Raw genomic sequence first — 111,581 nt, 5'->3', positions numbered from 1 at the left:
ATCGAGGAAATAGGTAATGCGCCGGAAACCTTCCGCCTCGCATTGCGTGCAGTAGACGCCGTTGGAGCGATAAAGCCCCATCAGGACGGTATTTCCCGACGGCACAATCTCGGTTTCCAGCGTCAGCATGAACTCGGCCGGCGGGTTGTGCAGGATGAGTTTGTCCGGCGTCGCCGCATAGTCCTCGGAAGCCAGCGCTCTGCCGTCCAGGCTGATGCCGCGCAGGTCAAGTCCGTCGCCGTCGAGCACCAGGGGCAGGTTTCGCGCCGCCGGATCGCGCCGGCGAATCGTCAGTCTGGCGGTAACCAGCGTGCTGTTGGGCGACAGGCGAAAGGAAAGCTCGGTCCGCGGGATCAGGTAGTCGCTCGGGCGATAGTCCTCGAGCCGGAAGACCTGGCCGGTGTCTGTACGCATAGGAAAGCCTTCCTGGGTTGCGGCCGGGCGGCCAGGGCGACTCTGGCCCAACAAATCCGGGGTGGTGCTCTTTACACGAAACCACCCCTCGACAAAACTGACGAAGCGCTTATCTCCAGGCGTGCATTCCCGCCACAGTTTTCCGGAGCAGACATGACCGTGTTCACACCCAAATTCGGGATGGGAGCGCCTGTAAAGCGTCTCGAGGACCAGTCGTTCATCACCGGCAAGGGCCGTTACACCGACGACATCGCGGCTCCCGGCATGGTGCACGGCTTCGTGCTGCGCTCGCCGGTGGCGAAGGGGAGTTTCCGGATCACCTCGACAGAGGCGGCCCGTGCCGCGCCGGGCGTGCACCTGGTGCTGACCGGCGAGGACGTGGCGCATCTCGGGGCGCTCAAGTCGACCGTCATGCAGAAGCAGCCGGACGGCAAGCGCGCCCCGACGCGCGACATCCCGATCCTCTGCCGCGACCGCGTCAACCATGTCGGCGACGCCGTCGCCTTCGTGGTTGCCGATAGTCGGGCGCTGGCGCAGGACGCCGCCGAACTGATCGAGGTCGATTACGACGCCGAGGAAGCGGCGGGAAACACCGCTGCCGCGCTCGATCCCGGGACGCCGCTGGTCTGGCCGGAACTCGGCACCAACCGCGCCTTCCTCTACGAGATCGGCGACCGCGCCGCCACCGATGCGGCTTTCGCCAAGGCGGCCCGCACGGCGAGTGTGTCCTTCGTCAACAACCGCCTCGTCGTCAATTACATGGAACCGCGCGCCGCGATCGGCGAGGTCGACGAGACCGGGCGGCTGGTGCTGACCAGCGGCTCGCAGGGCGTGCATTCGATGCAGTCCGTCCTCGCCCAACAGGTCTTTGGCGTCGACAAGTCGAGGATCAGGGTGATCACGCCCGACGTGGGCGGCGGCTTCGGGCCAAAAGCCTTCGTCTACCGCGAATATGCGCTGGTGCTGGAGGCAGCCAAGCGCCTCGGCAAGCCGGTGAAATGGACCGGCGACCGCGGTGAGCATTTTCTGAGCGATGCGCAAGGCCGCGACAATGCCGTCGACGCCGAGATGGCGATGGACGGCGATGGCCGTTTCCTCGCACTGCGGGTGAAATTCCTGGCGAATCTCGGCGCCTATTGTTCGCAATACGGACCCGTCGTGCCCTATATCGGCGCTTCCATGTCGACTGGCCTCTACGACATACCGGCGCTCGACGTGACGATCACCGGCGTCTACACCAACACCACCCCCGTCGACGCCTATCGCGGTGCCGGCCGCCCCGAGGCCGCCTTCCTCCTCGAAAAGCTGGTCGATGTCTGCGCCCGCGAACTTGGTCTGTCGCGCGAGGAGATCCGGCGCCGCAACTTCATCCGGCCCGAGCAATTCCCCTACCGCACGGCCACCGGGCGTCTTTATGACGTCGGCGAGTTCGATGGCCACATGACCCTTGCGATGGAGCGCGCCGGTTGGGCCGGCTTCGACGCACGGCTGGAGGGATCGCGCGCCAGGGGGCTGATCCGCGGCATCGGCATGGCGACCTATATCGAGGCCTGCGCCTTCGAAGGCTCCGAGCCGGCCTATGTCGGCCTCAATCCCGACGGCACGGTGACGCTGCGCATCGGCACCCAGTCGAACGGGCAGGGCCACGCCACCGCCTATGCGCAGATCGCCGCCGAAAAACTCGGGCTGGATGTCGAGAAGGTCATCGTCCACCAGGGCGACACCGACCGGCTGGCCAGCGGCGGCGGCACCGGCGGCTCGCGTTCGATCCCGCTGGGCGGCGTCTCGGCGTCGCGCGCCGGCGAGGATCTTGCCGTGAAGCTGCGAAAACTGGCGGCGGACGAGTTGGAAGCCTCGTCCGACGATATCGAACTGGTCGACGGCGAGGCGCGCATCGTCGGCACCGACCGCGCGATCGATTTTCCGGCATTGGCGAAGGCTGCGAAGAAACCGGAGGATATCAGCGGTTTCGGCGAGTTCGTCCAGGACGAATGCACCTATCCGAACGGCACGCATATCTGCGAAGTCGAGATCGACCCGGCGACCGGCCGCACCGAACTCACCGACTACGTCGTGGTGGATGATTTCGGCGTGACGGTGAACCCGATCCTGCTCGCCGGCCAGGTGCATGGCGGCATCGTCCAGGGCATCGGCCAGGCGCTGACCGAGGAAACCGTCTATGGCGAGGACGGCCAGCTGCTCACCGCGAGCTTCATGGACTACGCCATGCCGCGCGCCGACGACGTTCCCTTCATCCGCTTCGAGACGCGCAACGTGCCGTCGACCACCAACGCCATGGGCATCAAGGGCGCCGGCGAGGCCGGCACCATCGGCTCGACGCCGGCGACGCTCAACGCCGTCACCGACGCGCTGTGGCGCGCCTACGGCATCGGCCACATCGAGATGCCGACGACGCCTTTGCGCATCTGGACGGCGATCCGGGAGGCGGCGGCCAGGTGACGCAGCCCGGCCGCTCTCATCCTGACAGGCCCCTCGCGGGCATCGCCTTCAAGATGGTTTCGGTCGCCGTTTTCGTCGCCATGGCGAGCATGATCAAGGCGGCGGGGCCGTTGCCGACCGGGCAGGTCGTGTTCTTCCGCTCCTTCTTCGCCATCCTGCCGATCATCCTGTTCCTGGTGTGGCATCACGACCTCAGGCGCGCGCTGCACACCAAGCGCCCGGTCAGCCATTTCCTGCGCGGACTGGTCGGCGTCACCTCGATGGCGCTCGGTTTCTTCGGCCTCGCCCGCTTGCCGCTGCCGGAATCGGTGACGATCAACTATGCGCAGCCTTTGCTGGTCGTCGTCTTCAGCGCGCTCATCCTCGGCGAGACGATCCGCTTCTATCGCTGGAGCGCCGTCGTCGTCGGCCTGGTCGGCGTCTTCATCGTCTCCTGGCCGAAACTGACGCTGTTCAGCGAGTCGGCGGCTCTTGGCGGCGACGAGGCGCTCGGCGCGCTGGCCACGCTCGGCGGCGCGACGGCCTCGGCCATGGCGATGATCCTGGTGCGCAGCCTGGTGCACACGGAAAAGACCTCCACCATCGTCATCTGGTTCTCGCTGTCGGCGTCGCTGCTTGCCCTGCTGTCCGTTCCGTTCGGCTGGCAGGCGCTGACGATGGAGCAGGCCGCCCTGCTGGTTGGGGCCGGCATCTGCGGAGGCATCGCGCAACTGCTGATGACGGAGGCCTACCGATACGCCGAAGCTTCGGTCGTAGCGCCGTTCGAATACACCTCGATGCTGCTCGCCATCGCCGTCGGCTACGTCGTGTTCGGCGACGTGCCGACGCTGCATATGCTGGCCGGCGGCCTGATCGTCGTCGGCGCCGGCATCTTCATCATCCTGCGCGAACGCCGGCTCGGCATCGAGCGCGCGGCGGCAAAGGAGGCCACGCCGCCGCAGTAGGCGGCCGTTTTCCCTCCCCCTTGAGGGGAGGGTGGCCGCGAAGCGGCCGGGTGGGGTCGCTGCGGCCAAACGCCAACGTCGCTTTGCGCCGGAGCACTGCCGCAGCAACCCCTCCCCGATCGGCTTCGCCGATCGACCCTCCCCTCAAGGGGGAGGGGCAGCGTCGCGCTCTGCCGCCATCGCGCGCATTGCCTCCGCCGTCGCCGCGTCGGCCGGAAAGAACGATTCGATCGCCAGTTCCGACAGTGTCACGTCGAGCGGCGTGCCGAACACCGTGATGGTCGAGATGAACGACAACATCATACCGTCCATCCTGAGGCGCAGCGGCACCGCGATCGGCGAATAGTCGCGCGCCGGCGCCGGCGGCCCGGTGCGCTTCGGCACGGGATAGCCGCGCAGCTCGCGCTCCAGCTCCACGATCACCGGATCGGCGACCGCCTGGTTCAGCCGCCGCAGCCGCTCCACCACATGGTCGCGCCATTCGGCGAAATTGACGATCAGCGGCGCCACGCCTTGCGGATGCAGGCTGAGCCTGAGCGCATTCACCGGCGGCGCCAGCAATGCCGGATCGGACACGCCGGCAAGGAAGGGCGCCAGCGCCGCGTTGGCGCGGACAAGGTTCCAGTGGCGGTCGACGGCGAAGGCCGGATTGGGCTCGTGCGCCTTGAGCACGGTCTCGACCGCCGCCAGCGCCGGCGCCATGGCTGGTTCGTCGAGCCTGTTCTCGTCGAAACCCGGCGCATAGCCGGCGGCCAGCAGCAGGCGGTTGGTCTCGCGCAGCGGCAGCGCCAGCCGCTCGGCCAGATGCAGCACCATGTCGCGCGACGGTTTTGCCCGGCCGCTTTCCACGAAACTCAGATGCCTTTGCGAGATTTCGGCCTCCATGGCGAGATCGAGCTGGCTCATGCGGCGGCGCGTGCGCCATTCGCGGATGAGCGGGCCGGGCGAGGCGAGGGCGGTGTTCATGCCGGCGACGATAGGCGGCCTGCCGCCGCAAATCCATTACCTCCGGCGTAATCGCCACGCGGCGCGGTCTCCGCCATCGTCCGCGCCATGCCGGCATCCCGCCGGCGCCAACCGGATGGAGATCGTTATGACCCTCTCGAACACACACTTCCTGCGCAACGCGCTCCGCGTCGATGCCGTCTTTTCCGGCGCCGGCGCGCTGCTCATGGCGGGCGGCGCTTCGCTGCTGTCGCCGCTGCTCGGCTTGCCGCAGCCGCTGCTGTTCTGGGTCGGCATCGTGCTGATCCCCTGGACGATCCTGGTGGCCACCATGTCGCGCCGGCCCACGATCAGCCGGCTCCTGCTGATCGACGTGATCGGTATCAACGCGCTGTGGGCCGCCGCCAGCATCGGCCTGCTGGTCACGGGCTTGGTGTCGCCGACCGCGTTGGGCTACGCCTTCGTCATCGCCCAGGCCGCCGCGGTCGCGCTCTTCGCGGAATTGCAGCTTGTCGGCATGCGCCGGGCCGCGCCGGCCGTGGCTGCCTGAGCGCAGACGCCGCGGCCGGCGCTTCCTCCCCTTTGAGGGGAGGGTCCGGCCGGAGGCCGGGGGAGGGGTTGCCTCGGCAGTGCTCCGACGCAAGGCAACGTTGGCGTTTGGCCGCGGCGACCCCACCCGGCCGCTTCGCGGCCACCCTCCCTCAAGGGGGAGGGAGCGTCGGCCGCGATCTGAATCGATCTCTCAGGAAAGCGCCGCAAGCCGTGCCCGCACCTCGAGAAAATCGCGCCAGGCCAGCCGCTTGTGGGCGGGCGTGCGCAGCAGGTAGGCCGGATGCAGGGTCGGCATGGTCGGGGTGCGGACGTCACCGTCGGTGACGTGCTCCCGCCATTTGCCGCGCATTTTTGTGATGCCTTCCTGCGTCCTCAGCAGCGCCTTTGTCGAGGGATTGCCGAGCGTCATCAGCACCTTCGGCGCGGCAAGCTCGATCTGCCGTTCGATAAAGGGCCGGCAAATCTCGGTCTCCATCGGCGACGGATCGCGATTGCCGGGAGGCCGCCACGGAATGACATTGGCGATATAAACCGATTTGCGGTCGCGGCCGATCGCCGCGAGGATGCGGTCGAGCAATTGTCCCGACCGGCCGACGAAGGGCAGGCCTTCCAGATCCTCGTCACGGCCCGGCGCCTCGCCCACGAGCATCAGATCGGCTTCCGGATTGCCGTCGGCGAAGACGAGGTTCTTCGCCGTCGCCTTGAGATTGCAGCCTTCGAAGTCGAGCATGATTTGGCGCAGTTCCTCCAGCGACGCCGCCGAACGCGCCAGTTCGCGCGCCAGCGCCGCCTGTGCGCCGTCCGGCACCGCGGCCGCCTGCGGCCTTGGCGCCGCCACCGGCTGGCTGTCCGGAAGAAAGGATTTTCGCGGCGCACGGACTTCACCGGCCTTGCCGGAGGTTTCCTCGCGTCGCGCGGGATCCATTGGCCGTGCCGCGCCAGCTTGCCGGTTTTTTGCCTCTGCGCTCTCGGCGAACCGATCGGCGGGCTCGTCCAGCAAGGCTTCGTCGACGCCAGCCTCGGCATAGAAGGCGAGGAGTTCGCGCAGTCCGGCGCTGTGTTCGGTGCTGGAAACGGCCATGCCGGACCATGCTGCGCATGGATGGCGAAAGCAAGTCAGGACGAGGGGATGCGCGGGTCCTGCACCAGATAGAATTTCGGCCTCGGCGTGAAATCGGTGATCAGGAAAGAGAAGCCCGCCGATTTGCCGGGATCGACTTTTCCGTGGCGGAACAGCAGCTTGTCGTAGGGTTCGAAGTCGCGGCTGAACTCGGCGAACGTGTCGGACGAGATGTTGTCCTTGCGCAGGCTGCGCTGGTCGAAGGACAGGCCGTCGCCGAACACGCTGGCCTTGTGCAGCAGTTCCTGCAGCTCGAACTCGAACTCCACCCAACCCTGGCCGCTGCCGTTGCGCGCCACGATGCGCATGTAAAGCACGCCATTGTCGTACAGCGCGGCGGAATCGAACGGCCGGATCGGCCACACGGAGCGGATCACCAGGGTGACCGGCGAAGACGAATTCAATGTCTCCGTCAAGACGACCGGGTCGCCGTGCGTCCCTTTGCCGGAGACGGACTCGATGATGAAGCCGCCCATTTCGTCGGAAAAGGAGTAGGCGCCGGCCGTCCATTCGCCGGCCTCCCCATCTTCCGCCTTGCCGGGAGACGTCACGACCGAAAGCAGCAAGGCCGCAAGAAAAACCCCGCCGATCCGTCGTTGCGGCATGAGGCAGCGGAAAAGGCTGGCAAGCGGCATGAGGCGAGTATGACCGATTATTGCTGCGGCGAACATCGCATTTCGAAGATGCTCGGAAGCGCGATCCGCACGGCCGGAAACGGGGAAGGACAAGCCCCCGATTTATTTTCTTTCGGGGAAGGGCCGCGCCGGTGCGGACGGCGCGCGAGCCGGAAAAAGCAAACGGTCCCCGTCGCTTGTGCCGGAAGTTGCAAGGAAAGGTTCGACGCCGGTCCGCACTTTTTGGCATCCTTCCGGGTCGTTTTCCTGGAATCCTGTCCCCGTCCTCCTGCGCGGAGCGAATAATGGCGCCGGCTTGTCTGGAGGAATGTGACGTTGGACGGCAGTGAGGCAATCCGGCAAAACCTGGAGGCGCTGAAGCGCATCCTCGCCATGCTTGTCGCCATGGCCGGGATGGCGGACGCTGGCGGCCTTGGCGCTGGAAGCCTTGGCGCTGGGAGGCCGGGCGGCGCTAGGGGCGTTGGCGATGGGGCCGTTGGCGCTGGGGGACAGTTTACTTTCTTTCCGCGGAAAGGCGCAGCCGCTTCAAGGCAGGTGCGGGCGGAAAAAAGTAAACTGTCCCCGGCACTTACCCTTTCCCGCGCTCTCTATCTCGCCATCCTGCGGCTATTGCGTCCGGCGGAAGCAGCCACCCGACGCCTCATCATCGCGGCCGCTCGTGGGATCGTGGTAACCCTTCCGCCGCTACGCCCGCGCAAGCCAAAGCCAGCAATGTTGCGGGGACCCCGCGCCTTCCTGCCAAAGGGGCCTAAAAAACGGCCCAAGCCCACCTCGCGCATCCTCTCGCTGTCGCTGCTCGATCCACCGCGGCGACCGTTCCGCCTCCCCCGCCGCGTCGTGCCTGCCCACGCCGCCCCCCGCATCCTGGGCCTCGATTTCAGCGCGACGTACTGCCCGCTGCCTCCCCCTCCATCGCCCGATGATCCGATTGACGCCGAGCGTCTCGGTCAGCGCCTTGCCGCGCTCGGCGCCGCGCTCGACGACCTGCCGGGCCAGGCCAAACGCTTCGCCCGCTGGCAGGCCCGGCGCGACGCCGCAATCGCGCGGGACGGACCCGTCTCCAGCCGCCGCCTCTCGCCGCTGCGGCGCGGGCGTCCGCCCGGCGGCCGCCTGGCCCGCTACGACCCGGGCGCGCCGCTTCCCCACAAAATCCGCGAGGTCGACGAAATTCTGGCCCACGCGCACGCATTGGCGATCTACGCCCTGGAAAGTCCGGACACCTCATGACAGCGCGGCCTTTGCCAAGAGCTGGGGAGAAACAATCCGCGCGAATTTTTCGCGGGGCGGCGTTCCACGCTGCCGCAAACCGGCCAAACCCTCTTAATCAATGCAAGTGGCGTCACTTTGCCGCCTTGCCTTTTGGTACGAGCGGTTTCGTCCCGTAGAGGGATGCGCTATGCAGCCTTGACCAGCAAGCGCCTTCCTGGGGCGCAGCCAGTATGGAGGACGGATGAGCGAGATCGAACGCGAGAGCATGGAGTTTGACGTCGTCATCGTCGGCGCCGGGCCGGCGGGGCTGGCGGCCGCCATACGTTTGAAGCAGGTCAATCCCGAGCTTTCCGTGGTCGTGCTCGAAAAAGGCGGCGAGGTCGGCGCGCATATCCTTTCCGGCGCCGTGGTCGACCCGATCGGCATCGACCGGCTGCTGCCGGACTGGCGCTCGGAGACGGACCATCCGTTCAAGACGCCGGTGACCGACGACCATTTCCTCGTGCTCGGCCCGGCCGGCTCGGTGCGGTTGCCGAATTTCATGATGCCGCCGCTGATGAACAATCACGGCAACTACATCGTCTCGCTGAGCAACGTCTGCAAATGGCTCGCCGGCCACGCCGAGGCGCTCGGCGTCGAGATCTACCCCGGCTTCGCCGCCGCCGACCTGATCTACGACGACAAGGGCGCGGTGAAGGGCGTGGTGACAGGCGACATGGGCGTCGAGCGCGACGGCTCGCACGGTCCTGCCTTCGCGCCGGGCATGGCGCTGCTCGGCAAATACGTGCTGATCGGCGAGGGCGCGCGCGGCTCGCTCGCCAAGAAACTCATCGCCAAGTTCGGCTTGTCCGAAGGCCGCGATCCCGGCAAATACGGCATCGGCTTGAAGGAACTCTGGCAGGTCAAGCCGGAAAACCACAAGCTGGGACTCGTTCAGCATTCGTTCGGCTGGCCGCTGGATCTGAAGACCGGCGGCGGCTCGTTCCTCTACCATCTGGAAGATAATCAGGTCGCGGTCGGCTTCGTCGTCCATCTGAACTACAAGAACCCCTACCTCTCGCCCTTCGAGGAATTCCAGCGCTTCAAGACCCATCCGGCGATCCGCGGCACCTTCGAGGGCGCCAAGCGCATCGGCTATGGCGCCCGCGCCATCACCGAGGGCGGCTGGCAGTCCGTGCCGAAACTGTCCTTCCCCGGCGGCGTGCTGATCGGCTGCGCCGCCGGTTTCGTCAACGTGCCGCGCATCAAGGGTTCGCACAACGCGGTGCTGTCCGGAATGCTGGCGGCGGATCATGTCGCGGAAGCGCTCGCCGCCGGCCGCGCCAATGACGAACTGTCGTCCTATGAGGACGCCTGGCGTACCAGCGACATCGGCAAGGATTTGAAGAAGGTCCGCAACGTCAAGCCGCTCTGGTCGCGTTTCGGCACGCTGGCCGGCGTCGGGCTGGGCGGGCTCGACATGTGGCTGAACACGCTGTTCGGCTGGTCGCCCTTCGGCACGTTGAAACACGGCAAGGCCGACTACGCCACGCTGCAGCCGGCTGTCAATTTCAGGAAGATCGACTATCCGAAGGCGGATGGGGTGCTGACCTTCGACCGGCTCTCCTCGGTGTTTCTGTCCAACACCAACCATGAGGAGGACCAGCCGGTCCATCTCCAGGTGAAGGACCCGCAATTGCAGGTCAGGTCGGAGCACGACGTGTTCGCCGGCCCGTCGACCCGCTATTGCCCGGCAGGCGTTTACGAATGGGTCGACGCCGACGGCAATGCCGCCGCCGATCCCGGCGCCAAGGATGTGCGCTTCGTCATCAACGCGCAGAACTGCGTCCACTGCAAGACCTGCGACATCAAGGACCCGAACCAGAACATCAACTGGGTGCCGCCGCAGGGCGGCGAGGGGCCGGTCTATACGAGCATGTGACCGCGGGAATTGCGCGGGGCGGCGATTTTCTGTTTACGGACTGGAAGCCGGTCGTTACGCATAGTGGCAGCGTGACCTTCCGGAGAATGTCGTGCGGTCGTTCGGATTTGCCTTGCTTGTCGCCGCCAGCCTGACGGCGGTCGAGGCGCATGCCGGCGTCAAGTCGGTCGTCAATGTCGAGACCTATGACGTCGCGGGCGATAGCGGCGACGCGCTGATGGCGGCGATGGACCGAAACGGCCCGCGCCACGGTTTCCTCACCAGGGCGATCGCCCAGACTCGCTATTCCGTCGACTGGGACCGAACCTGGCTTGTCTCGAACGGCCGGTGCCGGTTGCAGAAGGCCGACGTTACCCTGACGGTGAATTATCGCTACCCCGCCCTCGTGGGCAGGTCGCCTCCGGTCCTCAAGCAGCGATGGAAAAAGTTCGTTGCCGGCGTGCGCAAGCATGAGCGGACGCATGGGCGTCTGGCCCGCCGGATGACTGAGGAGGCGTATGACGCCGCTTTCCGCATCGCGGTCGACGACGATCCGTTCTGCAAGAAGGCGAAGGCCGAGTTGAAGCAGACCGTCCATGCGATCTATGCCGACTACGAGGCACGCCAGCAGCGCTTCGACGCTCTGGAGCATCAGCCGGGCGGGCCGGTCGAAAAGCTCGTGAACAGATTGACGAGACGCCAGTAGCCGCTTGCTTGCACATCACCGGACGGCAGCCGCGAGGTCCGTCGCAAGCTCCGGCTCTGCCGGTTTGGGTTTCAGCGAAAACTCTACCAGGACAGGCAGATGATCCGACCCGACGGAATCGAGCGTCCGGATCGAATGGATCTCGACGCCGCCCTTGGCCAGCACATTGTCGATCGGCAGGCCGGCGAACCGCAGGGATTCCGGCACGCCGAACGGGAACCAGGTCGCGCCGGGCGAGGGCATCAGGGTCAGCCCGCCGGCTTCGGCGACACGGGAGGTTGCCTGGCTCCACGGCACAGCGTTGAGGTCGCCGGCCAGGATGGCCGTCTCCCCGATCCTTTGGAAATACGGCGTCAGCCCGCCGATCTCCCAATGCTGCGGATAGGGCCACGGCCAGCCGAGATGCAGCGCCGCGATATCGGCGCTCGTTCCGCCGAAATTGATCGTGGCCAGGGCGAAGACGCCCCGCCCGTCGCAACTGGGCGACGTCCCCTCGGCAAACGGGCGCCGGGACAGGATCGCCACGCCGGACAGTTTTTTAGGGTAGGGACACAGAATCCTGAACGGATAGGCGGCCTTGAGCAATTCCAGCTTTGCCCCCCAGAGATCGGACACTTCCTCCAGCATCACCACATCCGGCCGGATCTGCCCGATCATCGAAAGCACCCGTTCCGGCGTCTGGTTGTCGTAGCGCAGGTTGAGTTGCAACAACTTGTAGACCGGCCGCTCGGGATCGAGGGGATGAAGCGGCCCGTACTTCATGCCCAGCCCGGCGACCGGCACCGTCCCGGAGGTCGTCGCGAAGGCGAGGATCGCCGCCAGCACGAAGACGGCGCCCACCTTCAGAAATCGGGTGGCGAACAGCGGCAGCGCGGCAATCCCCATCAGCGCCGCCAGATGCGCCCGGAAATGGGAAAATGAATCCAGCGCCGGATGTACTGCGCCGAAGAAACCGGCGGCCAGCGGCAGCGCCAGCAGGATCATGCAGGCAGCCGACAGCAAGATCAGCCAGTGCCGGAACGACGGGCGACCCATGCCGAGGCTTTACCCGCTGCGAAATTGGGTGACGCCGGACCGCCTTGTCACTGAAACGGTGTCTCCAAAAAGCTGCGCAGCTTTCGCGAGTGCAGCCGGTCGAGCGGCATCTCGGCCAGCTTCTCGAGAGCCCGGATGCCGATGGTGAGATGCTGCGACACTTGCCGCTTGTAGAACTCGCTCGCCATGCCCGGCAGCTTCAACTCGCCATGCAGCGGCTTGTCGGAAACGCAGAGCAGCGTGCCATAGGGAACGCGGAAGCGGAACCCGTTGGCCGCGATCGTCGCCGACTCCATGTCGAGCGCGATGGCGCGCGACTGCGACAGCCGCTGCACGGGGCCGCGCTGTTCGCGCAGTTCCCAGTTGCGGTTGTCGATGGTGGCGACGGTCCCGGTGCGCATGATGCGCTTCAGGTCGTAGCCGTCGAGACCTGTGACCTCGGCCACCGCGTCCTGCAGCGCCACCTGGATCTCGGCCAAGGCAGGGATCGGCACCCACACCGGCAGGTCGGCGTCGAGCACATGGTCCTCGCGCACATAGGCATGCGCCAGCACATAGTCGCCCAGCGCCTGGGTGTTGCGCAGACCCGCGCAGTGTCCGAGCATCAGCCAGGCATGCGGCCTCAGCACCGCGACATGGTCGGTGATCGTCTTGGCGTTGGACGGGCCGACGCCGATGTTCACCATGGTGATGCCGCCATGGCCGGGCTTCTTCAGATGATAGGCCGGCATCTGCGGTGTGCGCGGCGGCGTCGAGCCGGATGTCGGGCCGCTGTGGCCGGCGGGCGTGATCAGATTGCCGGGCTCGACGAAATCCGTGTAGCCGCCCCCGCCTTCCGCCATCAGGTCGCGGGCATAGACGCAGAACTCGTCGATGTAGAACTGGTAGTTGGTGAACAGAACGAAGTTCTGAAAATGGTCCGGCGTCGTCGCCGTGTAGTGCGGCAGCCTGTGCAGCGAGTAGTCGATGCGCTGCGCGGTGAACGGCGCCAGCGGCCGGGGCTCGCCGGGAACCGCCTCATAGGTGCCGTTGGCGATCAGGTCGTCCGTGCCGTCGAGATCGGGAACGTCGAAGAAGTCTCGGATCGGCCGCTTCAGCCGGTCGGCGACGGAGCCGTCGACATGCGTGCCTTCGATGAAGGCGAAATGCAGCGGGATCGGCGTGTCGGATTCGGAGATGACCACCGGGACGCCGTGGTTCTTCATGATCAACTGGAGCTGCTCGATCAGATAGGTCTCGAACAGGTCCGGCCGGGTGATCGTCGTCGTGAACTGGCCGGGCACCGACATGTGGCCGTAGGCCTGGCGGGAATCGACCTGCGAATAGGACAGCGTGGTGACGCCCACCTCCGGATAATAGGCGCGGTAGCGGCTGGTCATGTCGCCATCGCGGGTGATCGCGGCGAAGGACGACCGCAGGAATTCGGTATTGCGGGCGTACAGCTTCTTGAGTGCGGCTACCGCTTCGCCCGCGTCGCTGAACGTCTGGCGCGCATAGGGCTCGGGCGAGATGATTCTTTGCGTGGGTTCGGGATAGATTCGCTTTTCCATGACCCATTATAGGGAGCCAATGTGACATGGGGGAGAGGGCGCCGTAGCGTGTTTCTAGAGATTCGCCGTACAGGACCAATCCCCCATCAGCCAGTCTAGCGGCGCTGCAGGCTCACCAGCAGAACGAAGCCGGCGCCCTTCTTCTTCATGGTCGGGGCCTCGATCACCGAGCCATGGCCGTTGCCGATCGCGGGAACCGCGAATACCGGGGCGGCCAGGACCGCACTGAACAGAGCGACACGCAGCAACAGCGAAACGATCTTGAGCGGCTTGGCTGTGTGGCGGGACATGGTCTTTGCTTTCGGTCCTGGTGTTCCTTCGATGCTTTGAGAATGCACTACCGACGCTGAACCCGTTCTGAGGTTCGCGTTCATTTTAGGTTCAGCTTATTCGAAGCGTGTGTCGCCGCGGGTGGACTGTGTATCGGGGCGCGAGACGGAGGAGCGAATAGCGAATAGGGAGTAGCGAATAGGGGTTACGCTGACGGGTGTGCAGGCTGACCTTCTTCTATTCGCTATTCGCTATTCGCTATTCGCTACAACTTCGTCCAAGTCTGGCTACGGCAGATCAATCCGCCGAGCACGCAGCCTTTCATCTTCAGCGAACTGCCCGAAAGCGTCCCGCTGCCGGAATAGGTTTTATCTTTTGCGGGATCGGTGATCGAACCGGAATAGGCGCCGCCACCTTCGGCTTTCATCTTTCCAATTCCCTTGCCCTGGTACTTGCCGGTCTTCAGCGTGATGCAGAAACCGCCTCCGCAATCCGTGATCGCGGCAGTCTCGCCGCTCTGGGTGCGCCAATTGCCTTCGATGGGATCGGCATACGCGGCGCCGGCTGCCAGCATCAGGGCCGCTGCGGTCATCGTCATCCTGCGAAGCATAGGTAGTCCTCCTCCCTCCGTGTGCGGTGCGACATTCCGGCATCTTACGCAAACGTAAGCTAGATGAACTCGCGGCCAACGAAAAGACGATGCCGTCAGGGCAGCCCGCTGAATTTTTCGTCCCCTCTGCCTCGCCACCTTCGATGAATTCATGAAGCCTGAGCAGCGAATTCGACACGCATCCCGCATACGACCCGAATTCGTGGTGAAGGAAGCGTTGAATTCGGCAGCGTAAATTTTCGGAAAATTTTCGCCGAATACGGCGCGCTCCAAGGCTTGTGATCCTTAATGAAATCCAAGGTTTACCAGTTGTTTTTGTTTTGTTTGCCGCCGGTTAAGGACGCCGCTTAACGCCGGTTTCAAGCCTTCCCGGCATCCTTCGAAGCATCGGAAGAGCAAGCCGGACGGGACGCCGGGGCTCTCGGGAAAAGGGACAGGGACAGGCAAAATGGCACGGTTTGAAATCTTCGACGCGGACTTCGGAACGGCTGGCACCACGGCGCAGGCCGATATCCTTTGCGAACTCGGCCTGATGTACGCCTCGGGCCGTGACTGTGACATCGACATCATCGCCGCCCACAAATGGTTCAACATCGCGGCGATCAAGGGTTCGGAACGCGCCGCGGTGCTGCGCTCCGAATTGTCTGGGGCCATGTCGAAGCTTGAGATCGCCCAGGCGCTGCGCCAGGCGCGCGAATGGATGACCATGCACTGAGGAACTTCCGCCGCGAGGAATGCGCGCTCCAACGCGCTCGTGACCCGGCCGAAGACGGCGACAGCCGCGCGGCCCAAAAAGAAACCAGGACAGGCAAGGGCGGGTAAGAGGGCAAACGCCGCGGCGGCTGAAAAGGCTGGCGCGGCGTTTTCCGTTCGAAGAGGCACGAATAGGGGACCGTGAAAGCGTCGTGCCCATGGCCCATCGGCAGGGCGAGGCTGGCCCTGCCGCTTCCACGCTGCTAAATGGCATTGCGGATGTATGAAACGTTCCGCCGGCCATAGAATCCGGCGGCCAAGGAGGAAATCCATGAAACTCTCGCGACTCTTGAGCGCCGCTGCCCTCGGCCTGGTGCTCGCCACCCCGGCATTCGCCGACGACATCACCTTTGCCGTGGCCGGCCCGATGACCGGGCAGCTCGCCACGATCGGCGACCAGTTCAAGCAGGGCGCCCAGGCCGCGGCCGATGCCATCAACGCCGCCGGCGGTGTCGGCGGCCGGCAGATCAAGCTCGCCATCGAGGACGACCAGTGCGATCCCAAGCAGGCTGTCTCCATCGCTAACCGCATCATCGCCAATGGCGTGATGTTCGTCGATGGCCATGCCTGCTCGGGTTCGAGCATCCCGGCTTCGGCGGTTTACGCGGAAGCCGGCGCGATGATGATGAGCCCGGCTTCCTCCAATCCGGTACTGACCGACGACGCGGCTTCCAAGGGCTGGTCGACGATCATGCGGCTCTATACCCGTGACGACGCGCAGGGCGCGTTCATCGGTCCCTGGATCGCCGAGAAGTACAAGGGCAAGAACGTCGTCATCCTTCACGACAAAAGCGCCTACGGCCAGGGTGTCGCAGACGCGGTGAAGGCGACGATGAACAAGGGCGGCCTCACCGAAATTCTTTACGAGGGCATCAATGCCGGCGAGAAGGACTATGCTGCGCTGGTCACCAAGCTGAAGGATCTCAAGGCCGACGTGGTATACTTCGGCGGATACCATCCGGAAGCGGGCCTCATCCTTCGCCAGTCGGCGGAGCAGAACCTCAAGTTCCAGATGATCATGCCGGATTCGATCGCTTCGCCGGAATTCTGGCAGGTCGCCGGCCCGGCCGGCGAGGGCACCATGTTCGTGTTCCCTTCGGACCCGCAGTCCAAGCCGGAAGCCAAGGAAGCCATTGAGAAAATCAAGGCCGGCGGCTTCGTGCCGGAAGGGTTCACGCTGTTTTCCTACGCGGTGATCCAAGCGTTCGCGCAGGGCATCGAACGGGCCGGCAGCGACGATCCGGCGAAGGTCGCTGAGGCGCTGAAGAACGGCGAGCCGATCACGACGGTTATCGGCGAGGTCACCTTCGACGAGAAGGGCGACCTGAAGAACGCAAGCTACGACATCAACCAGTGGCACGACGGCAAATACGCGCCCATCCAGCAGTAAGCTATTGGTCTATATGGCAATTCGACGGCCGGGCTCAGTCCCGGCCGTTTGCATATGAGAAACCGTGCGCTGATCTTGATAGGTGTCGATGCGGCGGCAAGTTCGCAAAATCTCTTGAAAACAATAGTTTGCCCGTCCCCGGTGGCCTGAAAGCGCTTCATGCGCCGACGCGAACCCCGGCGGACTTGCCGTGATGGCTCTCTTCCGGCCGTTCGCGCTGACGGTTTATGCGGTGACCGGCTTTGCGCTGACGCCTATGAGGCCTCGACGAAGCGCACCAGCACGGTGCCCTCGGTGACCTGCGAACCTTCCGAAGCGATCTCGGCGATCTCGCCGTCATGGCTCGCGTTGATGGTATGCTCCATCTTCATAGCTTCGAGGATAAGCAGCGGCTGACCCTTCTTGACCAGGTCGCCCGCGGCCGCGCGCACCAGCTTGACCAGTCCGGGCATCGGCGCCCGCATCGACCCCGCCGCTTCGGTTTCGTCGGCGCGGTCCAGCGGGTCGGGTACGGCGAAGTCGTAGCCGACCGCGCCTTCGAAGATGGTGACGTGGCCGGGCCATTTTGCCAACCTTTTCTCCCCTCTTGAGGGGGTTGACCCGGCCGTGCGCGAATCCTGTTCGCCGTCTTGGAAGGCTTGAAGACTGGCGTCGGAACCGGCCGCTTGTACCCCTCCCGACCGCTTCGCGGTCACCCTCCCCTCAAGGGGGAGGGGAGCCGCCGCACCTTCCACGGCCACCTTCACCACGCCATCCACGACGGTGACCCGCGCGAGAATCTCTTCGTCGCGGAAGCGGATGCGGGTTTTTCGCGCGACGGGGTGGAAATGCGCGTAGCCGGCAAGTGCCGACCAGGGGTCGGAGGAAGGCCGACGCTCGTCCAGGCCGGAAGCCGCCAGCGCCGCCGTGGCGATGATGTCAGGGCTTGGCGCGGGCAGGGCGGTTAAAGAATCCTGCTTGCGGCCGATGAGACCGGTATCGACATCGCCGGATGCGAAGTCTGGGTCGGTGGCGAGCGCGGCCAGGAAGGCAAGGTTGGTGACGGAACCGGCGACTTCCGTCTGTTCCAGCGTGGCGGCCAGCAGCGCAAGCGCCGACGCACGGTCGGGGCCGTGCGTCACCAGCTTGGCGATCATCGGGTCGTAGTAGGGCGAAATCGAATCGCCGCCTCGCACGCCGGTCTCGACGCGGATTTCGTTCCCGGCCTTGGGGAAATTCAGATGATGCAGCGTGCCGGTCGCCGGCAGAAAACCCTTGGTGGCGTCCTCGGCATAGAGCCGCGCCTCGAAGGCGTGGCCGTCGAGAGCAATCTCTTGCTGAGATTTCGGCAGAGGTTCGCCGGACGCGACACGCAACTGCCATTCGACAAGATCGACGCCGGTGACCATCTCTGTCACAGGGTGCTCGACCTGCAGGCGGGTGTTCATTTCCATGAACCAGAACCGGTCGGCCTTCAGCCCCTTGGAAGCATCGACGATGAATTCGATGGTGCCGGCGCCGGAATAGCTTATCGCCTTGGCGGCCTTCACAGCGGCATCGGTCATGGCGGCGCGCAGTTCGGGTGTCATGCCGGGGGCGGGGGCCTCCTCGATGACTTTCTGGTGGCGGCGCTGCGCCGAGCAGTCGCGTTCGAACAGATGCACCGCGTTGCCAAAATTGTCGCCGAACACCTGCACTTCGATGTGGCGCGGCTTGTCGACATATTTTTCGATCAGCACATGGTCGTCGCCGAAGGCGGATTTCGCCTCGCGTTTTGCGCCGGCCAGCGCGTCGGCGAAATCGTCCGCATGGTCGACGCGCCGCATGCCCTTGCCGCCGCCGCCGGCGCGCGCCTTGATCAGCACGGGATAACCGATCTCGCGCGCCTTGGTGGCGAGCAGCACCAGCGCCTGGGTGTCGCCGTGATAACCGGGCACGACCGGCACGCCGGCCTTCTCCATCAGCGCCTTGGCGGCGTCCTTCAGGCCCATGGCGCGGATGGCTTTTGCCGACGGCCCGATGAAAACCAGGCCGGCAGCGCTCACCTTGTCGACGAAATCCGGGTTCTCGGACAAAAAACCGTAGCCGGGATGGATGGCTTCCGCTCCTGTCGAAAGTGCGGCCTCGATGATCTTGTCGGCGCGCAGGTAACTTTCCGAGACAGGCGAGGGGCCGATATGCACCGCTTCGTCGGCCATGGCGACATGCAGCGCCCTGGCGTCCGCGTCGGAATAGACCGCGACGGTCAAGACACTCATCTTTCGCGCGGTGCGCATGACGCGGACGGCGATCTCGCCGCGATTGGCGATCAGGATTTTTCGGAACATTTGTCCTCCTGTCGCCTTCTTACCCGCCCGTTTGCGGGAGAGAAAGCGGTTCGCAGCCATTGCGCTGGGAACTTCGATCCAGGCAGGACAACGAGGCCGTTCGACAGCCCCAAATCATAACGTGCCGCCAGTGGCAAACGGTGGTGGCCCTAGTTCTCGCTCTCCGCCGCGGATAGGTTTTCAGAACACTTGCCGAGAGAGTTCGTCCATGAATCTTCCGCCCTTCCTGCTCGACCACTGGCTGGCTGCCCACGAATTCGCCACGCCCCCGATCCGCTACAATCTTGCCGCCAGCACCGGGCCGAAATGGTCCGTGGACGAACTGCTGGCGCTGGGCGGCGGCCGTGACATCGGCGGCGTAAAGATCGGCTATGCGCCGCCCGAGGGCGGAAAACGGGTGCGTGAGGCGCTCGGCGGCTTTCTTGGCGTCGACCCGGACTGGGTGGTGGTGACGACAGGGGCCTCGGAAGCGCTGCTGATCGTGCTCTGCCTGGTGGCGAGGCCTGGCGCCAACATCGTGCTGCCCACGCCGGCCTTCTCGCCTTTCGCGGCCATGGCGGACGCCTGGGGCCTGGGGGTGAATTCCTACCCGCTTCAGCGAGAGGAAGGGTTCCGCCAGAGCGCGGAAGCGATTTTGGTGGCGACGGACGACGACACGGCGCTGGTTCTGGTCAATACGCCGCACAACCCGACCGGCGCGGTCATGCCGCCCGGCGAAATCGAGGCGCTGGCACAGAAACTGGGCGAACGCGGCGTGCCGCTCGTCGTCGACGAGGTCTATCACCCGCTCTATTTCGGCCGGCAATCGCCGACGGCCGCGTCCGTGCCGAACGCCATCGTCATGGGCGACATGTCGAAGGCGCTGTCGCTGGCGGGCCTCCGGACGGGATGGCTGATCATCGCCGACCCCGAACTGCGCAAGCGCGCCATCGACGCACGCAGCTATTTCACCATCAGCAGTTCGCCGGTACTCGAAGAACTGGCGGCCCATGCGCTCGACAACCACGAGGTCTTGCTCGACCGCCTGGTCGCGGTGGCCAGTGCCAATCGCGCGGCGCTGTCGGCCGTCATGGAGCGGGTTTCCGACACAGTCGCATGGGCGGAGCCGGAGGGCGGCACCGTCGCTTTCCCGTGGTTCAAGGACGGCCGCGACAGCCGGCCCTTCTGCCAGGCGCTGGCGGCCGCCGGCGTGCTGGTCGCGCCCGGCGACTGCTTTGGCAGCCCCGAGCATTTCCGGGTCGGCTTCGCCGCGCAGGCGGAGGGTTTTGGGGATGCGCTGGCGATTTTCGAGCGGACGCTGAGGGGCTAAACGTTTCGGCCCCGCCCCTCTCTTTCTTGCCGGCAGGCAGGTGAGGGGCGGAACCGACGGTTAAAAAACTGACCGCCGCTGGAAAATCAGACCGAAGCCCTATCGCTCCATCGCGGTCAGCGAGAACACAGCGCCTTGCGGGTCCATGCAGGGGGCGATCCACGAGCCCCCGGGCACCTGCATCGGCTCCATGAGCACCTGGCCGCCATTTGCCTTCACCCGTCCGACCGCGGCGTCGAGGCCGTCGACGGTGAAATAGAACTGCCAGAGCGGCATCGGGATGTTGGCGGGTTTGTTCATCATGCCGCCGGATTGCTGGCCTTCGACGGCGAAGAGCTGGTAGGTGCCCATCGGTCCCATGTCCATCGCCTGGTCGGCCGTCCAGCCGAACTGGCTGGTGTAGAAGTCGAGCGCTGCCTTCCAGTCGGTCGTGTAGAGTTCGCGCCAGCCGATGGCGCCGGGCGTGCTGGATGGCATTGGCGGCTGGTCGGGGCCTTGCGGCGTCATCAGCATGAAGGTGGCGCCCTGCGGGTCGGCGACCACGGAGAAGCGGCCGATCTCCGGAATGTCGGCCGGCTCGCGATAGACCTTGCCGCCCGCGGCGGCGACGCTGGCCGTCGCGGCGTCCGTGTCCTTGGCGTAGATATAGCCGAGCCACATGGGCGGCGTGCCCATTGCCTTGGCTTCGTCCGGTATCGCCATGACGCCGCTGACGCCGGTCTCGCCGACCTTCATGATGACATAGGGCTTTTGCGGGTCGCCCCAATTCTCCGAATTCCAGCCGATGACGGCCTTGTAGAACGCAGCGGCGGCCTGGACGTCGGTGGTCATCAGTTCGTACCAGAAGAATCTGCTCGCGGGCATGGCTTGCTCCTTCGGACATTTTTGACGCGGCCTTACGACCGCACGCGGGGAGAATGCGCCCGGGAAGTGACAGAGGAAAGGCGCAGCAGGAAGAATCCGGCAGGCTCCTGACACGCGAGGGGACGTGCCGGCTGAGCGGATTTCCGCCTCGTGACGATAACACCGGTCGTCCCCAATGAATTTCAACGGAAACGCGCGCCGTCAACCTTTCGTTAACCACCGATTCGCGCCGTGCCGGGAATGCATGTTTCCGGTCTGTTCCAGCATTGACGTTCGAACAAACTTAGAACAAAATGTAAACAAATTCGAAACAGGAGAGAGTGATGACCGATTTCATTCAGGACGTCGTATCGCTGGTATCGATGAGCACCTTTCTGATTACGGTATCGCTATGGATCGGCGCGCTTTGACCGATCAAGATCAATCGCCGACCGCGAGGCCTTCCCGGCGAGGATCAGCGCCGCCGACCAGGCCTTTCGGCGTCCAGGCGACACCGTGCAGGCCGGAATTCAGATCCTTGGCCGTGACCTTGAAGCCCAGCGCGGTCAGGTCGTCGGCGAGGTCTTCCGCCTTCGTCCCTTTTTCGATGTCGTAGGGGCCGAAGCGGTTGACGAAATGCGGCAGCGCTATCGCCGCCTGCATGTCCATCTTCCAGTCGATCAGACCGATCAGGGTGGTGGTCACGTAGGAGATGATGTTGCTGCCGCCGGGCGATCCCAGCGCGAAGGCCGGCTTGCCGTCCTTGAGCACGATCGTCGGCGACATGGACGAGCGCGGCCGTTTTCGCGGCTCGACGCGGTTGGCGACGTTCTGGCCGTCCTTGACCGGCGAGAACGAAAAATCGGTGAGCTGGTTGTTGAGCAGGAAACCGTCCACCATCAGCCGCGAACCAAAAGCGTTCTCGACCGAAGTGGTGATCGAGGCGACGTTGCCGGCGGCATCGGCGACGACAAAATGCGAGGTCGACGGGATTTCCGCCGACACGCCGTCGATGCGCAGTTCGGCCTTGTCCCAGGGCGGCTCGCCGGCTTTGGCTTCGCCCTCGCCCAGCGCGTTCGGGCGGCGAAGCAGGGCGGAGCGGTCCTTGAGATAGGCCGGGTCGAGCAGGCCCTTGGGGATCGAGACAAAATCGCTGTCGGCGACGTATCGCTCGCGGTCGGCGAAGGCCAGCCGCGTCGCGTCGCCGATCAGCCGCCAGCTTTGCGGGTCATCGGGGCCGAGCGTCGCGACGTCGAACGGTTCGAGCAGGCCAAGAATCTGGCCGATGGCGATGGCCCCGGAGGAGGGCGGTCCCATGCCGCAGACATCGTGGCTGCGATACGGCGCGCAGACCGCCGCGCGTTCCTTGACGCGGTAGTTGGCGAGATCGTCCGCCGAAAGGAGACCGGGATTGGTCGGATGCGAGCGCACGGCGCGGACGATGTCGGCGGCGATAGGGCCTGTGTAAAAGGCGTCGGCGCCTTGCGATGCCAGGGTCCGCAGCGTCGAGGCATAGGACGTGTTGACGAGGCGGTAGCCGGCCTTCAAAGGCGCGCCTGCAGCATCGAAGAAATAGGCCCGGGCGGAGGAGGGTTTTTCGAACAGGTCCGCGGTTTCGGCGACCGAGGACGCAAGGCGGGGCGACACCTCGAACCCGCCATCCGCCAACCGGATCGCCGATTCGAACAGCGAAGGCCACGGCCGCGTCCCGTATCGCCGATGCACGATCTCCAGAAGCCTCGGCACGCCGGGCGCGCCGACCGATCGCCCGCCCACCACGGCTTTGAAGAAATCCATCGGTTTGCCGGCGGCGTCGCGGAATAGATCGGGCGTGGTCTCGGCCGGCGCGGTTTCGCGCGCGTCGAACGTCGTGATCGTGCCGCTCGCGGCATCATACCAGACGAGGAACGCGCCGCCGCCGATCCCGGAGGATTGCGGCTCGACCAGACCGAGCATTACCTGCACCGCGACCAGCGCGTCGGCCGCGTTGCCTCCCGCTCTCAGCACGTCGATGCCGGCTTGCGCCGCGATCGGATGGGCGGCCACCACCATCTGGCGCGAGGCGGTGACGGCCTTGACCTGCTGGGTGCCGCTTGCCTGCTCCGGCGCGACCGCGTCGGATGCCTGTTGGGCAAAGGCTTGGAACGGAAGAAGCGCTGCAAGCGCCAGCGCCGGCAGCAGACCCAACGCGCTTGTCCGCCAGCCCATCAGCCCGCCATCCTTTCGGGTCGGACAGACCCTTCGGCCACCGGGCCGAACACCTGCTGGAACGCCGCCTTCAGCGCGACGTCGAAATCGTCGAGCGTGACCGGCAGGCCGAGGTCGACCAGGCTGGTGACGCCATGGTCGCTCACCCCGCAGGGTACGATGCCGGAAAAATGCGTCAGGTCGGGTTCCACATTGACGGCGATGCCGTGAAAGCTGACCCAGCGGCGCAGGCGGATGCCGATCGCCGCGATCTTGTCCTCGGCAATACCTCCGTCCGGCGCCGGCGGGCGGTCCGGCCGCATCACCCAGACGCCGACCCGGTCTTCGCGCCGCTCGCCGCGCACGTTGAAGGCGGCCAGCGAGGCGATTATCCACTCCTCCAGCGCCGCCACGAAGGCGCGAACGTCCTCGCGCCTCCGCTTCAGGTCGAGCATGGCATAGGCGACCCGCTGGCCCGGCCCATGATAGGTGTATTCGCCGCCGCGCCCGGCGTCGAACACCGGAAAGCGGTTGGGGTCGACGAGATCCTCGACCTTTGCGCTGGTGCCGGCGGTGTAGAGCGGCGGATGCTCGACCAGCCAGACCAACTCGCCGGCGCGCCCTTCGCGGATCGCCGCGACTCGCTCCTCCATGAAGGTGAGCGCCTGGGCGTATGGCGTGAGGCCTGCCTCGACCAGCCACTCCACCGGAGCAGAGCCCGGCGAAGGATGGAAAGACGTAGCAATTTCGTTGCGTTGCATGGGACAATCCGATCGCGGTCAATATGGACGCTCGCAGCCGGCGCGTCCAGTTCTCCGGTCTCCGCTGTCGCTTCGCGCGCCAACCGACGTCAGCCCGCCCGAAGGCGCTCTGCCGTGACAATCTCATGACGACTGAGAGAGTGATGGTGCGGTCGAGAAGACTCGAACTTCCACGGGTTGCCCCACAGCGACCTCAACGCTGCGCGTCTACCAATTCCGCCACGACCGCACGTCACGAAAGGGCCGGTCGGAACCGGCTCGCGGCCTTTAGCAAATCAGTTCCGGCGAAACAAGTGCGGCGGAAACGAATTCGCCGACGCAATGCCGTCGGCATCGCGGCCTGGGCATGCAGGCGGAAAAATGCCGGCCAGGGATGCACGTCTCGGCCGGTCGCCACGATTTGCCGGTGGCTTGGACATATCGTCCAACCCGTCTGCCGCAGGCGCATTTCGTTTGAAATTCCCGCCCCTTGCGCGCTAAACCTGCGGCTCGACCAATCCGGACATTGCAGGGCGACGCGCAGTTGGAAGGCCAGGAGGAAACGACGGCGGTCGGCGCCGGCCATGAGGCCGAGCATGCCGACATCTATGGCGAAGACGGGGTGATCCGCCCGTCCTTCGTCGCGCATATCGGCGCGGCGATCGCCGACCGCGACATCCTGATCCTGCGCAAGGATGTCGGCGACCTGCACCAGTCCGAGCTCGGCGACCTGCTTGAGGCCCTGCTGCCGGAGCAGCGGCGCACGCTTGTCGACCTGCTCGGCACGGATTTCGATTTTTCCGCGCTGACCGAGGTCGACGAGGCGATCCGCCTCGACATCGTCGACAATCTGCCCAACGCGCAGATCGCCAAGGCGGTGCAGGAACTCGATTCCGACGACGCCGTCTACATTCTCGAAGACCTCGACCAGGCCGACCAGGACGAGATTCTGGCGCAACTGCCGTTCACGGAGCGGATCAGGCTGCGCCGCTCGCTCGACTATCCGGAAGAGTCGGCCGGCCGCCGCATGCAGACGGAGTTCGTCGCGGTGCCGCCGTTCTGGACGGTCGGCCAGACGATCGACTACATGCGCGAGGACAACAATCTTCCTGACCGCTTCAGCCAGATCTTTGTCATCGACCCGTCGTTCAAGCTGCTCGGCGCCATCGACCTCGACCAGATCCTGCGCACCAAGCGCTCGGTAAAGATCGAAGAGATCATGCACGAGACGCGGCATGCGATCCCGGCCACGATGGACCAGGAAGAGGCGGCGCGCGAGTTCGAGCAATACGATCTTCTGTCGGCGGCAGTCGTCGACGAGAACGAGCGGCTGGTCGGCGTGCTCACCATCGACGACGTGGTCGACGTGATCCAGCAGGAGGCAGAGGAAGACCTGCTGCGCATGGGCGGCGTCGGCGATGAGGAACTGTCGGACACGGTGGTGGCGACCTCGCGCTCGCGGGTGCCGTGGCTGCTGGTGAACCTGGCGACGGCCTTCATCTCGGCCACCGTCATCAGCCAGTTCGGCGCGACCATCGAGGAGATGGTGGCGCTGGCGGCACTCATGCCGATCGTCGCGTCGCTCGGCGGCAATGCCGGCACGCAGACCATGACGGTGACGGTGCGCGCGCTCGCCACGAAAGACCTCGACATCTACAATGCCGGCCGCGTCATCCGTCGCGAGGTGCTGGTCGGCCTGCTCAACGGCTCGATCGTCGCGGTGATCATCGGCGTCATCGCCGGTCTGTGGTTCCACAATCCCGATCTCGGCTATGTCATCGCCACCGCCATGGTCATCAACATGCTGGCGGCGGCCCTCGGCGGCATCCTGATCCCGCTGCTGCTCGACCGGCTCGGCGCCGACCCGGCGATCTCGTCGTCGATCTTCACGACCATGATCACCGACGTCATCGGTTTTCTCGCCTTTCTCAGCCTCGCCACCTGGTGGCTGCATCTGGGCTGATCACTCCCGCATTTATGACGAGACCTAAATTTATCGAAGGGTGGTGGTCGAGCGACCGATCGGGCGCTAGTTCTGTCTTAATGTATGTGGAGGATTCAACGATGAAACGCGCAAGAATCGCTCTCGTCACCGCTTCCATCGTCGCGCTGAGCGTCCTTCCGTTCCAACTGGATTTCGGCAAACTGGGATCGATCGGGCCGACGCCCGCCTTTGCCAAGGAAAATGGCAACGGAGGCGGTAATGGCGGCGGTGACGGTCACGGCAATGGCGGCGGAAACGGCCATGGCGGTGGCCATGACCGCGGCGGCGAGCATGGGAGTTCGGCCAAATCCGACAACGGAAAGTCGGCCTCGTCACGCGGCTCCTCCGGATCGGCTTTCGGCAAGGACCGGTCGCGGGCTGCGAGCCTGGATGGCAAGGGCGGCTCCAAGGCCAAGTCCGCGAAGGCGGCCGGCAGGGCCCGGGCTCAGCAGTTTGCAGCCGTTCCTGACCTCGCGCCGGTACCCGGCGTCAAGCCGGTCAAGGAGAAGAATTTCAAGGCCAAACTTGCGGGCCTCAATTCGCTGAACCGCAATTACCATGCCTATCTGAATTCGCAGTCGCCGCGCATGGCCGCCATTCGGGACTATGTGATGGCCTCGGCCGAACTGGACATCGCCCGGGACAAACTTGACGCTGCGAATTCCCAACTGGCGACGGCGCGCGAGGATTTCGCAACGGTCGTCGATCGTATCGACCCGGTACCTTATGATGACGCGGTTGGCGTCTACGACGATCCCACCCTCTCGGAACTCAACGATCGGCTGGATCACCTGAAATCGGTCGAGGTCGCGCCAGAGGATCAAGCCGCGCTGGACGAGGAGATCGCGGATCTTGGGTCGATCCTGGGTAGCCCCGAGGCCGATGCTCTCGCTGACGCGACGGCGGATGCCGCCGATGCCCGCAAGGCGGCTGACGCGGCCGCGGTGGGTACGGACGACGAGACGCTTCGGGATGCGCTGGAGGCTGCCGCGAATCAGAATCGTCTGGCGCAATATGGTGACGACTATGTCGACGACGAGATGATGGACTGGGCCAAGGACGTGCTCGGTGTCGGCGACGATTTCGGCAAGATCGACGAAGTGCGCGCAAGCCTGGAGGCGAGCAGATAGGCAGCGAATCGACCCGCAGTCTGCTTCTCGGGTCAGGGCGGCGGCCGTGGTTTGAATTGACTTTTACGTAAATGCCATGCGATGTTTCCGCTTCGGAAACTCCCGGCAGGACGGCAGATGCGCGAATATTATTCGATTACCGAACTCACCAAGGAGTTCGACATATCGACGCGCACCTTGCGCTTCTATGAGGACGAGGGGCTGATTCAACCCATCCGGAGAGGGCGCACGCGGTTGTTCCGGCCTTCCGACCGGCACCTTGTCCGCCAGATCCTGCGTGGCAAAAGGCTGGGTTTTTCGATCAACGAGATCCGCGAAATCATCCAGATCTACCGCGAGCCGCCGGGCGAGGTCGGGCAGTTGAAGCTGCTGATCAAGCGCATCAACGAGAAGAAGGAAGACCTTCGCCAGAAGCGCCGCGACCTCGAGGAGTCTCTCGCGGAACTCGATCAGGCGGAGGAATCCTGCGTCGAGCGCCTGGCCGAACTCGGCGTCAACACCTGAAAGGGGGCTCAGATCGGTGTGCCATGATCGGGGCTCCTGACACAAAGCTGTCGGCAAGTGGCGAATCAAGAGGTAACAAAAGTCAGCTTGAGGGCGTATTAGATAGCAGTTCGTTTCGGCGCTCTGTTTGCGGAGGCACACGATGAGCGAGACCAGTTCCCTTTTTGGGTTGTTGCGCAATTCCGCCGATCCGAACGTCGCGCAGGCCGTCGAAAAGCTCGTCACCGACGGCTCCGACCGCGAACTCTGCCGGGTGAATGTGCTGGCCTTCGCCGCCAAGCACGGTCTCGACGAGGAGCGCGCCATTGCCGGGTTCCTGCATGCGGCTTCGATAGGCCTGTTCGACATTTCGTGGAACGTGCTTTGTCCCGGCTGCGGCGGCGTGCTCGATTCCAACACGACGCTGAAGACGGTGGCGCGGGAAGAATATGTCTGCTCGCTTTGCGCCGAAGGCTATTCGCCCACTCTGGACGAGATGGTGGAGGTCACCTTCACGGTGAGTCCGCGCGTGCGCCGCATCGCGGCGCACAATCCGGAGGAAATGCCGCTCTTTGAATATCTGCGCCAGCTCTATTGGGGTTCCGGGGTCGACCTGCCGGAAAACGACTATGTCGAGACGCTCGAAAGCATGGTGATCGAACACGTCGAGGTCGATCCGGGCGAAAAGATTGTCCTCTCGCTGCAATTGCCGGCAGAGTTCATCATCGTCTTCGAGGCGGTGACGCATGCCGTTCAGTTCATCGACGTCAAGGGCGAACCGACACGCGAGCGGCAGAATCTTTCGCTCGTCTACGATCGCGAGCACGTGGACAACCAGACGTTGGAGATGCGCCCCGGACCTATGCGGATCGCCATCGAGAACCGCAGCAGCACGCGCGTCCTTCCCGCCGTTTTCATTGCCGGCGACCCGCTGCACCATCTGATCGAGAAACGCCGACCCTTCCTGACGGCCAAGCGGTTACTCACCAATCAGACGTTCCGCGACCTCTACCGTACCGAAACGGTGGCGGTCGACCAGCGGCTGAAGATCACCAGCCTGACGTTCCTATTCACCGACCTGCGCGGCTCGACCGAACTCTATGAGCGGGTCGGCGATCTCACCGCCTTCGACCTGGTCCGCAGCCATTTCCAGGTGCTGCAGGACATCGTCGCGGCTGAAGCCGGCGCCGTGGTCAAGACGATCGGCGACGCGGTGATGGCGACCTTCCCGACGCCCGACCGTGCGGTTGCGGCGGCGCTGCGCATGCGCGAGGCCATGCAGGAACTTAATCGGAAAAGCGGCAGCGAGGACCTGCTCCTGAAGATCGGCGTGCATGAAGGCCCTTGCATCGCCGTCACCATGAACGACCGGCAGGACTATTTCGGGCAAACGGTCAACATCGCCTCGCGCGTACAGGGGCTCGCCACGTCGCGGGAAATCTTCGTCACCAGCGCCGTCATGGAAAACAAGGATTCTGCCGGCATACTCGAATCAAAGCGCCTGACGCCGGTATCGCAGGACATGAACCTGCGCGGCATTGAGCGCGAGGTGCGAATCTACGCCATTCCGTGACGCGTGATCGTTCCGGCAGGTTCTTATAACCAGCGTCGTACCCGGGTGGCGTAGTCGCGGTATTTCTTGCCGAAGCGCGCTTCCAGATGCTTCTCCTCCGGCTGGATGGTGATCTTCTGGACCATGAAGGCCGCGATCAGCCCTGCGAGCAGGAACCAGACGCTTCCGACGATCAGGCCGACGCCGAGCGTGATCATGGTGTTGCCGAGATAGATCGGGTTGCGGGTGAAGGAGAACGGCCCCGAGGTCACGAGATGCTCGGAGACGCGATTGGGCATGATCGTGGTTTTGGCTTTGTGCATCACCCGCACGGCGGAAATGCCGATGAAGGCGCCGGCAGCGGCAAGCAGCCAGCCCGCAGCGAACAGGATGTCGTTGAGCGGCCCCTCGATCCAGGGCAGGGGATAGACGATGAAGAGGACGATGCTGACCGCTATCGCCGACAGATAGACGATCGGCGGCCAGGGCCCGCGGTTCGGGGCGGTGAGGGGCGTGGTCATGGCGCCGGGTCCTCCAGATTGTTCTCCTCGGTCGTCGCGGTGCACATACCGGCGAGGTCCGTCACACGCTCGCGCAGACCGGCCTCGTCCGCGCCGGCAAGCACCTTCGGCAAGTCTCCACTGGTTTCGAGCCCGTCGAGCATGCACGCACAATAGCGCGCGCAGAAGGCTTCGTCTCGGCTCTGTTGGCAGTTCGCCTCGCAGGCATAGCGGAAGCCGACCTCGGGTGTCTGCTGCGCGGCCGGCCAGACCTGCGAGAACAGCCAGACACAGCCGATCAGCACCGGCTGGTGAATGAGGTAAAAGGCAAGGCTGTGACGGCCGAGGAACTGCAGCGGTCTCGACCAGCGCCCCGGATGCAGCGTCGCGAGGCGCGCCGTCAGGCCGGTGTCGACGGCAAGCCGCGCCACGGCGATGCCCAGCAGGACCGCTCCGAACCAGGGGAACAGCGGGACATAATCATTGGAGCGCGGATTGGCAGGCGCCAAGCCGACCCACCAGAGCGCCGGGTGACTGAAAATGTAGCTCCTGAAGAACTGCGGCAGTGCGATGACCGCGACGGCTACCAGCAGGGTCAACAGCGCCGGCAGCCGCAGGAAGACGAGACCGAGCAGGCTTGCCAGCGCGATCTGATGGAGGATGCCGAAGAAGATGAAGGCGTTGGGGACCGCGAAATAGGTGATCACCGAGATCGCGAGCGCGGCACCGGCAACCATGGCGAAACGCCGCCAGAACCCGGGCCAACGGATACCGCGTGCATGCGCCAACACGAGACTGACGCCGACCAGAAACAGGAAGCTCGAGGCGATAGAGCGGGCGAACAGCTTCCACGCGCCGAAACCGGTCGTGCCGGGAAGCACGTAGCCGAAGAATTCGAGGTCCCAGGTGAAGTGATAGACCGCCATGGCAATGAGCGCCACGCCGCGCGCCACGTCGAGCCATTCCAGCCGCCCTGGGCCGGCGGCGGTTTTTTGGTCGGATCGCGGATCAGGATGCATGCGGAAAGTTCCCGTTGCCGGTCGGTGTAGCACGGCTAGCACGGGCGGCTGCGCAGGTGAACGGAATTGGGCGGGGCCACGGTGTCCCATGCCACCGGCTTCGGACGCGGACGCGACCATCCTCCTCCGATTTCGTCGCCCTGTGATCAAGCCTTTGGACCACAAGCGGTTTCGATGCTAGCCAGCATTCCATAACGACGCCGAATCGTCGGTTTCCTGCTAACGGCGCTCCGCTCCGCCTGCGAATTCTCGGGCGGTTTTGCGGGGCGCCGATGGCAACACAGGTCAGGCATCCGATCTGGCTTCCCGCCGTGCGTCCGCCCGGCGCGCGGACCTTCGCCAGCCTCTATGCGGTGGAATCCTTCGCCCGCGCCACAGTCTCCAGCGTCATCCCGATCCAGGCCTATGAGATATTGGCCAGCAAGCAGGGTGTCTCGATCCTCTACACGGTCGTCGCCCTACTCGGCCTGTCGGCCACGCTGTTCATGCCGATGATCATCGGCCGCCTGTCGCGGCGCTGGGTCTATACGATCGGCACCTGTTTCCTGGCTCTGGGCTCCGCGCTGTTCGTCACCCACACGCTGGCGGGCCAAGTCGGCGGCATGCTGCTGCGCGTCATGGGTGCCAGCGCGCTGGCGATCACGCTCAACCTCTACATCATGGACCACATCCGCAAGGCCGACGTGATGCAGTCCGAATCGATGCGCATGGCCTGGTCGATGGTGGCGTGGACCGGTGGCCCGACGCTCGGCGTCTTTCTCTACACCCGCTTCGGCATCGTCGCGCCGCATCTGGTGGTCGTGGCCTTCGCGCTGACGCTGCTCATACTGTTCTGGTATTTCCGGCTCACCGACAACGCCCAGATCCGGCCGGGCAAGACGCGCGCCGTCAATCCGCTGAGCAATATCGGCCGCTTCGTCGCGCAGCCGCGGCTGAGGCTGGCCTGGATCATCGCCTTCGGCCGCTCCTGCTTCTGGACGACCTTCTTCGTCTACGCGCCGATCCTGATGGTGGCGACCGGGCAGGGCGAACTTGCCGGCGGCCTGCTCGTGTCGGCCGGCAACGCGGTGCTGTTCACCGCGATCTGGTGGGGCCGCCTCGGCCGGCGGTTCGGCGCGCGCAACACCATGGCGATGAGCTTTTTCGCGCTGTCGGCCGTGCTTTGGATGGCGGGACTGTGCGGCGAAGGTTTTCCGCTCGCGGCGGGCCTTCTGCTGCTGGTCGCCTCCTTCTTCGCCGTGGCGCTGGATGCGCTGGGCTCCACGCCCTTCATCCGTTCGGTACGCGCCTATGAACGGCCGCAAATGACGGCGGTGTACCGGACTTATCTCGACCTGTCGGAACTGCTGCCGCCCCTGATCTATTCGGTCGTCCTGGCCTTTGGCGGGCTGGGCGCGGTGTTCGCGACGCTGGGCTTCTTCACCGCCATTTGCGGCCTGATCACGTGGCGCTACCTGCCGAAGTCGATGTAGCCGCCTGTTGGCGGGCGCCGCGGACCCAGTCGTGGAAGCGGTGCAGAGCGTATTCCTCCGGCATCAGCACGCCGGCGCGATGCGGCCGCGCATGCAGGCCGCGCTGGTTGACCTCGCAGATCGCCGCGTCCTCCTCCAGCACGGTCTTGCCGAAGGCGACGATGTTGTCGATGTCCTGGCTTGCCTCGGTCAGCGCCTCCGGCGGGAACAGCCATTCGGCGGTGAGTTCCGTCTGCTCCGGGCCGAGCGGCACAAGGCGCACGGTTCTGACATAGTCGACATGGCCGACGATGAACATGGACGGCAGGTTCATCGCATAGTTCTGGCCGGCGGCACGTTCCGGGTCGCTCAGGCCCTCGAAACGGTGCTTCAGCGCGGCGCCGTCCTGCGACCAGGTCTCGGCGCCCTGGCGCAGGCCGCCGGAGAACTGCGGTTCGTCATTGTCGGCATGCAACGCCCATTCCGGGTCGTCATGGCGGGCCATCAGGCCGCGCCCGTAGATCGGAACAAGGGCGGACAAATGCTTGTGCACGCCGGGGCAATGCAGGCATTCGTTAAAATTTTCCCAGAAGATTTTCCAGTTGCAGTCCATGACTTTGGTCAGCACATGGCCGGTGACCAGCCCTTCCAGCGGCCAGTTCGCCAGGTCTGCCGAATCGCGATCGAGCGTGGAGGCCGGCGTTCCCAGCGGATCTTCGGCGAGATTGATGAAGACAAAACCGCGCCAGGCCGACAGGGCAACGGGATAGAGCGGATAGTCGGCCTTGTCGAAGCCGGGCGGCAGCGATTTTGACGGCACGCGGACGAGGTCGCCGCGCAGCGAATAGGACCAGGCATGATAGGGACAGGTCAGCAGTCGCGCCTTCAGCCGTCCCTCCGCGTCGCGGCAAAGCTGTGAGCCGCGATGACGGCAGGTGTTGTGGAAGGCGTGCAAATCGCCCCGGTCGTCGCGCAGCATAAGGATCTGCTGTGTGCCCAGCGTGAAGACACGGTAGGCGAGCGGCTGGGAAAGGTCTGCTTCGCGGCAGACCATGATCCAGTTGCGATACCAGATCGCCTCAAGCTCGCGCTGGAACTCCGCTTCGTCCCAATAGGCGGCGGAAGGCAGGGTGGCCTCGGCCGACAGCAGGCCGTTGTAAGGATCGCTCTTCACCGATTCAGGGGTCATCGCGTTCTCCATTTGTATGAGCGGACACCTCGCGCCGGGCTTTGTCAACTCCGTGCCGGCGCGGCTTGCCACAGGGGGCAGCGCCGGGCGATTGTGCGCGGCGAAGGGGCGAGGGCGCCCGAGGCGGGGAAAGCCGCATGAAGCCGCGCATGATGGCACTGACCGAGGAGATGGTGGCGCGCTGCCGTCGACACGTCGCCGATACCGGTCCGGAGCCTGGGCTCGGCTATCTCGACGAGGAAGACTATGCACGTCTCCTCGATGCCACGATTGCGGTACGGCCGCCCGGCCCGATCTGGTTGTTTGCCTATGGTTCCCTGATCTGGAAGCCAGAGGTGGACCATATCGAGGAGCGCATCGCCACTGCCCGCGGCTATCATCGCGCCTTCTGCATTCACCAGACACGCTGGCGAGGCACCCTTGAGCAGCCGGGGCTGATGATGGGCCTGATGCGTGGCGGCCAGTGCCAAGGGGTCGCCTTCCGCCTGCCGGCCGGCGACCCCTCTGAGGTCATCTCCCGTCTGATCCGCCGCGAGATGACGGCAAAGCCTTCCACCTACCTGCCGACCTGGCTGAAGCTCGATACGGCTCACGGGCCGTTGGCGGCTCTCGGCTTCGCGGTCAACCCCAAGGGCCGCACCTTTGCCGGCAAGCGAAGCGATGCCGATGTGGCGCATATCCTGGCACGGGCTTGTGGGCATCTGGGGTCGGGCGCGGACTATCTGTTCCAGACCGTGCGCAATCTCGAATCGCGCGGCATACACGACCGCTGCCTTTGGCGATTGCAGCAACTGGTCGCCGCCGAACTCGCCGCCGGCGAAAGCGATTCCGTCTAAGCCGGTCACGCAATGTCGGAATCGGATTTGCAGCGGCGCCGATTTACGCCTATTGTCACGATCGTCGTCGGTTCCGATTGGAACCAAGAGGGAATGCGGTGCGGGCTGTTCGCCCAATGCCGCGGCTGCCCCCGCAACTGTAAGCGGCTAGCCCACCCCGAATGCCACTGAGGATTTTCCTCGGGAAGGCGGGGCCGGGCGAGAACCCGCGAGCCAGGAGACCTGCCGGCGACAGGTTTGGATCAAGGGCCCTCGGGTGGAGGGCGAAAGGGACATTTGGAATGAACACGGCTTCGACCTCCCTCGGCGTACAGGTGTCGGCATCGTCGCGCGCGATGCAGCTTGCGCTGGCTGCACTCCTTGGCATCTTCATCGTAGGCTTCGTCGGCTTCTCGCAGGTGGAGGCCGCACACAACGCGGCTCATGATTATCGCCATTCGATGGCGTTTCCCTGCCACTGAAGAGGGGCTGACATGAACCTCTTTCGCAACGTCGTGTTCATCGCGGCGATCGCGGGGCTATTGGCAAGCCTCGTCATGGCCGCAATGCAATCTTTTGCCACCGATCCGCTGATTCTCAAGGCGGAAAGTTATGAAAACGCCGCCGAGCCTGCCCATGACCATGGCGCACCGGCAGCCGACGCAACTGCGGCCAGCGAAGCTGCACCGGCGGTCGCCGCGCATGAACATGAGCATGACCACGGGGGCTGGGCGCCCGCCGACGGGTTCGAGCGTTTCGCCTTCAACGTGCTCGCCAATCTTGTCAGCGGCTTCGGCTTCGCGTTGATTCTCGTTGCCGTCTCGGAATTCGCAGGCGGCATTTCGAGCTGGCGCTCCGGTGTGCTCTGGGGATTCGCCGGCTTTGCGGTGTTTACCCTAGCGCCCGGCCTCGGCCTTCCGCCGGAACTGCCGGCCATGCCGGCTGCCGACCTCGGCGAGCGGCAGGTATGGTGGGTCGCGACCGTGGCCGCAACGGCTGCGGGACTTGCGCTTATCGCCTTCCGGGGCACGGTGGTGCTGTCGATCCTCGGCGTGGCGCTGATCGTTGCACCGCATATCGTCGGCGCACCGCAGCCGGAAAGCCATGAATCGCCGATCCCCGCCGACCTGCACCACCAGTTCGTGGTCGCTTCCACCGTCACCAACCTGATCTTCTGGGTATTGCTCGGCGGTCTGGTGGGCGCTATCCGGACGCGGTTTTCCGGAACCGCGGGCTCGCTGCGCAACCAGCTTGCCTGACAAAACCTCGCTGACCTTCGTTCTCGGCGGCGCGCGCTCCGGCAAGAGTTCGCACGCCGAGACACTCGTGACGGCCTATCCGGCGCCCTGGATTTATATCGCCACGGCGCAGGCCTATGACGACGAGATGCGGGAACGTATTGCACTGCATCGCGCCCGGCGTCCTGCCGGATGGGAAACGGTGGACGCCCCGCTCGATGTGGTCGGGGCGCTGGCCGCCGTGCCGGACGGCAGGCCGGTCCTGCTCGATTGCCTGACGCTCTGGCTTTCCAACCATATGCTCGCCGAACATGATGTGGAAACCGAGAGCCGGCGGCTCGCCGATGTGCTTTCGCGCCCGCGCGGCCCCTGGTTCGTCGTTTCGAACGAGGTTGGGCTGGGTATCGTGCCCGACAATGCGTTGGCCCGAAAATTTCGTGACGCCGCGGGGCGGCTGAACCAGGCGGTGGCCACCGTGGCAGACAACGTCGTCTTCATGGTCGCCGGGCTGCCGATGCGGGTGAAATGAAATGAAGAGCGTCGACGACGAGGAAGCGGCCCGCCACAAGGCGAAGATGGCCAAGCGCAAGGCGGTCCAGGATGCCGAGGTAGCGGGCAAGACGATTGAAAAAGGCCTGCTGATCGTCAACACCGGTCCTGGCAAGGGCAAAACGACCGCCGCCTTCGGGCTGGCTCTGCGCATGCTCGGCTACGGCAAGCGGGTGGGCGTCGTGCAATTCGTCAAGGGTGCCTGGCATACGGGCGAACGAGCCGCCTTTGCCGCCTTCGGCGACAAAATCGTCTGGCACTCGATGGGCGAGGGGTTCACCTGGGAGACGCAGGACCTGAAACGCGACGTTGCGGCGGCGGAGGCTGCCTGGGCGAAGGCGCTCGAACTGATGGCCGATCCGTCGATCAGCCTGATTGTGCTCGATGAATTGAACATCGCGCTGCGCTACGACTATCTCGATCTCGATACGGTGGTTGCCGCGCTGGCGAACCGCCGCGAGAGGTTGCATGTCGTGGTGACCGGCCGCAACGCAAAGCCGGCGCTGGTGGAGGCCGCCGACCTCGTCACCGAAATGGGCGCGACGAAGCACCATTTCGCAGCCGGCGTGAAGGCGCAGCAAGGCATCGAGTTTTAAAACATGTCGCACCCAATCGGCCTCATTCTACCGGGCCGCTTTGGGCCAAATCCGTCGGGCTTCGTCTTGTCCGGGTCACCAGCCCGACCTGCGACGAAGCCCTCGACCTTGTCCCAAACCGTCGCCGGCAGAATGTGGCCGGTCGGATGCGACACGCTTTATGTTTTTCGAAAGCCGTTTCGGTAGACGAAATACCGTCCTTCCCGCGCGCCGTCTGGCATCGGCAATTGACTTGCATCCTCAAGATTGAGTGGAAGATCGGAAACAACGATGGCGCCCGGCGCCAGCAGCGGAGACAGACAGGCCGCGAGCATGCTGGCTGTCTCCTTGTCGCGCTTCCGGTCATAAGTCCCAAGATCGGCATGGGCGAGCATGACGCGCCTCGCGAAGCGATCCGTCAGAGCCACCAGTGTCCGGCCAATCTCGCCGACGATCAGACGCTCCGGCGGAGGCCTGCAATCGGCGATACAGTCGATCGCGCGATCGAAGACGTAGATCTCGCGATCAGGCAAGTGCTTGCGCATATGATCGTAGGTGCGGCCATGGCCGAGGCCGAGTTCCAGCACGAGGCCGGGCTTGCCCGCAATGGCGCAGAATGCCCAACTGAGGCATTCATGCTGGGCTTGGAGACGGTAATAGAGTTTGTCGAGACGTGTCAGCATGGCCGTTCACCATCGTCTGACGGTGTCACGTCGGGCTAAACGCGCCGGACGGTCAGTGGCTCCAGTTGAGATGCAGGAGCGCCGCAATTAGCGCGAACAACACGATCAGAAGCGCATCGGCCGTCCAATACAGCCGCAGCGCCCGGAGAATGTCAGCGGTGGTCGCCTCGCGGCGTCCGCCTTCGCCCATGAAGGCATCCTTGACCACCACGCCCCCATAGGCGCGTGGCCCGTTCAGCGCCAGTCCGAGCGCGCCGGCCATCGCCGCCTCCGGCCACCCGGCATTGGGCGAGCGGTGTTTTTTGGCGTCGCGCAACACGGTGCGCCAGGCCGCGCCGGGGCTGGCACCGGGAACGAAACAAGCGGCCGCCACCAGCAGCAGAGCAGTCAGGCGCGAGGCGGGCAGGTTGATGAGATCGTCGAAACGCGCGGCCGCCCAGCCGAAGGCAAGGTGCTTTGGCGTGCGGTGGCCGATCATCGAATCGGCGGTGTTGGCCGCTTTGTAGGAGACACCGCCAGGTAACCCGCCAACGCCGAGCCAGAAGGCCGGCGCGACGATGCCGTCGGAGAAATTCTCGGCGAGGCTTTCGATGGCGGCGCGGCAGACGGCGGCCTCGTCGAGTTCTTCCGGGTCGCGGCCGACGATCATCGACACGGCTCTGCGGCCGGCGGACAATCCTTCGCGATCAAGCGCTTCGGCGACGGCCTTGACGTGGCTGGCGAGGCTGCGTTGGGCCAGCAAGGTGCATGCTAGAACGGCCGTAAGCAGGATCCCGAAAGGTAGAGCGCCGAGCAGGGACGCCAGCGCGAAGGCGATGCCTGCCGGAATGCCGACCAGCAGAATCAAGGCGATGCAGCCCCAAAAGCGACGGGTCGTGTCGGAGGCGGTGGCGCGGTTGAGCGTCCGGTCGAGCAGAGAGATCAGATGGCCGATCCAGATGACAGGGTGGCCGATTGCGCGCACGAGGCGGTCGGGATAACCGAAGGCCAGTTCCACCAGGAGCGACAGGAAGGCGAGCGGAGCGGACATGACGCCTGCGGGAAAGATCGAAACGGTGGATGACCACGGCGGCAGCCTGGGCAGGGCGCGGGCGCTGTTTCCGCAGGCGCCGCAACCCTTTGTCGACCTTTCGACCGGGATCAATCCGCACTCCTATCCGCTTTTCGATCTGCCTGCCACCGCCTTTACCCGGCTGCCCGAGGCTGCCAGGCTGGAGGAATTGAAGAAGGCAGCAGCGGAGAGCTACGGCGCTCCGGCCGCCGCGAATGTTGCCGCGGCGCCGGGGACGCAGATTCTGTTGCCACGGGTCATGGCTCAGGCGTCGCCGGGGCGGGCGAAAGTGCTTGGACCGACCTATGCCGAGCATTTCCGTGGCGCGGCGCTTGCCGGGCATAGTGTGGAGGAAACAAGCGATTTCAACGATTTGTTCGATTCGGATATCGCCGTGGTGGTCAATCCGAACAATCCCGACGGGCGGGTGACGGCGCGCGGAAAGCTGCTCGATCTGGCGGAAACGTTGGCGCGGCGGGGCGGATTGCTGGTGGTCGACGAGGCTTTCATGGATGTGGGGCCGAAAGCGCAAAGCCTGGCCGGCGATGTCGGGCGGCCAGGGCTGGTGGTGTTGAAGTCCTTCGGAAAATTCTTTGGGCTGGCCGGTGTCCGGCTGGGATTTGCGCTTGCCGAACAAGGGGTTGCGGCAAGACTGGAAGCCGAACTCGGACCGTGGGCGGTGAGCGGCCCGGCGCTGGAGACCGGCATCGGTGCCCTTGCTGACGATACGTGGCAGGAGGCGATGCTCGACCGGCTTGCGGGCGAATCGGAAAGACTGGATAAGTTATTGGAAAGCTTCGGCTTGACGGTCATCGGCGGCACCTCGCTCTACCGGTTTTTCGAGACGCCGGTGGCGCAGGCGTTGTTCGTGGCGCTTGGCCGGAATGGCGTCCTGCTTCGCAATTTTAGCTGGAGCAGATCGGCGCTGCGCTGCGGGCTGCCCGCCGACGAGGTGGCGTGGAGCCGGTTGCAAGAGGCGCTGGTGGCGTGGAAAAGTAGGAAGAGTTTCAAGGAGTTGGCGTCGTGATCTATGTCTGTTCGCTGGCGAGGATCGAGGAAACGGTTTCGAGGACCGGCGCTGAATGGATGCTCTCGTTGCTGTCGGAAGGCACGGTGGTGATGCGTCCCGCGGCGATCTCCGAGGATCGGCACCTGCATATCAAGATGCATGACATAGCCGAGGCGCAGGAAGGGATGACGCTGCCCGCCGAGGAGCACGTGCGCTCGCTGATCGACTTCGGCCGCGCGTGGGACCGGCGCAAGCCATTGATCGTGCATTGTTTTGCCGGGATCAGCCGGTCGACGGCAAGCGCCTATATCATCGCGGCGGCACTTGCACCGGAGCGTGACGAAGCGGAACTGGCGGCCACGCTGCGAAGACTGTCGCCCTCCGCGACTCCCAATCCGCGGCTGATTGCGCTGGCGGATCAGATGCTTAGCCGGGAGAACCGGATGGTCGAGGCGATCCGGTCGATCGGACGGGGTGCGGATGCTTATGAAGGCGTGCCGTTCGGCCTGGAGATATGAGGACGGGATTTTGCGCGCCTGTGCATATTGCGGTGAATTCGGTCACATTGAACCCGCGTCAAGTTCGAAAGATTCAATGTTATCAACGTACTGTCAAAAAAGCGTGCGGTCTCTGGTCATTTTGACCTGACGCGACCCCCTCGCCAACATGCCACGCACGCCGTTTTGGCGGTCGCTGGCCTGACCCGCCACGCCAATGCGATGACGGGAGATGCCGGGCTCGCCCTCAATACGGTTGACGATGCCGGCAGAGGCAAACGTCGATTCCCGATGCCGCCGGCCTACGAAATATAGGTCGTCAGCGGGGCGGAGCGGACGTCGCGCAGCAGACGGACAAAACCGTCCGCCTGGTGCTCGGCGGTTAGGCGGCCTTTTTCGGCGGTTGCGATGGAGGCGTCGCCGACAACGCCGTGCGGGTTGAGGTCGGTGGCGATCCAGGCGAAGGCGTGGGTGCCGGTGTGACGCAGAAGTTCGAAGTCGGCTTCGGCGCGGGCGACGTTGGACACGAAATTCTGGGCCTTCGACATGTCGACGAGGTCGGGCCGGAAATGCAGCATCAAGGAAGTCTCGACGTCGCCGCCATGGATGCCATGGCGATCTTCCAACTCGGTGTACATGCCGGTGGGGCGGCCGAATCGCTGCCAGCTTGTCTTGACCGAGAGCATGCCGAAGCGGACCCGCAATTCGCGCGAGACGATGCCCATGATCTCCTCGTTGCCCCCATGTGAATTGACGAAGACGATTTTTTTCACGCCGGCCCGCGCCACCGAGGCGCCGAGTTCCGTCCAGGCCTCGATCAACACGGGGGCGGGCAGGGTGAGGGTGCCGGGGGCGTAGAGATGCTCGTTCGACTTGCCGACCGACTGCACCGGCAGGATGCGGATGTCGAGATCGTCCGGCAGGCGGGAAATGACGGTGTCCAACATGCCGTGCATGATGGTCGTGTCGGTCGAGACCGGCAGGTGCGGGCCGTGCTGTTCGATGGCCGCGACGGGCAAGACGGCGATCGTCTTTTCGGGATCGATCGAGCCATATTCGGTGGTGCGGTAGTCTCCCCACCAGGGGCGGCGATTGCTAGTCAAGGGAAGCTCCGGGGACAGTTTACTTTTTTCCTAGGAAAGGCTGATGCGTTTCAGAATCCGCATTGGCGGAAAAAAGTAAACTGTCCCCAGCGTTCATCCTGCCGCGATCACCTCCACCTCCACCTTGAACTCCGGCCGGGCGAAGCCGGAGACGATCATCAGCGTCGAGGCCGGCGCGGGGTCGGAAAACAGCCGGTCGCGCACATCCATGTAGGGACGCAGATGGGCGCGGTCGGTGACGAATGCGTTGATGCGCACAATGTCTTTCAGGCCGAGATCCGCCTCGGCGAGGATTGCCGCGACATTTTGGAAGCAAAGCTCGGTTTGCGCTCCAGCGTCCTCGGGGATCGATTCATCCGCGCCAATGCCGAGTTGCCCCGAACACAGCACCAGCCGCTTGCCCGGCGGCACCTCGACGCCGTGGCTGTAGCGGGCAAAGGGCGGTTTGATGGTTTTCGGAGCGAGGTATTGCAAGATTGGAATTCCTATCGTCAGGCCGTGCCTATTCGGCTGAATATGTTTGGATAGCGTCCGAAGCCGATGTACGCGATCTCCGCTATTAGAGGCCGGTGCTTTTCTCCATGGCCTCGGGATACCGTGTTCCCTCAATTTCGATCCGCTCGGCGGCTGTGTCGATGTCGTGCAGGTCGCCGGCGGACAGGGACAGGTCGAGCGCGCCGAGATTCTCCTGCAGGCGCGCGAGTTTCGTCGTGCCGGGGATGGGCACGATCCATGGCTTCTGTGCCAGCAGCCAGGCGAGCGCCACCTGCGCCGGCGTGGCGTTGTGGCGGGCGCCGACCGAGGCGAGCAGGTCGACCAGCGCCTGATTGGCTTTCCTGGCCTGCGGCGTGAAGCGCGGCAGGTTCTGGCGGAAATCGCTGGCGTCGAAGGTGGTGGTCGCATCGATCTTGCCGGTGAGGAAACCGCGGCCGAGCGGGCTGAAGGCGACCAGCCCGACGCCCAGCGTTTCCAGCGTATCGAGAATTTCGGGGCGGCGCGTCCACAGCGAATATTCGTTCTGCAGGGCCGCCACCGGCTGCACCGCATGGGCGCGGCGGATCGTGTCGAGACCGGCCTCCGACAGGCCGAAATAGCGCACCTTGCCCTTGGCGATCAGGTCCTTCACCGTGCCGGCGACGTCCTCGATCGGCACGTCCGGATCGACGCGATGCTGGTAGAGAAGGTCGATGACGCCGGTCTTGAGCCGCTTCAGCGAAGCGTCGACGACCTCGCGGATATGTTCGGGGCGGCTGTCGACACCCGAATGCCGGTCGTCTCCGGCGATGCGAAAGCCGAATTTCGTGGCGATGATCACCTTGTCCCGAACCGGGGCGAGGGCCGGGCCGACCAGTTCCTCGTTGATGTAGGGGCCGTAGATCTCCGCCGTGTCGAAGAAGGTGACGCCGACGTCGACGGCCTTGCGCAGGAGCGCGGTCATCTCGCCGACATCCTTGGGCGGACCGTAGGACGAACTCATACCCATGCAGCCCAGGCCGAGGGCGGAGACTTCGAGGCCGCTGGTTCCGAGTTTGCGTTTCTGCATGTGTGTGGTCCGTTCCTGTCGATGCCCGCGCCGGGCAAAGTAGCGCCCGGCGGCGTCGTATTCCAGCCATGCGGTGCGTTTCACAAAACGCCGATTCGAAAACAGAGCCCCGAACAGGGCTCGCTCGCCGATTCGGTTTCTGCGAAAGTGCGGCAAGAACGTCCGCCGACAGGCATCCAATGACCCGCTCGCTCACGATCCACTTCGATCCTGCCCAGGCGGAGCAATTCTTGCTCATACATCGGGTACAGAACTTCGGAGAAGACGTCTTCAGGGAACTTCGTGTCACGCAATGGGGCGAGATCGACATCCACGAGGTCGACACGGCTACGGATTGCCTCGTCGTGCGGCGCATTGCGAATTCGAAGGTCCGGCGCCTCAAGGCATGGATCGAAAGGGAGATGGCGCGCCAGCATCTGAAGGGCCTTGTCGAAATCGGCTGACGGCCGTTGCGCGGTGCGTGGACAGCCGCCCGCAAAATATGCACTGTGCCGTTCGTGGAGGCACGGCTTGCGCGCGCGGGTTTCCGAAAGGCGTGGGACTGATGCCGGCGGCCAGGCGCCGCCGGTGGCATAGGGATTGCTTCCGGGAAAAATGGTTTGGAGCGCCGCGGCGTGCGCGGGCAGGACGAGGGTGGTGTCGATGAACGGGAATCTTGGAAAACTGTCGGTGGCGCTGGCGGCGCTGGCTGCGTCGGCCATCGGCGCGGGCGCGGCCGAAAAGGTCACCTACATGACCAACTGGCTGGCCCAGGCCGAGCATGGCGGCTACTACCAGGCCGTCGCCGACGGCACCTATGCCGCCTGCGGCCTAGAGGTGACCATCCAGCAGGGCGGCCCGCAGGTCACCGGCCGGCCGCTGCTGCTTGCCGGCAAGATCGACTTCTACATGGGCGGCAATTTTCTGCAGGCCTTCGACGCGATCCAGCAGGGCATTCCGCTGCGCGTGGTCGCCGCCTCCTTCCAGAAGGAGCCGCAGGTGCTGATGACCCATCCCGGCGAGGGGCTGGACAAATGGGAGGACCTGAAGAACGCCGAGCAGTACATCATCGGCGACGAGGGTTTTCAGAGCTTCTTCCAGTGGATTGTCACCGACTTCGGCTGGGATCCGGGAAAGCGCATTCCCTACACCTACAATCCGGCGCCCTTCATCGCCAACAAGAAATCCGTCCAGCAGGGCTACGTGACCTCCGAGCCCTTCGCGGTGGAAAGGGAAGGCGGCTTCGTGCCCAACCAGTTCCTGCTCGCCGACTACGGCTTCGCCACCTATGCGACGACGATCGAGGCCATGCAGGAGACGATCGACAAGCGGCCTGAGGTCGTGCAGTGCTTCGTCGATGGCTCGGCCAAGGGCTGGTACAATTATCTCTACGGCGACAACAAGGCCGCCAACGAGATGATCAAGAAGGACAATCCCGACATCACCGACGAGCAGATCGCCTTCTCGATCGCGCAGATGAAGAAGTTCGGCATCGTCGATTCGGGCGAAGCGGAAAAACTCGGCATCGGAGCCATGACCGACGAGCACATCCAGAAATTCTACGACACGATGGTCAAGGCCAAGGTGGTTCCGGCCGGTCTGGACGTCAAGAAGTCGTATACGCTGGATTTCGTCAACAAGGGCGTCGGGCTTGATCTGAAGAAGTGAGGTCGATCCTGCATTTTATGGTGCGTCGTCCGGCATGAGTTCTGCGAACGGGTTGGTGCAGCAGCAGGTCGAGGCTGACCCGCTGCTCATGCTGCGTGGGATCGGCAAGACCTTTTCCAACGGCACGACGGCGTTGCGCGATGCCGATATGACGATCCGCGAGGGCGATTTCCTGAGCCTGCTCGGGCCGTCGGGCTGCGGCAAGTCGACGGCACTGCGCATCATCGCCGGGCTGCTTTCGCCGACCTCCGGCGTGCTCGACTGGCGCAAGACGCTTGACAGGGACAGCGTCGGCTTCGTCTTCCAGGAGCCGACGCTGATGCCCTGGGCGAATGTCTTCGAAAACGTATGGCTGCCGCTGCGCCTGCGCGGCGTTTCGCGCGCCAAGGCCGCGCCGGCGGTGCACGAATTGCTGGAGCGGGTGCGGCTGACCGGCTTCGAGAAGGCGATGCCGCGGGAACTCTCCGGCGGCATGAAGATGCGCGTCTCCATCGCGCGTGGGCTGGTGACGAAACCGCGGCTGCTCCTGATGGACGAACCGTTCGCGGCGCTCGACGAGATCACCCGCTTCCGGTTGAACAACGACCTGCTCGGCCTGTGGCAGGACGAGCGTTTCACCGTGGTCTTCGTCACCCACAGCGTGTTCGAGAGCGTGTTCCTGTCGAACCGCATCGTCGTCATGGCGGCGCGGCCGGGAAGGGTGTTCGAGGAACTCGCCGTCGATGCGCCTTACCCCCGCGATGAGAAATTCCGTACGTCGCCCGATTATGCGGCGCTCTGCCGGCAGGCGTCCGACGTGCTGGTAGACGCCATCAACGCCACAGCGACGGACGTCCGCGCATGACGGCCATCGAGGAACCCCGCACCCTGGTGCTCGACGCCGAGGAGGCAAGGCGTGCCCGCAACGCGCGGCTGGAAAAGGTCGGGCGCTGGGTGCTGCCGGTCGTGATCATGCTGGCGGCGATCTTTATGTGGGACCGCATCTGCGTCTGGAACGAGATCCCGAAATATATCCTGCCGCGTCCCGGCGTCGTGCTGGACACGCTGATAGCCGATGCCGGCCTGCTGTTCTCGTCGCTGCTGGTGACGCTGCGCATCACGTTTTTCAGCCTGGTGCTGGCGGCGGTCGGCGGCGTCGGGCTGGCCATCCTGTTCACCCAGTCGAAATGGGTGGAAATGTCGCTGTTTCCCTTCGCCATCGTCTTGCAGGTGACGCCGATCGTGGCGATCTTTCCGCTGATCAACATCTATGTCGACAACCAGACGGCGAAGCTCCTGCTCTGTTCCTGGATCGTCGCCTTCTTCCCGATCCTGTCCAACACCACGCTGGGGCTGAACTCGGTGGACCGCAATCTGATCGATCTGTTCAGGCTGAACGGCGCGACGCGCTGGCAGCAGCTTTGGCACCTGAGGTTGCCGGCGGCGATGCCGTATTTCCTCGGGGGACTGAAGATCGCGGGCGGCCTGTCGCTGATCGGCGCGGTGGTGGCGGAGTTCGTGGCGGGTGCTGCGGGGCAGTCGTCGGGGCTCGCGTCGCGCATCATCGAGGCCGGCTACCGGCTCAACGCGCCGCGGCTGTTCGCGGCGCTGTTTTTGATCTCGCTGACGGGTATCCTGATCTTCCTGGTGCTGACGCTGGTGTCGCACCTCATTCTGCGGAGTTGGCACGAGAGTGCGGTCAGGCAGGAGGGGTGAGGGCTGTTCCGTGAGCTATCTTGCCGTGAGAAGTGGCACTCTACCCGGGCGACACCAATGACGACCACGGTAAAAATCCCGACGACCGGCTGGTATGTGCTGGGCAACGCCCGCTTGCACCAGTCGCTAACGCCTGATCTCGATGGCCCGGTTGACCGCGACGGGTTCGCTCTAGTCGACATCGCGGTCGCGGATGGGCGGATAAAGGGCATTGCGCCGCGCGGCGATCGGCCGGAACCGCCGCGCGCGATCGATCTTGCCGGGCGGATCGTGCTGCCGCGTTTCGTCGACTGCCACACCCATCTCGACAAGGGCCATATCTGGCCGCGCATGCCCAATCCGGATGGGTCGTTCATGGGCGCGCTGGACGCGGCCGGCTCCGACCGGCTGGTGCATTGGAGCGCGGAGGATGTGGCGCGGCGCATGGACTTTTCGCTGCGCACCGCCTATGCCCACGGCACCAAGGCCATCCGCACCCATCTGGATTCCATTGCGCCGCAGGAGGAGATTTCCTGGCCGGTATTTGCTGAGATGCGCGAACAGTGGCGTGGCCGCATCGAATTGCAGGCGGCGAGCCTGATCGGCATCGAGGGAGTTCGCGAGGAGACATGGTTCGCGAAACTGGCGCGGCGCGTGGCGGAGGCGAGGGGCGTGCTCGGCGCAGTGACCTATATGGTGCCGGACCTCGATGTGCTGCTCGACCGGGTTTTTCGCGCGGCAATCGATTGCGGGCTCGACCTCGACTTCCATGCCGACGAGACCGAGGACCTCGCCGCCGTGTCGCTGCGCCGCATCGCGGAAGCGGCGCTGCGGCACAGGTTCGAGGGGAAAATTCTGGTCGGCCATTGCTGCGCGCTGTCGCGCCAGCCTGACCGAGAAGTGAAGGTCACGCTCGACAGAGCCGCCGCCGCCGGACTGGGCGTGGTGTCGCTGCCGATGTGCAATCTCTACCTGCAAGACCGGCGCGCCGACGGCACGACGCCGCGATGGCGCGGAGTGACGCTGCTGCACGAGATGAAAGTGCGCGGCATTCCGGTAGCGGTGGCTTCGGACAACACACGCGACCCGTTTTATGCCTATGGCGACCTCGACATGCTGGAGGTTTATCGAACGGCGACGCGTGTCCTGCATTTCGACCATCCCGTCGCCGACTGGCCGCGTGCGGTCGCGGCCACACCGGCTGATATGATGGGCCTGGACGGGGTTGGAACACTGACGGTCGGCGGGCCGGCCGATTTGGTGATCTTTCGGGGGCGCAGTTGGACCGAGCTTCTGTCGCGGCCGGAGGCCGACCGCATCGTGGTGCGCGACGGACGGGCGATCGAGCGCAAGCTGCCGGACTATGACGAACTGGACGATCTGATGGGGGGAACGAATGGATATCGCGGCGCTGAAGTCTGACCTCGAAGGGCTGAAGATCGAGGACAACCCGGCCATCGTCCAGCAGAAGAGCCGCGACTTCTACTGGTACAGCCCGGTGCTCAAGCGACAGCTGGAGGATGTCACGGGCGACCTCGTCGTCACCCCGAAAGACGAGGCGGAGGTGATCCGCGTGCTTGCCGCCTGCCATCGGCACGACGTTCCGGTGACGCCGCGCGGCACTGGCACCGGCAATTACGGCCAGGCGATGCCGCTTTCGGGCGGTGTCATCCTCAATCTCGCCGAAATGAACGCGGTGAAGGCGATCTCCTCCGGCCGCGCCGTGCTTGAGCCGGGCGCGGTGCTGGCCGACATCGACAAGGCGACCAAAGCGGACTCGGCACAGGAGCTGCGCCTGCATCCCTCCACCTACGCCACCGCCTCCATCGGCGGCTTCATCGCCGGCGGGTCGGGCGGCGTCGGCTCGATCAATTTCGGCGGCTTGCGCGATTTCGGCAACGTGATCCGGCTGCGCGTCGTCACCATGGAGGCGGAGCCGAAGGTCCTGGAACTGACCGGCGAGGACTTGCACAAGGTCACCCATGCCTACGGCACCAACGGCATCATCACCGAAGTGGAGATGCCGCTCACCGCCTCATATGACTGGGTCGACGTGATCGTCGGCTTCGATCGCTTCGCCGACGCCGCGCGCTATGGCAACGCGCTCGGCTGCCAGGACGGCATTTTGACCAAACTCATCACGCCGGTCGCGGCGCCCGCGCCGTGGCTCTATTTCAAGCGCCACCAGAAATTCCTGAAGGAGGGCCAAAGCGTCGTCATCTGCATGGTGGCACCGCACGCACTCGACGCCTTTCGTGCCTTCACGCGCCGCGAAAAGGGTGAGGTCGTCTACGACGCCTCGCTGGTCGAGGACCGCAAAGGCATTCCGCCGGCCTACGAACTCGCCTGGAACCACACGACGCTGAGGGCGCTGCGCGTCGATCCGTCGATCACCTACCTGCAGTCGCTTTACCCGTTCCCGAACCAGCTTAAACTGGTCGAAAAGGTCGATGGCATGTTCCCGGGGGAAGTCATGTCGCATCTCGAATTTGTGCGATTCGACGGCAACATCACCTGCTTCGGCTTGCCGCTGGTGAAGTTCACCACGGAGGAGCGGCTGGACGAGATCATCCATACCTACGAGGAGAATGGCTGCCCGATCTTCAACCCGCACCGCTACACGCTGGAGGAGGGCGGCATGAAGCAGACCGACGACATCCAGCTTGCGTTCAAGCGCCAGGCCGACCCGCAGGGGCTGCTCAACCCGGGCAAGATGATCGCCTGGGAACATCCGGAATATGATTATCGCAGCGGCAAGACGTTTTTGTTCAAGGGGCTGGAGCGGTGACGCGCGCAGCGCTTTCCCTCCCCCTTGCGGGGAGGGTGGCCGCGAAGCGGCCGGGTGGGGTCAGAGCGGTAGTGCGCCAACTTCTTTCTCTCTGCGATTTTCGGAAGTGACAAGGATGGAGCACGGCCGCGCCGACCCCACCCGGCCGCTTCGCGGCCACCCTCCCCTAGAGGGGGAGGGGGAAGTCGGCCGATGAAAATCCTCGTGCTGCACGCCCATCCGGTCGAGACGAGTTTTAATGCCGCTCTGCACCGGCTGATCGTCGATCGGCTCGAAAAGCGGGGTCACGCGATCGACGATTGCGACCTCTATGCCGAGAATTTCGAGCCACGGCTGAGCGCGGCCGAGCGGCTTGCCTATCACGACCCGCGAACACACGATGAAACGATCGCGCCCTATGTGGACAGGCTGAAGAACGCCGAGGGTCTCGTTCTCTGCTATCCCGTGTGGAACTACGGTTATCCCGCCATCCTGAAAGGCTATTTCGACCGCGTTTTCCTGCCAGGCGTGTCGTTCGAGATGGTGAAAGGCAAGGCACGGCCGTCGCTGCACAACATCCGAAAAGTGGCGGCAGTGACGAGTTATGGCGGCAGCCGGTTGCGCGCCTGGCTGATGGGCGACCCGCCTCGAAAGCTGGTCAAGCGGCTGATGCGCTCGACGGTAAGGCCCGGTGCGCCGGTGTCCTACATGGCGCATTATTCGATGAACCTTTCCACCGACGCTTCGCGAAAAGCCTTCATGGAGAAGGTTGCAGCCAGGATGGACGCGTTCTGAATGCGTGTGCTGGTCGTCTACTGCCATCCTGTGCCGGAGAGTTTTTGCGCCGCACTGCGCGACGCGGCGGTGGAAACGCTGACGGCGCGCGGCGACGAGGTGCGGCTGGTCGACCTCTATGCGGAGAAATTCGACCCGGTCATGCAGCCGGAGGAGCGGCGGCGCTACAATGACGGGCCGCCGGCCGATCCGGCGCTGGCGCCCTATGTCGAGCAACTGAAATGGGCGGAAGCCGTGCTCTTCGTCTATCCGACCTGGTGGTACGGCCTGCCGGCGATGCTGAAGGGTTTTTTCGATCGCGTCTGGGCGATGGGCGTGGTGTTCGATCTGGCGCCGCAAGGCGGCATCGTCTCGCGCGTCGGCCATATCCGGCGCATCGGCATCGTCACGACCTGCGGGGCGACACGGTTCCTGTCGATCCTGATGGGCCAGCCGGGCCGCAAGACGATTCTGCGCGGCATCCGCGCGCTATGCGGAGCGCGGGCACGGACGGTGTATCTGGCGCATTACGACATGGATCGGTCGACGTCCGAGAGCAGGGCGGCGTTTTTGAAGACCGTGAAGAGCAGGTTGGCGCGGTTCTAAGCGCTACTCGAAGAGTTCTGCATGCGTGCCGGCGCGAACGAAGACGATCGCATTCCCCTCAATTTGATAGATGAGCAGGAAGTCGCCGCCGATGTGACATTCGCGGTGGTCGCTCCATTCACCCTTGAGTGGATGATCCAGCCATTCCGCAGGCAAGGGCGCATCATTGGCTATGAGAAGCAGCATCGCCTCTTTCAGCCGACGCATGTCGAAGCGTCCCGAGCGCGAAAGGCGCTCCCAATCCTTTGCAAAACTCTTCGTATAGTCCGCCGAACGCGGCGGGAAGGCCCGCTTGCTTTCAGCGGGCTTTTTCATCGAGCGATCCGATCAAGGCATCGCCGTCGCTGAAACGCTGCGCCTTCTCCTTGATCAGCACGCGCGCCTCTTCCATCGCCGAGCGGGTCTCCGCGTTTGGAACGCGCAATTCAAAGGGTAGGGCCTTGTCCTTGGCGACGCGGGTCAGGGTCATCCTGACCACGTCGGAAACGGTGAGGCCCATCTCGGCGAGCACCGCCGCAGCCTCGTCCTTCAACTGCTCGTCGATTCTTGCCCGCACAAATGCAGTCGCTGCCATGAGATGCTCCTTGGCAAAAATGTAGCTCAACCGAGCTACATTTTCAACGTGCTACATCCGAACCCGCTCCGCCTTGGGATCATACATCGGCTTCAGCGAAGCCTCAGCCGCAAAGCGTTCGCCGGCGATTTCGATCTCGTAGGACGAGGCCAGAAGGTCGGCCTCGCTCTCGCCCTTCGACGGTACGTAGCCCATGCCGATGGCGCCGCCGAGATGGTGACCGTAATTGCCTGACGCGACCGTGCCGACGATCTGTCCATCGCGCACGATCGCCTCGTTGTGGAAGAGCAGCGGCTGCGGGTCCGTCAGGCGAAATTGAACAAGCCGACGCACCAGCCCGGCTTGCTTGCGGCGCAGCACGGCATCGCGGCCGATGAAGCCAGGTTTCGCGGTCTTGACGGCGAAGCCGAGGCCGGCTTCCAGCACATGGTCCTCGTCGGTGATGTCGTGGCCGAAATGGCGGAACGCCTTTTCGATGCGGCAGGAATCCAGCGTGTGCAGGCCGCAGAGTTTCAGCCCGAAATCGGAGCCGGCTTCCTCGATCGCTTCGAAGACATGGGCCGCCTGGTCGGTGGAGACATAAAGCTCCCAGCCGAGTTCGCCGACATAGGTGACGCGATGGGCGCGCGCCTCGCCCATGCCGATCTCGATTTTTTGCCAGGTGCCGAACGGATTCTTGTCGTTCGAAAAATCGTTCGGGCTGATCTTCTTGATGACGTCGCGGGCGCGCGGCCCCATCAGGCAGAGCACGCTTTCCGCCGCCGTCACATCGGTGATGACCACGAACTCGTCCGTGAGATGGCGGCGCAGCCAAGCGAGGTCGCGCTGCAGCGTGGCGCCGGGCACCACCAGGAAAAAGGTGGTTTCCGACAGGCGGCTGACGGTGAGGTCGCTCTCGATGCCGCCGCGTTCGTTGAGCATCTGCGTGTAGACGATCTTTCCCGCCGGCACGTCCATGTCGTTGGCGCAGAGCCTTTGGAGGAAGGGCAGCGCATCGCGGCCCTCGACACGGATTTTTCCGAACGAGGTCATGTCGAACAGGCCGACATTGTTGCGCACCGAAAGATGCTCGTCACGCTGGTTGTCGAACCAGTTCTGGCGCTTCCAGGAATAACGGTACTCGCGCTCCTGGCCGGGCCGCGCGAACCAGTTGGCGCGCTCCCAGCCGGCGACCTCGCCGAAGACGGCGCCGCGCGCCTTGAGGTGCTCGTGCAGCGGCGAGCGGCGCACTCCGCGCGCTGACGCCATCTGGCGGTAGGGGAAATGGTCGGCATAGAGCAGGCCGAGCGTCTCGACCGAGCGGCGGTAGAGATAGGTCCTGTTGGCCTGGAACGGCTGGACGCGACGGATATCGACGTCCCACAGGTCGAAGGGCGGTTCGCCGTCCTGCATCCACTGCGCCAGCGCCATGCCGGCGCCGCCGGACGACTGGATGCCGATGGAGTTGAAGCCGCAGGCGACCCAGAAATTGCGCAGTTGCGGCGCCTCGCCGAGATAATAGCGGTCGTCGGGGGTGAAGCTCTCGGGGCCGTTGAAGAAGGTGTGGATACCGGTCTCGGCAAGCAGCGGGAAACGCTTCACCGCCTTTTCGAGGATCGGCTCGAAGTGGTCGAAATCCTCCGGCAACTGGTCGAAGCAGAAATCCTCCGGGATGCCGTCCATACCCCAGGGTTTGGCTACCGGCTCGAAGGCCCCGAGCAGGATCTTGCCGGCGTCCTCCTTGTAGTAGGCGCATTCGTCCGGCACGCGCAGCACCGGCAACCGCTCCAGGCCGGGGATCGGCTCGGTGACGATGTAGAAATGTTCGCAGGCATGCAGCGGCACCGGCACGCCGGCCATGGCGCCGACGCCATGTGCCCACATGCCGGCGCAATTGACGACGTGCTCGCAGGCGATGGTGGTGGCCTCGCCATCGACGACCGCTGTGACGCCTGTGACGCAGCCCTTGTCCTCGTGGATGGCCGTGACCTTCGCCTGTTCGACGATCTTTGCACCGAGCATGCGCGCACCCTTGGCCAGCGCCTGGGTGATGTTGGCCGGGTCGCCCTGGCCGTCCTTGGGGATGTAGACGGCGCCGACCACGTCGCCGATCTCCAGGTGCGGATAGCGGGCCTTTGCCTCGGCCGGCGAGATTTCCTCGACGTCGACGCCGCGGGCGCGCGCCATCGAGGCGTTGCGGTAGAGTTCTTCCTTGCGCTCGGAGGTCAGCGCCACGGAGATCGAGCCGCACTGGCGCATGCCGGTGGCGACGCCGGTTTCCTCCTCGAGCTTGACGTAGAGGTCGGCTGTATATTTGGCGAGCCGCGTCATGTTGGCGGTGGCGCGCAACTGGCCGATCAGCCCGGCCGCGTGCCACGTGGTGCCGGAGGTCAATTGCTTGCGCTCGAGCAGCAAAATGTCGGTCCAGCCGAGCTTCGCCAGATGATAGGCCATCGAGCAGCCGGCGACGCCGCCGCCGATGATGACCACGCGGGCTTTTTGCGGAAGGATGGTCATGTGGCTTTCTTCCGGTAGTTGGCGACGAAACGCTTGAGCCGCGTGGCGGCCTCGGCAAGCACGGGCTCGGGCTGGCAGAGGCTGATGCGGATGTGGCCGGCTGCGGCCTCGCCAAAGGAGGAGCCGGGCATGACGGCGACCTTTTCGGCGTCGAGGAATGCCCAGGCGAAGGCCTCGCAGTCGGGCTCGACGTCGCGCACGTCGAGCATGATGTACATGCCGCCCTCGGAGCCGCGCACGGTGATGCGGTTGAGGCCGGCGACCTCGGCCAGGAACGTCTCGCGGCGCGCGGCGTAGCGGGCGGCGATCTCGGCTACGCCGAAACGGTTCTCCAGCGCCTGCGTGGCGGCGCGCGAGACGAAGTCGGTCAGGCCGTAGGTGGTGACGAGGTTCAGGTCGATGGCGAGCCGGATGATCTCGGCCGGGCCGGTGAGCCAGCCGATGCGCCAGCCGGTCATGCCGTGGCTCTTCGACATGGAGTTGATGACCAGCGTGCGCTCGGCCATGCCGGGGAGCGAACGGGGCGAGACGTGGTCCCCGCCGACCAGCGTCCAGTAAACCTCGTCCGACAGCAGCCACAGGTCGCGGCGGCGGCAGATATCGGCGATGCCTTCCAGAGATTTGCGGGTGTAGACGGCGCCGGTCGGGTTGTTCGGCGTGTTGATGAGGATGGCGCGGGTGTTTTCCCTGACCGCAGCCTCTATCGCCGCCGCCTCGGGCTGGAAACCGGTCTCGGCATGGGTCTCGACCACGGTGAAATCGGCGCCGGCGGCGCGGAGTGTGCCGGGATAGGTAGCGTAATAGGGCGCGACGACTATGGCGTGGGTGCCGGGATCGAGCACGGTCTGCACGGCTGAATAAAGTGCTGCCTGTCCGCCCGGCGTGGCGATGACCTCGTCGACGCCGGTCGGCACGCCGGTGGCCTCGGTGGAGACTTTCGCCATGGCGGCGCGCAGCGCGGGAATGCCCGCAAGCTGGGTGTAGTGGTGGAAGCCGCCACGCACCGCCGCCACGCAGGCCTCGACCGTCTCGGCCGGCGTGTCGAAATCGTGGTCGCCCACCGACAGCATGACGATCGGCTCGCCCGCCTGCTTGCGGGTCATGGCGGCGAAATGCACCTCCCAGCCGTCCCGGCCGGAGGGAATGATGCCGGTAATGCGCGAAGACGGTTTTGGCATAAAAAACTCCTCAAGCCGCCCGGCCAGCGAGGCCTGAGATCACCAGCCGCCCGACGTCATCGGTCAGCGGCGCCAGGGCTTCGTAGCCGCGGATCGTCGGATGCGCGGTCTCGAAGCGGTGCGTATGCGTGGCCGTGACGACTACGACGCGCGCACCGGCGGCCTCGGCGGCGCGGATGCCAGCAGGTGCATCCTCGAAGACGAGGCAGTCATGCGGATGCTGCCCGAGGCGGTTGGCCGCGAGCAGGAAGCAGTCGGGCGCCGGCTTGCCGTTGGTCACGTCCTCGCCGGCCACCATCAGCGGCGGCAGGGGAATGCCGGCGGCCTCCAGCCGGCGGATCGCAAGCTGGCGCGGCGCAGAGGTGACGATAGCCCAGCGGTCGGTCGGCAGGGCGGCGAGGAAGGCGGCCACGCCCGCGATCGATTCGATGCCGTCCACATCGTCCATTTCTGCCTGCGTCAGAGCGTCGACCTCGGCCTGTACGTCGACGCCAGGCAGGTTCAGCGCACGGATGGTCTCGCTTGCCCGCACCCCGTGGATGGTCGGCAGGAAAGCAGCGACGTCGAGCCCGTGGCGGGTCGCCCATGCCGACCACACGCGCTCGGCGGCGGCAATCGAACTGAGAAGCGTGCCGTCCATGTCGAACAGGAAGGCGCCGAAGGCGTGGTCGGGGAAGGGCAGGGTCATTTTATGCGCGAAGCCTCAGATTGTCGGGATCCCAGAGCGGCTTGTCCTGTTGGACCGTGGCGACAAAACGGTCGCCGAAAATCTCAACCTCGACTTTGGTGCCGGGAACGGTCAGGTCGGAGCGCAGCATGCCGAGCGCGATCGACTTGTCCACCCTGTAGCCCCACGCTCCTGACGTCGTCTCGCCGACGATCTTTCCGTCGTGCCACAGCGTCGACATGGTAGGCGCGTCGCAGGGGCCGGGGTCGTCCAGCGTCAGCGTGACGAATTTTTTCGTCACGCCCCGCTGCTTCTCGTTCTGAAGGGCGCGCTTGCCGGCGAAGGCCGGCTTGTCCCATTTGACGAAGCGCTCCAGCCCGCCTTGCAGGATGGAGTAATCGGTCGAGAGGTCACCCTTCCAGGCGCGGTAGCCCTTTTCGACCCGTAGCGAATCCAGCGCGAACATGCCGAATGGCTTCAGCCCATGCTTCTGGCCGGCGGCCCAGACGGCGTCGAAGATCGCCGGCGTGTCCTCGACCTTGGTGTGCAACTCCCAACCAAGTTCGCCGGCAAAGGAAACCCGCACCAGTTGCAGCCAACGCCCGGCGATCTGGCAGGATTGGTGCGACAGCCAGGGTTTCGACAGGTCGGCATCGGTGATTTCGGCGAGGATTTCGCGCGATTTCGGGCCGGAGAGAATCTGGCAGGAGAATTTTTCGGTAACGTCTCCAAGCGTCATTTCATGGTCTTGCGGTAGATGCTTCGTCAACCACTCGAAGTCGTGGCTCTGTGCGACCGCCGCGGTGATGAGGAAGAAAAAATCCTCATCCAACGCCATGACCGACATTTCAGTGACGATGCGGCCTTTTTCGTCGGCAAAATATCCGAGGCCGATGCGGCCGGGTTTCGGCACGCTGCCGGTGATGAGCGAGGACAGCCACTCCCGTGCGCCAGAATCTTGCAGGCGGAAACGCGAGAAGCCCGGCAGATCCAAAATGCCGGCGGCGTCGCGCACGGCGAGGCACTCTTCGCGGATGCGCGGCTCCCAGGGGCCGGCACGGTCGAACGTCTGGGTGGATTGTTCCGAGGTGTCATCGCCGGGTTTTGCGTACCAGGTGGCGCGCTCCCAGCCATTATAGGCGTTGAACTGTCCGCCGAGTGCGGCGATGCGGTCGTGAATCGGCGAGAGCTTCCGGTTCCGGCCCGCCGGCCAGGCATGGCGGGGGAAGGAGATGGCGTATTCGTTGCCGTAGATTTCGAGACCTTTTGCGACGCAATAGTCCTTATCCGAGGCGAAGGCGGTGAAGCGGCGCGGGTCGCACGACCACATGTCCCATTCGGTCTGGCCTTGCGTGACCCATTCGGCCAGCACCTTTCCCGCGCCGCCCGCCTGGGCGATGCCGAAGGTGAAGACGCAGGCTTCGAAGGCGTTGGGCACGCCGGGCATCGGGCCGATCAGCGGATTGCCGTCGGGCGCATAAGGGATCGGGCCGTTGATGACCTTGCTCAGCCCGGCGGTGCCGAGGATCGGTACGCGGGCGATGGCGTCGTTGAGATAGTGCTCCAGCCGGTCGAGGTCGTCGGGGAAGAGCTGGAAGGAAAAATCGTCGGGCATCGGATCGTTGTGGCCGACCCAGTGTGCGCGGCAGTTGCGCTCATAAGGGCCGAGATTCATGCCGCTCTTTTCCTGCCGCAGGTAGTAGGAGGTGTCGACGTCGCGCAGCAGCGGCAGCTTTTTGCCGTTCTCCTTCGTCCAAGCGGCGAGTTCGGGGATTTCCTCGAACAATATGTACTGGTGGCTCATCACCATCATCGGCACGTCGCGGCCGAACAGTTTTCCGACTTCCGCGGCGCGGTAGCCGGCGGCGTTGACGACGTACTCGCAGCGTATGTCGCCCTGCGCGGTCGAGATCACCCATTCGCCGTTGTCACGCCTGGCGCCGGTGACCGGGCAGAAGCGGACAATTTTCTGGCCCATGTCGCGCGCACCCTTGGCGAGCGCCTGGGTTAGCTGTGCCGGGTCGATGTCGCCGTCATTGGGGTCGTAGAGCGCGCCGGCGAGATCGTGCGTCTCGATGAAGGGGTAGCGCGCCTTGATTTCGTCAGGGCCGACGACGTCGATCGCCATGCCCTGATAGCGGCCCATGCCTTTTGCGCGCTGGAACTCGCGCATGCGCTCGCGCCCGTGGGCGAGGCGAAGCGAGCCGGTCACGTGATAGTTCATCGGGTAGCCGACCTCTTCCGCCAGGCCGCGATACAGCGTGGCGGAATAGCGCTGCATGTTCATCAGCGACCACGACGAGGAGAAGGTTGGCACGTTGCCGGCGGCATGCCATGTCGAGCCGGAAGTCAGCTCGTTCTTTTCCATCAGCACGCAGTCGGTCCAGCCGGCCTTGGCCAGGTGATAGAGCGAGGAAACGCCGACCGCGCCACCGCCGATGATGACCACGCGGGCGTGGGAGGGAAGATCAGCCATCGCACGGCTCCTGGAAAACGACTTTCAAGATTGTCCTCAATACACCGGCGGCGACACGACCCAGATGACGATTGCCGGGACCTCTCCCGGATTGCGCCAGCGGTGCGTCTTGTCCTTGAAGCGAAAACTGTCGCCCGCGCCGAGGCTGTGCCAGACGCCGCTGATCTCAATGTCGAACTGCCCAGAGACGACGTAGCCGGCCTCCTCGGTTTCGCGCAGCGACGCTTCCTCCAAGGCGGCGCCCGGCGCGAACTCCGAGCGGATCAGTTCGAAACTACCCCCGAGATCGGGCGACAGAAGCTCCTCCACCAGTCCCGATTCGCTTGTGCCAAGCGCCCGGCGCGAGCCGGCGCGCACGACGACCCCACGTTCTTCCTCGCGCGGAACATCGTGGGTGAAGAACAGGCTGATCGGCACCGAGAAAGCGGAGGCAATGGCCCGCAGGTCGCCGAGCGACGGCACCGATAGGCCACGCTCGACCTGCGACAGCCAGCCGACGGAACGGCCGAGCCGCAGCGCCGTTTCCATCAGAGTCATGCCGCGCGATTTGCGCAGCGCGCGAATGTCGCGCGCCAGCATCGGGTCGCTCGCGCCTTCCGCTTCTGGTGGGGAGATAGCGTTCATGAAAAAATCCCGGAAAATTTCATACACATCACTGTCATGAAAGAATCAAGGAGAATTTCATATGGATACGAATCGCTTGCGCGATAGCGGAGCGTCGTGCAAACGCTGGTCACGGCAGCGTTGAGGGACGCCTGCTCGCGCGGTAGGGAAAGGACCACGCATGCTGGCACCGGATTTGAGAACCGAAGAATTCGACGAAGCGGCGATCGTTGACGAAGCGATCTTATCGCGGCGCTCGGTACGGGCTTTCCTGCCCGATCCAATAGACGACGCGGTGATCCGCGAAATCCTGGAAGTATCGGCTCGGGCGCCGTCCGGCACCAACATGCAGCCGTGGCGGGTCTACGTCACCAAGGGCGAGACCAAGCAGCGCATCTCGGATGCGGTGCTGAATTCCGGTATACGCGCGGAAAAAATCACCTGGGACGAATACAAATATTATCCCGACCAGTTTTTCGAACCCTATCTGACGCGACGGCGCACAGTGGGGTTCGGCCTCTATTCGGCGCTGGGAATTGGCCGGCGTGAAGTCGAGCGGATGCGAGAGCAGCACGACCGCAATTTCATCTTCTTCGACGCGCCGGTCGGCATGATCTTCACCATCGACCGGAGGCTGAACAAGGGTTCGTGGGTCGACCTCGGCATGTTCCTGGAGAACATTATGATCGCTGCGAGGGGCAGGGGGCTTCACACCTGCCCGCAGGCTGCCTTCGCACCCTATCACATGCAGATCAGGCCGGTGCTCGGCATTCCCGAGGAAGAAATCCTCGTCTGCGGCATGGCGCTCGGCTATGAGGACACCAGCAAGCCGGAGAACCAGTTCCGCACCGAGCGCGCGCCGCTGGAGGAATGGGTGACGTTCCTCAAATGAGGCGCGCGTCGCTCGACCTGCCTTATACGCTGATCGATGCTTTCGAGCGCAGCCTGAGCCATCCCGAGACGTTCAATTTCCCGGGATTCGACATCGTCGAGCAGGCAAAGCCGGGCCACTTCCTGAAGGTCGGCGCGGAGTTCCAGGACGCCGACAGCGAGTGGTCGGGGGAACGCTTCTGGGTGATCGTGCGAACGGCCAACGGGTCGGGCGCGGCTGTGCGCTTGACCGGCGAGATCAACAACGACCTGCAATGCACCGATTCGCACGGGCTGCGCCTGGGCGACGTGGTTGCCTTCGCGCCTCGGCATGTTCTGGATTTCGACTACGAGTCCTGAACTCCTTTGTGACCGGTGGGGGATTGCGCTAGGCCCTCAGCGAAGCGTTACCGGAACTGGCGCGGATGCAGAAGGGCCCTGCGCCAGGTCCCGGAGCTTCGAATGGACCGGCCCGCGCTCAATTGGCCGCGAAACAGTACATCAGGCCGGCGCCGCCGGTGCCTTTGAACGCGTCCAGGCTGCAGCCGCCGCGCGAGGCATGGGAGGAGTTCCATGATTTGGCCGCGGCGGAATCGTTGAGGCCCATCCGGTCGTGATGGCCCATCATGGCCGCGCCTTCCGCACCGCCCATCGTCCAGTTGCCGCAGGTCTCCGGCGCGGCGGTGCCGTCGGGCATCGAACCGGTCAGGATATCGTGGCGGTTTGGCTGGTCGCCTCGGCCATTGACGACATTGCCCTTTTCGTCGAGCGCCGTCTGTTTGGTGATGTTGTTCTTGTCGCTATGCAAAGAGGCGACATCGTCGGCAATCTTGTCGCCCTTGGCATTGAACCACGGTCCGGCACCGATGCGGTCCTTGGCATTCTCAGTGTCGGTCGAGAGATAGGCTTTCCAGGTCTTGCCGGTCACGCCTGCCGCTTCGGCCAGGCTCGTACAATAAGCGTCGGCGCCGGCGAGGCCGCCGAGATCGCCGCCCTTGCCCGGATTGGCGCTGGTCACGAAAAAGCTCATCGTGGTGTCCTGCGCGAAGGCGCCAAGCGTCGTGGAGACGAGGATAGCGGCGGCAATGCCGATCAGATTTTTCATGAAATTCCTCCCGTTCGTTGCGTAAAGGCCGGCCAATGTCAGGAGCATGGCCCCGATGCATGGAACCAGACCGACTCCGAGACATAATACAACACATGTATGCGAACGCGCTTCGCTGTTGGTTTCTTCCCGGCACGCCGATATCTGCCGGGGAAGCCACCTGGGCGGCGCTTGACGGAGACTATCGACATGGCCGGCGAAAAATCATCACCGACAATCGCCCGCATCTGGCGCGGGCGCACGCGGCGCGACATTGCCGATGACTATGCCGCCTACCTGCATGAAGCCGGCATAAAACCCCTGATCGAAAAGGCGCTTGGCGTTCAGAGCTTTCGCGAAGACCGTGAGACGGAGAACGAGTTCGTGACGATTTCCCATTGGGAGAGCGTCGAGGCGATGGCGCGGTTCACCGGCGGGAACCCGCGGAAAATTCACCACCTGCCGCGAGACGCGGAGTTTCTGATCGAACTCCCTGAAAGCGTGCAGGTGCTGAGGATCGCAGGCAGTTTTGGCCTGACGGGATGACCGCCAACCGGCGGTCCGATCTCCGGCTACCGCACCTCGTAGCCGACTTCCTCACTGGCGTGGCAGAGCGCCGTCCAGAAGGAGCGCGCGAAGGAGCGGAAGATATAGAGGTCGAAGCGGTCAGCGCCGGTCCGCTGGATGTGGGCAAAAATATCGTGGTGGTTGGTCGCGATGCCCGAGCCGAGCGGGAAGGCAGGCAGCGAAAAGTCGATCGCGAAGAATTTCGCCAGCACCCATTCCGCCTTTGCGCCGGCAACGCGCAGGCCAATGCGTCCGTGCGAAAGGTCGGTGACGGTTCCGAGGTTTATCGGGATCGCCTGAAGCAGAGAATCAGCCAGACCTTCATCGTCCGATACTAAGAGGAATTTTCCGGGGGCGATGCCGAAGGCGGCCTTTCCCTCGGTCGCGATTCCGCCGCCCGCGCCGTCCGGCAGCGAAAGGCCGGCAGCGGTGCGGATCGCGGCGATGACAGCCTTTTCCTCGCCATGCCAGGCGGCCGCCTGCACGATCGAGCCGGGCTGGGTCTCGGACAGCACCACGCCGACGCCGTCGGCGAAATTGCCGTGCGAACCCGGCCGCCAGACCGGCAGAAGGGGCGAAAGCATCTCAACCATGCATGCGGTTCCCCTCGGGGTCGAAGAAGTGGTGGCTGACGATTTCGACTGGTCCGAAGCGTTTGCGCAGCGGATCGGAGACGAAGGCGCGCGCACCGTGGCGCGCCTTGCCGCCCTTGACCAGCGCCAGGCCGATGTATTTGCCGAGCGACGGCGAATAGCAGACGGCGGTGATGTGGCCGATCGAATGGCGCGGATTGGCTTCGTCGACCTGCTCGACGACATGCGAGCCGCCATTCAGCGGCCGGCTGTCGAGCGAGACGAGGCCGACAAGGCTGAGACGGTCCTCCGCGACGAGGCCTTCGCGGCCGAGCATGTTCGAGCCGATGAACGGTTTTTTCTTGGACAGCATCCAGTCGAGATGCAGGTCGTGGGCGGTTGTGCGGCCGTCGATCTCGGCGCCGGTGACGTGGCCCTTTTCGATGCGCATCGTGCCCAGAGCCTCGAGGCCGTAAGGCACCATGCCGAATGGTTTTCCGGCCTCGATGAGGGCTTCCCAGACATGGGTGCCGTGGCCCGCGCCGCTATAGACCTCGAACGCCATCTCGCCGGAGAAGGAGAGCCGGCAGATTTTTACCGGCACGCCGGCGATTTCGCCGCTGACGATGCCCATGAAGGGCAGGGCGGCGTTGTCGACGGGAGTGCCGGTGACGACGGTGGCGAGGATTTCGCGTGCCTTCGGTCCGCCGATCGCCGCGCCCGCCCATTGGTCGGTTACGGAGGTGACGTGGACTTTCAGGTCCGGCCAGACGACATCGAGATAATATTCGAGATGCTGCATGACCTTGCCGGCATTGGCCGTGGTCGTGGTCATCAGGAAATCATGCTCGCCCAGGCGCCAGGTGGTGCCGTCGTCAAAGGCTATGCCTTCCTCGCGCAGCATCAGGCCGTAGCGCGCCTTGTTGACGGCGAGCGTGGAGAACATGTTGGTATAGACGCGGTCGAGGAGTTCGGCGGCGTCCGGTCCCTGCACGGCGATCTTGCCCAAGGTCGAGACGTCGACGATGCCGGCGGTCTCGCGCGTGGTCTTCGTCTCGCGCACATAGGCCTGCTCGACCGTTTCACCCGGCTTGCCATAGATCTGCGGGCGGAACCACAGGCCTGCCGCATACATCTTTGCGCCCTGTGCTACGTGCCAGTCGTGCATCGGCGTCAGCCGCTCGGGCTTGATGTCGCCGTAGCGTTCGGCGGCGAGCGACCCGATCGACACGGCGGCGAAGGGCGGGCGGAAACGGGTCGTGCCGACCTCGGGGATCGGCTTGCCCAGCGTCTCGGCCATGATGGCGAGGCCGGGCACGTTGGAGGTCTTGCCCTGGTCGGTCGCCATGCCGAGCGTGGTGTAGCGTTTCAGGTGTTCGACCGAGATGAAACCTTCGCGGTGGGCGAGGCGCACGTCGTCGGCGGTGACATCGTGCTGGAGGTCGACGAAAGCCTTTCCCTTGGCGGGAATCTCGAATACCGCGGCGGGCGCGGAACTTGGCGCGGCGTCGCCGACATCCAGAGTCTCGTCAGCGTTTCCCGTTGCGCCCACCGCACGCAGTCCAGCCGAAAAACCCTCGGCCAACGCCTCGGCGGTGGTGAGGCTGCCGTTGAAGGCGCCGGCGCCGATCCACTTCTGCCAAGGTTCGGGCGGGAGGAAGGCTTGCAGCGCGTCATCCCATTTTGGCGCCGCGCCAGCCTGGCTGGCGAGGTGGATGACCGGCGACCAGCCGCCCGAGACGATCAGGCAGTCGGCGTCGAGATGGCGCGCCTCGCCGGTGAGCGCGCGGGAAGCGAGGTCGAAACCCTGTACCTTGATTCCCGAAACATGCTTGCCGCCCTCGGTTGCGACCACGGCATGGCGCAGCAACAACTGGCCGCCGACGGACGAAGCGATGGCGCGGGCCGCCGGCGAGATATCGGCGCGGACGTCGACAATCGCGGAGATCGAGGCGCCGGCGTCGCGCAGGGCCTTGGCTGCGGCATAGGCGCCGTCATTGTTGGCGAAGACCGCGACTTTCTCGCCGGGCAGCACGCCGAATTCGCTGGCATAGCGCTGGGCTGCCGAGGCGAGCAGCACGCCGGGGCGGTCGTTTCCTGGAAACACCAACGGCCGCTCGAACGCGCCGGTGGCGAGCACGATCGTGCCGGCGCGGATCGACCAGTGGCGGTGACGCGGCTCGCCCTTGCCGGGCTTTTCCTTGTGGTCAGTTACGCGCTCAAGCGCGGCGAGGCCGTTGTTGTCGTAGTAACCCCACACGGTGGTGCGCGGCAGCAGCCGAACGTTGTCGCGGCCGGAAAGGTCACGCACGGTGTCGGCCACCCAATCGGCGGCCGGCAGCGAATCGATGCGCTCTCCGGACCAGTTAGCCGAGCCGCCGAAGCGCGAGTCGAGTTCGGCGAGGATGACGCGCGCGCCGTTCTCCGACGCGGCTTTCGCAGCCATCAGACCGGCCGGCCCGGAGCCTACCACCAGCACGTCGCAAAAGGCGTACATGCGCTCGTAGCGCGAACTGTCCGGCGCGGTGCCGGCGCTGCCGAGACCAGCGGCGCGGCGGATAAAATGCTCGCAGAACATCCAGAAGCGCGTGCCCTTCAGCGGGCCGACGACCGGACCCATGAAGGTCTTGTAGTAGAAGCCCGCCGAGATCGCCTTGCCGGCCAGCCCGTTCGCCGCGCCGACATCGAAAGCGAGCGAGGGAAAGCGGTTCTGGCTGACGGCGACGAGGCCGTCGTAAATCTCCAGCATCGTGGCCGGGATGTTGGGTTCGCGCTCCTCGCCGTTCAATACGGTGACCAGCGCAGATGGCTCATCGATGCCTGCGGTCAACACGCCGCGCGGGCGGTGATACTTGAACGAGCGGGCCATCAGCGAGATGCCGTTGGCAAGCAGCGCGGAAGCCAGCGTGTCGCCGGCATGGCCGGTCAGCGGCTTGCCGTCGAAGGTAAACCGGATGGTGCGGGTGCGGTCGACGCGCCCGGCGGTGTTGCCGCGGCGCGGGCTCATGAACGGCCTCCATGCCGACGTTTTGTACCACCGGCGAAGGCGACGTCGGAAATGCGGTGGGTCAAGGTGTTGCGGGTGACGGCGAGATGCGAGCGGCAGCCGCCGGCATGCTGCCAGATCTCCTTGTGGTCGCCGGCCGTGTTGACGCGGTCATAGACATAAGCATTCCAGGCTGACTGGTCGGTGGAGGACGGATCGGGGCGCGTGCGGTTGCCGTCGCCCTGATAGGAGAACTCCGACACGTCGCGCGGGCCGCAATAGGGACAGGTGATCAGCATTCTTCTTGCCTAGTGCAGCTTCGGGGTGGCGCCCTGGCCCTTGTCGTCGATCAGGATGCCGCGATGGAAACGGTCGAGCGTGAAGGGCGCGTTGATCTCATGCGGGGCGTTCTTGGCGATGGTCCAGGCAAAACACCAGCCGGAGGCCGGCGTCGCCTTGAAGCCGCCGTAGCACCAGCCGCAATTCAGATACATGCCGGGAAGGGGGCCCGTGGTGATGATCGGCGAGCCGTCCATCGACATGTCCATGACGCCGCCCCAGGAGCGCAGCAGACGAACCTTGGCGAAGCCCGGGAACATGGCGAGCAACTCGCTCATCACCTCCTCGACCAGCGGCAGGTTTCCGCGTTGGGCATAGGTGTTGTAGCCGTCTAGGTCGCCGCCGAAGACGAGGCCGCCCTTGTCCGACTGCGAGACATAGAGATGGCCGCCGCCCCAGGTGATGACGCCGGGCAGGATCGGCTTCAGCGATTCGGAGACGAAGGCCTGGAGCACGTGGCTCTCGATCGGCAGATTGTCGACGCCGGCAAGCTTCAGAACGCGGCCGGTGCTGCCGGCGGCCGCGACGGCCACCTTCTTGGCACGGATGTCGCCGCGCGTCGTTTTGACGCCGACGACGCGGTCGCCTTCCCTGAGGAAGCCGATGACTTCGCAGTTCTCCAGGATATCGACGCCGCGCCGGTCTGCGCCGCGGGCATAACCCCAGGCGACGGCGTCATGGCGCGCGGTGCCGGCGCGCGGCTGCAGCAGGCCGCCGACCACCGGGAAACGCGCCTTGGGCGACACGTCGAGGCCGGGATAGAGCCGGGCGATCTGGTCCGGATAAAGCAGTTCAGCGTCGCCGCCTTCGTGGCGCATGGCGTTGCCGCGCCGCGCATAATCGTCGAACTGGCCGGGCGTATGGGCGAGATTCAAGATGCCGCGCTGCGAGAACATGACGTTGTAGTTCAAATCGTGGGAGAGGTTTTCCCACAGCTTCATCGAATGCTCGTAGAAGCGGATGTTCTGCGGCAGCAGGTAGTTGGAACGCACGATGGTGGTGTTGCGGCCGATGTTGCCCGAGCCGAGATAACCCTTCTCGACCACAGCCACGTTGGTGATGCCGTGTTCCTTGGCGAGATAATAGGCGGTCGACAGGCCATGGCCGCCGCCGCCGATGACGATCACGTCATAGTTCGGCTTGGGCTCCGGCTTGCGCCAGGCCGGCTTCCAGTCGCGGTTGCCGGAGAGTGCGTTCTTCAGGATCGAGAGAGCAGAATATTCCGCCATCGGGAAACAAACTTTCAGGTTAGGCAAGCGGCACACTATAGGCGGAGCGTCGGCGCGCAAGCCAGTTTTACGCCACGCCCTTTCACAGGGCCGACTCCGGCTTGCCCGAGTCAGGCGCGACCAGTATCACTCAACGCCATGGGAACGCCATGTTGCCGGCTATGACCCGGCCGATGAAAAAGATTGTTTCGGGACTGATCGCCATTCTGTTCCTGATCGCCGCAGCGATGGCGTTCCCGCCATCGCCGGCGGGCGCGCAGGGGGCGGCCCGGCCCGGTTCGTCGATAGTCGACGAGCAGCGCGCGGTGATCAGCGGGCTGACGTCCCGCACCGACGGGCTCGAAAAGGAAATCGACGCCAATCCCGAGGACGATCCGAAGCTGGTCGATATCCGGCTGCAACTGGAAGAGATCGCCCGCGACCTGATCAACAGTTCCGTTTCGTTCAGGCCTCGTCTCAGCGAAATCAATGCGCGAATCGAGCAGCTCGGTCCGCCGCCGGCCGCGGGAGCGGCGCCCGAACCGGACATAGTGACCGCCGAGCGCCAGAGCCTCGCGGCGGAAAAGGCCGAGATCAACGCCGCTCTGGGCGCGGCCGAAGATCTGTCGATCCGCGTCAACACGCTGGTCACGCGCGTCACCGACATGCGCCGCGACCTGTTTTCGCGGCTGCTGACCAAACGCTACGACATCAATTTCCCGCTGCTTAGCGAGGTTCTGGGAGCCTTCCAAGTCACCACGGCGAACCTCTACCGCTCGGTATCGGCGTGGCTGCGCTTCGTCGTCAACTTCAAGCTGAGTTCGGTGCTGGCCGCGACGTTCTTCGCGCTGATCGCCGCTGTCATCCTGCTGGTCGGCGGAAGACGGATGTTCGGCCATCTGTTCGAGGCCGATCCCAACAAGACCGATCCGACCTATCTCAGCCGGCTGTCCGTGGCGTTCTGGTCGACGCTGATTCCGTCGCTGGCGCTCGGCGTGTTCCTGGGCGTCACATTTTCGCTGTTCGACTATTTCCAGGTGCTGCGCGGCGACATCGGCACGATGCTGGCGTCGCTGTTCGGCGTCATAGGCCTGGTTTTCTTCGTTCACCGGCTGGGCAAGGCCGTGCTGTCGCCCGACCTGCCGCACTGGCGCTTGATCCCGGTGCAGTCGGGTGCCGCGGCGAAGCTCCTGTGGATCATGTCCGCGACGGCTCTGTTCAGCGGCCTGGATTTCCTGCTGAGCGATATCTACGAGACGCTGGATGCACCCGTGTCGCTGACGGTCGGCGAAGCTCTGGTGGCAACCGTCATCATCGGTCTTCTGGTGACGGCCAGCGGACTGGTGCGGCCTTTCGCCGACGAGGCGGGACGGCCACGGCCCTGGCCGGCGGCGGTGCGCCTGTTCATCTATGCGCTGGGCCTGACGACCATCGTGGCGGCGCTGCTGGGCTATATCGGCCTTGCCCGTTTCATTTCGCAGCAGATCGTCTGGACAGGCGCGGTGCTGGCGACCATGTATATCGGCTTCCTGTCGTCGCGGGCCGTGTCGGAGGAAGGGGCGTTCGCCGGCACCACGATCGGCGCACGGTTCCAGCGCTGGTTCAAGCTGGACGATGCCGGCCTCGATCAGATCAGCCTGCTGGTCAGCATCCTGATCAACATCGCCGTCGTCGTCGTCGGCCTGCCGCTGGTCCTGTTCCAGTGGGGCTTCCAGCCGGGCGACATCGGCTCGTGGATGTACAAGATCGCGACGGGCATCCGCATAGGCTCGTTCACGCTGTCGCTGACCGGTATCCTCTGGGGCATCCTGGTGTTCGGCGCGGGCTTCGTGCTGACGCGCTGGTTCCAGGGCTGGCTCGACGGCTCGGTGATGGCGCGCGGCCGCGTCGACACTGGCGTGCGCAACTCGATCCGCACCGTGGTCGGCTACGCCGGCCTGGCCATTGCCGGGCTGGTGGGGTTGTCGGCGGCGGGTATCGACTTCTCCAACCTGGCGCTCATCGCCGGCGGTCTCTCGCTCGGTATCGGTTTCGGCCTCCAGAACGTCGTCTCCAACTTCGTCTCCGGGCTGATCCTGCTCGCCGAGCGGCCGTTCAAGGCCGGTGACTGGGTGGTGGCCGGGGCGGTGTCCGGCACCGTCAAGAAGATCAGCGTCCGGGCCACTGAGATCGAGACGTTCCAGCGCCAGACGGTGATCCTGCCGAATTCGGAGCTGATCAACGGCGCGGTCGGCAACTGGACGCATCGCAACAAACTGGGCCGCATCGAGATACCGGTGGCCGTGGCCTACGGTACGGATGCGCGAAAAGTGCATGCGCTGCTGCTGGAACTGGCGTCCGGCCATCCGCTGGTGCTGAAGAACCCGGAGCCGTTCGTGGCGTTCACCGCCTTTGCCCAGACGTCGATGAATTTCGAGATACGCGTCTTCCTGTCGGACATCGGCAATGGCGGCATCGTGCAGAACGACCTGCGTTTCGCGATTCTGGATGCATTCGACCGCGAGAACATCAGCATCGCCATCCCGGCGCAGGTGCCGCTCGATCTTTCCAAGCTGAAATGGTCCACCGACGACGACAAGGCGGAGGCTGAACTGGCCGCCACCGTTCAACGTCGCGCGCTGGCCGAGGAAGAGGTCAAGGCGCGCAAACCGCGCCGCCGCCGGGTCGATCCCGCTTGACCGCGCCGCCAACTGTGGCATGAACATGTCATTCAGTTGGCGTTCAGCTTCGGCCGGTTATAAGCTCTCCTCGAAAGGGACAAGTTGTCCCCAGCTCTTGATAGAGGCGGTGGAAACACCGGAAAGCCATGAAGTACCAAGTCGTCGCGGCCGTCTGCCTTGTCGTGATGGGCAACGCGGCGCATGCGGCCAGCGCTGTCAATCTCGACTCCGAGCCGCGCACGCTGATCGTCACCGAGGGCGGCAGCAAGTCGGAGCTTTCGCTGGCCGCCGGCGAGACGGTCGAGTTCTGCTCTGGCGGCTGCTTCGTCACCATGCCGAATGGCGACCGCCAGGCCCTGACCGGCACCGAAACGGTCGAAATATCGGGCGGCGTCGGCCGCATCAAATAGGCGCTGCGGCGCGCTTGTCGGAATGCCGAGGCCGGGCCGTCGCCCGGCCTTTTAACATTTCCGGTTGCAGTCGCTTAACCTTGATTTGCAAAGCTGTTAAGCTGCTTTGCCGGCCGGGTGCCGCATTAACGCACCCTAACCGGTCCCTCCGTTATAGCCTCCCCGGCGACGCTGCTGATGGCGTTTCATGGCAATTGCGGAAACTGGCTCGATGGATGCGCGGTCGGAGAAGAATGCAGTTCCGTTGGCCGTCGATCTCGACGGCACGCTGATCGCGACGGATCTTCTGTGGGAAGGCCTGTTCCTGCTTTTGCGGCAGAACCCGCTGCTTGTGTTCCTCGTGCCGTTCTGGCTGGCGAAAGGCCCGGCGACGCTGAAGATGGAGATCGCCAGGCGCGTCGACATCGATCCGGCGGCGCTGCCCTACCGCAAGGAAGTCATGGAGCGGCTGCATGCCGAACGCGCCAGCGGCCGCCGGCTGGTGCTGGCGACCGGCACGCCGCGCAAATTCGCGGAAGCCATCGCACAACATCTCGGCATCTTCGATGCGGTGCTTGCCACCGACGGCAAGGAGAACCTGACCTCGAAGCGCAAGCGCGCCGCGCTGGTCGCCGCCTATGGCGACGCCGGCTTCGACTATTTCGGCAACAGCCGGCACGACCTCGAGATTTTCGACGCGGCGCGCGAGGCGAGTGTGGTGGCGCCCGACCGCAGCGCGGCAGCCTGGCAGGCGGCACATGGCTGCGAGTTGATCGAAACGCCGAAGCCGACGGCCAAGACCATCCTCAAGATGCTGCGCGCGCATCAATGGCTGAAGAACGGGCTGATTGCCGTGCCGGTGGTGCTCAGCCACGAATATTTCAACGTGGCGATGCTGGTCGACTGCATCCTGGCGTTCATTTCCTTCAGCGCCGCGGCCTCCGCCATTTACATCGTCAACGACTTTTTCGACTTGGCGCTCGACCGCCGCCATCCGACCAAACGCAACCGGCCATTCGCCAGCGGGCTATTGTCGATGCGTTTCGGCATTTTCTCCGCCATGGGGTTGCTGGTCCTTAGTTTCGCTGTGGCCGCTTTCCTGCCGCTGCTGTTCCTCGGCGTGCTCTGCGCCTATCTGGTTGCGACGACGGCCTACTCTCTGTCCGTCAAGCGCATGTTGCTGCTCGACGTGCTGATGCTGGCCGGCCTCTACACGATGCGGATCCTCGCTGGCGCTGCCGCAACCGATATCGGCGTCTCGTTCTGGTTGCTCGCCTTCTCGACCTTCTTCTTCCTGTCGCTGGCGCTGGTGAAGCGCTACGTCGAGTTGCGGTCCTCGGTGCTGGTGCCGGGTGAGCGCATCGCCGGGCGCGGCTACCGTGCCGAGGATCAGGAGATCATCGCGCAGGCTGGGATGGCCTCGGCCTTTTCCTCGGCGCTGGTGCTTGCGCTCTACATCGACAGTTCGGCCGTGCGCGAACTCTATTCGCATCCGTGGATGGTGTGGCCGCTGGCGCCGACGGTGCTCTACCTCACCATGCGCATCTGGATCCTGGCGCGGCGCGACGAACTGCATGACGATCCGGTCGTGTTCATCGTGCGCGACTGGCGCAGCCAGGTCGTTGTGGCTGCGGGCGCGGTCATGCTCGTGCTGGCGGGCATGGTCTGATGCGCGCCAGCTACGGCAGCTTCGGCCGGGTCACGCCGCCAGCGCAGCGCGCGATGCAGGCTGACGAGGCGATTGCTCTGCTCAAGAGCGGGCAAGCCGGGGCGGACACGATCCTGCCCTACGGCAATGGCCGGTCCTATGGCGACAGTTGCCAGCCGCAGGACGGCGTCCTGGCCGACATACGCTCGCTGAAGCGGATGATCGGTTTCGACACCGAGAGCGGGTTGTTCACGGCGGAAGCCGGGATGCTTTTGTCCGACATCATCGCCCATGCGGCGCCGCACGGATTCTTTCCGCCGGTGGTGCCCGGCACCCAGTTCGTTACGCTCGGCGGGGCTATCGCCAACGATGTGCACGGCAAGAACCATCACCGGCGCGGCACCTTCGGCTGTCATGTCGAACAGATCGAACTGCTGAAATCCGACGGCAAGACCTATAGCTGCTCGAAAACGTCGAATGCGCGGCTGTTCCAGGCGACGATTGGCGGCATGGGGCTTACCGGCATCATCCTGTCGGCATCGATCCGGCTGATGCGCGTGCCGTCGCTCGACGTGGCCGAGACGGTGACGCCGTTCTCCGGGCTGGGAGAATATTTCGACCGCGCCGAGGCGGCGGACGACGCCAACGAATACGCGGTCGCCTGGATCGACCAGCTTGCCGGCGGAAAACGGGCGGGACGCGGGCTGCTGCTCACAGGAAATCATGCGGAGAACGGATCGCTGCAGGCCGGTCAGAGCGGGCGGCGGCTGTCGGTGCCGTTCCAGCCGCCGATCAATGTGCTCAACCGGCCGTTCCTGACGGCGTTCAACGCCGCCTATCGCTGGAAGCGCGGGCGCAACCAAGGTCCGCACACGACCGGCTACCAGGGTTTTTTCTTCCCGCTCGACGGGGTGGCGGACTGGAACCGGCTCTACGGGCCGAAGGGCCTGTTCCAGCACCAGAGCGTCGTGCCTTTCGAGGCGGCGCGCGAGGCGGTTGCCGTGTTGCTGCACGCGGCGCGCAAGGCGGGACAGGGCTCGTTCCTCACCGTGTTGAAGCGTTTTGGCACACTTCGCTCGCCGGCCATGCTTTCCTTCCCACGGCCCGGCTACACGCTGACGCTGGATTTTCCCAACCGCGGCCAGCGCACGCTGGCGCTGCTCAAGGAACTCGACGCCATCACGGTGGCTGCCGGAGGGGCCGTCAATCCCTACAAGGACGCGCGCATGTCGGCCGCCACCTTCGGCGCTTCCTTCCCGGATTGGCAGCGGCTCGAATCGATGCGCGATCCCGCTTTCCTGTCGAGCTTCTGGGCACGCACCGCGATGCGATTGAAGTCGCACGATTGGAGCGCGGCAAAGGCTGCCGAGTAACACCCAAGGGACAATCCGGGACGCGGACAAGTTTAATCAAATGCCGCGCCCGGTTTCACTGGATATTTCCGGGTTGCCGTTAGGACCGGTGCAACGAGAGCGAGAACATGAAGTACCTGCCTTTCATCCTCTTTACGGTTCTGACCAACGCTGCGGCCCAATTGATGCTCAAGCAGGGCATGATGAACCTTGGGTCGATCTCGTTCGAGGGCGCCAACCCGATCGTCAAGATCCTGCAGATCGTCTTCAGCCCGTGGGTGTTCGTCGGGCTTTGCACCTTCGTGATCTCGATGGCGTCGCATCTCTATGTGCTGTCGAAAGTCGAACTGTCCTTCGCCTATCCCTTCCTCAGCCTCGCCTATGTGGCGGTCGCCGTGTTCGCCTATTTTATCTTCCGCGAGGATTTGAACGCCTGGCGCATCGCCGGCATCGCCTTCATCTGCGTCGGCACGGTGCTGATCGCGCAGAGCGGGCGCGACAGCCACGAAGACGGCACGAAGGTTGCTTCTGCATCCCTGCAAACCAGCGAGATCTCAAAATGAGACATATTATCTTCGGCGGCGACGGTTTCGTCGGTCGTCATCTTGCCCCCAAACTCCTTGCCGACGGCCACGAGGTCATCGTCGCCGACATCGTCAAGAGCGACCTGCCGCATTACCGGCAGGCACGCTACGTCCGCTGCGACGTGACCGATCCGGCCTCGGTGGCCGGCGTCGGCATCAAGGCCGACGACATGGTCTACAACCTTTCGGCGAAGATGCTGTCGCCGATCCAGGTGCGCGCCAAGCGCCACGAGTTCTTCTTCCCGGTGAACTATCACGGCACCGTCCACATCATCGAGGCGATGTCAAAGGCCGGTGCGCCGAAGCTCGTGCATTTTACAACCGACATGATCTATGGCCACACGGTGTACCATCCGATGACCGAGGATCACCCGGTCGCGCCCCTTGGCGAATACGGCCTGTCGAAGCTGAAGACCGAGGAACTCGCCGCCGACTGGCGCAAGCGCGGCATGAACATTTCGCTGTTCCGCCCGCGCCTGATCATCGGTCCCGGCCGCCTCGGCATCCTGGAAAAGCTGTTCAAGCTGATCGACCTGAACCTGCCGGTGCCGATGATCGGCTCGGGCAAGAATCCCTACCAGTTCATCTCGGTGTTCGACTGCGCGGAAGCCGCGCGCTGCGCCTTCAAGGCCGGCGTGCCGAACGAGGCCTATAATCTCGGCTCGCTCAACCCGCCGTCGGTGCGAAAACTGCTCGGCGACCTGGTCAAACATGCGGGGTCGAAGTCGATCCTCATCCCGACGCCGGGCTGGGCGGTGAAACGCACGCTCGATCTGCTCGACCTCATGAACATGCCGATCATGGACCCCGAGCAGTACCTGATCGCCGACGAGGACTGCCTGCTGGACGTGTCCAAGGGCAAGCGCGACCTCGGTTGGGTGCCGCAATATCGCGACGAGGACATGCTGATCGCCGCCTACACCGAATACCGCGCCAAGAAGGAAGGCCGCATGGCTGCTCCCTCTCAAGTTCCGGCCGAATAGGAGATCGATGAGATGAATGCCATGACCAAGCCGGAAAACATGCGCTCGACGATCGGGTCCGCAAGCGCCGGGCATAACCGTCTGCCGAAGCCGGATCTGATCACGGTCGAGGAAGCCAAGGCGATGGACGTCGCCCGGCTGACCGACCTGTTCAAGACGCACCTCAACCCCGGCCAGCTGCATTTCATGAAGCTGCTCGGCTTCCACAAGATCAAGATCGAGCGTGCCGAAGGCATGTATTACATCGACCAGAACGGCCGGAAGATTCTTGATTTCTTCGGTGGCTTCGGGTCGCTGGCCTTCGGCCACAACCATCCTAAGATTCTTGAGGCGCGTAAAAAGTTCCAGGAGGAGAAGCGGCAGGAGATCGCCATCGCCTTCATGTCGCAATATGCGGCGGCCCTTGCCCACAATCTGGCAAAGTGCTCGCCGGGCGATCTCGACATGGTCTTCCTCGGCTCGTCCGGATCGGAAGCGATGGAAGCGGCGATCAAGGTGGCCGAGCGCGCCGCCGGCCCGAAGCGGCCGAAGATCGTCTATGCCGAAAACTCCTTCCACGGAAAGACCAAGGGCGTTCTGGCCATCACCGACGGTGCGCTCTACCGCGCCGACTTCAAGGTGACCGACAATACGGTGAAGGTGCCGTTCGGCGACATCAACGCCATCGAGCGGGCGTTCCGCACCGATCCGGAGATCGGCGTGATCGTGCTCGAGACCATCCAGGGCGGCGGCGGCATCGTGCAGGCGCCGGCGGAATTCTGGACCAAGCTGCGGGCGCTTTGCGACCAGTACGGCGTGCTGTGGGTCGCCGACGAGGTGCAATGCGGCTACGGCCGGTCCGGCCGCTTCTATGCCTTCGAACACTACGGCGTCGTGCCGGATGTGACCGCGCTGGCGAAATCGCTCGGCGGCGGCAAGGCGGCGGTCGGTGCGATGATCGCCAGGCGTGACGTCTACATGAAGGCATACGGCACGCCGAAGACCGCGATGATCCACGCCATGGCGACCTTCGGCGGCATCGGCGAGGCCTGCGTAACGGCGATCGAGGCGCTCAATGTGCTCTACGACGAGCACCTGATCGACAATTCGGCCGAGACCGGCGCCTATCTGTTGGAGCGGCTCAAGGCTGTACAGGCGAAATATCCGAAGATCATCAAGGAAGTGCGCGGTCAGGGCTTCATGGTCGGCCTGGAGTTCCACGATTTCTCGCAGACCCTGCCGATGGTGCTGCGGCCGGTGGTCAGCGTGCTCGACGACAAGCTGAAGGGCTCGCTGTCGGGCTTCGTCGGGGCACTGCTGCTGCGCGATTACGACGTGCTGGTGGCCTTCACCGAATACAACCGCAACGTGATCAGGCTGGAGCCGCCGCTGATCTGCCAGCGCGAGCATGTCGACCGCTTCGTCGATGCGCTGGACAGCCTGCTGTCGCGCGGCATCGTCTCAATCGTGAAGGATTTCGTGAAAAGCCAGATGGGCTGAGGATATGCCGCGGTTCGGATAAGGCTAGCCTGCAAATGGCGGTTTCGGCGCTTCCGGTGCTCACGTACCAAACGTACGCTTCGCTCCGGTTCTCTAAATCCGTCATTTTTGGCTCAGCCTGACCCGAACGTCGGCACACCTTAGCCTGCGGCGCGTGGGGGCGCCGCCATGGCAACAGGGGTAGGGCAGATGTTGACGAAGATCGAACGCGCGCCGATCGAATGGGCGCTGGATACGGGCGTGGGTAAGGGCATCGCCAACGCCACCACGAACCGGACATTGCTGGACCGGGTGGCCGCGATCTTCTTCGCAGCCGTCTGCGTGGTGATCGCGCTCTACGCGCTCGTCAAGCCCGACTACAATTGGGACATGGTGGCCTATGTCGCGACCGCGCTTGAGGACCGCTACCAGGACCCGGCCGAGTTGCACAAGGCCACCTGGGACGAGATTTCGAAAGGCGCGCGGCCCTCGCAGCTCTACGAGATCCAGTACGGCAACCCCTACAACAAGCACCAGTGGGAGAATCCGGTCGATTTCCAGTCGCAGCTCTCGATGTACCGGGTGAAGGTCGGCTATGTCTGGGCGATCCGCGCGCTGGAGCCGGTCTTCGGGGCGGGAATGGCGTCGATCCTGCTGTCGGTCATCCCGTCGCTGCTGGTCGGCGGCCTCTTGCTCTACTGGCTGTGGCGCGAAAACGCGCTGCAGGCCGGGTTCATCCTGGCGCCGCTGCTGATGCTGGCGGACCAGGCCCAGATGACCTCGGCGGTGGTGCCGGACATGCTGTTGTCGCTGGTGTCGATCGCGGCGCTTTACGCCTTCGTGCGCGGACGCGATGCGCTGGCCTGTGTGCTGCTGTTTCTCAGCGTGTTCGTGCGGCCGGACAATCTGATCCTGATCTTCGCCATGCTGGTGACCGCGGTGGTGTTCGGCTGGCGCATCCTGCCTTGGCTGCTGACCTTCCTGGCGGCATTCATCGGCTGCATGATCATTTCCAAATATGGACACCATCCGGGCTGGTGGGCGCATTTCTATTTCTCATGCGTGCAGATCCAGAGCTCGATGGTCGATTTCCACCCCGATTTCTCGCTGATGACCATGTTGCAGGGCTATGTGCGCGGCGTGGTGGTGGCGCTGATCAACAGCGACTGGCCGGCGATCCTGGCACTGTTCGCCGCGGGATGGGCGCTGCTCTACCGCTACGGCAAGCCGATCACCAACCGGCAGAACGGCCTGATCTTCGCGCTGATGATCGGCACGCTCGGCAAGTTCGCCAGCTTCCCGCTGCCGGACGACCGTTTCTACCACGTCTTCATTCTGGGCATCGCCGTCCTGCTGGTGACGATCTGGAAGCCGCGCTTCGATATCGTGAGAGCGCGAGCTTAGCGTCGGGGAAGCCGCGAGAAGCTCCGCAGTCCATCGATCTGTTAAGGGGGCTTTCTGTCGGTAGCGTTACCCGTCGACATGTCCGCCGAGACGCGAAGCGTAGAGGCCCGCACGTTAGGCTGTACGCCGAGGGCCTCTGGGCGTTCGCCTAAACGTGCCTGCTAAATGCAGCTGAAACTCAGAATGTAGTTGATGTCCGAGTTAGGCGGCCCCTGGCGCCAGCCGTCACCGCCGCGGCTTGCGCCGCAACCCGTATCCTCGACGGGCTGGCTACCGACGCGGAACAGTTCGACCAGGACCTTGGTGTCATCGTTTGCGAGGAAGGTCATCGTCCAGCCGGTAGCCTCCAGCGAATGCACGAACCATCTTCCGCTGGAGACGCCGATCTGCATGCGCGGATCGCGTGCGTCGCTGGTCATCGTCCAGGTGCCTCGGCGCAATTCCTTTCCGGCCACCGACATCTCGACGATGCGGTCGTTGTTTTTCCAGTCGGCATCCTCGGCAAGCTTCAGCTTGCAGTCGATCTCCTTCATCGCACGTCTCCCTGGTTGAGCCGCGCCGCTTCGGTGTTGCCCGAGCTTGTCGAAACTACCTTGGGATGAGGGTGAGCCTACGGAAAGACGGGGCTCCCGGCAAGCGGAGGGCCGATGCTTCGCGGCCTTCGTCGCGGCGCCTTTTGACGATGTCGCAAACAGGCTGCAATCGGATCGTGCGGCTCTATAGTGTGCGCGAAATTCCATTTCAGGATCGCGGGCAATGGCAGGGTTTCCGGCAAAAGCGAAAGTCGTCATCATCGGGCTGGGCGGGATCGTCGGCGCCTCGGTCGCGCACCACCTGATCGAGCGCGGCTGGGACGATATCGTCGGCATCGACAAATCGGGCATCCCGACCGATGTCGGATCGACGGCGCATGCGTCGGACTTCTGCTACATGACCAGCCACGACTTCCTGTCCTGCTGGACGTCGCTTTATTCGATCGATTTCTACGACAAGCTCGGCCATTACGACCGCATCGGTGGGTTGGAAGTCGCCCGCGTCGGCGACGATACGCGCATGGACGAGATCAAGCGCAAGGTCACGTCGGGCAAGGCGTTCGGCACGCGCGCCCGTTTGATAGAGCCGGCCGAGATCAAGGAAAAGTTCCCGCTGATCGAGGAGAGCATGGTGCAGGGCGGCCTCTGGGACCCCGATGCCGGCCTCGTCATCCCGCGTTCGCAGACGGTCGCCGGCAAGCTGGTCGACATGGGCGAAAAGTCCGGCAGGCTGAAAGCCTTCGCCAACACGCCGGCGAAGTCGCTGATCATCGAGAACGGCCGCATCAAGGGCGTGGTCACCGACCGCGGCACCATCTTTGCCGACCATGTCGTTGTCTGCGCCGGCCTGTGGGGCCGGCTGATCGCCGAGATGGCGGGCGAGGACCTACCCGTTATGCCGGTCGACCACCCGCTGACGTTCTTCGGGCCGTATACGGAATTCGCCGGCACCGGCAAGGAGATCGGCTATCCGCTCATGCGCGACCAGGGCAACTCGGCCTATATGCGCGATACCGGCGACCCGACGACCTCGGAAGGCGGCATGATCGAGTGGGGTTACTACGAGGAGAAGAACCCGCGCCTCTGCCATCCCCGTGACCTTTTGGAAAAGGAGCAGGCGCGGCTGTCGCCGTCGCAGCGCGATCTCGACATGGAGCAAATCCTCGAGCCGCTGGAGAAGGCGATCGAACTGACGCCGATCCTGGCCGAACTCGGCTATGACGAGCGGCGCTCGTTCAACGGGCTGCTGCAGGTCTCCGCCGCGGGGGGCTCGTCGGTCGGCGAGAGCCAGAAGGTGAGGGGCCTGTGGTACGCCGTTGGCATCTGGGTCAAGGACGGCCCCGGCTATGGCAAGCTGGTTGCCGACTGGATGACGGACGGGCGCACCGAGATCGACCATGCCTCGATCGATTTCGCCCGTTTCTACCCGCACCAGCTCAAGGAGGATTTCATCGCCGGGCGCTGCGGCGAGGCGGCGCAAAAGGTCTATACGCCCGCCGTTCATCCCCGGGAGCCCTATGGGACAGGCCGCAACGTCAAGCGCTCGCCCTTCTACGAACGCGAAAAGGAACTCGGCGGCTACTTCATGGAACTCGGCGGCTGGGAGCGTGCCCACGGCTACAAGGCCAACGAGCATCTTCTGGAGAAATACGGCAACCGGATTCCGGTGCGCGGGAACGAATGGGACGCCAGGCACTTTTGGCGCGTCTCCAATGCCGAGCATCTTGCGATGAGCGAGGATTGCGGCATCGTCAACCTGTCGCATTTCTATATGTTCGACGTCGAAGGTCCCGACCATGTCGAGTTGATGGAATGGCTGTGCGCGGCGAAGATCGGCGGCGACGCCAATATCGGCAAGGGCATCTACACCCATTTCCTCGATGACCAGGGCATGGTGCGCGCCGATCTCACCGTGATCCGTATGGCCGACAGTTGCCGCGTCGTCGATGGCGCCGATGCCGGCCCGCGCGACTTCCATTATGTGAAGCGGGTCGCCGAGGACAAAGGCTTCGACGTGACGGTCACCGACGTTTCGGAGAGGTTTGTGACCATCGGCATCTGGGGACCGAATGCCCGCGCTACCTTGCAGAAGGTCGTCGAGGATACCGCCGGTCTCGCGGCGGAAAATTTCGCCTTCGCGGCGATCAAGCCGATCAGGATCGCAGGCAAGGATGTTACCGCCTTCCGCATCTCCTATGTCGGCGAGCAGGGCTGGGAGTTGCACATGCGCTACGAGGACGGGCTGGCCGTCTGGGACGCGCTGCGCTCGACCGGCGTCATGGCCTTCGGCGTCGAGACCTATGCGAACTCGCGCCGCATGGAAAAGAGCCTGCGGCTGCAGAACGCCGATCTGCTGACGGAATACAATCTGATTGAAGCCGACCTCGCCCGTCCGAAGGTCAAGGAGGCCGATTTCCGCGGCAAGGCGAAACATCTGGAATACAAGGCGCGGGCGAACCAGCCGGCGATGCTTTGCACGCTGGTGATGACCGACAACCGCGACGCCAAGGGCGTGGCCCGCTATCCCGTCGGCTCGATGCCGGTGATGGACCCCGCCACGGGCGAGACGCTGGTCGACGAACTCGGCCGCCGCTCTTTCACAACCTCGGTCGCCTACGGTCCGACCCTCGGGAGGAACATCGCGCTCGCATACCTGCCATGGGCGTATTGCCAGGAAGGCCGCAAGCTGAGCGTCGAGTATTTCGGCGACACCTATCCGGTCGAAGTGGCCGGCGTCGGCTATAAGCCGCTCTACGATCCCGAAAATCTGAAGCCCAGAAGTTGACGGCCGACCAAGCATCGTTAGTCGCGAAATTGTGAAGAACAGGCCGGGGGATTTCCTCCGGCCTTTCTTTTCAAGATGTTTGTTTCGCGTAACCTGACGTCATGTCTCGTTCCCTGCGCACTGGACAGATTCTCGCAGCCGCCGCCGTAATTCTCGGCGCTCATTGCGTCCGGCCGGCGCTGGCGCAGGAAGTCGTCGATGTCGAGCTGGTGCTGGCGGTCGACGTGTCGCTTTCCATGTCGCCGCAGGAACTGGAAATCCAGCGCCGTGGTTACGCCGCGGCCCTGACCGACGACGGCGTGCTTCAAGCCATTGCCGACGGCGCCTATGGCAAGATCGCTGTGACCTATTTCGAGTGGGCCGGCGCGACCTCGCAGCATCTGATCGTGCCGTGGACGGTGATCGCGTCGCGCGCCGACGCGGAGCGCGTGGTGGCGCAGCTTGGCGCCAATCCGCCCAACAGCGCGCGGCGCACCTCGATCTCCGGCGCACTGGAGTTCGGCGCCGATCTCTTTGCGGAGAGCCAGTTCCGCAGCTTGAAGCGGGTGATCGACATTTCCGGCGACGGGCCCAACAACCAGGGCGGCCCGGTGGTGCTCAGCCGCGACAGCGCGGTTGCGCAAGGCATCGTCGTCAACGGACTGCCGCTGATGACCAGCGGCGGGTTCACCAGCGTCTACGACGTCAAGGACCTCGACAACTATTATACCAATTGCGTGATCGGCGGGCCGGGATCGTTCATGATCCCGGTCAATGACTGGGAACAGTTTCCCGAAGCGATCCGGCGAAAGCTGGTGCTGGAACTGGCCGACAATTTCGAGCCGCCACCGGCCGACGAGGGTTTTCCGGTGATCCTCGCCCAGGATGTGCAGGGCTACGACTGCATGATCGGCGAAAAAATGTGGCGGGATCGGTCGTTCATGTGGGACTCTCGCTGATATCTTGCGCTTTGGGTGCGCCCTGTCGCAGCGCCAGGTGAAGCAGAGCGGCTCCATCGACAGACCAACTCCGGTATTTACAGACAGCCCATATCGTCCCGCGCCGCGAAAAAGCTGCGCGAGTCGTCCTTCTCGGCTTTTCGCATGCGGCAAGGGCGGCGCCGTCAGGACGTGTCGGGGCGATCCAGGGCGTAGACGGCCAGCGCGTGGGCGTGAGCAAGAATTTCGTCGACCTCGCGGATTTTTCGCGGAAGGGTCGCGACGGGATCATAGCGGGACAGCCGGCCGCCAGGCGGACGGCCGCGCCGCAGCGGCGAGACGCGCCGGCAGGCGGCGGGACCGTCCCGCGCGACAGCGGCGTCGCGTCGTGCGCACCAACGGGCGAATCGTTGTGCCTGGCCCGGCAGGTCGTTGAGTGCGGCGGTGAGCGCCGCAAGGCGTTGGCCGAGACGCATGGCATCGATCGGATCGTCGGGCGACGGCGGAGGCGGCAGCGGCCGGTAGGTTGCATAGAAATCGAGGCCCAGGATGCGCGGAGCGGCGTGGGCCGGCACAGCGCGGCGCGGGATTTGGAACAGACGCCGCGGCGGATCGAGCAGCGACAGCGAGAGAGCGCGCGGAGCGGGCTTGGGACGTTTCTTCGGGCCCTTTGGCAGGAAGGCGCGAGGACCTCGCAACGTCGTGGGCTTTGGCTTGCGCGGGCGCAGCGGCGGCAATACCACCACGATCCCGCGCGCCGCCGCGATGATGAGGCGCCGCGCGGCGGCTTCGGCCGGACGCAACAGCCGCAGGATGGCGAGATAGAGATGGCGGGGGAGGGTAAGTGCCGGGGACAGTTTACTTTTTTCCGCCAGCACCTGCCTTGAAGCGGCAGCGCCCTTCCGCGGAAAGAAAGTAAACTGTCCCCCAGCGCACGGCATCCCAGCGCCAGTGCCCCCATTGCCACCGCCCCCATTGCCACCGCCGCCAGCGTCAAGACCGCCAGCGCCGGCGCCGCCAGCGCCCCCAGCGCCTGGGCTCCCAACGCCAAGGCCCCCAGCGCCCGGCATCCCAGCGCTCATCCCGGCCATGGCGACGAGCATGACCAGGATGCGTGTCAGTGCCACGCGATTGTTCTCGATTGCCGTGCTTCCGTCCATCGCCGCCGCCTTTCGCCACCGCCATGACCGGTGTTGGGAAACCGGCGGCAAGTATGAGGCAGGTCTTTGGGGAGGGGACTGCAATCGCTTGCGACGGCGTTTCGCACGCCCGGGGGGAGTCGGCAGGTCGAGCAAAAACAATGGCCTGGCGGTCTTGCAGCCCGCCATCCGCGAAAATTTTCGGCGTCGCGGCGAATTTGTGATCCCCGTTTTGAGGCCGCTGGAAATCGGTCGGGGTCGCGGAACGCCGAGCCGGATCTTCGTCCGGCCGCACGGATGACATCCATTGCATCGGGCTGGCGACGCCGGCCGAGCCTGCCTGCGAGAAGGCAGCGACGGACTTTGCAGGCCGTAAATCCTCTCTTAGGCGGGGCTGCGTATGGTCGCGCCATGCAGCAGGAAACGGCCCATCCTCAAAACATCGATCCGGCACGGCCGTTCAGATGGGGCATCGTCGGCACCGGGGCGATCGCACGGCAGTTCGCCGCCGATCTCAGCCATGTCGATGGCGCGCGGATCGGCGCGGTGTGTTCGCGCAGCGAAAGGGCCGCGCGGGATTTCATCGCGACGTGCGGCGCCGCTGGATTCCATCCAACACTTGCCGCCCTGCTCGCCGATCCGGAGATCGATGCGGTGTATCTGGCGACGCCGAACATGCTCCACGCTTCGCAGGCGCAGGAAGCGTTGCGCGCCCGAAAGCCGGTGCTGGTGGAAAAGCCGCTGGCGACGCTGAGCGGCGACGCGGCTGGCATAGCCGATCTGGCGGGCACGAACCGTTGCTTTGCCATGGAGGCATTGTGGACGCGCTTCCTGCCGGCGGTGCAGGCGGTTCATGACATGCTGGCGTCCGGCGTCATCGGCGAGGTCACGCATATCGAGGCTGAACTTGCCTATCGCAGGCAGGAGACGCGGGGCGACAGGTTCTTCGACCCGGCGATGGGCGGCGGGTCCGCGCTTGACCTCGGCGTCTATCCGCTGTCGCTCGCCATTCATATGCTCGGCGTGCCGGAAAAATTTTCCGGCCGCTGGTGGGCGGCCGCAAGTGGCGTAGACCGGCGCTGCCGGTTCGAACTCAGTTTCGCCAACGCCACGGCGACGCTTGCCTGCGGTTTCGACCGCGACGGCGCGAACAGTTTCATGATCTTCGGGGAAGGTGGCGCGATCCGTATCGAGGCGCCATTCCTCAAGGCGCAGCGGATTACCCTGTTCGAGGGGCGGATGAGCGGATTGCCGCTGGTCGGGGCGAGGGGGCCGACCTCGGGGGCGGCGGGAAAACTGCTGTCGAGACTGCCGCTGCCCGGCCGCAAGGTCGGTCATTTCCCATTTCCCGGCAACGGGCTTCAATTCGAGGCGGCGGCGGTCATGGAAGCGGTGCGGGCCGGCGCGGCGCAGTCGAGCGTCATGCCGCTGCGCGAAAGCATCGCCGTGCTCGAGGTGATCGAGACGGTGCTGGGACAATCTGCCGAGCGGGAGTGAGCCTAGCTATGTTGTGAATTAAGCCGCCAGCAATTGCTTGCGGTCGACGCGCTCCTGCTGCGGTGAGCGCGAATAGAGCTCGCGATAACATTTGGAGAAATGCGAAGCCGAGACGAAGCCGCAGGCGACCGCGACCTCGACCACCGGCATGGACGACTGGATAAGCAGGTGCCGGGCGCGGTCGAGCCGGATTTCGAGATAATAGCGGGCGGGGGAGCGGCCCATCTCGGTGCGGAACAATCTCTCGATCTGGCGGCGCGACAGGCCGACATCGTCGGCGATCTCGATCAGCGACAGCGGCTCGGAAAGATTGGCCTCCATCAGTTCGATGATCGACAGCACCTTGGCATTCTGCACGCCGAGGCGGGCGCGAAGCGGCAGGCGCTGGCGGTCCGTCGGGCTGCGGACACGATCCGTCAGGACCTGCTCGCAGACCCGGTTGACGAGGTTGTCGTCAAAATCGTCGCCGATCAGCTTCAGCATCATGTCAAGTGCCGCGGTGCCGCCGGCGCAGGTGTAGATATTCTGGTCGACCTCGAAAAGATCGGCGAAGACATTGGCCTTGGGAAACGCCTCGGAGAAGCCCGGCAGGTTCTCCCAATGGATGGCGCAGCGTTTGTTTGAAAGCAGGCCGGCCGCGGCCAGAACATGCGCTCCCGTGCACAACCCGCCGATGGCGACGCCGCGGTTGTATTCCTCGCGCAGCCAGGCGAAAGCCGACTTGTTCTGGTATTTCTCGACATTGATGCCGCTGCAGACCACCACCATGGACGGCCTTTCAGGCCCGGCCATCTTGCGGCGTTCCTCCTCCAGCGACGTGTTGACGGCGCATTCGACGCCGTTCGAGGCGGCGACGGCCTTGCCGTCATAGCTTGCGAGGCGCCAGCGGTAGGCCTCGTAGCCGAGCATCCGGTTTGCCGAGCGCAACGGCTCCAGCGCCGTCGCGAACGCGATCATGGTGAAATCGGGGATGAGGAAGAAGACAAGCGACCGTTTGATCGGATGTTTGACGGCGTTCAAGCAAGCCTCGCGCGGATGCGACATCAATGTCGCTATCAGCATAGGCTCAACAGGAAAAATTTAAGCTGTCAATGGATCGGCACCCGCGTGATGCAAAAAAATGCGACATTGCGGCACACCGGGCCCATCCAGTCGGCAAACGGTGACGAAAAAGCCGCGCGGACGAAACCGGCGCGGCTCGATCGGATCGGGTTGGTTCGGCGGTAGTCGCTTAGCGAACCACGAAACCGAGGCGGGACGCGGCCATCGCACCGGACTGGCCGGGCATGGTGCGGTCAAGCCGCTGGCGCTCCAGGGCGGTCGTCAGGTTCATTTCGCGGTTGCGGCGGAAAAGGCGGGAAAACAGTTTCATGACACGGCTCCATGCAGTGGTTACACGGGGTGCCTTCGCTAGGTCTGCTTAGGAGTGGGGCATCTCGTTTGATGCCGCTGATATAGGCATTTGCACTGTGCGGTGCAGCAATAAAAGCGAAGCGCTCAATATAAAAAACGACATCGAAGCCGCGGCTTTGTTTGGCGGAATTACAAAAAGCCAAGCAAAATCAGTTGCCTTTAAATGGCGGTGATCAGCCATGCGGCTGGCTCAGATGCGTCATGCGCGGCAAGCATGACTGCGCTGAGAACAGGCGGTCCGAAAAAACAAAACCCGCCGTCATGGTGATGACGGCGGGTCTACGCGGGACATTTCACGATCAGCGGCCTCCGGCCCAGGACCCCACGGCGATGCGCGAGGAAGGCTGCCGCTCGCTGGCGTCCGGCCAGCCGATGTCCTTCTGGACCTCGTAGGGCAGGGCGCGAACCTGGCGCTCGGTCAGATAGCGGGCGCGGGCGACGCTGTATTCGTGGGCCAGATGGCCTATGGCGGAAAAGATGGACATATTGTCCTCCTCAAATTGTGGCCGCGCGGCAAAGCGAGGCCGTTGGCGCACACCGGCCCATCCGGCGCGCGATCCGTCAAACTTCCATTTCCGGTCTTCGGTCGGCGGCAATTGTCAGGATGACAAGTTTGCCGCCTTCCATGCTGTTGACTATGGCCCTTGCGTCATGTTCAATCAAACGAAATGGAATGATGCTTCCGATCAGTTTTTTTGAATGGATAGACGCCGATGAACGCCCCGCTCAATCACCCGCTTCCGCTGCTCGACCTCGACGTCCTGCGCACCTTCGTGGCGATTGCCGAGACCGGCAGCTTCACCATCGCGGCCACCGCCGTGTTCCGCACGCCCTCCGCCGTGTCGATGCAGATCAAGAAGCTCGAGGACGTGCTCGGCCGCTCGGTCTTCACCCGCGACGCGCGCTCGGTGGCGCTGACCACCGACGGCGAGATGCTGCTGGGTTATGCCCGCCGCCTGCTCGCCATCAACCGCGAGGTCGTGTCGAAATTCATCGTGCCCGACATTGTCGGCGTGGTGCGGCTGGGTTCGCCGGATGATTATGGCGAGCGCGTCCTGCCCCACGTGCTGAAGCGTTTTGCCCAGTCGCATCCGTCGATCGCGGTCGACGTCACCATCGACCAGTCGATCAATCTGCGCCGCCGCATGGACGACCGTGCCCTCGACATCACGCTGCTCACCAACTCCTACAAGACCAGCGCGATCGGCGCGGAAGTGCTGCTCACCGAGCCGATCGTCTGGGCGGGCGCCAAGGGCGGCTGTGCTCACATGCGCGAGCCCCTGCCCGTGTCGCTGTGGGAAGAGGGCTGCGTCTGGCGGGCCGGCGCGCTGGAAGCGCTTGGCCGCGAGGGCCGCAACTACCGCATCGCCTATATGAGCGCCCACACGGCCGGCCAGCGCGCCGCCATTCTCGCAGACCTTGCCGTCGCGCCGCTGCCGAAATCATTCATCGGCAACGACATGGTCGAGCTCGGCCCGAAGCAGGGCATGCCGGAAATCGGCAATTACAGTCTTGCGATGATCGTCTCGCCCGACGCCAGCGCGCCGGTGAAGGCGGTGGCCGACCATATGCGCGCGACGTTCGAGGTGTTTCGCGAAACGGGCAAGTTTTGACCGCGGCAGCGGGATCGGGCCAAGCATCGGACGCGGCCGATCCCGCCTTCAGGCTAGCGCAGCGCTTCCAGGTAGGTGTTGCGGACGTTGGTCGCCATGCGCGACTCCGGGCTGGCGGGCCAGCCGATGTCCTTCTGGAGTTCCGGGGGAAGCGCGTTCATCTCGCGGATCGCCAGCCGGGTGCGGCGCGCCATGCGGAGAGCGGCGCCAAACCGGCCGATATCATGTAGTATCGACATTTCCATCTCCATTGCGTGTCGCGGCTGCCGGACCATCCGGGAAGCCGATCGCGAGCGGAGGTATGCCGTTTGTTTGTTTCTGCCCGATTGCGCCCGAATGCGCCTTCGTTTCAGCAAATACCGGTTTGCGGAAACATTCGTATGCAAATGAATTTGTGCGGCGCAATATTGTGTTGCGCGATCTATTCCCGGCCGCGGCGGGCGGCGCGGTCCTCGCGCGAGCGGCGGCGAGGCGGGCAGGAAGCGTGGCCGCGCAAAGCGGGATTGGACCTATTTCCGCAAGGTCTGAGCGATCGCGGCCGCTGCCGGAACGGGCAGCGCGAGGATCGGCTTGGCGTCGCGGAAGTAAGGCGGAAGACGCGCCGCGTCGTAGGAGGGGCTGACCCCGATCAGCGCCACCAGTTCGTCAAAACAGTCGAAGGGGAGGTCGGCCTCCGGCTTGGGACCGTCAATCTCGGCCGCATAATGATGGCGGTTGATCGGACCGTCCAGCGGCACGATCCGGTCGGACGCGGTATGGCTGATCCGCCGGTATCCGAAGATGGTGAAGCTCGAGATCAGCTTCTTCACGAAGAGCGGCTTCAGCGCCAGATACATCTCCAGCGTCGTCATATGGTTGGTGTGTCCGCTCCAGTCCGACCAGTAGAGCTTGACGCCCATCGCGGCCAGCGGGCCGTCGCTGTCGAACCAGGGCTGGCGGACCAGCACGAACTCCGAGCTGATGGAAGCGGCGGTGCGCAGGATCTGTCCGGCGATTTTCGGCGAGGGAATGTGCTCCAGCACATGCGCGATCAACGAGAAGCGTGCTTTGCCCTTGAAGGACATCGGCAGCGTCAGATCGGCAAGCTCGGCATTGAAGCCCTTTTCGCGGGTGGCAGCTACCTTCACCGGATCGAGGTCCACGCCGACGCCGTTGACGCCGCCAAGCCGCTCCATCGCGAACTTGATGGAGCCTCCCGATGAACAGCCGAAGTCGACGAAATCGTAAGGAGCGAGATCGATCGTCACGCCTTCATTCCCGCGCTCGGCGCGCCGTCCGTTCCTCGCGCGAGCGGCGACGGGGGGCGCCGTCGCCGGAGGCCTGTTCGACCACCTTGCGCGGCGGCAGCTTCACCTGCCCGGCGAGTTTGATGAAGGGGTCGACCTTGTTCGGCAGCGCCATGGCGTCGATGAAGAGCTGCTGGAAATGCGGCTCCAGCGCGGTCTCGATCTTCTCGATCCGAGCCACTTCCTTTTCGATCTCGCGCCGGTGGTTGCGGTTTAGCAGCGCCATCAGCGCGCCGGTGCCGGCGGCGTTGCCGACCGCCTTGACTTCCGACAGGTCGCAGTCGGGGATGAGGCCGAGCACCATGGCGTATTTCGGATCGATGAAGGAGCCGAAGGCGCCCGCGAAACGGATGGTATCCACCCGGTCGACACCCTGCTTCTCCATCAGCAGCTTGACGCCGGCATAAAGCGCGGCCTTGGCGAGCTGAATGGCGCGCACGTCGTTCTGGGTGACGGTGATGCGCGGCTCACCGGTGCGGCCCTCGCGCAGCAGGTAGGAGAAGGTGCGGCCGTTCGGGATGATGCGCGGGCTTGTCGCGGCAAGCGCGCCGTCGATGACGCCGTCCTCCGAGATGATGCCGGTGAGATACATCTCCGCCACGACCTCGATGATGGCGGAGCCGCATATGCCGGTCACGCCGGTGGTCCAGGATGCGTCGTCGAATCCCGCTTCGTCGGACCACTGCTCGGTGCCGATGATCTTGTAGCGCGGCTCCAGCGTTTCCGGGTCGATCCGCACCCGCTCGATGGCGCCGGGCGCCGCACGCTGGCCGGATGATATCTCGGCGCCTTCGAAGGCCGGGCCGGTGGGAGACGAGGCGGCGACGACCCGCGCGCTGTTGCCGAGCACGATCTCGGCATTGGTGCCGACATCGACCAGCAGCATCATGCTTTCCTGCCGGTACGGGCCTTCCGAGAGCGTCGCGCCGGCGGCATCCGCGCCGACGTGGCCGGCGATGCAGGGGAGCGTGTAGTAGCGCGCGCCGCGGTTGACCTCGATGCCGATCTCGTGCGTCCAGCCCTGCGTCGCGCCCGACACGGCGAGCGCGAACGGCGCCTGGCCGAGTTCGGTCGGGTCGATGCCGAGGAACAAATGGTGCATGATCGGATTGCCGACGAACACGGTGTCGAAGATGTCATGGCGGTCGACGCCGCCTTCCTCGCACACCCTGCCGATCAGCGTGTTGATGGCGTCGCGCACCGCCTTGGTCATCGCTTCCCGGCCGTCCGGGTTCATCATGACGTAGGAGACGCGGCTCATCAAATCCTCGCCGAAGCGGATCTGTGGGTTCGGCGTGCCGGAGGAGGCGACGACGCGACCGGACAGCAGCGACACGAGATGCATGGCGATGGTGGTCGAACCGATGTCGCAGGCGATGCCGTAGGCCTCGTTCTTCAGGCCGGGATAAAGCGCGATCAGCGTGGCTCGCGAAAACTCCATGTCCTTGTGGATGGCCGCCGTGACCGCCCAGTTTTCCTTGCGCAGGATCTTCTGCACCTCGGGGATCAAGTGCTGGGCGACGCGCAGGTGCTTCCAACCCCAGTCTCTCTCGAGCACGGCCTTCAGCCGCTCGAGATCGCCGGTGGGCTTGTGCATGTCGGGCTGCTCGACCTCGACGTAGCACATCTGCACCGCCGAGAAGCGCTCGATGACGCGGTCAGTCGCGGCCTTGCGCACCACCTGGGCGTTGATGACGGTGTCCTGCGGCACGTCGACGACGAGATCGCCCTGCACGGTCGCCGAACAGGAGAGGCGGCGGCCGTCGGGCAAGCCGCGCACACGGTCGTAGCGCTCCTCCTTCGGCCCGCGCGGCGATATGTGGTCGAGCGACGAGACGATCTTGTGTTTCGCGAAATTGCCTTCCTGCACCTCGATCTGGCAGCGGCCGCATGTGGCGCGCCCGCCGCAGACGGATTCAACATAGACGCCGAGCGAGCGCGCGGCATCGAGCAGCGGCGTGCCGACGGGGAAGCGCCCGCGCTTGCCGGACGGCATGAACAGGACGAGGGGATCGGTGGGATTGAGCGGAGCGTTCATTGGCCTGTCGGAGTCAATTTCGCGTTAACAAACACGGCCGCAAACGCGGCTGCCAGTATTGTCGAGCTGATCCAGAAAAAGATTCTCCCAACTACCATCTGTCTCGCGTGGTCGACCTTATTTGAGGCGAAATACAGGAGGCCTCCAATAGCCACGATCGAGAACCCGATTATCAGAGGCGCGACAAAGGTTTTGAGGCCAGCAAAAAATAGCGCAAATTCGGCCTTGTCGCGGAACAGAGCATATCTCGCGATTAAGACAATCGGCACGGCGATCACAATCGTTCTCAAATGGTCTTTGAACATGGTGCCAACGATGGGGTCGACATGCGTTGAGGTTGCCGCGCCGATTACTGCTCTGCGATCGGCGCGAGGCCTTCGAAGATATCGGCGAGCGTGAGAGTTACGCCGATCTCCGGGATATCAAAGGTGTCGTCGCCATCGGAAAAGATGCGCACTGTCGGTGCTTCGCCGGAGTGGCGGGTGTGAAGCTGAATGCGCAGTTTCTCAGGATCGATAATCAGCACGTGGGTCAGCGTCTGCAACTGCCAGTACTCGGTGATTTTCCCGGCCAGATCGAAGGTTTTGGTTGTTGGAGACAAAATCTCAACGACAAGTTTTGGCCGTTCTAAGATGTAGCCTTGATCCACCCTTGTATCGCAATCGACCACCAAGTCGGGATAGCGGACATGATCGGCCGCCGTTTTAACGGCTGCGTCATTTGAGAATGCGTTGCACGGACCGCCCCTAAGCTGATTGCCGACCACGCGGGACAAATTGCTGCCGACCTTGTTATGTCGCAGACTGGCGCCGGTCATCATCGTCGGCGCGGTATCTCCCGGTAGCGTCACCGCCACCGGCGTACGCTTCAGAACGGGAATGCCGTTGACGAGCTCGTATTTTTCCTCCTGGTGCTCGTGCCAGGCCAGGAACTCATCGACGGTCCATTTCCGCTGTTTTTGAGCGATGGTCATCTGCGTGCACCCACTCCGAGCGCTGACAAACCCATAGTATCTTTGCAGAAGCTTTGCGTCACCCCCGCGCCATCCTCGCCTCGCGCCCGCCGCGGCGGCGCCCGCCGGCGGCAGCACCTTCCGCGCCCGGCGTGACAACGGCGACCGGCGGCGGAGCGGCGTGCTCGCCCGGCTTGAAGTCCTTGTACGTCTTGATCCAATTCATGCAGTCCCTGTCGGTGCCGTTGAGCACGTTGGCGGCGCGGACCGCCTCCATCTCTTGCGGACGCACGGGGTTCATGATGGCGGAGGTCATGCCGGCGCCGATCACCATCGGGATGAAGCCGGCATTGATGCCATGACGGTGCGGCAGGCCGAAAGAGATGTTGGACAGGCCGCAGGTGGTGTTGACCTTCAGTTCCTCGCGCAGGCGGCGCAGCAGCGCGAATACCTGGCGGCCGGCGTCGCCCAGCGCGCCGATCGGCATGACCAGCGGGTCGACGACGACGTCGTGCGCGGGGATGCCAAAATCGGCGCAGCGCTCGACGATTTTCTTCGCGACCGCGAAACGTACGTCGGGATCCATCGAAATGCCGGTCTCGTCATTGGAGATGGCCACCACCGGCACGTTGTATTTCTTCACCAGCGGCAGAATCGCCTCCAGCTTCTCCTCCTCGCCGGTGACCGAATTCACCAGCGGCCGGCCTTTGGCGACCTTCAACGCGGCTTCGATGGCGGCACTGACCGAGGAGTCGATCGACAGCGGCAGGTCCACCGTCCGCTGCACGATCTCCAGCGTCTGCACGAGGAGGGCTGGCTCGGTGGCGTTGGGGTCGACGGCGGTGACGCCGGCATTGACGTCGAGCATCGTGGCGCCCGCGGCCGCCTGCTCGATCGCGTCCTTGATCACCGTCTCGAAATTGCCGGCCGACATTTCGGCGGCGAGTTTCTTGCGGCCGGTCGGGTTGATGCGTTCGCCGATCACGCAGAAGGGCTGGTCGAAGCCGATGACGATTTCGCGGCTCGCCGAGGCGACGATGGTGCGGGTCATGAAGTTCTCCTCGTGATATAAAGACTTCTTTATATCGTTATCTGGTTTGGATCAATCGGTGGCGCGCGGTCAATGCGCGCTTTTCACCAGCTCCGATTGCGTTTCGGTAATGTTGTCGTGAAGGATGTGATCGAGCCGCTGCGCGACGAGCTGGTCGTCAGCCCGCGCCTCGCGTTGCCACGGCTTGCGGCCCTTCAACACGCCCGATTCGTCGACGATCTCGGCGACATATTCCTCCTGGCGGTAGGCCATCACATGGATGCCGGAGACGCCGGGGATTTCCTTCACCTCGTTGATGATGTCGATACAGAGCCTTTTGCCTTCGGCCTTCTGGTCCTGGGCGCCTTCGAGGCGCTTGATGATGGCGTCGGGGATGTGGATGCCGGGCACGTTCGACCTGATCCACTTCGCCGTCTTGGCGGACGCCAGCGGGCCGACGCCGACCAGGATAAAGACCTTTTCGGTGAAGCCGAGGTCGCGCGCCTTCTGCATGAAGGTTTTGAACATCGGCACATCGAAGCAATACTGGCTCTGCACGAACTGCGCGCCGGCGGCGATTTTCTTGCCGAGATGGATCGGACGGAAATCATAGGGCGGCGCGAAGGGGTTGATCGCGGCGCCGAGGAAAAGCTGCGGCGGCGTGGTCAGCTTGCGGCCCGAGAGAAATTTTCCATTGTCGCGCATGATGCGCACGGTTTCGAGCAGCGACATGGAATCGAGGTCGAACACCGGCTTGGCGCCCGGCTGGTCGCCCGCCTGCACGCCGTCGCCGGTGAGGCAGAGGATATTGGCGACGCCCATGGCCGCGCCGCCGAGAACGTCGCCCTGGATGGCGATGCGGTTCTTGTCGCGGCAGGCGATCTGCATGACCGGCGCATAACCCATGCGGGTGAGCAGCGCGCAGATGCCGACTGAGGACATGTGGCAGTTTGCGCCGGATGCGTCTACGGCGTTGATGGCGTCCACCCATCCGTCGAACACCTTTGCCCGGTTGTAGACGTCCTCCGGATCGGCGCTGTCGGGCGGGTTGAGTTCGGTGGTCACGGCGAACTCGCCGCGGCGCAGCACACGCTCCAGCCGGCCGCGGGAGGTGTGGCCGGGCAGGGGCTCCAGCGGCAGATGGATGCCTGCCGGGTTTTCGTCGCGCTGCAAAGGGCGTTTGTCGATCACGCGGATGCTCCCACCTTGGCCTGTTCGCGTTCGGTGGCGGCGCGCGCGGTGACACGCAGCCAGGCGGACGTCTCGCGCAGCGACTGGTCGACCGGCTTCTGGACGGTCAGGATGGCGTCGCCCTTGACCATGTTGCGGGAGCCTTCCCAGGCTTTCACCCAGACGCAGGGCATGTCCGGCTCGACCTCGCAATTGCCGTTGGCGCGTACGCCGCCGCAGGGACCGTTGCGAAGCTGTTTCGGGCAGTTCATGGGGCAGGACATGCCGGTGGAGGACAGCACGCACTGGCCGCACATGCGGCAGTCGAACATCAGCCCCTTCACGCGTTTCTCGACGAATTTCACCGGCGCCTCGACGCGGCCGTAGCCGATGCCCTTCCACAGCGGATGTAGCATCAGGAACATGTCGGCGAAGCGGGCATAAAACCATTCGAGCAGGCGCGAATGGCGGATCGACCACAACCGCACCGAATAGGAGCGCTGGACGCGCCGCTGCGGCGACACGTCGGCCGGCTTGTAGTCGCTTTTCGGCGCGGTTTTCTTGACGATGGTCGCCTGGGTCACTCCGCCGGAGGCGGAAGGCGGCACGATGGATGTGCCGTTCGCGGGGCCTTTGGCTGTGGTCGAGTTCGGCTGGGTATCAGACATTTTCCTTGCCGCCGGATTTCGCGAGAGCGACCAGCCGCTCCCGGTCGTATTTCGCATCGAATTCGGCCGCCGCCTTGTCGGCCTCGGCCTCGAGATCGTCGCCGACCGGCACCGGATCGGCCTTGCGCCATTCCGCCAGATAGGCGTCGGTCTCTGCCGCGCCCGAGCGCATCGCCGCCATGTCGATGGCTTCCGTGAATCGCAGCGGCAGTTCGCGCTTCGCATTGGCGCGCCCGCGCTTGACGATGATCTGGGCGGGAATGTCGCGCCAGTAGACGACGATGAGGTCGGCCATGAAAACCCTGTGTTTGCTGTTGTCGGAGCATTGCCGGAACGCGGGAAATCCCGCTTCTCATCAGACGACGCGCGGGCCTTCAAAAGCGACAGGGCATGGTGTCGCAAATCAGCGATGTGAACCGGGTCCGCGAATCCTACCAAACGCGGTGCGTCAGGCCTGTCCACAAATAACGCCAAAGCGTCGGATGGTACCATTGTTTCGAGGGCATGTCTGGCTGAACGGTTGCGGGCTTACCGGTCAACACATCGTCAATGGCGCGAACACAGACGTCGCGCGAGAAGGCGGCCTGCGTCAGCGCATAGGTGGCGATCGTGTCGCCTTTCGAGGGTTTTCCGCGTGCCTGGTGCAGCACCTCGCCCGTGTCGACGCCGGCATCGACCATATGGACGGTCGTTCCGAAATTCTCGGAGTCGCCAGTTGCCAGCGCCCAGTAGCCGCCATTCATGCCGCGGTATTTCGGCGTGATGCCCGCATGATAATTGAGCACCGGGCAGGGCATTGCAGCCAAGGTCTCGCGTTTCAGGAGCCGGCAGCCGGCGAGAAGGACCACTTCGGGCTCGGCCTTTTGCAGGGCTGCGATGAATTCCGGACTGTTGGCCGAGGGAACGTCGACGACCTTTTGCGGCGGCGTGGCGTCGAAACCGGCTTCGGCGGCGAGGCCCGCCAGCCGGCGTACCGAAAGCACTTTCGAGGTGCGGATGATGACCATCGTGCCGATCTGGCCGGCGACCGAGATCCAGCCCTGGCGCCGCGCCCGGCGTTTCAGGATCGCCCATTTCGATTCCGGCTGTTCGAGGATCACCATCGGCGGACCGAAATGCGCGGCGATGGCGTTGACGATGCCCCATATGTGAAGCCCGCCCTCGGTCACAATGACCACGCGGCGCGGCGTGGGGTTCAGAATATCCACAGGAGGACGGCCTTTACCGCGGCGAGCGCGGCGCCGAAGACGAGCGCGACGACGCCGACAGAGGCTGCGGCAACACCGCTTCCGACCGCGAAAAGGATGCCGTCGCGTTCGGAAAGCGAGAGGCCGAGAAGGGCGACGGAGAAGGCGGGCAATCCGTTTCCGAACGGAATCGGCAGGATGATGATGACGGCCAGCGCCACCGCCATCAGGCCGATGACCCGGTCTCCGCGCCGGCGCCAGAACGGCCAGTAGCGGGGCCGGATAAGCCGTTCCAGCCGCACGAGCCTCGGGATCACGCGGTCCATGATCGAGCGGAACTGTTCGGCCGAGATCGACTTTTCCGCCATGAATTTCGGCAGCCAGGCCCGCTTGCTGCCGTAGGTCAATTGGGCGGCGACCACCAGCAGCGGCAGGCCGAGGATTGCCGAGGAGGGCGGCGGCAGGGGAATGAGATTGAACACCGCGAACAGCACCAGCAGGGCGGCAAAGCTGCGGTCGCCGAGCGCGTCCAGGATGCTGGCGACGGTGACGCGGTCCTTGGCGTTGGCCGCGAGCTGGGCGAAGAGTTGCGAAAGCCGGCGCGGCCTCCGGCGGACCGGCGCGCCGCCTGTCTGACCGGTCTCGAAACCATTCATCTCCGCTCTCATGCCGCCCGTGCCAATGCCCGCAAGCCCCTGTGCAAGCAAGATATTCTGTTCATGGAGGAGTTAAGTCTCGATGACGGTATGATGTTCCCAGACCGAATGTGGGCCAGCGGCGGAATTCCCGCAACAGGTTTCGCGATTATCGTTTGAATTCAAGAATGTCGAGTTTGGATTCATAATGGGGCGCGGGGAATTCGATGCGCCATTCGCTAGGGCCGGTGCGGAAGCCGTAACCCACCTGATCGGTTTCCGGGCCGTTGCCATAGGGCTTTATCCGCTCGCCGGCGACGAAGCCGGAACCCAGATAAATCAATCGCTTAGCGCCGTCGTCGAAGAAACGTCCGGCGGTGCGCTGCGAGCCTGACAGCTTTTCCAGCATCCAGCCGGAGCCGTTGTCGGTGACACGGCACTTGAACCAGCCATAGACGACAAGCTCGGCAAGGCCGCCGGCCTTGATGGTGCGGCACTGCCAGTTGCCGGTCATGTCGAAATCCTGGAACGAAATCATGCGCTTGGCGACCAGGGCATCGAGCACCGCCACGTCGGCGGGCTGACCTTTTCGGGCTTCGGCCAACGCGGCCAGCCGGGTCTGGGCGTATTCGTCGAGCCGCTTCTTGTCGGCCGCGGTGATCAAATTGACGATCTCGCCGGTGGCGAAGGCGGGCAGGGCGCAGAGCAGCGCGAGAGCGGCCGCGGCGGCGAGGGAGGCGCGTCGGTTCATCGTCAATTTCCACATTATATCAAAGGATTAGCTGGATGGCCGGAGCGTAGGCAAGCCGCGAAGCCAAGCGAGCAGAAAGCCTTGGCAAGTTCAAAAGAATATGTGTTTTCAAGCGGTTGCCTGTCCGGAGCCGCTTCATCCGTCTTGCCGCCCTGACGCAGGGGGGCGGGAACTTGCCAAAACCGTGTCCTGCGATGCCATCGGCCTGACCGGAGCGTCTTAGGACGTGCCAGCAACCTGTCGCGCTCACCAGATTCGGATATGATCCCGAAGCGAGGTGGGCGATGGTCGAGAACGGGGATGACTGCCCGCATCGCGATGGATGGTCTGGAGCGGTCACGCGACGCGCGACAGGGCAGGGACCAGGTCGCCGTAGCCGGTGAAGCGGCGCTCATAGGCAAGGCCGAGCAGTTTCGCCGCATCCTCGGCAACCTTGTCCAATGCCGGGTCGTTCGTCTGGGCGAGATAGACGACCTTCTCATAGTTGCCGAAGAAATCCTTGATCAGTTCGGGGTGCCGGTCGAGGCCGAGCGGCTTCATGAAGAAGCTGTCGAAATGCCGGCAGAGGAAATCTGTCATGTAGAAAGCAAGCATGTCGCGGTCGCCCTCCGCCTCGAAGGCCGCAGCCCCCTGGTAGAAAGCGAAACAGTGCGGGCCGGCCATGCGCTCGACGCCATGCTTTTCAATGACACGGTCGAGCATGCCGCCCGTGCCGCAATCGCCGTAGCCGACGAAGATGTGGCGGTAGCCTTCGGCCTTGGCCTCAAGGATGGCCTTGTCCATCTCGGGCGCGATGCGGTCGGGCCGGAAATGATACTCGGCGGGCAGACAGGTGAGATCCATGTGGTCGAGCGCGCCCTGCGCCTTCACCGCCAGGACCTCGCGCGCCAGCATGCCGCAGGCGATCACGAGGACGCGGTCGACGGGTTGTGTCTGGATGTTTTGCTTCGCCGGCATGGAACTTGTTTGAACTTCAACGGTTAAGTCTAGCACTTGTCACCAGAGGGAGCCACTATGACATCGACCCGCATCGCATCGCTCGCCGTCCTGCTCGCCTGCGCGCTCGCCGTTTCGGCCTGCGCAAACACCGTCCGCGGCGTCGGCAAGGACGTCAAAGGCACCGTCAACGCGGTCGAAGACACGGTTCAATGACCCTCTCGCACGCGGCCTGATTGGAAAAAGCCCCGGCAGCGGGGCTTTTTTGTGTCGGCGACCGGATGCCTTGGGGGCATCCGGCCAACTCGCTTCGCTCACGCCACGGAAAAATCCATGTTGGTAAGCGCCAGGCCGGTGTCGGCGATGGCAAACAGGATGCCGGCGGCGCCTCCGCCGGTTCCGTCCGAGTCGTAATAGACTTCTCCGGTGTCCGTCTCGTAGATGATGCGGTCGCTGGCGTCCTCGGCGAGCCCGGTCGCGTTCGACCGGAAGGCGGCCGCGGACAGGGTGCCGGTGTCGAGCGCCGTGAAGATGGCGTCCGAAAGCAGGAAACGGTCGTCGACGACCACGAAGTCGACGATGGTGTCGACATTGGCGGCGCCGATCGTGGAAGCGAAGACAAAACTGTCCTTTCCATCGAAGCCGCGCAGCGTATCGCTGCCGCCCTTGCCCTCCAGACGGTTGTCGCCGTCATTGCCGAGGATTTCCTGGGCAATCTCGTTGCCGGTGAGGTCGATGTCCGACGTGCCGGTCGAGCCGTTGGTCGTGAGCAATTCGACGAACACGCCTTTGTCGAGCGTGTAGTCGACGGCGGCCATCACCCGGTCTTCCGTCCCTTGCGTCGAACTTTCGATGATGTCGTCGTCGGTGTTGAACACCCGGTAGATGTCATTGCTGCCGAAGCCTCTCAGGGTGTCGGAAGCGCCGACGCCGCCGTCATGCAGCGTGTTTTCGCCGGCATTTCCGGCGATCTCCTGGGCAAAACTGTTGCCGGTGAGGTGGATCGCTGTCACCGCGCCGGAACTGTTGGTGGTCATAAGCTCGACGGAAGCCCCGGCATTCAGCGCGTAGCTGACGGTGGCGATGACCCGGTCGTCGCCCTTGCCGGCAACCTCGTCGATGACGTCTCCGGCCTGACCGACACGGAAGACGTCATCGCCAGCGCCGCCCGACATGGTGTCGTTGCCGCCCTTGCCGTCGATGATGTCGTCCTCGACCGTCCCGATGATGATTTCGCCGGCATTGGTGCCGTTGAGTTTTATGATGTCGGTGCCGTTCGCCCAGTTCGAGAAGGCAAGCTTTGACAGGTCGAACAGGCCGGCGCCGGTGCGGTCTACCGTCAGAGTATCCACCGAACCGCCCCCGGTCACCTTGTCGAAATCGCCGAGCGCCTCGGAGCCGAAACGGGCGCTGCTGACGCCGGACTGAAAGGCGAGTTGCTCGACGCCGTTGAAGACCGCCTCGAAGAAATCGATCGAGCCGGTGTTGACGAGTTGCACGGTGTCGGTGCCGGCGGCGCCGATGACCGCCTCTCCCTCGCCTTTCACCAGGTCGCTGCCCGACCGGTAGACGAACTTGTCCGCACCGTCGTTGCCGAACATGAGATCGGTGCCGCCGCCGCCCTCCAGCGTGTCGGCAAGCGAACCGCCGTTGATGGTGTCGTTCGCACTCGATCCAACCAGGGTGTTGGCTACGAATATTTCCCCGTCGAGCAGGATCGTCTGGTCGGAGCGGCCCCAGGTCGAGAAGAAGATGTTGCTCAAGTCCGTGCCGGAACCCTCGACGGTCAATGTGTTCTGATCGGTCTTGCTGCCGATCACCTGCGCGATTCCGCCGGCGCCGATCTGGTCGTCGCTGAAGGTGGCGGTGCTGACCTTGAAAAACTCGACTTGCTCAACATCGACAATCGTCGTGCCGGTGAAGTCGTAGTCGTCGGAGGAGGTCATCAACAGCCCATCCGCAGTTCCGGCTCCGCCGTCGAAAATCGACCCGGCCCCCACTCCGCCGGCGAGCCGCAGAATATCGTTGCCACCATACGCGAACAACTCGTCGATGCCTCCGGCATCGCTAAGCGTGCCGATCTGGTCTCGGCCATCGGTGCCGTGGATTTCGTCGTTGCCGACGGTCCCGAAAATCTGCACCTGGTCGAATCCGGTCCAGTTCGTGAGCGTCCAGTCCAGGGCGGAGAACGTACCGGCGGCGGACAGGTCGACCCGCAGGAAATTGGTGCCCGCGCCTCCGGTCACCTCGACGGCGTCGGAGATTTTGCCGACCCCGAACTGGGCGCTGTCGAAGGTCGCGAAGATGGACGCGCCATCGCCATAGATGATCTCGTCTATGTCGACGAGGTTGTCCGCAGAGAAGTCGGTTGTGACGTCTACATTGAGAACAGGCATGTTTCCTCCTTGAAATGAAAGATCATTTCAGTGCGAAGATGTATGCCCCGTTTTGGAAGTCGGACGCGATAAGCTGTCCGATAGTGCCGGCTGGCCCGGCGTTGCATTCAGGCCGTGTTCAACGGCCCATGCTTGTTCCAGATGTTTATAGGATACGCCGATATGCGACGGAAATCCAGTCTGGACCAAAAAGACAGCAGAACGACCGTTCGGAAATAAGCTGATCGATCAAGGCTGAATATCAGAGATCCTTTGGAAGTTCCTTCGAGAGCGCCGCAAGAACGGCATCCTGCCGCGTCGCGATGCTCTTGTGCTTCGCGATGCGCCGTGACGAAATTCCAAACGGTCGCTAAGGACGGGACCGGAGCTATATCGTCACAAAATCGACGTTGGTCAGCGCCAATCCGGCGGTGAGTTTCGCGAACAGGGTCGATACGCTGGCACCGTTGCCGTCGCCATCGTAGAAGAGTTCGCCCGTATCCGTGTTGAAGACGATGCGATCGTCGGCGTCTTCCGCGAGGCCGGTGGCGTTCTTGCGGAAGGCCGCCGCTGCCAGTGTTCCCGTGGAAAGGGCGGCGAAGAACCGGACGTCGAGCCAGATCGTGTCGGCGGCCACGTCGTAGTCGGTGACGGTATCGACATTGCTCGCGGCGTTCAGCGCCGAATTGAACACGAAGATGTCTGCGCCGGAGCCGCCGCTGAGGGTATCGTTGCCGGCATAACCCTTGACGATGTCGTTGCCGGCTGCGCCCTTGATCACGTTCGCGGCGCTGTTGCCGTAGACATAGTCGTCGAAGGCCGAGCCGGTCAGGTTCTCGATGGAGTTGAACGTGTCGCCGGCCGCATCTCCCGTATTGATGACCGGGTTTGCAAGGCTGACGGTGACGCGCGCGGCGGCCGCGGCATAGGAGGCGGTGTCGGTGCCGAGACCGCCGCTGAGATAGTCGGCGCCTTCGCCGCCTGTCAGAATATCGTTGCCGTCGATGCCGAAGATGCGGTCGGCGCCCTTGCCGCCGTCCAGCTTGTTGCCTCCGGCTGTGCCGACAAGGCCGTCGTCGAAGTCGGACCCTATGATGTGTTCGATGGAATTGTAGGTGTCGCCCGCGGCATCGCCTTCGTTGTTGGCGGGGGTCAGAAGCTGGGCGACCACGCGCGCGCCGGCTGTTGCGTAGGAAGCCGTGTCCGAACCGGCGCCGCCGCTGAGATAGTCTTCGAAACTGCCGCCCTCCAGAATGTCGTCGCCGGTGTCGCCGAAGAGGCGATCGATCCAGTTGCCGCCCATCAGCCAGTCATTGCCTTCCCGGCCGAAGAGGCGGTCGCCCCCTTCGCCGCCCTCAAGGCGGTTTGCGCTGGCATTGCCATAGAGAACGTCGTCACCATTCGATCCCCGGACGTTCTCGATGGAGCTGAACTCGTCTCCGGTGGCGTCTCCCGCATTGTTGCCGGGGTCGAACAGATCCACGATCACGCCGTTGTAGCCGGACGTCTCATAGGATGCGGTGTCGGTTCCCCATCCGCCGGTGAGAAGGTCGCCGCCGCCGCCTCCCGTCAGCAGGTCGTCGCCGTCGAGGCCGTAGAGCCGGTCCGCCCCCGAACCGCCGTCCAGCCGGTTCGCTGCCGCGTTGCCCAACAGCTCGTCGTCGAAACCCGAGCCGCGGATGCCTTCGATGGAGACGAAGGTGTCTCCGGCGGCATCTCCGCTGTTGCTGGCGGGGGCCACCATATCGACGACCACGCCCGCCGTTGCGGTGGCATAGGACGCGAAATCCGTGCCCGAGCCGCCATTCAGATAGTCGGCACCGGCGCCTCCGATCAGCACGTCGCTGCCGTCCTCGCCGTAAAGCAGATCGTCGCCGCCAAGGCCCAGCAGCTCGTCGCCTCTGCCGCCGCCCCTGAGCTGGTTCACGCCGGCATTGCCCTCGATGGTCTGGATGAACTCGTTGCCGGTCAGGTTGATCGCATCCGTTGCCGCCTTGTCGCTTGTGGTCAGAAGCTCGACTTCGCTGCCGGCGGTAAGCGCGTAGGTTACGCTGGCGAACACGGCGTCGGGCCCTTGCCCCGCATATTCGATGACCTGATCGGCGGAATCGTCGACGTGGAAGGTGTCGGCACCATGCCCGCCATAGATGATGTCGGCGCCAAGCCCGCCGTCCAACTCGTCGTTGCCGAGCCCCGCCTTGATCACGTCCGCGCCGTCGAAGCCAAGAAGCACGTCGTCATAGGAGGTGCCGACGATGTTGTCGTCTCCGGAAAAAATGAGAGCGGTCAGCGCCGAAGCGCTCAGCGCCTGGAAGTCGGAGACGTCCACGCTGAAACCGCTTATCGAATATTCCGTCCAGTATTTGCCCCCTGGATCGGTAGGTTCATGGATATCGGTTCTATATTTCAGTTGTTTCACCGTGCCGGTGACGTCGACGACATCGGACGTCGCCTCGTCCAGATCGAACTGGAAGTCGCCGTCAAACGTCCAAAGTCTTCCGAACGGAGAACCTCCATATCCGTACTGGTATTCTACCTGATCGTCGGAATAGGACACCTGGGGCGTCTGGAAGTCGGCGGGACGCAGATGTTTGAAGGGCAACTCGCCCATGTCGACGCCGTCGCCGGGCGGTCCCAAATTTGTTATATAGGCCAGATCCCGACTCTTGGCGCAAGTAAAGTTCGCCACGTTTGTGCCCCTCCCGCATATGTAGTCATTTGTAAAACTATCCTGGCGAACCTTCTCCTTCAAGCATTATTCTTATATTATATTGTGCTTATATAGTTGTTCCGCTGACCTGATCGGGCGTTACACCCCTAACGCCGGAACGGGGCACGACCCCCGAAGAGACCAACTCCAAGGCCGCCGGCCTGGCCGTTGGGGGAAGGCGTTACGCGCTCGGCGAGCGAGGCGACGACGCCCAGCCATCGTTTGGCCGGAGCGAATTGTCAGGATGCGGCCGCTTGGCGCCGTCTCAACCCGCGCAGAACCCGGCCGAGTGTTTCGGGGCAGGTGCCCAACCGATCTGTCGAGTGCAATGAAAAAAGGCGCCGAACCGGCGCCTTAAGTTCAACAAATGTTGGATTCTGAAAAATTACTTCCGTCGGCCGTCAGGCCGAGGCGCGGACGTTGTGCTTGCGCTTCATGAAGTCTTTCGCTGTTTCGACCGCCACGGCGGCGTCGCGGCAATAGGCGTCGGCACCGACCGCCTTGCCGAATTCCTCGTTGAGCGGCGCGCCGCCGACCAGCACGACGTAGTCGTCGCGGATACCTTTTTCCTTCAGCGTGTCGATGACGACCTTCATGTAGGGCATCGTCGTAGTGAGCAGGGCGGACATGCCGAGAATGTCGGGCTGGTGCTCCTCGATCGCCGCCAGATATTTTTCCACCGGGTTGTTGATGCCGAGGTCGATGACGTCGAAGCCGGCGCCTTCCATCATCATGCCGACGAGGTTTTTGCCGATGTCGTGAATGTCGCCCTTGACCGTGCCGATGACCAGCTTGCCCTGCTTCGGGGCGCCGGTGGCGGCAAGCAGCGGGCGCAGGATCGCCATGCCGGCCTTCATGGCGTTGGCCGACAGCAGCACCTCGGGGACGAACAGGATGCCGTCGCGAAAATCCTCGCCGACGATGCGCATGCCCTCGACCAGCGCCTCGGTGAGTACGGCGTAGGGTGCCCAGCCGCGCTCGAGCAGGATGTTGGTTCCCTCCTCGATCTCCTCCTTGAGGCCGTCATAGAGGTCGTCGTGCATCTGCTGCACGAGTTCTTCGTCGGAAAGCTCGGACAGGATGATCTCGTCGTCGGCCATCTTTTTCCTCGGGCTCCATGATCGCATGCCACATGACGCCATTTCGGCTGCGATGCCGATTACTAGCCTGCAAGGGTCGCAAATCCTTAGCTGATTTGCGACGCGGTGCAAAACGAAAGCGACTGGAGATCGCACCTAGAATACAGGTCGACAAATCGCGAGAACTCCAGCCGCTTCGACCGGACGCGGCAAAGGTACGGCCGCCGCTCAGCGCTCGGCGATCTTGTCGCGCAAGCGGTCTTCCTGCGCGGCGAGTTCGGGCGTGAACGCTTCCCCGAAATCGGCGGCCTCGAACACCTGCCGGATTTCCAGTTCGCTCGGACCCGGCATTGGGTTGGGGCAACGTTTTGCCCAGGCGACCGCCTCGGGCATGTCCTTGACCTGCCAGATCCAGAAACCGGCGACGAGTTCCGTCGTCTGCCCGAACGGGCCTTCGATGACGGTGCGGTTCGGCCCGTCGAAGGCGATCCGCTTGCCCTTGGACGAAGGGTGCAAGCCTTCGCCCGCCAGCATGATGCCGGCGTTGACCAATTCCTCATTGTATTTGCCCATGGCTTCGAGCAAGTCCGTCGACGGCATGTTGCCCGCTTCGCTGTCGGCCGTCGCTTTTACCAGAACCACTACGCGCATTGTTCTCTCCTTTGTTGAGCCGAGGCCGGATCAGCCTCGCCGACGATAAGACGAACCTAGGGGCCAAGAACCGACGCTCCGGGATATTTTTCCCGCAGATCGTGCGAGGCCGGGCCGGCAAACTGGTTCCCAACGAAGGTTGGCTGCGTCTTACTTTTCGATAACCATAGAAAGACATTGCCCGACGTATGGCTTGGCGTACGCTTGTCAACCTCAGGCTGCGGCCAGAAGGATTTGCGTGTGCAGGGCATTCGGCCGCCATGCGGCACGATGATTTGAGGCAGGGAGAGGGCAATCCATGAATTTCGGCGGATTTTTTGATGCGGCACGATTCGTCTCTGCCCGGCGCCATGCGCTGCCATTTCTCGCGGCCCTGATCCTTTGGGCATTGCCGGCACAGCTTGCCCGCGCTGATCAGGACATGGAGATTCGCATCCGCAATCTCGGGCCGGCGCTGGACGCCTATGTCGCCAAGGGCATGAAGGATTTTGACAATCCCGGCGCCGCCGTCGGCATCGTCACCAGCGACAGGCTCTATTTCCTGAAAGGCTATGGCGTGCGCAGGAAAGGTGGCGAGCCGGTCGACACCAAGACCGTGTTCCAGATCGGCTCGACGACGAAGGCATTCCTCGCCACGACCATGGCCATCGCCTCCGACCGGGGCAAACTGGATTGGGACGCCCGCATCGTCGATCTCGATGACGATTTCGAGATGAAGGATCCCTGGGTGACGCGCGAATTCCGCGTCTCCGATCTGCTGGCGCAGCATTCCAGCATGCCGCCTTCGGCCAATGACGTGATGGGCATGCTGGGCGTCGACCAGGCGGGCATGGTGCGCGCCATGCGGTTCGTCGAGCCGGTGTCGAGTTTCCGCTCAGCCTTCGCCTATACCAACGTCACGCACATGCTGGCGCAGCGCATCGTCGCCCGGCAATTCGGCGCGACCGATTGGGACACGGTGGTGCGCAACGAGATTTTCGGGCCGCTCGGCATGAAGGATTCTTCCTTCACCGCCGACGCGATCCAGGCGGCGCCGAATCACACGGAGGGCTATCGCTGGACGCCGCAAGGTACGGTCGAGGTGCCGTTCACACCGATCTTCCCCTACGGATTCGGTGCGGCCGGGTCGATCAATTCCACCGTCGAGGATCTCGGCCCCTGGGTGCGGCTGCACCTCGCCAACGGCAAGTTCGAGGGCAGGGAGATCGTCTCGGCGAAAAACCTCGCCGTCACCAAGACACCGCGCACCGGCATGAACGAAACGCTGACCTACGCGATGGGCTGGGTGATCCAAAGCACGCCCAACGGGCGGATCGTCTGGCACAATGGCGGCACGACAGCCTATGGCGCCTTCATCGGCATGGCGCCCGACAAGGACGTCGGCGTGATCGTGCTCACCAACGAGACCAATGTCGGCCTGCCCGACGCGATGGGTGAGTGGATACTGGACCGGCTGCTGGGCAATCCCGAGGTCGACCATGTCGCGGAAAGGCTGAAGGCGGCCAAGGCTGCGTTCGCAGAGGTCGAGAAGGCAAGCGCTCCGCCCGCGGTGCGTCAGCCGGCGACGGTGCTGGCGCCGCTCGCCGGCGACTATGCCAATGACAGCCTTGGCCACGCCAAGGTCAGCGAGGACGGCCCGGGACTTTCCGTCGAGATCCTAGCCACCGGCGCGAAACTGAAACTCGCCGATCGGGGTGGACAGGCGTTTGACGTTACGCTCGTGCCAGAGGGCCGTTTCCAGGGCATTGCCGAAAACATCGGGCCGACGCCGATCGGCATCGCCCAATTCGAGGTCGACCAGAGCGGCGCGATTGGCGGGTTTTCGTTCATTTCGGGAGACAATGGGCAGAAATATCCTTTCACAAGGCACTAAGGCCTCAAAATAATGGCTCGGATGTACGCTTGAAGCGTGTGTGCCGCGGCATCAAAGGTCAAACCGGGGTTTCGGTTTTCGCAACGAATCCCTTCGCGCGGCTCGAGGCGAATATTAAATATGTAACTGTATAATTTCAGTGATCCATTGCGATTTTCTTTGACCTGCGAATTCCGGGATTCGGTTGTCACAGCTTCACATCTGTGCGATACCCGTGTTATTATACCAAGAGGCAGAGTTTTTACCGTCTTGTCAGGCGGATGGTGAGTGTAACATGCCGAGTACAGGCGCGAACGGTGCATCTAGCAGCGACCACGAGGTCGTGTCGGTCATGGTTCGGAAATCAAAGGACCATGAGACCTGGGACGGTACAGAACAGATCCAGGTCGAGAAGCCTGAGTATTCGGACGACTCCGCCGGCGAAGCTTTCGGGATGCTGGAAGACATCCCCGGTTTGATCATGGACGAGGACGTGTTCGACAGCGTCGGCAGCTTCATTGCCAGCGCGCTGCAGGCCGTCTCGCCCTGGGCCTGGATCGTGAGACTGTCCACGCTCTATGAAAACGGCAGCCGGGCCAGCTATACGGGTTGGCTTGCGGCGCCGCGCGTCGTGGTGACGAGCGGGCGTTGTCTGTTCGACCCGTCGCGCGGCGCCTCCCGCGAGGTCCTTGTCGAACCCGCCAATACCGACGCTCCGGCCGGGTCGTGGATGATCAGGTCGAGCGAGTTCAAGATGGTGAAGGGTTGGGTGAACAGCTCAATTCCGGAGTGCGATTACGGGGCCGTCGTGCTTCCCGGCCCGGGCCTGACCGGCATCGGCCATTTCGGCCTCGCCTGGTTGCCGGGCTCAAGGCCAAAGGAAGAGTGGCTGAACGTATCCGGTTATCCGTCGGATATCGACGATGCATTGCAATGGTACGAAGGCTTTCAGGTCTCCAACACGGATGAGCGGTTTCTTCGGCGTGCAAGGGGATCCCGTGCCTTGGCAGCGGGCAGCCCCCTGTGGCTATACATGATGCGAAACGGCCGCGCCCAGCGCTACGTCTGCGGAATGGTGGATTCGAACGCCAACAGCGGCGAGGCTTTGCGGCTGCACCGTGAATTCTACGACAATCTGATCGATTGGATCCGGACTGCATCGACTGCTGCCCCGGCCGCCACCCCTGTGGCTGTCCCCGACGCCGCTCCGGAGGCGCCCGCGGAAAGCAACGCGGGGACGAATGGATAGGACGGCCCGGGCGACAGGGCAGGACGGCAGCGCCGCGCCAGAGGCTTGCGGGAGGTTGGAATGGACCAGAACGCCATCGTGATCCTGATCCTGAGTACGCTGCTTGCCCAGAAGCCGGCTCCCTGCAATACGGTCAGAGAATGGAAGCCCTGGCTGAAGGACATCCCACTGGAAGACCCGTCGGGTCTCACGCGCGACTACAAGAAAATGTTAGTACCATTGGCGGCTTACATGCGCCGCAACAACTGTTCCATCGTCATAGAAGGCTATATGGGCCGGGACGCAAAGAACAGAGAGGATCTGGCGCGCGCCAACACGGTGAAGGACTTCCTGACGAAAGAACTTCCTGAAGCCGAACGCGTGCGTTTCAATCAGGTGACCGTGCAGCCGAAGGGATCGAAAACGCCGAAGACGATTGCCAGGGTCGTTCCCTGATCCATCGATTGGAGCAACGTTCAATCCGATCGACCGTTGCTCGGACCCCAGGCTCTGGCTTTCGACGGTACGCCTCAGCGAGTCTTGGGACCGATATGCCTGCCATCGCGCTGATCGGCGACACGGCGGTTGATGATGTTGCGGCCGAAAGTCCTTATGCCGAAGCCCAATCCAAGCGCCAGCAGCGAGCCAGCCCAGCCGCCGGGAAGCAATCCAACCAGACTCGAGGTCAAAAGCTGCATGAGGTCGGAACCGGTGGTCTGCTCCACACCTTGCAGCACGCTAGGCGCGGCATTCTGCAGAAACTGTCGGATCGTTTCCAACGCCTGGCTGACCGGCGCGATGTTGGGATCGGTGGATGACCTGAGAAGGTTCTGCCACAATTCAACGTTTTGAACCGCCGATGCCGCCGCCGAAGCATTCGTGCCTTGCGGCGCCGCGGCGCAAAGCGTGGAGGAAATCGTCGGATCGAGCGTGCATGTGCCGCCCCTGACAACGCCAAGCCCGCCGAGCAAGGCGGCAAGCCCACCGGAGTAGTTTACCCAATCGGCGTTCTTGATGGTCTCGGAGTTGAGCTGCCTCAGATCGTCGGCGGTCATCGCAACGCGGCCCTCCGACAAGGGCCGGCTCGAGCCGTTCGTCAAGGCTGCCCAGGTCGCGGCGTCGGCGGCGCCGGTGACCGGCAAGCCGTTGTCGATCTGAAACAGGGCTACCGCTCCGCGCGTGAGCGAGCCGAACTTTCCATCGGTTCCTCCGGTATAGTAGCGCAGTTCGTTGAGGAGCGCTTGCAGCCGCTTGACTGCCTCTTCGTTGTTGACGCCCATTTTCAACACTGGCCAGTCGCCTTCATCCGGGGTTTCAATAGTGCCCTTCTGCTGCAATCGCTTGAGGAGTATTTGGAGCAGTTGCGCCAGGGATTTGGGCTGGGCCCCGCCGTCGTGGATGTCGTCGACATCTGGATCCAGCTCTTCGGGATCACGCGCATCATATTTTGCGAGGAGTATTGTGGGGCTAACGTTTTGCAGGCTGGTCCATTCCTTTCCCAGACCGGCGACGCTGCGGCCGCGCCCCTTGATCAGAACCGCGCCCAGACGGTCCTGAAGCGCCTGCGAGTAGAGGTGCCTGCCTGACAATCCAAGTTTTCTGCGCAATGACTGCAAGGTTTTCTGGACGATCTGATAGCGGCCGATGGCGGATGACTCGGACGATCTGCGCATGAAGGTCTGAAGCTTGTCGATCTCGTCGAGCGTTTTGCTGACCAGATTCTGCTCCCTGCCGTTGGGCAGGTGCCTGCCGAAGTTCAGGGAAGTATTGTAGCCCTTGCTTCCTGTCGTTCCGACTTCGTGCAGGGCAATGAAATCGAGCAGCGGACGGAAGCGCTGAACCAAGTCATCGTCGGCCATGTCGTCTCCTCCGGACGGGTCTTCCATCGAGTCGTCTTCTTCGTCGTCATTTTCGTCGTGCATGCCGGCATCAAAGTCGTCCGGGTTCGTCCAACCGCGCTGGGCGGATTCACTGAGCCAGTCCGGCGCATTTGCGCTGGCGTTTCCCGGGCCCCAGACCACCTTCCGGGTATCGCCTGCCCCGTTGCCGAAGCCGACATGGATTCGCTTCGGTCCCATGTAACCCACGCCTGCTCCGATGCCGATGGCGCCATGGGCAGCGGCCGATGCGACGAACTTCCGAAAGACTGCACGATCGCGCGATTGCGTGAAATCCAGCGTCCGCCCGTCCTTCACGAGTTCGATGTCAGCGGCATTGCCGCCGTCATGACGGTGCGAACCGGTCCGGCGGCCGGTCGATCCGGGCTGGCCGCCTGAGATCACCCGAATGACGTCAACGTCCGCGTCATCGGCGGCCGCCAAAAGCACGCGCCTCAACTTGGAGTTGATCGGCCTGTCGCGAATTTTGCCGACAAGCCCTGACTCGTCGATACTTGCCATATTGGTTAGCCCTCTTTGGCATACTGTATGGCTGCCAGATCGGACCGTCAATTAAATGGATGAAGTATGGTTATCTCGGCTGATAGACATTCGTCATGCGCCGTCAGAATCGCGGGCGTTGCGTTAAATCTATCCGTTTCTGACGCGAGCCCGGATCGCAGCTTGAGCGGAAAACAAAGAAGGCCTTGACCTCCTCTGCCAGATCGTCGCGCGAGTAGTGCAGAGAATCTTTTATTAAAAATTCTGGCCGCCGTGCCAGCGGCCACGGACATTGCTCTTGGTCGAGCTGGGACAAGCAGAAGCGAAGCTGGAACGCCCCGGCCCGAATGGAAAACTCTTTTGCTGCTGCGCACGAGGCGATTTCCTGCCGGCCGCCGTTCCCGTTCCGCCCCGTGTCTTCATTGCGACAGGGCTTGGCGCTGCCGGGCCGTTTCGGGCATTGGGCTTGGCTACGATTTGGGCAAGAGGCTGCGCACGACGCGGCCGTGGCGGAATTTTTGAGGAAACGACCATGAGCGAGAACCTGACGGCCGAGCAGGAAACCGGCGGCAGGCGGGGGCGAGGCGATCGTGGCGGCGGAGCAGCCGCTCGCCGTGCGGCGCGGACCGGCGGCGGGCCGGGCACGCAGCTTAGCTATATCAAGCGGAAAATCCCGCTCTATGAGGTGCTGGACGAGGAAGGCCTGGCGCTGATCGAGCGCAACGCCGACACGGTGCTTGAGGAAATCGGCATCGATTTCCGAGACGACGCCGAGGCGCTTGAGCTGTTCAGGCAGGCCGGCGCCGATGTGAAGGGTGAGCGCGTGCATTTTCCGCGCGGCCTGCCGCGCGCGCTGCTGAAGACCGCGCCGAAGACCTATACGCAGCATGCGCGCAACCCTGAGCGCAATGTCGAGATCGGCGGCAAGGGCACGGTGTTCGCGCCGGTCTACGGCCCGCCCTTCGTGCGCGACCTTGACGGTGTCAGACGCTACGCCACCATCGAGGATTTCCGCAACTTCGTGAAGCTCGCCTACATGGCGCCGTCGATCCACCATTCGGGCGGCACCGTGTGCGAGCCGGTCGACGTGCCGGTGAACAAGCGCCACCTCGACATGGTCTATTCGCACATCAAATATTCGGACAAGCCGTTCATGGGCTCGGTGACCGCGCCGGAGCGCGCCGAGGACACGGTGGCGATGGCGAAAATCGTGTTCGGCGACGATTTCGTCGAGAACAACACGGTGCTGACCTCGCTCATCAACGCCAACTCGCCGATGGTGTTCGACGAGACGATGCTGGGGGCGCTGAAGGTTTACGCGCGGCACAACCAGGCCTGCATCGTCACGCCCTTCATCCTGGCCGGCGCGATGAGCCCGGTGACGGTGGCCGGCACGCTGACCCAGGTGCTGGCGGAAGTGCTGGCCGGCGCCTCGCTGACGCAGTTGATCCGGCCCGGCGCGCCGGTGCTGTTCGGAACCTTCGCCTCGTCGATCTCGATGCAGTCGGGCGCGCCGACCTTCGGCACGCCGGAGCCGTCGCTGGTATCGTATGGCGCGGCGCAGCTCGCCCGCCGGCTGGGCCTTCCGTTCCGCACCGGCGGCTCGCTCTGCGCCTCCAAGATCGCCGATGCGCAGGCGGCCTATGAGAGCGCCAACACGTTGAACTCGACGCTGCTTGCCGGCACCAACTTCGTGCTGCACGCCGCCGGTTGGCTGGAGGGCGGCCTGTCGTCGGGCTATGAGAAATTCATGATGGACGTCGACCAGCTCGGCATGGCGCAGAAGATGGCCGAGGGTGTCGATCTGTCGGAGAACGGCCAGGCGATGGACGCAATCCGCCAGGTCGGCCCGGGCAGCCACTATCTCGGCTGCGACCACACCCAGGCCAATTTCCAGACGGCGTTCTACCGCTCCTCGATCGCCGACAACAATTCCTACGAACAGTGGCTGGCCGAGGGCGAAAAGAGCGCCGCGCAGCGGGCCAACGAACTTTGCCGCCGCTGGCTGGAAAACTACGAGGCGCCGCATCTCGATCCGGTCATCGACGAGGCGCTGACCGCCTTCATTGCCCAGAAGAAAAATTCGATGCCCGACGCCTTCACGTGAAGGGAGCCCGATTCAGGCCGGGCTAAAGTGGCCGACATCATTCACAAGGAAGTCTGGCGCAGCGCCTTCAACACGCCGCCCGACAGAGCGTGATTTCCGAATCGGGTCGCGCCGATTGGCGCAACTCGATTTGGGGAAATTGCCGCGCCTGTCTCGAAATTGGGCCGGATCAGACCACGACGAAATCCGCATAGGTAAGCGCAAGCCCGATGCCGATCTTTGCGAACAGGATGCCGCCGCCCGAGCCGGTGCCGTTGGCGTCGTAGTAGAGTTCGCCGGTGTCGCGCTCGTAGATGATGCGGTCGTTGGCATCCTGCGCCAGCCCGGTGGTGTTGTTCCGGAAGTAGCCGGAGAGCAGAACACCGGTGTTCACCGCGGTGAAGATCGCGTCCGACAGCAGGAGCCGGTCGTCGGCGACGTTGAAGTCGGTAATGGTGTCGACGTTCGAGGCGCCGAGTTTTGTGTTGAAGACAAAAGTGTCGTTGCCGCCGAGCCCGCTCAATGTGTCGTTGCCCTCCCGCCCCTCGAGCCGGTTGTCGCCGGCATTGCCGGTGATCTTCTGGGCGAAAGCATTGCCGGCGAGGTCGATGTTGGATGTGCCGGTCGAACCGTTGGTAGTCATGATCTCGATGCCGACGCCGGCGCCGAGCCGGTAGTCGACCGCGGAAACCACCCGGTCGGCCGTGCCTTGGGAGGCGCTTTCGATGATGATGTCGCCAGAATTATAGATCCGGTAGGTATCGTTGCCGCCGAGCCCTTGCATGGTGTCGGCGGCGCCCTTGCCGCCGTCGTTGAGAATGTTGGCCCCCGCATTGCCGATGATCGTCTGCTTCAGC

General features: G+C 64.0%; 107 protein-coding genes, 1 tRNA gene and 1 riboswitch (2 of these 109 only partly in view). Of the genes, 51 read left to right on the top strand and 57 right to left on the bottom strand.

Features of this window, described 5'->3' with window-relative positions; translation table 11 throughout:
• Nucleotides 1–414, bottom strand: the 5' portion of a protein-coding gene (pepN, locus tag ABMA59_RS04650) for an aminopeptidase N (protein ID WP_349004144.1). The gene continues 2,226 nt to the left of window position 1, outside the view; 414 of the gene's 2,640 nt are visible here — the first part of the coding sequence; it begins with the start codon at nt 412–414; the stop codon falls past the left edge of the window.
• 153 nt (nt 415–567) lie between these two features.
• On the opposite strand from pepN, the gene ABMA59_RS04645 reads away from it, so the two are divergent.
• Both ABMA59_RS04645 and ABMA59_RS04640 read left to right on the top strand, forming a co-directional pair.
• Nucleotides 568–2,874, top strand: a complete 2,307-nt coding sequence (locus tag ABMA59_RS04645) for a xanthine dehydrogenase family protein molybdopterin-binding subunit (RefSeq protein ID WP_349004143.1) — start codon at nt 568–570, stop codon at nt 2,872–2,874.
• Nucleotides 2,871–3,818 (top strand): DMT family transporter, encoded by a 948-nt coding sequence (locus ABMA59_RS04640; RefSeq protein ID WP_484534583.1) that lies wholly within the window; start codon nt 2,871–2,873, stop codon nt 3,816–3,818. Before ABMA59_RS04645 ends, ABMA59_RS04640 begins: the two co-directional genes overlap by 4 nt.
• A 144-nt stretch (nt 3,819–3,962) precedes the next feature.
• On the opposite strand, the gene ABMA59_RS04635 is transcribed toward ABMA59_RS04640, so the two are convergent.
• Nucleotides 3,963–4,784 carry a helix-turn-helix domain-containing protein gene (locus ABMA59_RS04635; protein WP_349004142.1) on the bottom strand — a complete coding sequence of 274 codons (822 nt, stop codon included), beginning with the start codon at nt 4,782–4,784 and terminating at the stop codon, nt 3,963–3,965.
• Between the two features lie 127 nt (nt 4,785–4,911).
• Between ABMA59_RS04635 and ABMA59_RS04630 the strand changes: the two genes are divergently transcribed.
• The gene (locus tag ABMA59_RS04630; RefSeq protein WP_349004141.1) at nt 4,912–5,313 is read left to right on the top strand and encodes a hypothetical protein; all 402 of its coding nucleotides are present in this window, start codon (nt 4,912–4,914) and stop codon (nt 5,311–5,313) included.
• Between the two features lie 192 nt (nt 5,314–5,505).
• Here ABMA59_RS04630 and ABMA59_RS04625 read toward each other — a convergent pair whose 3' ends face one another.
• Entirely contained in the window at nt 5,506–6,396 is an 891-nt protein-coding gene (locus tag ABMA59_RS04625) for a uracil-DNA glycosylase (RefSeq protein WP_349004140.1), read from the bottom strand.
• 35 nt (nt 6,397–6,431) lie between these two features.
• Nucleotides 6,432–7,106 (bottom strand): hypothetical protein, encoded by a 675-nt coding sequence (locus tag ABMA59_RS04620; protein WP_349004139.1) that lies wholly within the window; start codon nt 7,104–7,106, stop codon nt 6,432–6,434.
• Nucleotides 7,107–7,385: 279 nt separating this feature from the next.
• Between ABMA59_RS04620 and ABMA59_RS04615 the strand changes: the two genes are divergently transcribed.
• The 3 genes from ABMA59_RS04615 to ABMA59_RS04605 all read left to right on the top strand — a co-directional run bounded on the left by ABMA59_RS04615 (nt 7,386) and on the right by ABMA59_RS04605 (nt 10,885).
• Nucleotides 7,386–8,297 carry a hypothetical protein gene (locus tag ABMA59_RS04615; RefSeq protein WP_349004138.1) on the top strand — a complete coding sequence of 304 codons (912 nt, stop codon included), beginning with the start codon at nt 7,386–7,388 and terminating at the stop codon, nt 8,295–8,297.
• Nucleotides 8,298–8,520: 223 nt separating this feature from the next.
• Nucleotides 8,521–10,200, top strand: a complete 1,680-nt coding sequence (locus ABMA59_RS04610) for an electron transfer flavoprotein-ubiquinone oxidoreductase (protein ID WP_349004137.1) — start codon at nt 8,521–8,523, stop codon at nt 10,198–10,200.
• Nucleotides 10,201–10,291: 91 nt separating this feature from the next.
• Nucleotides 10,292–10,885 (top strand): DUF922 domain-containing protein, encoded by a 594-nt coding sequence (locus ABMA59_RS04605; RefSeq protein ID WP_349004136.1) that lies wholly within the window; start codon nt 10,292–10,294, stop codon nt 10,883–10,885.
• Between the two features lie 15 nt (nt 10,886–10,900).
• On the opposite strand, the gene ABMA59_RS04600 is transcribed toward ABMA59_RS04605, so the two are convergent.
• From ABMA59_RS04600 to ABMA59_RS04585, 4 genes are all read right to left on the bottom strand, one after another.
• Entirely contained in the window at nt 10,901–11,920 is a 1,020-nt protein-coding gene (locus ABMA59_RS04600) for an endonuclease/exonuclease/phosphatase family protein (RefSeq protein WP_349004135.1), read from the bottom strand.
• Nucleotides 11,921–11,967: 47 nt separating this feature from the next.
• Nucleotides 11,968–13,470 carry an AMP nucleosidase gene (locus ABMA59_RS04595; protein WP_349004134.1) on the bottom strand — a complete coding sequence of 501 codons (1,503 nt, stop codon included), beginning with the start codon at nt 13,468–13,470 and terminating at the stop codon, nt 11,968–11,970.
• 95 nt (nt 13,471–13,565) lie between these two features.
• Nucleotides 13,566–13,760 (bottom strand): hypothetical protein, encoded by a 195-nt coding sequence (locus tag ABMA59_RS04590; RefSeq protein WP_349004133.1) that lies wholly within the window; start codon nt 13,758–13,760, stop codon nt 13,566–13,568.
• A gap of 245 nt (nt 13,761–14,005) precedes the next feature.
• The gene (locus ABMA59_RS04585) at nt 14,006–14,350 is read right to left on the bottom strand and encodes a DUF2147 domain-containing protein (protein WP_349004132.1); all 345 of its coding nucleotides are present in this window, start codon (nt 14,348–14,350) and stop codon (nt 14,006–14,008) included.
• 448 nt (nt 14,351–14,798) lie between these two features.
• Here ABMA59_RS04585 and ABMA59_RS04580 point away from each other — a divergent pair, with 448 nt between their 5' ends.
• Together ABMA59_RS04580 and ABMA59_RS04575 are read left to right on the top strand one after the other, a co-directional pair.
• Nucleotides 14,799–15,065 carry an SEL1-like repeat protein gene (locus tag ABMA59_RS04580; protein ID WP_349004131.1) on the top strand — a complete coding sequence of 89 codons (267 nt, stop codon included), beginning with the start codon at nt 14,799–14,801 and terminating at the stop codon, nt 15,063–15,065.
• Nucleotides 15,066–15,374: 309 nt separating this feature from the next.
• Nucleotides 15,375–16,493: an ABC transporter substrate-binding protein gene (locus tag ABMA59_RS04575; protein WP_349004130.1), complete on the top strand. Its 1,119-nt coding sequence runs from the start codon at nt 15,375–15,377 to the stop codon at nt 16,491–16,493.
• 254 nt (nt 16,494–16,747) lie between these two features.
• On the opposite strand, the gene ABMA59_RS04570 is transcribed toward ABMA59_RS04575, so the two are convergent.
• The gene (locus ABMA59_RS04570) at nt 16,748–18,799 is read right to left on the bottom strand and encodes an acetyl/propionyl/methylcrotonyl-CoA carboxylase subunit alpha (protein WP_349004129.1); all 2,052 of its coding nucleotides are present in this window, start codon (nt 18,797–18,799) and stop codon (nt 16,748–16,750) included.
• Between the two features lie 208 nt (nt 18,800–19,007).
• Between ABMA59_RS04570 and ABMA59_RS04565 the strand changes: the two genes are divergently transcribed.
• On the top strand, nt 19,008–20,108 hold the full coding sequence (locus tag ABMA59_RS04565) for a pyridoxal phosphate-dependent aminotransferase (protein WP_349004128.1): 1,101 nt from the start codon (nt 19,008–19,010) through the stop codon (nt 20,106–20,108).
• A gap of 99 nt (nt 20,109–20,207) precedes the next feature.
• On the opposite strand, the gene ABMA59_RS04560 is transcribed toward ABMA59_RS04565, so the two are convergent.
• From ABMA59_RS04560 to ABMA59_RS04545, 4 genes are all read right to left on the bottom strand, one after another.
• Nucleotides 20,208–20,972, bottom strand: coding sequence for a VOC family protein (locus ABMA59_RS04560; protein ID WP_349004127.1), 765 nt, complete (start codon nt 20,970–20,972; stop codon nt 20,208–20,210).
• Nucleotides 20,973–21,392: 420 nt separating this feature from the next.
• On the bottom strand, nt 21,393–23,159 hold the full coding sequence (gene ggt, locus ABMA59_RS04555) for a gamma-glutamyltransferase (protein WP_349004126.1): 1,767 nt from the start codon (nt 23,157–23,159) through the stop codon (nt 21,393–21,395).
• Nucleotides 23,159–23,899 (bottom strand): lipoyl(octanoyl) transferase LipB, encoded by a 741-nt coding sequence (lipB, locus tag ABMA59_RS04550; RefSeq protein ID WP_349004125.1) that lies wholly within the window; start codon nt 23,897–23,899, stop codon nt 23,159–23,161. The genes ggt and lipB overlap by 1 nt, the downstream gene beginning before the upstream one ends.
• A 144-nt stretch (nt 23,900–24,043) precedes the next feature.
• Nucleotides 24,044–24,128 (bottom strand) — tRNA-Leu (locus tag ABMA59_RS04545).
• 294 nt (nt 24,129–24,422) lie between these two features.
• Here ABMA59_RS04545 and mgtE point away from each other — a divergent pair.
• From mgtE to ABMA59_RS04525, 4 genes are all read left to right on the top strand, one after another.
• Nucleotides 24,423–25,841, top strand: coding sequence for a magnesium transporter (gene mgtE, locus ABMA59_RS04540; RefSeq protein ID WP_349004124.1), 1,419 nt, complete (start codon nt 24,423–24,425; stop codon nt 25,839–25,841).
• A gap of 101 nt (nt 25,842–25,942) precedes the next feature.
• The gene (locus ABMA59_RS04535) at nt 25,943–26,992 is read left to right on the top strand and encodes a hypothetical protein (protein ID WP_349004123.1); all 1,050 of its coding nucleotides are present in this window, start codon (nt 25,943–25,945) and stop codon (nt 26,990–26,992) included.
• Nucleotides 26,993–27,109: 117 nt separating this feature from the next.
• Entirely contained in the window at nt 27,110–27,496 is a 387-nt protein-coding gene (locus tag ABMA59_RS04530) for a MerR family transcriptional regulator (protein ID WP_349004122.1), read from the top strand.
• A 142-nt stretch (nt 27,497–27,638) separates the two neighbouring features.
• The gene (locus ABMA59_RS04525; RefSeq protein WP_349004121.1) at nt 27,639–29,048 is read left to right on the top strand and encodes an adenylate/guanylate cyclase domain-containing protein; all 1,410 of its coding nucleotides are present in this window, start codon (nt 27,639–27,641) and stop codon (nt 29,046–29,048) included.
• Nucleotides 29,049–29,071: 23 nt separating this feature from the next.
• Here ABMA59_RS04525 and ABMA59_RS04520 read toward each other — a convergent pair whose 3' ends face one another.
• Nucleotides 29,072–29,548: a methyltransferase family protein gene (locus ABMA59_RS04520; RefSeq protein ID WP_349004120.1), complete on the bottom strand. Its 477-nt coding sequence runs from the start codon at nt 29,546–29,548 to the stop codon at nt 29,072–29,074.
• Nucleotides 29,545–30,546 carry a heparan-alpha-glucosaminide N-acetyltransferase gene (locus tag ABMA59_RS04515; protein WP_349004119.1) on the bottom strand — a complete coding sequence of 334 codons (1,002 nt, stop codon included), beginning with the start codon at nt 30,544–30,546 and terminating at the stop codon, nt 29,545–29,547. The genes ABMA59_RS04520 and ABMA59_RS04515 overlap by 4 nt, the downstream gene beginning before the upstream one ends.
• A gap of 272 nt (nt 30,547–30,818) precedes the next feature.
• On the opposite strand from ABMA59_RS04515, the gene ABMA59_RS04510 reads away from it, so the two are divergent.
• On the top strand, nt 30,819–32,018 hold the full coding sequence (locus tag ABMA59_RS04510) for an MFS transporter (protein WP_349004118.1): 1,200 nt from the start codon (nt 30,819–30,821) through the stop codon (nt 32,016–32,018).
• Here ABMA59_RS04510 and ABMA59_RS04505 read toward each other — a convergent pair.
• Entirely contained in the window at nt 31,987–33,186 is a 1,200-nt protein-coding gene (locus ABMA59_RS04505; RefSeq protein WP_349004117.1) for an aromatic ring-hydroxylating oxygenase subunit alpha, read from the bottom strand. The two genes, ABMA59_RS04510 and ABMA59_RS04505, sit on opposite strands and share 32 nt — an antisense overlap.
• Before the next feature lie 137 nt (nt 33,187–33,323).
• Here ABMA59_RS04505 and ABMA59_RS04500 point away from each other — a divergent pair, with 137 nt between their 5' ends.
• The 5 genes from ABMA59_RS04500 (at nt 33,324) to cobO (ending at nt 36,384) form a co-directional block, all read left to right on the top strand.
• Complete coding sequence (locus ABMA59_RS04500) at nt 33,324–34,022, top strand: gamma-glutamylcyclotransferase (RefSeq protein WP_349004116.1); 699 nt, start codon at nt 33,324–33,326, stop codon at nt 34,020–34,022.
• A 51-nt stretch (nt 34,023–34,073) separates the two neighbouring features.
• A riboswitch (cobalamin riboswitch) is annotated at nt 34,074–34,266 on the top strand.
• Nucleotides 34,267–34,303: 37 nt separating this feature from the next.
• Nucleotides 34,304–34,483: a CbtB domain-containing protein gene (locus ABMA59_RS04495; protein WP_349004115.1), complete on the top strand. Its 180-nt coding sequence runs from the start codon at nt 34,304–34,306 to the stop codon at nt 34,481–34,483.
• A gap of 12 nt (nt 34,484–34,495) precedes the next feature.
• A complete protein-coding gene (locus ABMA59_RS04490) occupies nt 34,496–35,260 on the top strand; it encodes a CbtA family protein (protein WP_349004114.1) in 765 nt (254 codons plus the stop codon).
• Nucleotides 35,253–35,768 (top strand): bifunctional adenosylcobinamide kinase/adenosylcobinamide-phosphate guanylyltransferase, encoded by a 516-nt coding sequence (cobU, locus tag ABMA59_RS04485; RefSeq protein WP_349004113.1) that lies wholly within the window; start codon nt 35,253–35,255, stop codon nt 35,766–35,768. Before ABMA59_RS04490 ends, cobU begins: the two co-directional genes overlap by 8 nt.
• 1 nt (nt 35,769) lies before the next feature.
• A complete protein-coding gene (gene cobO / locus ABMA59_RS04480; RefSeq protein WP_349004112.1) occupies nt 35,770–36,384 on the top strand; it encodes a cob(I)yrinic acid a,c-diamide adenosyltransferase in 615 nt (204 codons plus the stop codon).
• 158 nt (nt 36,385–36,542) lie between these two features.
• On the opposite strand, the gene ABMA59_RS04475 is transcribed toward cobO, so the two are convergent.
• On the bottom strand, nt 36,543–37,046 hold the full coding sequence (locus tag ABMA59_RS04475; protein ID WP_349004111.1) for a class I SAM-dependent methyltransferase: 504 nt from the start codon (nt 37,044–37,046) through the stop codon (nt 36,543–36,545).
• A 52-nt stretch (nt 37,047–37,098) separates the two neighbouring features.
• A complete protein-coding gene (gene cbiB / locus ABMA59_RS04470; protein WP_349004110.1) occupies nt 37,099–38,076 on the bottom strand; it encodes an adenosylcobinamide-phosphate synthase CbiB in 978 nt (325 codons plus the stop codon).
• Here cbiB and cobD point away from each other — a divergent pair.
• Entirely contained in the window at nt 38,075–39,124 is a 1,050-nt protein-coding gene (cobD, locus tag ABMA59_RS04465) for a threonine-phosphate decarboxylase CobD (RefSeq protein WP_349004109.1), read from the top strand. The genes cbiB and cobD overlap by 2 nt on opposite strands.
• Nucleotides 39,121–39,624, top strand: coding sequence for a tyrosine phosphatase family protein (locus ABMA59_RS04460; protein ID WP_349004108.1), 504 nt, complete (start codon nt 39,121–39,123; stop codon nt 39,622–39,624). Before cobD ends, ABMA59_RS04460 begins: the two co-directional genes overlap by 4 nt.
• Nucleotides 39,625–39,905: 281 nt before the next feature.
• On the opposite strand, the gene ABMA59_RS04455 is transcribed toward ABMA59_RS04460, so the two are convergent.
• The 3 genes from ABMA59_RS04455 to ABMA59_RS04445 all read right to left on the bottom strand — a co-directional run bounded on the left by ABMA59_RS04455 (nt 39,906) and on the right by ABMA59_RS04445 (nt 42,249).
• Entirely contained in the window at nt 39,906–40,706 is an 801-nt protein-coding gene (locus ABMA59_RS04455; RefSeq protein WP_349004107.1) for a creatininase family protein, read from the bottom strand.
• 93 nt (nt 40,707–40,799) lie between these two features.
• Nucleotides 40,800–41,183: a RidA family protein gene (locus tag ABMA59_RS04450; protein ID WP_349004634.1), complete on the bottom strand. Its 384-nt coding sequence runs from the start codon at nt 41,181–41,183 to the stop codon at nt 40,800–40,802.
• A gap of 82 nt (nt 41,184–41,265) precedes the next feature.
• The gene (locus ABMA59_RS04445) at nt 41,266–42,249 is read right to left on the bottom strand and encodes an aldo/keto reductase (protein ID WP_349004106.1); all 984 of its coding nucleotides are present in this window, start codon (nt 42,247–42,249) and stop codon (nt 41,266–41,268) included.
• Nucleotides 42,250–42,428: 179 nt separating this feature from the next.
• Between ABMA59_RS04445 and ABMA59_RS04440 the strand changes: the two genes are divergently transcribed.
• The 8 genes from ABMA59_RS04440 to ABMA59_RS04405 all read left to right on the top strand — a co-directional run bounded on the left by ABMA59_RS04440 (nt 42,429) and on the right by ABMA59_RS04405 (nt 49,717).
• Complete coding sequence (locus tag ABMA59_RS04440; protein WP_349004105.1) at nt 42,429–42,692, top strand: hypothetical protein; 264 nt, start codon at nt 42,429–42,431, stop codon at nt 42,690–42,692.
• A gap of 199 nt (nt 42,693–42,891) precedes the next feature.
• Nucleotides 42,892–43,896 carry an ABC transporter substrate-binding protein gene (locus ABMA59_RS04435; RefSeq protein ID WP_349004104.1) on the top strand — a complete coding sequence of 335 codons (1,005 nt, stop codon included), beginning with the start codon at nt 42,892–42,894 and terminating at the stop codon, nt 43,894–43,896.
• A 34-nt stretch (nt 43,897–43,930) separates the two neighbouring features.
• A complete protein-coding gene (locus ABMA59_RS04430; protein ID WP_349004103.1) occupies nt 43,931–44,740 on the top strand; it encodes an ABC transporter ATP-binding protein in 810 nt (269 codons plus the stop codon).
• Nucleotides 44,737–45,591, top strand: a complete 855-nt coding sequence (locus ABMA59_RS04425) for an ABC transporter permease (RefSeq protein WP_349004102.1) — start codon at nt 44,737–44,739, stop codon at nt 45,589–45,591. The genes ABMA59_RS04430 and ABMA59_RS04425 overlap by 4 nt, the downstream gene beginning before the upstream one ends.
• A gap of 57 nt (nt 45,592–45,648) precedes the next feature.
• The gene (locus tag ABMA59_RS04420) at nt 45,649–46,992 is read left to right on the top strand and encodes a cytosine deaminase (RefSeq protein ID WP_349004101.1); all 1,344 of its coding nucleotides are present in this window, start codon (nt 45,649–45,651) and stop codon (nt 46,990–46,992) included.
• Complete coding sequence (locus tag ABMA59_RS04415; protein ID WP_349004100.1) at nt 46,967–48,358, top strand: FAD-binding oxidoreductase; 1,392 nt, start codon at nt 46,967–46,969, stop codon at nt 48,356–48,358. The genes ABMA59_RS04420 and ABMA59_RS04415 overlap by 26 nt, the downstream gene beginning before the upstream one ends.
• A gap of 192 nt (nt 48,359–48,550) precedes the next feature.
• The gene (locus ABMA59_RS04410; RefSeq protein ID WP_349004099.1) at nt 48,551–49,132 is read left to right on the top strand and encodes an NAD(P)H-dependent oxidoreductase; all 582 of its coding nucleotides are present in this window, start codon (nt 48,551–48,553) and stop codon (nt 49,130–49,132) included.
• Entirely contained in the window at nt 49,133–49,717 is a 585-nt protein-coding gene (locus ABMA59_RS04405; RefSeq protein ID WP_349004098.1) for an NAD(P)H-dependent oxidoreductase, read from the top strand.
• A gap of 3 nt (nt 49,718–49,720) precedes the next feature.
• On the opposite strand, the gene ABMA59_RS04400 is transcribed toward ABMA59_RS04405, so the two are convergent.
• The 7 genes from ABMA59_RS04400 to ABMA59_RS04370 are packed head-to-tail and all read right to left on the bottom strand — an operon-like array spanning nt 49,721 to nt 57,732.
• A complete protein-coding gene (locus tag ABMA59_RS04400) occupies nt 49,721–50,032 on the bottom strand; it encodes a type II toxin-antitoxin system YafQ family toxin (RefSeq protein ID WP_349004097.1) in 312 nt (103 codons plus the stop codon).
• The gene (locus ABMA59_RS04395; RefSeq protein WP_349004096.1) at nt 50,016–50,291 is read right to left on the bottom strand and encodes a type II toxin-antitoxin system RelB/DinJ family antitoxin; all 276 of its coding nucleotides are present in this window, start codon (nt 50,289–50,291) and stop codon (nt 50,016–50,018) included. Before ABMA59_RS04395 ends, ABMA59_RS04400 begins: the two co-directional genes overlap by 17 nt.
• Before the next feature lie 51 nt (nt 50,292–50,342).
• A complete protein-coding gene (locus ABMA59_RS04390; protein ID WP_349004095.1) occupies nt 50,343–52,787 on the bottom strand; it encodes a GcvT family protein in 2,445 nt (814 codons plus the stop codon).
• Complete coding sequence (locus tag ABMA59_RS04385; protein ID WP_349004094.1) at nt 52,784–53,965, bottom strand: pyridoxal phosphate-dependent aminotransferase; 1,182 nt, start codon at nt 53,963–53,965, stop codon at nt 52,784–52,786. Before ABMA59_RS04385 ends, ABMA59_RS04390 begins: the two co-directional genes overlap by 4 nt.
• Before the next feature lie 10 nt (nt 53,966–53,975).
• Nucleotides 53,976–54,653 carry an HAD-IA family hydrolase gene (locus ABMA59_RS04380; RefSeq protein ID WP_349004093.1) on the bottom strand — a complete coding sequence of 226 codons (678 nt, stop codon included), beginning with the start codon at nt 54,651–54,653 and terminating at the stop codon, nt 53,976–53,978.
• 1 nt (nt 54,654) lies between these two features.
• Nucleotides 54,655–57,108 (bottom strand): GcvT family protein, encoded by a 2,454-nt coding sequence (locus tag ABMA59_RS04375; RefSeq protein ID WP_349004092.1) that lies wholly within the window; start codon nt 57,106–57,108, stop codon nt 54,655–54,657.
• 36 nt (nt 57,109–57,144) lie between these two features.
• Nucleotides 57,145–57,732 (bottom strand): helix-turn-helix domain-containing protein, encoded by a 588-nt coding sequence (locus ABMA59_RS04370; RefSeq protein WP_349004091.1) that lies wholly within the window; start codon nt 57,730–57,732, stop codon nt 57,145–57,147.
• A gap of 160 nt (nt 57,733–57,892) precedes the next feature.
• Between ABMA59_RS04370 and ABMA59_RS04365 the strand changes: the two genes are divergently transcribed.
• Nucleotides 57,893–58,603 (top strand): nitroreductase, encoded by a 711-nt coding sequence (locus ABMA59_RS04365; RefSeq protein WP_349004090.1) that lies wholly within the window; start codon nt 57,893–57,895, stop codon nt 58,601–58,603.
• The gene (locus ABMA59_RS04360; RefSeq protein WP_349004089.1) at nt 58,600–58,941 is read left to right on the top strand and encodes a hypothetical protein; all 342 of its coding nucleotides are present in this window, start codon (nt 58,600–58,602) and stop codon (nt 58,939–58,941) included. Before ABMA59_RS04365 ends, ABMA59_RS04360 begins: the two co-directional genes overlap by 4 nt.
• A 118-nt stretch (nt 58,942–59,059) precedes the next feature.
• Here the strand turns inward: ABMA59_RS04360 and ABMA59_RS04355 are convergent, their stop codons facing one another.
• Complete coding sequence (locus ABMA59_RS04355) at nt 59,060–59,686, bottom strand: hypothetical protein (protein WP_349004088.1); 627 nt, start codon at nt 59,684–59,686, stop codon at nt 59,060–59,062.
• 189 nt (nt 59,687–59,875) lie between these two features.
• On the opposite strand from ABMA59_RS04355, the gene ABMA59_RS04350 reads away from it, so the two are divergent.
• On the top strand, nt 59,876–60,211 hold the full coding sequence (locus ABMA59_RS04350) for an antibiotic biosynthesis monooxygenase family protein (protein WP_349004087.1): 336 nt from the start codon (nt 59,876–59,878) through the stop codon (nt 60,209–60,211).
• A gap of 26 nt (nt 60,212–60,237) precedes the next feature.
• Here the strand turns inward: ABMA59_RS04350 and soxG are convergent, their stop codons facing one another.
• Genes soxG through ABMA59_RS04330 form a run of 4 tightly spaced genes read right to left on the bottom strand, consistent with a single transcriptional unit; the run spans nt 60,238 to nt 65,358 of the window.
• A complete protein-coding gene (soxG, locus tag ABMA59_RS04345) occupies nt 60,238–60,825 on the bottom strand; it encodes a sarcosine oxidase subunit gamma family protein (RefSeq protein ID WP_349004086.1) in 588 nt (195 codons plus the stop codon).
• Complete coding sequence (locus ABMA59_RS04340) at nt 60,818–63,811, bottom strand: sarcosine oxidase subunit alpha family protein (protein ID WP_349004085.1); 2,994 nt, start codon at nt 63,809–63,811, stop codon at nt 60,818–60,820. The genes soxG and ABMA59_RS04340 overlap by 8 nt, the downstream gene beginning before the upstream one ends.
• The gene (locus tag ABMA59_RS04335) at nt 63,808–64,089 is read right to left on the bottom strand and encodes a sarcosine oxidase subunit delta (RefSeq protein WP_349004084.1); all 282 of its coding nucleotides are present in this window, start codon (nt 64,087–64,089) and stop codon (nt 63,808–63,810) included. The genes ABMA59_RS04340 and ABMA59_RS04335 overlap by 4 nt, the downstream gene beginning before the upstream one ends.
• Before the next feature lie 9 nt (nt 64,090–64,098).
• A complete protein-coding gene (locus ABMA59_RS04330; protein ID WP_349004083.1) occupies nt 64,099–65,358 on the bottom strand; it encodes a sarcosine oxidase subunit beta family protein in 1,260 nt (419 codons plus the stop codon).
• 173 nt (nt 65,359–65,531) lie between these two features.
• Between ABMA59_RS04330 and ABMA59_RS04325 the strand changes: the two genes are divergently transcribed.
• From ABMA59_RS04325 to ABMA59_RS04290, 8 genes are all read left to right on the top strand, one after another.
• A complete protein-coding gene (locus ABMA59_RS04325) occupies nt 65,532–68,015 on the top strand; it encodes a mechanosensitive ion channel family protein (RefSeq protein ID WP_349004082.1) in 2,484 nt (827 codons plus the stop codon).
• A 128-nt stretch (nt 68,016–68,143) separates the two neighbouring features.
• Entirely contained in the window at nt 68,144–68,407 is a 264-nt protein-coding gene (locus ABMA59_RS04320; RefSeq protein ID WP_349004081.1) for a hypothetical protein, read from the top strand.
• A gap of 211 nt (nt 68,408–68,618) precedes the next feature.
• Nucleotides 68,619–70,055, top strand: a complete 1,437-nt coding sequence (locus ABMA59_RS04315; protein WP_349004080.1) for a UbiA family prenyltransferase — start codon at nt 68,619–68,621, stop codon at nt 70,053–70,055.
• Nucleotides 70,055–71,407, top strand: coding sequence for an FAD-binding oxidoreductase (locus ABMA59_RS04310; RefSeq protein ID WP_349004079.1), 1,353 nt, complete (start codon nt 70,055–70,057; stop codon nt 71,405–71,407). The genes ABMA59_RS04315 and ABMA59_RS04310 overlap by 1 nt, the downstream gene beginning before the upstream one ends.
• Before the next feature lie 107 nt (nt 71,408–71,514).
• Nucleotides 71,515–71,949 carry an EamA family transporter gene (locus ABMA59_RS04305; RefSeq protein WP_349004078.1) on the top strand — a complete coding sequence of 145 codons (435 nt, stop codon included), beginning with the start codon at nt 71,515–71,517 and terminating at the stop codon, nt 71,947–71,949.
• Nucleotides 71,946–72,953, top strand: a complete 1,008-nt coding sequence (locus ABMA59_RS04300) for an NAD-dependent epimerase/dehydratase family protein (protein ID WP_349004077.1) — start codon at nt 71,946–71,948, stop codon at nt 72,951–72,953. The genes ABMA59_RS04305 and ABMA59_RS04300 overlap by 4 nt, the downstream gene beginning before the upstream one ends.
• A gap of 39 nt (nt 72,954–72,992) precedes the next feature.
• The gene (locus ABMA59_RS04295; RefSeq protein ID WP_349004633.1) at nt 72,993–74,432 is read left to right on the top strand and encodes an aspartate aminotransferase family protein; all 1,440 of its coding nucleotides are present in this window, start codon (nt 72,993–72,995) and stop codon (nt 74,430–74,432) included.
• A gap of 189 nt (nt 74,433–74,621) precedes the next feature.
• Entirely contained in the window at nt 74,622–75,815 is a 1,194-nt protein-coding gene (locus ABMA59_RS04290) for a hypothetical protein (RefSeq protein ID WP_349004076.1), read from the top strand.
• A gap of 161 nt (nt 75,816–75,976) precedes the next feature.
• Here the strand turns inward: ABMA59_RS04290 and ABMA59_RS04285 are convergent, their stop codons facing one another.
• The gene (locus ABMA59_RS04285; protein WP_349004075.1) at nt 75,977–76,348 is read right to left on the bottom strand and encodes a hypothetical protein; all 372 of its coding nucleotides are present in this window, start codon (nt 76,346–76,348) and stop codon (nt 75,977–75,979) included.
• Between the two features lie 223 nt (nt 76,349–76,571).
• On the opposite strand from ABMA59_RS04285, the gene ABMA59_RS04280 reads away from it, so the two are divergent.
• Together ABMA59_RS04280 and ABMA59_RS04275 are read left to right on the top strand one after the other, a co-directional pair.
• Nucleotides 76,572–79,133, top strand: coding sequence for a GcvT family protein (locus tag ABMA59_RS04280; protein WP_349004074.1), 2,562 nt, complete (start codon nt 76,572–76,574; stop codon nt 79,131–79,133).
• 101 nt (nt 79,134–79,234) lie between these two features.
• A complete protein-coding gene (locus ABMA59_RS04275; RefSeq protein WP_349004073.1) occupies nt 79,235–80,071 on the top strand; it encodes a DUF1194 domain-containing protein in 837 nt (278 codons plus the stop codon).
• A gap of 164 nt (nt 80,072–80,235) precedes the next feature.
• Here ABMA59_RS04275 and ABMA59_RS04270 read toward each other — a convergent pair whose 3' ends face one another.
• Complete coding sequence (locus ABMA59_RS04270; RefSeq protein WP_349004072.1) at nt 80,236–81,210, bottom strand: hypothetical protein; 975 nt, start codon at nt 81,208–81,210, stop codon at nt 80,236–80,238.
• 390 nt (nt 81,211–81,600) lie between these two features.
• On the opposite strand from ABMA59_RS04270, the gene ABMA59_RS04265 reads away from it, so the two are divergent.
• On the top strand, nt 81,601–82,686 hold the full coding sequence (locus tag ABMA59_RS04265; protein ID WP_349004071.1) for a Gfo/Idh/MocA family protein: 1,086 nt from the start codon (nt 81,601–81,603) through the stop codon (nt 82,684–82,686).
• A gap of 18 nt (nt 82,687–82,704) precedes the next feature.
• Here the strand turns inward: ABMA59_RS04265 and ABMA59_RS04260 are convergent, their stop codons facing one another.
• The 3 genes from ABMA59_RS04260 to ABMA59_RS04250 form a co-directional block, all read right to left on the bottom strand.
• Nucleotides 82,705–83,730: a GlxA family transcriptional regulator gene (locus tag ABMA59_RS04260; RefSeq protein ID WP_349004070.1), complete on the bottom strand. Its 1,026-nt coding sequence runs from the start codon at nt 83,728–83,730 to the stop codon at nt 82,705–82,707.
• Nucleotides 83,731–83,917: 187 nt separating this feature from the next.
• Nucleotides 83,918–84,058 carry a hypothetical protein gene (locus ABMA59_RS04255; protein WP_349004069.1) on the bottom strand — a complete coding sequence of 47 codons (141 nt, stop codon included), beginning with the start codon at nt 84,056–84,058 and terminating at the stop codon, nt 83,918–83,920.
• A 340-nt stretch (nt 84,059–84,398) separates the two neighbouring features.
• Entirely contained in the window at nt 84,399–84,584 is a 186-nt protein-coding gene (locus ABMA59_RS04250) for a hypothetical protein (RefSeq protein WP_349004068.1), read from the bottom strand.
• Here ABMA59_RS04250 and ABMA59_RS04245 point away from each other — a divergent pair.
• Both ABMA59_RS04245 and ABMA59_RS04240 read left to right on the top strand, forming a co-directional pair.
• The gene (locus ABMA59_RS04245) at nt 84,577–84,798 is read left to right on the top strand and encodes a hypothetical protein (protein ID WP_349004067.1); all 222 of its coding nucleotides are present in this window, start codon (nt 84,577–84,579) and stop codon (nt 84,796–84,798) included. The genes ABMA59_RS04250 and ABMA59_RS04245 overlap by 8 nt on opposite strands.
• Before the next feature lie 14 nt (nt 84,799–84,812).
• The gene (locus ABMA59_RS04240; protein ID WP_349004066.1) at nt 84,813–85,712 is read left to right on the top strand and encodes a LysR substrate-binding domain-containing protein; all 900 of its coding nucleotides are present in this window, start codon (nt 84,813–84,815) and stop codon (nt 85,710–85,712) included.
• 53 nt (nt 85,713–85,765) lie between these two features.
• Here the strand turns inward: ABMA59_RS04240 and ABMA59_RS04235 are convergent, their stop codons facing one another.
• The 13 genes from ABMA59_RS04235 to ABMA59_RS04175 all read right to left on the bottom strand — a co-directional run bounded on the left by ABMA59_RS04235 (nt 85,766) and on the right by ABMA59_RS04175 (nt 96,386).
• On the bottom strand, nt 85,766–85,951 hold the full coding sequence (locus ABMA59_RS04235) for a hypothetical protein (RefSeq protein WP_349004065.1): 186 nt from the start codon (nt 85,949–85,951) through the stop codon (nt 85,766–85,768).
• A 270-nt stretch (nt 85,952–86,221) separates the two neighbouring features.
• Entirely contained in the window at nt 86,222–86,959 is a 738-nt protein-coding gene (locus ABMA59_RS04230) for a class I SAM-dependent methyltransferase (protein ID WP_349004064.1), read from the bottom strand.
• Nucleotides 86,960–86,963: 4 nt separating this feature from the next.
• On the bottom strand, nt 86,964–89,036 hold the full coding sequence (locus tag ABMA59_RS04225) for an ASKHA domain-containing protein (RefSeq protein ID WP_349004063.1): 2,073 nt from the start codon (nt 89,034–89,036) through the stop codon (nt 86,964–86,966).
• On the bottom strand, nt 89,033–89,341 hold the full coding sequence (locus ABMA59_RS04220) for a hypothetical protein (RefSeq protein WP_349004062.1): 309 nt from the start codon (nt 89,339–89,341) through the stop codon (nt 89,033–89,035). Before ABMA59_RS04220 ends, ABMA59_RS04225 begins: the two co-directional genes overlap by 4 nt.
• A gap of 44 nt (nt 89,342–89,385) precedes the next feature.
• Nucleotides 89,386–90,009, bottom strand: coding sequence for a Uma2 family endonuclease (locus ABMA59_RS04215; RefSeq protein ID WP_349004061.1), 624 nt, complete (start codon nt 90,007–90,009; stop codon nt 89,386–89,388).
• A 58-nt stretch (nt 90,010–90,067) separates the two neighbouring features.
• On the bottom strand, nt 90,068–91,039 hold the full coding sequence (locus tag ABMA59_RS04210) for a methyltetrahydrofolate cobalamin methyltransferase (RefSeq protein ID WP_349004060.1): 972 nt from the start codon (nt 91,037–91,039) through the stop codon (nt 90,068–90,070).
• A gap of 69 nt (nt 91,040–91,108) precedes the next feature.
• Nucleotides 91,109–92,206 (bottom strand): methylenetetrahydrofolate reductase, encoded by a 1,098-nt coding sequence (locus tag ABMA59_RS04205; protein ID WP_425475870.1) that lies wholly within the window; start codon nt 92,204–92,206, stop codon nt 91,109–91,111.
• The gene (locus ABMA59_RS04200; protein ID WP_349004058.1) at nt 92,206–92,856 is read right to left on the bottom strand and encodes a methylenetetrahydrofolate reductase C-terminal domain-containing protein; all 651 of its coding nucleotides are present in this window, start codon (nt 92,854–92,856) and stop codon (nt 92,206–92,208) included. Before ABMA59_RS04200 ends, ABMA59_RS04205 begins: the two co-directional genes overlap by 1 nt.
• Entirely contained in the window at nt 92,849–93,151 is a 303-nt protein-coding gene (locus tag ABMA59_RS04195; protein ID WP_349004057.1) for a virulence factor, read from the bottom strand. Before ABMA59_RS04195 ends, ABMA59_RS04200 begins: the two co-directional genes overlap by 8 nt.
• A 136-nt stretch (nt 93,152–93,287) precedes the next feature.
• Nucleotides 93,288–94,064: a formyl transferase gene (locus ABMA59_RS04190; RefSeq protein WP_349004056.1), complete on the bottom strand. Its 777-nt coding sequence runs from the start codon at nt 94,062–94,064 to the stop codon at nt 93,288–93,290.
• On the bottom strand, nt 94,052–94,699 hold the full coding sequence (locus ABMA59_RS04185; protein ID WP_349004055.1) for an exopolysaccharide biosynthesis protein: 648 nt from the start codon (nt 94,697–94,699) through the stop codon (nt 94,052–94,054). The genes ABMA59_RS04190 and ABMA59_RS04185 overlap by 13 nt, the downstream gene beginning before the upstream one ends.
• Nucleotides 94,700–94,847: 148 nt before the next feature.
• The gene (locus ABMA59_RS04180; RefSeq protein WP_349004054.1) at nt 94,848–95,429 is read right to left on the bottom strand and encodes a DUF4893 domain-containing protein; all 582 of its coding nucleotides are present in this window, start codon (nt 95,427–95,429) and stop codon (nt 94,848–94,850) included.
• 336 nt (nt 95,430–95,765) lie between these two features.
• A complete protein-coding gene (locus ABMA59_RS04175; RefSeq protein ID WP_349004053.1) occupies nt 95,766–96,386 on the bottom strand; it encodes a DUF1638 domain-containing protein in 621 nt (206 codons plus the stop codon).
• A 57-nt stretch (nt 96,387–96,443) separates the two neighbouring features.
• Between ABMA59_RS04175 and ABMA59_RS04170 the strand changes: the two genes are divergently transcribed.
• On the top strand, nt 96,444–96,581 hold the full coding sequence (locus ABMA59_RS04170; RefSeq protein ID WP_349004052.1) for an EncA/B family entericidin: 138 nt from the start codon (nt 96,444–96,446) through the stop codon (nt 96,579–96,581).
• Between the two features lie 98 nt (nt 96,582–96,679).
• Here ABMA59_RS04170 and ABMA59_RS04165 read toward each other — a convergent pair whose 3' ends face one another.
• The 4 genes from ABMA59_RS04165 to ABMA59_RS04150 form a co-directional block, all read right to left on the bottom strand.
• Nucleotides 96,680–98,761 (bottom strand): beta strand repeat-containing protein, encoded by a 2,082-nt coding sequence (locus ABMA59_RS04165; protein WP_349004051.1) that lies wholly within the window; start codon nt 98,759–98,761, stop codon nt 96,680–96,682.
• Between the two features lie 367 nt (nt 98,762–99,128).
• The gene (locus tag ABMA59_RS04160; protein ID WP_349004050.1) at nt 99,129–101,429 is read right to left on the bottom strand and encodes a calcium-binding protein; all 2,301 of its coding nucleotides are present in this window, start codon (nt 101,427–101,429) and stop codon (nt 99,129–99,131) included.
• Between the two features lie 422 nt (nt 101,430–101,851).
• A complete protein-coding gene (locus ABMA59_RS04155) occupies nt 101,852–102,550 on the bottom strand; it encodes a corrinoid protein (RefSeq protein WP_349004049.1) in 699 nt (232 codons plus the stop codon).
• 207 nt (nt 102,551–102,757) lie between these two features.
• Entirely contained in the window at nt 102,758–103,180 is a 423-nt protein-coding gene (locus ABMA59_RS04150) for a YciI family protein (RefSeq protein ID WP_349004048.1), read from the bottom strand.
• Nucleotides 103,181–103,478: 298 nt separating this feature from the next.
• On the opposite strand from ABMA59_RS04150, the gene ABMA59_RS04145 reads away from it, so the two are divergent.
• The 3 genes from ABMA59_RS04145 (at nt 103,479) to ABMA59_RS04135 (ending at nt 106,716) form a co-directional block, all read left to right on the top strand.
• Nucleotides 103,479–105,053, top strand: a complete 1,575-nt coding sequence (locus ABMA59_RS04145) for a serine hydrolase domain-containing protein (RefSeq protein ID WP_349004047.1) — start codon at nt 103,479–103,481, stop codon at nt 105,051–105,053.
• A 322-nt stretch (nt 105,054–105,375) separates the two neighbouring features.
• The gene (locus tag ABMA59_RS04140) at nt 105,376–106,281 is read left to right on the top strand and encodes a trypsin-like serine peptidase (RefSeq protein ID WP_349004046.1); all 906 of its coding nucleotides are present in this window, start codon (nt 105,376–105,378) and stop codon (nt 106,279–106,281) included.
• A 60-nt stretch (nt 106,282–106,341) separates the two neighbouring features.
• Complete coding sequence (locus ABMA59_RS04135; RefSeq protein WP_349004045.1) at nt 106,342–106,716, top strand: OmpA family protein; 375 nt, start codon at nt 106,342–106,344, stop codon at nt 106,714–106,716.
• A gap of 74 nt (nt 106,717–106,790) precedes the next feature.
• Here the strand turns inward: ABMA59_RS04135 and ABMA59_RS04130 are convergent, their stop codons facing one another.
• Complete coding sequence (locus tag ABMA59_RS04130) at nt 106,791–108,182, bottom strand: peptidoglycan-binding protein (protein ID WP_349004044.1); 1,392 nt, start codon at nt 108,180–108,182, stop codon at nt 106,791–106,793.
• Between the two features lie 135 nt (nt 108,183–108,317).
• On the opposite strand from ABMA59_RS04130, the gene ABMA59_RS04125 reads away from it, so the two are divergent.
• On the top strand, nt 108,318–108,536 hold the full coding sequence (locus ABMA59_RS04125; RefSeq protein ID WP_349004043.1) for a hypothetical protein: 219 nt from the start codon (nt 108,318–108,320) through the stop codon (nt 108,534–108,536).
• A gap of 634 nt (nt 108,537–109,170) precedes the next feature.
• Nucleotides 109,171–110,745 carry a trimethylamine methyltransferase family protein gene (locus tag ABMA59_RS04120; RefSeq protein ID WP_349004042.1) on the top strand — a complete coding sequence of 525 codons (1,575 nt, stop codon included), beginning with the start codon at nt 109,171–109,173 and terminating at the stop codon, nt 110,743–110,745.
• A 169-nt stretch (nt 110,746–110,914) separates the two neighbouring features.
• On the opposite strand, the gene ABMA59_RS04115 is transcribed toward ABMA59_RS04120, so the two are convergent.
• Nucleotides 110,915–111,581, bottom strand: partial view of a M10 family metallopeptidase gene (locus tag ABMA59_RS04115; protein WP_349004041.1) — the end only. It continues 1,253 nt past the right edge of the window; only the last 667 of its 1,920 coding nucleotides appear in the window; the start codon falls outside the window, past its right edge; the stop codon is at nt 110,915–110,917.

It is taken from the genome of Mesorhizobium yinganensis (genome assembly GCF_040081985.1).
Classification (GTDB): domain Bacteria; phylum Pseudomonadota; class Alphaproteobacteria; order Rhizobiales; family Rhizobiaceae; genus Kumtagia; species Kumtagia yinganensis.
This window is presented reverse-complemented; position numbering and strand designations above follow the sequence as displayed.

Excerpts from the sequence above, each read along its gene's own strand:
- ABMA59_RS04645 (WP_349004143.1), top strand. The coding sequence starts at position 568 with ATGACCGTGTTCACACCCAAATTCGGGATGGGAGCGCCTGTAAAGCGT.
- ABMA59_RS04635 (WP_349004142.1), bottom strand. The coding sequence starts at position 4,784 with ATGAACACCGCCCTCGCCTCGCCCGGCCCGCTCATCCGCGAATGGCGC.
- ABMA59_RS04630 (WP_349004141.1), top strand. The coding sequence starts at position 4,912 with ATGACCCTCTCGAACACACACTTCCTGCGCAACGCGCTCCGCGTCGAT.
- ABMA59_RS04625 (WP_349004140.1), bottom strand. The coding sequence starts at position 6,396 with ATGGCCGTTTCCAGCACCGAACACAGCGCCGGACTGCGCGAACTCCTC.
- ABMA59_RS04620 (WP_349004139.1), bottom strand. The coding sequence starts at position 7,106 with ATGTTCGCCGCAGCAATAATCGGTCATACTCGCCTCATGCCGCTTGCC.
- ABMA59_RS04610 (WP_349004137.1), top strand. The coding sequence starts at position 8,521 with ATGAGCGAGATCGAACGCGAGAGCATGGAGTTTGACGTCGTCATCGTC.
- ABMA59_RS04600 (WP_349004135.1), bottom strand. The coding sequence starts at position 11,920 with ATGGGTCGCCCGTCGTTCCGGCACTGGCTGATCTTGCTGTCGGCTGCC.
- ABMA59_RS04595 (WP_349004134.1), bottom strand. The coding sequence starts at position 13,470 with ATGGAAAAGCGAATCTATCCCGAACCCACGCAAAGAATCATCTCGCCC.
- ABMA59_RS04590 (WP_349004133.1), bottom strand. The coding sequence starts at position 13,760 with ATGTCCCGCCACACAGCCAAGCCGCTCAAGATCGTTTCGCTGTTGCTG.
- ABMA59_RS04585 (WP_349004132.1), bottom strand. The coding sequence starts at position 14,350 with ATGCTTCGCAGGATGACGATGACCGCAGCGGCCCTGATGCTGGCAGCC.
- ABMA59_RS04580 (WP_349004131.1), top strand. The coding sequence starts at position 14,799 with ATGGCACGGTTTGAAATCTTCGACGCGGACTTCGGAACGGCTGGCACC.
- ABMA59_RS04575 (WP_349004130.1), top strand. The coding sequence starts at position 15,375 with ATGAAACTCTCGCGACTCTTGAGCGCCGCTGCCCTCGGCCTGGTGCTC.
- ABMA59_RS04570 (WP_349004129.1), bottom strand. The coding sequence starts at position 18,799 with ATGTTCCGAAAAATCCTGATCGCCAATCGCGGCGAGATCGCCGTCCGC.
- ABMA59_RS04565 (WP_349004128.1), top strand. The coding sequence starts at position 19,008 with ATGAATCTTCCGCCCTTCCTGCTCGACCACTGGCTGGCTGCCCACGAA.
- ABMA59_RS04560 (WP_349004127.1), bottom strand. The coding sequence starts at position 20,972 with ATGCCCGCGAGCAGATTCTTCTGGTACGAACTGATGACCACCGACGTC.
- ggt (WP_349004126.1), bottom strand. The coding sequence starts at position 23,159 with ATGGGCTGGCGGACAAGCGCGTTGGGTCTGCTGCCGGCGCTGGCGCTT.
- lipB (WP_349004125.1), bottom strand. The coding sequence starts at position 23,899 with ATGCAACGCAACGAAATTGCTACGTCTTTCCATCCTTCGCCGGGCTCT.
- ABMA59_RS04535 (WP_349004123.1), top strand. The coding sequence starts at position 25,943 with ATGAAACGCGCAAGAATCGCTCTCGTCACCGCTTCCATCGTCGCGCTG.
- ABMA59_RS04530 (WP_349004122.1), top strand. The coding sequence starts at position 27,110 with ATGCGCGAATATTATTCGATTACCGAACTCACCAAGGAGTTCGACATA.
- ABMA59_RS04525 (WP_349004121.1), top strand. The coding sequence starts at position 27,639 with ATGAGCGAGACCAGTTCCCTTTTTGGGTTGTTGCGCAATTCCGCCGAT.
- ABMA59_RS04520 (WP_349004120.1), bottom strand. The coding sequence starts at position 29,548 with ATGACCACGCCCCTCACCGCCCCGAACCGCGGGCCCTGGCCGCCGATC.
- ABMA59_RS04515 (WP_349004119.1), bottom strand. The coding sequence starts at position 30,546 with ATGCATCCTGATCCGCGATCCGACCAAAAAACCGCCGCCGGCCCAGGG.
- ABMA59_RS04510 (WP_349004118.1), top strand. The coding sequence starts at position 30,819 with ATGGCAACACAGGTCAGGCATCCGATCTGGCTTCCCGCCGTGCGTCCG.
- ABMA59_RS04505 (WP_349004117.1), bottom strand. The coding sequence starts at position 33,186 with ATGACCCCTGAATCGGTGAAGAGCGATCCTTACAACGGCCTGCTGTCG.
- ABMA59_RS04500 (WP_349004116.1), top strand. The coding sequence starts at position 33,324 with ATGAAGCCGCGCATGATGGCACTGACCGAGGAGATGGTGGCGCGCTGC.
- ABMA59_RS04495 (WP_349004115.1), top strand. The coding sequence starts at position 34,304 with ATGAACACGGCTTCGACCTCCCTCGGCGTACAGGTGTCGGCATCGTCG.
- ABMA59_RS04490 (WP_349004114.1), top strand. The coding sequence starts at position 34,496 with ATGAACCTCTTTCGCAACGTCGTGTTCATCGCGGCGATCGCGGGGCTA.
- cobO (WP_349004112.1), top strand. The coding sequence starts at position 35,770 with ATGAAGAGCGTCGACGACGAGGAAGCGGCCCGCCACAAGGCGAAGATG.
- ABMA59_RS04475 (WP_349004111.1), bottom strand. The coding sequence starts at position 37,046 with ATGCTGACACGTCTCGACAAACTCTATTACCGTCTCCAAGCCCAGCAT.
- cobD (WP_349004109.1), top strand. The coding sequence starts at position 38,075 with ATGACGCCTGCGGGAAAGATCGAAACGGTGGATGACCACGGCGGCAGC.
- cbiB (WP_349004110.1), bottom strand. The coding sequence starts at position 38,076 with ATGTCCGCTCCGCTCGCCTTCCTGTCGCTCCTGGTGGAACTGGCCTTC.
- ABMA59_RS04445 (WP_349004106.1), bottom strand. The coding sequence starts at position 42,249 with ATGCAGAAACGCAAACTCGGAACCAGCGGCCTCGAAGTCTCCGCCCTC.
- ABMA59_RS04440 (WP_349004105.1), top strand. The coding sequence starts at position 42,429 with ATGACCCGCTCGCTCACGATCCACTTCGATCCTGCCCAGGCGGAGCAA.
- ABMA59_RS04435 (WP_349004104.1), top strand. The coding sequence starts at position 42,892 with ATGAACGGGAATCTTGGAAAACTGTCGGTGGCGCTGGCGGCGCTGGCT.
- ABMA59_RS04430 (WP_349004103.1), top strand. The coding sequence starts at position 43,931 with ATGAGTTCTGCGAACGGGTTGGTGCAGCAGCAGGTCGAGGCTGACCCG.
- ABMA59_RS04425 (WP_349004102.1), top strand. The coding sequence starts at position 44,737 with ATGACGGCCATCGAGGAACCCCGCACCCTGGTGCTCGACGCCGAGGAG.
- ABMA59_RS04420 (WP_349004101.1), top strand. The coding sequence starts at position 45,649 with ATGACGACCACGGTAAAAATCCCGACGACCGGCTGGTATGTGCTGGGC.
- ABMA59_RS04415 (WP_349004100.1), top strand. The coding sequence starts at position 46,967 with ATGGATATCGCGGCGCTGAAGTCTGACCTCGAAGGGCTGAAGATCGAG.
- ABMA59_RS04410 (WP_349004099.1), top strand. The coding sequence starts at position 48,551 with ATGAAAATCCTCGTGCTGCACGCCCATCCGGTCGAGACGAGTTTTAAT.
- ABMA59_RS04405 (WP_349004098.1), top strand. The coding sequence starts at position 49,133 with ATGCGTGTGCTGGTCGTCTACTGCCATCCTGTGCCGGAGAGTTTTTGC.
- ABMA59_RS04400 (WP_349004097.1), bottom strand. The coding sequence starts at position 50,032 with ATGAAAAAGCCCGCTGAAAGCAAGCGGGCCTTCCCGCCGCGTTCGGCG.
- ABMA59_RS04395 (WP_349004096.1), bottom strand. The coding sequence starts at position 50,291 with ATGGCAGCGACTGCATTTGTGCGGGCAAGAATCGACGAGCAGTTGAAG.
- ABMA59_RS04390 (WP_349004095.1), bottom strand. The coding sequence starts at position 52,787 with ATGACCATCCTTCCGCAAAAAGCCCGCGTGGTCATCATCGGCGGCGGC.
- ABMA59_RS04385 (WP_349004094.1), bottom strand. The coding sequence starts at position 53,965 with ATGCCAAAACCGTCTTCGCGCATTACCGGCATCATTCCCTCCGGCCGG.
- ABMA59_RS04380 (WP_349004093.1), bottom strand. The coding sequence starts at position 54,653 with ATGACCCTGCCCTTCCCCGACCACGCCTTCGGCGCCTTCCTGTTCGAC.
- ABMA59_RS04375 (WP_349004092.1), bottom strand. The coding sequence starts at position 57,108 with ATGGCTGATCTTCCCTCCCACGCCCGCGTGGTCATCATCGGCGGTGGC.
- ABMA59_RS04370 (WP_349004091.1), bottom strand. The coding sequence starts at position 57,732 with ATGAACGCTATCTCCCCACCAGAAGCGGAAGGCGCGAGCGACCCGATG.
- ABMA59_RS04365 (WP_349004090.1), top strand. The coding sequence starts at position 57,893 with ATGCTGGCACCGGATTTGAGAACCGAAGAATTCGACGAAGCGGCGATC.
- ABMA59_RS04360 (WP_349004089.1), top strand. The coding sequence starts at position 58,600 with ATGAGGCGCGCGTCGCTCGACCTGCCTTATACGCTGATCGATGCTTTC.
- ABMA59_RS04355 (WP_349004088.1), bottom strand. The coding sequence starts at position 59,686 with ATGAAAAATCTGATCGGCATTGCCGCCGCTATCCTCGTCTCCACGACG.
- ABMA59_RS04350 (WP_349004087.1), top strand. The coding sequence starts at position 59,876 with ATGGCCGGCGAAAAATCATCACCGACAATCGCCCGCATCTGGCGCGGG.
- soxG (WP_349004086.1), bottom strand. The coding sequence starts at position 60,825 with ATGGTTGAGATGCTTTCGCCCCTTCTGCCGGTCTGGCGGCCGGGTTCG.
- ABMA59_RS04340 (WP_349004085.1), bottom strand. The coding sequence starts at position 63,811 with ATGAGCCCGCGCCGCGGCAACACCGCCGGGCGCGTCGACCGCACCCGC.
- ABMA59_RS04335 (WP_349004084.1), bottom strand. The coding sequence starts at position 64,089 with ATGCTGATCACCTGTCCCTATTGCGGCCCGCGCGACGTGTCGGAGTTC.
- ABMA59_RS04330 (WP_349004083.1), bottom strand. The coding sequence starts at position 65,358 with ATGGCGGAATATTCTGCTCTCTCGATCCTGAAGAACGCACTCTCCGGC.
- ABMA59_RS04325 (WP_349004082.1), top strand. The coding sequence starts at position 65,532 with ATGAAAAAGATTGTTTCGGGACTGATCGCCATTCTGTTCCTGATCGCC.
- ABMA59_RS04320 (WP_349004081.1), top strand. The coding sequence starts at position 68,144 with ATGAAGTACCAAGTCGTCGCGGCCGTCTGCCTTGTCGTGATGGGCAAC.
- ABMA59_RS04315 (WP_349004080.1), top strand. The coding sequence starts at position 68,619 with ATGGATGCGCGGTCGGAGAAGAATGCAGTTCCGTTGGCCGTCGATCTC.
- ABMA59_RS04310 (WP_349004079.1), top strand. The coding sequence starts at position 70,055 with ATGCGCGCCAGCTACGGCAGCTTCGGCCGGGTCACGCCGCCAGCGCAG.
- ABMA59_RS04305 (WP_349004078.1), top strand. The coding sequence starts at position 71,515 with ATGAAGTACCTGCCTTTCATCCTCTTTACGGTTCTGACCAACGCTGCG.
- ABMA59_RS04300 (WP_349004077.1), top strand. The coding sequence starts at position 71,946 with ATGAGACATATTATCTTCGGCGGCGACGGTTTCGTCGGTCGTCATCTT.
- ABMA59_RS04295 (WP_349004633.1), top strand. The coding sequence starts at position 72,993 with ATGCGCTCGACGATCGGGTCCGCAAGCGCCGGGCATAACCGTCTGCCG.
- ABMA59_RS04290 (WP_349004076.1), top strand. The coding sequence starts at position 74,622 with ATGTTGACGAAGATCGAACGCGCGCCGATCGAATGGGCGCTGGATACG.
- ABMA59_RS04285 (WP_349004075.1), bottom strand. The coding sequence starts at position 76,348 with ATGAAGGAGATCGACTGCAAGCTGAAGCTTGCCGAGGATGCCGACTGG.
- ABMA59_RS04280 (WP_349004074.1), top strand. The coding sequence starts at position 76,572 with ATGGCAGGGTTTCCGGCAAAAGCGAAAGTCGTCATCATCGGGCTGGGC.
- ABMA59_RS04275 (WP_349004073.1), top strand. The coding sequence starts at position 79,235 with ATGTCTCGTTCCCTGCGCACTGGACAGATTCTCGCAGCCGCCGCCGTA.
- ABMA59_RS04270 (WP_349004072.1), bottom strand. The coding sequence starts at position 81,210 with ATGGACGGAAGCACGGCAATCGAGAACAATCGCGTGGCACTGACACGC.
- ABMA59_RS04265 (WP_349004071.1), top strand. The coding sequence starts at position 81,601 with ATGCAGCAGGAAACGGCCCATCCTCAAAACATCGATCCGGCACGGCCG.
- ABMA59_RS04260 (WP_349004070.1), bottom strand. The coding sequence starts at position 83,730 with ATGTCGCATCCGCGCGAGGCTTGCTTGAACGCCGTCAAACATCCGATC.
- ABMA59_RS04255 (WP_349004069.1), bottom strand. The coding sequence starts at position 84,058 with ATGAAACTGTTTTCCCGCCTTTTCCGCCGCAACCGCGAAATGAACCTG.
- ABMA59_RS04245 (WP_349004067.1), top strand. The coding sequence starts at position 84,577 with ATGGACATATTGTCCTCCTCAAATTGTGGCCGCGCGGCAAAGCGAGGC.
- ABMA59_RS04250 (WP_349004068.1), bottom strand. The coding sequence starts at position 84,584 with ATGTCCATCTTTTCCGCCATAGGCCATCTGGCCCACGAATACAGCGTC.
- ABMA59_RS04240 (WP_349004066.1), top strand. The coding sequence starts at position 84,813 with ATGAACGCCCCGCTCAATCACCCGCTTCCGCTGCTCGACCTCGACGTC.
- ABMA59_RS04235 (WP_349004065.1), bottom strand. The coding sequence starts at position 85,951 with ATGTCGATACTACATGATATCGGCCGGTTTGGCGCCGCTCTCCGCATG.
- ABMA59_RS04225 (WP_349004063.1), bottom strand. The coding sequence starts at position 89,036 with ATGAACGCTCCGCTCAATCCCACCGATCCCCTCGTCCTGTTCATGCCG.
- ABMA59_RS04220 (WP_349004062.1), bottom strand. The coding sequence starts at position 89,341 with ATGTTCAAAGACCATTTGAGAACGATTGTGATCGCCGTGCCGATTGTC.
- ABMA59_RS04215 (WP_349004061.1), bottom strand. The coding sequence starts at position 90,009 with ATGACCATCGCTCAAAAACAGCGGAAATGGACCGTCGATGAGTTCCTG.
- ABMA59_RS04210 (WP_349004060.1), bottom strand. The coding sequence starts at position 91,039 with ATGACCCGCACCATCGTCGCCTCGGCGAGCCGCGAAATCGTCATCGGC.
- ABMA59_RS04200 (WP_349004058.1), bottom strand. The coding sequence starts at position 92,856 with ATGTCTGATACCCAGCCGAACTCGACCACAGCCAAAGGCCCCGCGAAC.
- ABMA59_RS04195 (WP_349004057.1), bottom strand. The coding sequence starts at position 93,151 with ATGGCCGACCTCATCGTCGTCTACTGGCGCGACATTCCCGCCCAGATC.
- ABMA59_RS04185 (WP_349004055.1), bottom strand. The coding sequence starts at position 94,699 with ATGAATGGTTTCGAGACCGGTCAGACAGGCGGCGCGCCGGTCCGCCGG.
- ABMA59_RS04180 (WP_349004054.1), bottom strand. The coding sequence starts at position 95,429 with ATGAACCGACGCGCCTCCCTCGCCGCCGCGGCCGCTCTCGCGCTGCTC.
- ABMA59_RS04175 (WP_349004053.1), bottom strand. The coding sequence starts at position 96,386 with ATGCCGGCGAAGCAAAACATCCAGACACAACCCGTCGACCGCGTCCTC.
- ABMA59_RS04170 (WP_349004052.1), top strand. The coding sequence starts at position 96,444 with ATGACATCGACCCGCATCGCATCGCTCGCCGTCCTGCTCGCCTGCGCG.
- ABMA59_RS04165 (WP_349004051.1), bottom strand. The coding sequence starts at position 98,761 with ATGCCTGTTCTCAATGTAGACGTCACAACCGACTTCTCTGCGGACAAC.
- ABMA59_RS04155 (WP_349004049.1), bottom strand. The coding sequence starts at position 102,550 with ATGGCCGACGACGAGATCATCCTGTCCGAGCTTTCCGACGAAGAACTC.
- ABMA59_RS04150 (WP_349004048.1), bottom strand. The coding sequence starts at position 103,180 with ATGCGCGTAGTGGTTCTGGTAAAAGCGACGGCCGACAGCGAAGCGGGC.
- ABMA59_RS04145 (WP_349004047.1), top strand. The coding sequence starts at position 103,479 with ATGAATTTCGGCGGATTTTTTGATGCGGCACGATTCGTCTCTGCCCGG.
- ABMA59_RS04135 (WP_349004045.1), top strand. The coding sequence starts at position 106,342 with ATGGACCAGAACGCCATCGTGATCCTGATCCTGAGTACGCTGCTTGCC.
- ABMA59_RS04130 (WP_349004044.1), bottom strand. The coding sequence starts at position 108,182 with ATGCACGACGAAAATGACGACGAAGAAGACGACTCGATGGAAGACCCG.
- ABMA59_RS04125 (WP_349004043.1), top strand. The coding sequence starts at position 108,318 with ATGGATTCGCTTCGGTCCCATGTAACCCACGCCTGCTCCGATGCCGAT.
- ABMA59_RS04120 (WP_349004042.1), top strand. The coding sequence starts at position 109,171 with ATGAGCGAGAACCTGACGGCCGAGCAGGAAACCGGCGGCAGGCGGGGG.